The organism is Pseudomonadota bacterium, from assembly GCA_027624955.1.
Classification (GTDB): domain Bacteria; phylum Pseudomonadota; class Alphaproteobacteria; order UBA828; family UBA828; genus PTKB01.
In genome coordinates this window covers 1-85,699 of the sequence record JAQBTG010000013.1, presented here as the reverse complement: position 1 = coordinate 85,699, position 85,699 = coordinate 1, and the positions used below count along the sequence as shown (strand labels likewise).

General features: G+C 61.2%; 69 protein-coding genes and 2 pseudogenes. 27 read left to right on the top strand and 44 right to left on the bottom strand.

Annotated features, from left to right (window positions below; all coding sequences use genetic code 11):
* Positions 1-39: 39 nt before the first annotated feature.
* Both O3A94_07145 and O3A94_07140 read right to left on the bottom strand, forming a co-directional pair.
* Positions 40-747, bottom strand: a complete 708-nt coding sequence (locus O3A94_07145; GenBank protein MDA1356028.1) for a DUF1013 domain-containing protein — start codon at positions 745-747, stop codon at positions 40-42.
* 166 nt (positions 748-913) lie between these two features.
* A complete protein-coding gene (locus O3A94_07140) occupies positions 914-1,894 on the bottom strand; it encodes an NAD-dependent epimerase/dehydratase family protein (GenBank protein MDA1356027.1) in 981 nt (326 codons plus the stop codon).
* 203 nt (positions 1,895-2,097) lie between these two features.
* Here O3A94_07140 and O3A94_07135 point away from each other — a divergent pair, with 203 nt between their 5' ends.
* On the top strand, positions 2,098-5,577 hold the full coding sequence (locus tag O3A94_07135; protein MDA1356026.1) for an indolepyruvate ferredoxin oxidoreductase family protein: 3,480 nt from the start codon (positions 2,098-2,100) through the stop codon (positions 5,575-5,577).
* 50 nt (positions 5,578-5,627) lie between these two features.
* Here the strand turns inward: O3A94_07135 and O3A94_07130 are convergent, their stop codons facing one another.
* A complete protein-coding gene (locus tag O3A94_07130; protein ID MDA1356025.1) occupies positions 5,628-6,446 on the bottom strand; it encodes a catalase in 819 nt (272 codons plus the stop codon).
* Positions 6,447-6,481: 35 nt separating this feature from the next.
* Positions 6,482-6,688: pseudogene (locus tag O3A94_07125) on the bottom strand (LysR family transcriptional regulator).
* A gap of 109 nt (positions 6,689-6,797) precedes the next feature.
* Between O3A94_07125 and O3A94_07120 the strand changes: the two are divergent.
* From O3A94_07120 to O3A94_07100, 5 genes are all read left to right on the top strand, one after another.
* Positions 6,798-7,493, top strand: coding sequence for an isochorismatase family protein (locus O3A94_07120; GenBank protein MDA1356024.1), 696 nt, complete (start codon positions 6,798-6,800; stop codon positions 7,491-7,493).
* Between the two features lie 201 nt (positions 7,494-7,694).
* Entirely contained in the window at positions 7,695-8,954 is a 1,260-nt protein-coding gene (locus tag O3A94_07115) for a sarcosine oxidase subunit beta family protein (protein ID MDA1356023.1), read from the top strand.
* 3 nt (positions 8,955-8,957) lie between these two features.
* On the top strand, positions 8,958-9,242 hold the full coding sequence (locus O3A94_07110) for a sarcosine oxidase subunit delta (GenBank protein ID MDA1356022.1): 285 nt from the start codon (positions 8,958-8,960) through the stop codon (positions 9,240-9,242).
* Positions 9,239-12,232, top strand: a complete 2,994-nt coding sequence (locus O3A94_07105; GenBank protein ID MDA1356021.1) for a sarcosine oxidase subunit alpha family protein — start codon at positions 9,239-9,241, stop codon at positions 12,230-12,232. Before O3A94_07110 ends, O3A94_07105 begins: the two co-directional genes overlap by 4 nt.
* Entirely contained in the window at positions 12,225-12,839 is a 615-nt protein-coding gene (locus O3A94_07100) for a sarcosine oxidase subunit gamma (protein ID MDA1356020.1), read from the top strand. The genes O3A94_07105 and O3A94_07100 overlap by 8 nt, the downstream gene beginning before the upstream one ends.
* A 12-nt stretch (positions 12,840-12,851) precedes the next feature.
* Here the strand turns inward: O3A94_07100 and O3A94_07095 are convergent, their stop codons facing one another.
* Positions 12,852-14,504, bottom strand: coding sequence for a thiamine pyrophosphate-binding protein (locus tag O3A94_07095; protein MDA1356019.1), 1,653 nt, complete (start codon positions 14,502-14,504; stop codon positions 12,852-12,854).
* Positions 14,505-14,516: 12 nt separating this feature from the next.
* Positions 14,517-15,392, bottom strand: coding sequence for an SMP-30/gluconolactonase/LRE family protein (locus O3A94_07090; protein MDA1356018.1), 876 nt, complete (start codon positions 15,390-15,392; stop codon positions 14,517-14,519).
* Positions 15,393-15,496: 104 nt separating this feature from the next.
* Between O3A94_07090 and O3A94_07085 the strand changes: the two genes are divergently transcribed.
* Complete coding sequence (locus O3A94_07085; protein MDA1356017.1) at positions 15,497-17,227, top strand: dihydroxy-acid dehydratase; 1,731 nt, start codon at positions 15,497-15,499, stop codon at positions 17,225-17,227.
* A 4-nt stretch (positions 17,228-17,231) separates the two neighbouring features.
* On the opposite strand, the gene larB is transcribed toward O3A94_07085, so the two are convergent.
* The 6 genes from larB to kynA all read right to left on the bottom strand — a co-directional run bounded on the left by larB (position 17,232) and on the right by kynA (position 23,020).
* Positions 17,232-17,885: a nickel pincer cofactor biosynthesis protein LarB gene (larB, locus tag O3A94_07080; protein MDA1356016.1), complete on the bottom strand. Its 654-nt coding sequence runs from the start codon at positions 17,883-17,885 to the stop codon at positions 17,232-17,234.
* Positions 17,878-18,699 carry an adenine nucleotide alpha hydrolase gene (locus O3A94_07075; GenBank protein ID MDA1356015.1) on the bottom strand — a complete coding sequence of 274 codons (822 nt, stop codon included), beginning with the start codon at positions 18,697-18,699 and terminating at the stop codon, positions 17,878-17,880. Before O3A94_07075 ends, larB begins: the two co-directional genes overlap by 8 nt.
* Positions 18,692-19,873: a LarC family nickel insertion protein gene (locus O3A94_07070; GenBank protein MDA1356014.1), complete on the bottom strand. Its 1,182-nt coding sequence runs from the start codon at positions 19,871-19,873 to the stop codon at positions 18,692-18,694. The genes O3A94_07075 and O3A94_07070 overlap by 8 nt, the downstream gene beginning before the upstream one ends.
* An 81-nt stretch (positions 19,874-19,954) precedes the next feature.
* Positions 19,955-20,899 carry a 3-hydroxyacyl-CoA dehydrogenase gene (locus O3A94_07065; protein MDA1356013.1) on the bottom strand — a complete coding sequence of 315 codons (945 nt, stop codon included), beginning with the start codon at positions 20,897-20,899 and terminating at the stop codon, positions 19,955-19,957.
* Between the two features lies 1 nt (position 20,900).
* The gene (locus O3A94_07060; protein ID MDA1356012.1) at positions 20,901-22,145 is read right to left on the bottom strand and encodes a dienelactone hydrolase family protein; all 1,245 of its coding nucleotides are present in this window, start codon (positions 22,143-22,145) and stop codon (positions 20,901-20,903) included.
* Between the two features lie 32 nt (positions 22,146-22,177).
* Positions 22,178-23,020, bottom strand: coding sequence for a tryptophan 2,3-dioxygenase (kynA, locus tag O3A94_07055; protein ID MDA1356011.1), 843 nt, complete (start codon positions 23,018-23,020; stop codon positions 22,178-22,180).
* 84 nt (positions 23,021-23,104) lie between these two features.
* Between kynA and kynU the strand changes: the two genes are divergently transcribed.
* Positions 23,105-24,340, top strand: a complete 1,236-nt coding sequence (gene kynU / locus O3A94_07050) for a kynureninase (GenBank protein MDA1356010.1) — start codon at positions 23,105-23,107, stop codon at positions 24,338-24,340.
* A 4-nt stretch (positions 24,341-24,344) separates the two neighbouring features.
* On the opposite strand, the gene O3A94_07045 is transcribed toward kynU, so the two are convergent.
* The 13 genes from O3A94_07045 to O3A94_06985 all read right to left on the bottom strand — a co-directional run bounded on the left by O3A94_07045 (position 24,345) and on the right by O3A94_06985 (position 39,072).
* A complete protein-coding gene (locus O3A94_07045; GenBank protein MDA1356009.1) occupies positions 24,345-24,743 on the bottom strand; it encodes a RidA family protein in 399 nt (132 codons plus the stop codon).
* Positions 24,744-24,769: 26 nt separating this feature from the next.
* Positions 24,770-25,198, bottom strand: a complete 429-nt coding sequence (locus O3A94_07040) for an acyl-CoA thioesterase (protein MDA1356008.1) — start codon at positions 25,196-25,198, stop codon at positions 24,770-24,772.
* A complete protein-coding gene (locus O3A94_07035) occupies positions 25,198-26,832 on the bottom strand; it encodes an AMP-binding protein (protein ID MDA1356007.1) in 1,635 nt (544 codons plus the stop codon). Before O3A94_07035 ends, O3A94_07040 begins: the two co-directional genes overlap by 1 nt.
* A complete protein-coding gene (locus tag O3A94_07030; protein MDA1356006.1) occupies positions 26,832-28,001 on the bottom strand; it encodes an acyl-CoA dehydrogenase family protein in 1,170 nt (389 codons plus the stop codon). The genes O3A94_07035 and O3A94_07030 overlap by 1 nt, the downstream gene beginning before the upstream one ends.
* Positions 28,001-28,810, bottom strand: a complete 810-nt coding sequence (locus tag O3A94_07025) for an enoyl-CoA hydratase family protein (protein ID MDA1356005.1) — start codon at positions 28,808-28,810, stop codon at positions 28,001-28,003. The genes O3A94_07030 and O3A94_07025 overlap by 1 nt, the downstream gene beginning before the upstream one ends.
* Positions 28,807-29,313: a MarR family transcriptional regulator gene (locus O3A94_07020; protein MDA1356004.1), complete on the bottom strand. Its 507-nt coding sequence runs from the start codon at positions 29,311-29,313 to the stop codon at positions 28,807-28,809. The genes O3A94_07025 and O3A94_07020 overlap by 4 nt, the downstream gene beginning before the upstream one ends.
* Positions 29,313-30,086 carry an SDR family NAD(P)-dependent oxidoreductase gene (locus tag O3A94_07015; protein MDA1356003.1) on the bottom strand — a complete coding sequence of 258 codons (774 nt, stop codon included), beginning with the start codon at positions 30,084-30,086 and terminating at the stop codon, positions 29,313-29,315. Before O3A94_07015 ends, O3A94_07020 begins: the two co-directional genes overlap by 1 nt.
* The gene (locus O3A94_07010) at positions 30,083-32,362 is read right to left on the bottom strand and encodes a bifunctional salicylyl-CoA 5-hydroxylase/oxidoreductase (GenBank protein MDA1356002.1); all 2,280 of its coding nucleotides are present in this window, start codon (positions 32,360-32,362) and stop codon (positions 30,083-30,085) included. The genes O3A94_07015 and O3A94_07010 overlap by 4 nt, the downstream gene beginning before the upstream one ends.
* A 105-nt stretch (positions 32,363-32,467) precedes the next feature.
* Positions 32,468-34,192: a hydantoinase B/oxoprolinase family protein gene (locus tag O3A94_07005; GenBank protein ID MDA1356001.1), complete on the bottom strand. Its 1,725-nt coding sequence runs from the start codon at positions 34,190-34,192 to the stop codon at positions 32,468-32,470.
* Positions 34,193-34,226: 34 nt separating this feature from the next.
* Entirely contained in the window at positions 34,227-36,272 is a 2,046-nt protein-coding gene (locus O3A94_07000; protein ID MDA1356000.1) for a hydantoinase/oxoprolinase family protein, read from the bottom strand.
* Positions 36,273-36,287: 15 nt separating this feature from the next.
* Positions 36,288-36,500, bottom strand: a complete 213-nt coding sequence (locus O3A94_06995; GenBank protein ID MDA1355999.1) for a hypothetical protein — start codon at positions 36,498-36,500, stop codon at positions 36,288-36,290.
* A 96-nt stretch (positions 36,501-36,596) separates the two neighbouring features.
* Positions 36,597-38,009 carry an FAD-binding oxidoreductase gene (locus O3A94_06990; GenBank protein MDA1355998.1) on the bottom strand — a complete coding sequence of 471 codons (1,413 nt, stop codon included), beginning with the start codon at positions 38,007-38,009 and terminating at the stop codon, positions 36,597-36,599.
* A 7-nt stretch (positions 38,010-38,016) separates the two neighbouring features.
* Positions 38,017-39,072, bottom strand: a complete 1,056-nt coding sequence (locus O3A94_06985) for a tartrate dehydrogenase (protein ID MDA1355997.1) — start codon at positions 39,070-39,072, stop codon at positions 38,017-38,019.
* Positions 39,073-39,174: 102 nt separating this feature from the next.
* Between O3A94_06985 and O3A94_06980 the strand changes: the two genes are divergently transcribed.
* The 7 genes from O3A94_06980 (at position 39,175) to O3A94_06950 (ending at position 49,354) form a co-directional block, all read left to right on the top strand.
* Positions 39,175-39,621, top strand: coding sequence for a MarR family winged helix-turn-helix transcriptional regulator (locus O3A94_06980; GenBank protein ID MDA1355996.1), 447 nt, complete (start codon positions 39,175-39,177; stop codon positions 39,619-39,621).
* Positions 39,622-39,685: 64 nt separating this feature from the next.
* Positions 39,686-40,531, top strand: coding sequence for a xanthine dehydrogenase family protein subunit M (locus O3A94_06975; protein ID MDA1355995.1), 846 nt, complete (start codon positions 39,686-39,688; stop codon positions 40,529-40,531).
* Positions 40,528-43,278 carry a molybdopterin-dependent oxidoreductase gene (locus tag O3A94_06970; GenBank protein ID MDA1355994.1) on the top strand — a complete coding sequence of 917 codons (2,751 nt, stop codon included), beginning with the start codon at positions 40,528-40,530 and terminating at the stop codon, positions 43,276-43,278. The genes O3A94_06975 and O3A94_06970 overlap by 4 nt, the downstream gene beginning before the upstream one ends.
* The gene (locus O3A94_06965) at positions 43,268-44,719 is read left to right on the top strand and encodes a 6-hydroxynicotinate reductase (GenBank protein ID MDA1355993.1); all 1,452 of its coding nucleotides are present in this window, start codon (positions 43,268-43,270) and stop codon (positions 44,717-44,719) included. The genes O3A94_06970 and O3A94_06965 overlap by 11 nt, the downstream gene beginning before the upstream one ends.
* Entirely contained in the window at positions 44,716-45,585 is an 870-nt protein-coding gene (locus O3A94_06960; GenBank protein ID MDA1355992.1) for a UPF0280 family protein, read from the top strand. The genes O3A94_06965 and O3A94_06960 overlap by 4 nt, the downstream gene beginning before the upstream one ends.
* Positions 45,582-47,618, top strand: a complete 2,037-nt coding sequence (locus tag O3A94_06955; protein ID MDA1355991.1) for a hydantoinase/oxoprolinase family protein — start codon at positions 45,582-45,584, stop codon at positions 47,616-47,618. Before O3A94_06960 ends, O3A94_06955 begins: the two co-directional genes overlap by 4 nt.
* Positions 47,615-49,354 carry a hydantoinase B/oxoprolinase family protein gene (locus O3A94_06950; GenBank protein MDA1355990.1) on the top strand — a complete coding sequence of 580 codons (1,740 nt, stop codon included), beginning with the start codon at positions 47,615-47,617 and terminating at the stop codon, positions 49,352-49,354. Before O3A94_06955 ends, O3A94_06950 begins: the two co-directional genes overlap by 4 nt.
* A gap of 93 nt (positions 49,355-49,447) precedes the next feature.
* Here O3A94_06950 and O3A94_06945 read toward each other — a convergent pair whose 3' ends face one another.
* The 3 genes and pseudogenes from O3A94_06945 to metF form a co-directional block, all read right to left on the bottom strand.
* The gene (locus O3A94_06945; protein MDA1355989.1) at positions 49,448-50,200 is read right to left on the bottom strand and encodes an SDR family oxidoreductase; all 753 of its coding nucleotides are present in this window, start codon (positions 50,198-50,200) and stop codon (positions 49,448-49,450) included.
* Positions 50,201-50,237: 37 nt separating this feature from the next.
* Positions 50,238-53,962, bottom strand: a pseudogene (gene metH / locus O3A94_06940) (methionine synthase).
* Positions 53,959-54,819 (bottom strand): methylenetetrahydrofolate reductase [NAD(P)H], encoded by an 861-nt coding sequence (metF, locus tag O3A94_06935; GenBank protein ID MDA1355988.1) that lies wholly within the window; start codon positions 54,817-54,819, stop codon positions 53,959-53,961. The pseudogene metH and the gene metF overlap by 4 nt, the downstream one beginning before the upstream one ends.
* 267 nt (positions 54,820-55,086) lie before the next feature.
* Here metF and dusA point away from each other — a divergent pair, with 267 nt between their 5' ends.
* The 5 genes from dusA (at position 55,087) to O3A94_06910 (ending at position 61,768) form a co-directional block, all read left to right on the top strand.
* Positions 55,087-56,073, top strand: coding sequence for a tRNA dihydrouridine(20/20a) synthase DusA (dusA, locus tag O3A94_06930; GenBank protein MDA1355987.1), 987 nt, complete (start codon positions 55,087-55,089; stop codon positions 56,071-56,073).
* A gap of 100 nt (positions 56,074-56,173) precedes the next feature.
* Positions 56,174-58,270: a hydantoinase/oxoprolinase family protein gene (locus O3A94_06925; protein ID MDA1355986.1), complete on the top strand. Its 2,097-nt coding sequence runs from the start codon at positions 56,174-56,176 to the stop codon at positions 58,268-58,270.
* 23 nt (positions 58,271-58,293) lie between these two features.
* Positions 58,294-60,051, top strand: coding sequence for a hydantoinase B/oxoprolinase family protein (locus O3A94_06920; protein ID MDA1355985.1), 1,758 nt, complete (start codon positions 58,294-58,296; stop codon positions 60,049-60,051).
* 48 nt (positions 60,052-60,099) lie between these two features.
* A complete protein-coding gene (pcaF, locus tag O3A94_06915) occupies positions 60,100-61,305 on the top strand; it encodes a 3-oxoadipyl-CoA thiolase (protein MDA1355984.1) in 1,206 nt (401 codons plus the stop codon).
* 121 nt (positions 61,306-61,426) lie between these two features.
* Positions 61,427-61,768 carry a hypothetical protein gene (locus tag O3A94_06910; GenBank protein MDA1355983.1) on the top strand — a complete coding sequence of 114 codons (342 nt, stop codon included), beginning with the start codon at positions 61,427-61,429 and terminating at the stop codon, positions 61,766-61,768.
* Between the two features lie 19 nt (positions 61,769-61,787).
* On the opposite strand, the gene O3A94_06905 is transcribed toward O3A94_06910, so the two are convergent.
* From O3A94_06905 to O3A94_06850, 12 genes are all read right to left on the bottom strand, one after another.
* The gene (locus O3A94_06905) at positions 61,788-62,786 is read right to left on the bottom strand and encodes a DUF3179 domain-containing protein (GenBank protein ID MDA1355982.1); all 999 of its coding nucleotides are present in this window, start codon (positions 62,784-62,786) and stop codon (positions 61,788-61,790) included.
* Positions 62,787-62,887: 101 nt separating this feature from the next.
* Complete coding sequence (locus O3A94_06900) at positions 62,888-63,682, bottom strand: xanthine dehydrogenase family protein subunit M (GenBank protein MDA1355981.1); 795 nt, start codon at positions 63,680-63,682, stop codon at positions 62,888-62,890.
* A gap of 17 nt (positions 63,683-63,699) precedes the next feature.
* Complete coding sequence (locus tag O3A94_06895; GenBank protein MDA1355980.1) at positions 63,700-64,563, bottom strand: substrate-binding domain-containing protein; 864 nt, start codon at positions 64,561-64,563, stop codon at positions 63,700-63,702.
* Positions 64,564-64,593: 30 nt separating this feature from the next.
* On the bottom strand, positions 64,594-65,352 hold the full coding sequence (locus O3A94_06890; GenBank protein MDA1355979.1) for an ATP-binding cassette domain-containing protein: 759 nt from the start codon (positions 65,350-65,352) through the stop codon (positions 64,594-64,596).
* A complete protein-coding gene (locus O3A94_06885) occupies positions 65,349-66,056 on the bottom strand; it encodes an ABC transporter permease (GenBank protein ID MDA1355978.1) in 708 nt (235 codons plus the stop codon). Before O3A94_06885 ends, O3A94_06890 begins: the two co-directional genes overlap by 4 nt.
* A gap of 85 nt (positions 66,057-66,141) precedes the next feature.
* The gene (locus O3A94_06880; protein MDA1355977.1) at positions 66,142-66,432 is read right to left on the bottom strand and encodes a hypothetical protein; all 291 of its coding nucleotides are present in this window, start codon (positions 66,430-66,432) and stop codon (positions 66,142-66,144) included.
* The gene (locus tag O3A94_06875; protein ID MDA1355976.1) at positions 66,429-66,686 is read right to left on the bottom strand and encodes a MoaD/ThiS family protein; all 258 of its coding nucleotides are present in this window, start codon (positions 66,684-66,686) and stop codon (positions 66,429-66,431) included. Before O3A94_06875 ends, O3A94_06880 begins: the two co-directional genes overlap by 4 nt.
* Before the next feature lie 21 nt (positions 66,687-66,707).
* Entirely contained in the window at positions 66,708-67,955 is a 1,248-nt protein-coding gene (locus O3A94_06870) for an NAD(P)/FAD-dependent oxidoreductase (protein MDA1355975.1), read from the bottom strand.
* Positions 67,956-68,094: 139 nt separating this feature from the next.
* The gene (locus O3A94_06865) at positions 68,095-69,942 is read right to left on the bottom strand and encodes an aldehyde ferredoxin oxidoreductase family protein (protein MDA1355974.1); all 1,848 of its coding nucleotides are present in this window, start codon (positions 69,940-69,942) and stop codon (positions 68,095-68,097) included.
* A 14-nt stretch (positions 69,943-69,956) separates the two neighbouring features.
* Positions 69,957-70,436 (bottom strand): 4Fe-4S dicluster domain-containing protein, encoded by a 480-nt coding sequence (locus O3A94_06860; protein ID MDA1355973.1) that lies wholly within the window; start codon positions 70,434-70,436, stop codon positions 69,957-69,959.
* 98 nt (positions 70,437-70,534) lie between these two features.
* Positions 70,535-71,032, bottom strand: coding sequence for a (2Fe-2S)-binding protein (locus tag O3A94_06855; GenBank protein ID MDA1355972.1), 498 nt, complete (start codon positions 71,030-71,032; stop codon positions 70,535-70,537).
* Between the two features lie 1,753 nt (positions 71,033-72,785).
* Positions 72,786-73,079 carry a DUF1330 domain-containing protein gene (locus O3A94_06850; protein MDA1355971.1) on the bottom strand — a complete coding sequence of 98 codons (294 nt, stop codon included), beginning with the start codon at positions 73,077-73,079 and terminating at the stop codon, positions 72,786-72,788.
* 193 nt (positions 73,080-73,272) lie between these two features.
* On the opposite strand from O3A94_06850, the gene O3A94_06845 reads away from it, so the two are divergent.
* A complete protein-coding gene (locus O3A94_06845) occupies positions 73,273-73,941 on the top strand; it encodes a helix-turn-helix domain-containing protein (protein MDA1355970.1) in 669 nt (222 codons plus the stop codon).
* Positions 73,942-74,017: 76 nt separating this feature from the next.
* On the opposite strand, the gene O3A94_06840 is transcribed toward O3A94_06845, so the two are convergent.
* Positions 74,018-75,811, bottom strand: coding sequence for a hydantoinase B/oxoprolinase family protein (locus tag O3A94_06840; protein ID MDA1355969.1), 1,794 nt, complete (start codon positions 75,809-75,811; stop codon positions 74,018-74,020).
* 16 nt (positions 75,812-75,827) lie between these two features.
* Positions 75,828-77,870: a hydantoinase/oxoprolinase family protein gene (locus tag O3A94_06835; GenBank protein ID MDA1355968.1), complete on the bottom strand. Its 2,043-nt coding sequence runs from the start codon at positions 77,868-77,870 to the stop codon at positions 75,828-75,830.
* A gap of 86 nt (positions 77,871-77,956) precedes the next feature.
* Here O3A94_06835 and O3A94_06830 point away from each other — a divergent pair, with 86 nt between their 5' ends.
* The 5 genes from O3A94_06830 to O3A94_06810 are packed head-to-tail and all read left to right on the top strand — an operon-like array spanning position 77,957 to position 82,282.
* On the top strand, positions 77,957-78,097 hold the full coding sequence (locus tag O3A94_06830; protein ID MDA1355967.1) for a hypothetical protein: 141 nt from the start codon (positions 77,957-77,959) through the stop codon (positions 78,095-78,097).
* 11 nt (positions 78,098-78,108) lie between these two features.
* Complete coding sequence (locus tag O3A94_06825) at positions 78,109-79,512, top strand: MmgE/PrpD family protein (GenBank protein ID MDA1355966.1); 1,404 nt, start codon at positions 78,109-78,111, stop codon at positions 79,510-79,512.
* The gene (locus tag O3A94_06820; GenBank protein MDA1355965.1) at positions 79,502-80,521 is read left to right on the top strand and encodes a membrane dipeptidase; all 1,020 of its coding nucleotides are present in this window, start codon (positions 79,502-79,504) and stop codon (positions 80,519-80,521) included. The genes O3A94_06825 and O3A94_06820 overlap by 11 nt, the downstream gene beginning before the upstream one ends.
* A 15-nt stretch (positions 80,522-80,536) precedes the next feature.
* Entirely contained in the window at positions 80,537-81,067 is a 531-nt protein-coding gene (locus tag O3A94_06815) for a DUF5943 domain-containing protein (GenBank protein ID MDA1355964.1), read from the top strand.
* Between the two features lie 27 nt (positions 81,068-81,094).
* A complete protein-coding gene (locus tag O3A94_06810; GenBank protein MDA1355963.1) occupies positions 81,095-82,282 on the top strand; it encodes an FAD-binding oxidoreductase in 1,188 nt (395 codons plus the stop codon).
* 25 nt (positions 82,283-82,307) lie between these two features.
* Here O3A94_06810 and O3A94_06805 read toward each other — a convergent pair whose 3' ends face one another.
* On the bottom strand, positions 82,308-83,255 hold the full coding sequence (locus O3A94_06805) for a VOC family protein (protein ID MDA1355962.1): 948 nt from the start codon (positions 83,253-83,255) through the stop codon (positions 82,308-82,310).
* A gap of 328 nt (positions 83,256-83,583) precedes the next feature.
* Between O3A94_06805 and O3A94_06800 the strand changes: the two genes are divergently transcribed.
* Entirely contained in the window at positions 83,584-84,657 is a 1,074-nt protein-coding gene (locus O3A94_06800; protein ID MDA1355961.1) for an OmpA family protein, read from the top strand.
* A gap of 31 nt (positions 84,658-84,688) precedes the next feature.
* On the opposite strand, the gene O3A94_06795 is transcribed toward O3A94_06800, so the two are convergent.
* Positions 84,689-85,210: a hypothetical protein gene (locus tag O3A94_06795; protein ID MDA1355960.1), complete on the bottom strand. Its 522-nt coding sequence runs from the start codon at positions 85,208-85,210 to the stop codon at positions 84,689-84,691.
* Between the last annotated feature and the right edge of the window lie 489 nt (positions 85,211-85,699).

The following is an 85,699-nucleotide window of genomic DNA, read 5'->3' as shown; positions in this document are numbered from 1 at the left end:
GGAGTCTTGAGGACTCCCCGCCGGGCAGTCCGTCAGCCGCTAGGAACTGGATCCCGTGTCGCCGCCCGGCAGGAAGGGATAGGGGTTCGGGTTCGGCGTCGCGGGCGTGGCCTCGGCCGGCGTGTCGCCAGCTTCTTCCATACCGGCATCCGGGTGGGCCTCGACGGCAACTTCTTCCAGGGCGCTCTTGCCCGCCTTCTTGCGCGCACGCTCCTCGGCCCGGGCTACCGCCTGGCGGGCCTTCACGACGATGGCCTCGAGTTCCGAAATCGAGCAGAAGCCGAGTTCGACCGGGCTGCGCGGGCGCAGGTTCGCGCTGTTCCAATGGGTCCGGTCGCGGATCGCGTTGATCGTCGGCTTGGTCGTGCCGAGCAACCGGCCGATCGAGGCGTCTTGGACCTCGGGATAGTTACGCAGAATCCACTCGATCGCGTCGGGCTTGTCCTGGCGCTTGGAGACCGGGGTATAGCGCGCGCCGCGAGGCCGCGAATCGGGCCGCGGGATATCCGACTTGGCGAGATCGAGCTTGCCAGCGCCATCGGCTTCACAGCGCCGGATCTCCTCGATGGTGAGTTGGCCCGCCACGAGGGGATCGAGTCCCTGCATTCCGGGCGCCACTTCGCCATCGGCAATGGCCTGGACCTCCAACTCATGCAGGCCGACGAACTCGGCGATCTGCTGAAAGGTCAGGGTCGTGTTGTCACACAGCCAAACAGCCGTGGCCTTGGGCATCAGGACTTCCGCCATCGGGTCCTCCTTGGGAACATCTGAGGGTTCGGAATTCGCGCAGCGCCATCCGCCGGACCAGCCGGCCGGTGCGCCTAATCGCAGCGATCCGTGAAAACGATAGGGTCTATATACGCCTTGACCGGCCCGGGATAAAGAGCCTCGCGCATCGACGCGGCGGGCGGGGCTAGACCCCGTGGAAATCCTTGTACCAATCGACGAAGCGCGGGATCCCCTCGTCGATCCGCACATGCGGGTCGAAGCCGAAATCCCGCCGGCTTGCATCGATATCGGCATAGGTCGCGCGCACGTCGCCGGGCTGCATGGGCGCGTATTGGATCTCGGCCCGTCGTTGTGTCGCCTCTTCTATCAGGCGGATCATGCGCATCAGCGGCTCGGCGCGGTTGTTGCCCAGGTTGTAGACCTTGTGGGCCGGGCCGCCCGCCGGATCCTTCACGGGCGGGCTGTCCAGGCAGGCCAGGACGCCGGCCACGATATCGTCGATAAAAGTGAAATCGCGCTGCATATCGCCGTCGTTGAAGACCCGGATCGGCTCACCCCTGATGATCGCGCGGGTGAAGATGAAGGCCGCCATGTCGGGCCGGCCCCAGGGGCCGTAGACCGTGAAGAAGCGCAGGCCCGTCGCCGGGATCTCGTAGAGATGGCTGTAGCAATGGCTCATCAGCTCGTCCGCCTTTTTGGTGGCGGCGTAGAGCGAGATGGGCGAATCGACGCGATCCTCGACGCTGAACGGCTGTTTGGTATTGCCGCCATAGACCGAGGAGGAACTGGCATAGACCAGATGGCGCAGGCCCTCGAACCCGCGGCAGAGTTCCAGGATCGCGAAATGGCCGTCGATATTGGAGCGGATATAGGCGGCCGGATTCTCAATCGAGTAGCGCACCCCCGCCTGGGCGGCGAGATGAACCACCCGGTCGATGCCCCGACCCTCGACCGCTGCCGCCAAGGCGCCCTGGTCGGCGATATCCAGCTTGCGGAAGGCGAATCCTTCGCGCCCTTCGAGTTCCGCCAGGCGCGCGGCCTTTAGGGTCGGATCGTAATAGTCGTTCAGATTGTCGACGCCGACGACCGATTCGCCACGGTCGAGCAAAGCCCGGCTGACATGAAAGCCGATAAACCCGGCCGCGCCGGTGACCAGAACGGGCATTGATCCAACCCAAGGAGAAAACGTCGCGGGGGGTATAGCGCAGCGCCGAGCGGAAATCACCCCCGCCGAACAGGCATCCGCGTTATCCGAATGCCGCCGCGCATTGCCGAATTGGCCTTGGCGATACTAAATAGCAGGTGAAACGTTTTCGTCGTCGCGGACCGACCGGTTCGCGACGCTGGTCCTACCCGCGAGGTTCTGCGATGGCACTTGCCGCCGTCACTCTGGATGACAAATACACGCTCGAGCGCGGCCGGGTCTTCCTGACCGGAAGCCAGGCCCTGGCGCGCCTGCCGATGATGCAGCGCCAGCGCGACCGCCATGCCGGGCTCGATACCGGCGGCTTCATCTCCGGCTACCGCGGCTCGCCCCTGGGCGGGCTGGACATGGCGCTCTGGTCGGCCAAACGCTTCCTCTCGGCCCAGGACATCCATTTTTGGCCCGGCGTGAACGAGGATCTCGCCGCAACGGCGATTCTGGGCAGCCAGCAGCTTCACGTCTTCCCGGGCGCCAAGAAGGACGGCGTCTTTTCCATCTGGTACGGCAAGGCCCCCGGTGTTGCCCGCTCCGGCGACGCCTTCAGCCACGGCAATGCAGCCGGCGCGGCGAAACATGGCGGCGTGCTGCTGCTGGCCGGCGACGACCACGCACCCAAATCCTCCACCCTGTCCTGCCAGAGCGAGCTTTTCCTCCAGGCCTCCAAAGTGCCGATCCTCTACCCCGCCGGGGTCCAGGATTTCCTCGATTTCGGCCTCTACGGCTGGGCCCTGTCGCGCTATTCCGGCCTTTGGGTCAGCTTCAAGGTGGTCTCCGACACGGTCGAAGCCTCGGGCTCGGTCGAGGTCGATCCGGACCGCGTGAAGATCGTCGAGCCGACCGATTACACGATGCCGCAGGGCGGCCTGAACATCCGCTGGCCCGACCCCTGGTATCTCCTGGACGACCGCATCGAACTCGAGCGCATTCCCGCGGCCCAGGCTTTCGTGCGGGCCAACGGGCTGGACCGGGTGGTGATGGATTCGCCCAAGGCGCGGCTCGGCATCGTCTGCGCCGGCAAGGCCTATCTCGACGTGCGCCAGGCCCTCGACGACCTGGGCATCGACGAAGACGGCGCGGCCGCCATCGGCTTGCGCATCTACAAGCTGGCCATGACCTGGCCGATCGAGCCCCAGGGCCTGCGCGCCTTCGCCGACGGGTTGGAAGAGATTCTGGTCGTCGAGGAGAAGCACCCCTTCATCGAGCCGCAGATCAAGACCGCGCTCTACGACCTGCCCGATTCGCGCCGCCCGCGGGTCGTCGGCAAGGCCGACCAGGAGGGCAAGCCCCTGCTGTCGCGCTGCCGCGAACTGACCCCGGCCCAGATCGGCCGGGTCATCGCCGAACGCATCTCGTCCTATCACGACAGCGAGCGGATCCGGGAAAGGCTGGCTTTCCTCGACGCCAAACAGCGTTCGATCACCGCCCTGGTCTCGCCGATCGAACGGACGCCCTATTTCTGCTCGGGCTGCCCGCACAACACCTCGACCAAGGTCCCCGAGGGCAGCCAGGCCCTGTCCGGCATCGGCTGCCATTTCATGGCCCAGTGGATGGACCGCAGGACCGACACCTATACCCATATGGGCGCCGAAGGCGTGACCTGGATCGGCCAGGCTCACTTCACCGAAACCAAGCACATGTTCGTCAATATCGGCGACGGCACCTATTTCCATTCGGGCATCCTGGCGGTGCGCGCCTGCGTCGCGGCGAACGTCAACATCACCTTCAAGATTCTCTACAACGACGCTGTCGCGATGACCGGCGGCCAGCCCGCCGACGGCCCGCTGGACGTGCCGATCGTGACCCGTCAGATGCATGCCGAGGGCGTGCGCCGCATCGTCGTGGTGACCGACGAGCCGGAAAAATATCCGGTCGGCACCAGCTTCGCGCCGGGAGTCACGATCCATCACCGCGACGATCTCGACCAGGTCCAGCGCGATATCCGCGAATGGCCCGGGGTTTCGGTCCTGGTCTATGACCAGACCTGCGCGGCGGAGAAGCGCCGGCGGCGCAAGCGCGGCAAGTTCCCGGATCCGGCCAAGCGCGTCTATATCAACGAGCGGGTCTGCGAGGGCTGCGGCGATTGCAGCGAGAAATCCAACTGCCTCTCGGTGATCCCGGTCGAGACCGAGTTCGGGCGCAAGCGCGCCATCGACCAGTCGTCCTGCAACAAGGACTTTTCCTGCCTCAACGGCTTCTGCCCCAGCTTCGTCAGCGTGTTGGGCGGCGGCATGCGCAAGCGCAAGTCGAGCGCCACCGATATCGAGGAATTGAGCGCGCAACTGCCCGAACCCACCCGGCCCGGCGTTGAATCCCCTTACGGCATCCTGGTCACCGGGATCGGCGGCACTGGCGTCGTCACGATCGGCGCCCTGCTCGGCATGGCGGCTCATCTGGAAGGCAAAGGCGTCTCCATCCTCGACATTACCGGCCTCGCCCAGAAGGGCGGCGCGGTACTCAGCCATGTCCGCATCGCCGCCGATCCGGAGGCGCTGCACGCCGTGCGGATCGCCGCGGGCGAAGCCAATCTGGTGCTCGGCTGCGATCTGGTCGTGGCCGCCGGCAAGGAAGCCCTGGCCACGGTCCGAGAGGGCCGCACCATGGCGGTGGTCGACAGCCATGAGACGCCGACGGCGGGCTTCACCCGAAACCCGGATATCCGTTTCCCGGGCAAGGCGCTGACCAAGCTGATCTCCGAGGCCACGGGCACGGGCAATGCCGAATTCCTCGATTCGACGACCCTGGCTACCAATCTGCTGGGCGATTCCATCGCGTCCAACCTGTTCATGCTGGGCTATGCCTATCAGCGCGGCCTGATCCCGGTCTCCAGCGAGGCGATCCTGCGGGCCATCGAGCTGAACGGCGTCGCCGTGCCGATGAACACCCGGGCCTTCCTCTGGGGCCGTCAGGCGGCCCATGACCTGCCCAGCGTCGAGCAGGCCGCCAAGCCCGCCACGGGTGTGCCCGCGATCCGGCGCCTGTCGGAGACCCTGGACGAGTTGATCGACCGGCGGGCGACCGACCTCACCGCCTACCAGAACACGGCCTATGCCCGGCGCTACCGCGATTTCGTCGAGCGGGTCCGCGCGGTCGAGCAGGAAAAGGCCAACGGCATGACCGGCCTGGCCGAGGCCGCAGCGCGCTATCACTACAAGCTGCTGGCCTATAAGGACGAATACGAGGTCGCTCGGCTTTATGCCGACCCGGCCTTCCTGGCCGGGCTGCGCGACCGTTTCGACGGCGACTTCAAGCTCGAATTCAACTTGGCCCCGCCGATCCTGGCGCCGCGCGATCCGGTCACCGGCGAACTCAAGAAGATGACCTTCGGGCCCTGGATGCTGCCCGCCTTCCGCGTCCTGGCGAAGCTACGCTTCCTGCGCGGCTCCGCCCTTGATCCCTTCGGCAAGTCGGCCGAGCGTCGGCGCGAACGCGCGCTGATCGAGGAATACGAGGAGACGATGGGCGATATCCTGACCGGGCTGAACCACGACAACCACGCCCTGGCCGTCGAGATCGCCGGCCTGCCCGAGCATATCCGCGGCTATGGCCATGTGAAGGAGCGCCATCTGGCCGCCGCCGAAGCGCGGCGGGGGGAACTCCTCAAGGCCTGGCGCAGCCCGGCGGTTCCGGAACAGGCGGCGGAATAAGCGGAGAGGACCGTCGTCGCGGGCGCGTAGCGTCGCGCCCGCGATAGCGATCAGGCGTCCTTGACCCCCTTGGCGATGCGGTCGCCGATCGAAGGGTCGATCTTGCGCCAATAGTCGAAGGCCCGTTCCAGAACGGGGTTGGAAACGCCGTTCTTGAGATGTCCGACGACATTGGAGACCAGACGGTCGCGCTGCGCGTCGTCCATGACATCGCGTACCAGGGTGCCGGCCTGGCCGTAGTCGTCATCGTCCTTGCGCAGTGTGTAGGCGGCACGGATCAAGCGCCCGCTGGCCTCCCAGGTCTCCGTCTGCGGATAGCGCTCGCCGTCGGCCGCGGGACCGCCCTTGGAGTTCGGTGCGTAGACCGGATCCGAGATATTCTGGACGCGCATGGCGCCGTCCTTGCTGTAGCTGTGCACCGGCGATTTCGGCCGATTGACCGGGATCTGCCTGTAGTTCACCCCCATGCGGGCGCGATGGGCGTCGGAATAGGCGAACAGCCGGCCCAGCAGCATCTTGTCCGGGCTCGAGCCGATGCCGGGCACGAGGTTGTTGGGCTCGAAGGCCGCCTGCTCGATCTCGGTGTGATAGTCGGTGGGATTGCGGTCGAGGGTCATGCGCCCGACTTTGATCAGGGGGTAGTCGCCGTGCGGCCATACCTTGGTCAGGTCGAACGGGTTGAAACGATATGTCTCGGCCTCTTCGAAGGGCATGATCTGCATGTGGAGAGTCCAGCTCGGATGCTCGCCGCGCGCGATCGCGTCGTAGAGATCGCGGGTGTGGTAGTCGCCGTCCTCGCCGGCCAAGCGGTCGGCCTCGGACTGGGTCAGGCACTCGATCCCCTGGTCGGTCTTGAAATGGTATTTCACCCAGGATCGCCGACCCGCGGCACTCACCCACATATCTCATCGAGGAAAATTTGCCCCGCTTCGGTTAACGCGACGTTCCGCGTGGTGCGCCGCAGCAGGGTCGCGCCAAGCTCGCCTTCCAGCCATTTGATCGCCCGGCTCAAAGCTGGCTGTGCGATATGCAGGCGTTCGGCGGCGCGGCGGAAATGCAGATCCTCGGCGACCGCCACAAAATAGCGCAGATGATGCAATTCGATATTCATATTGATGCCATAGGAGCATCAAACCATAGCAATTTGATATTGGACGGGCAATGAAAGCCACGCTAGCTTGGCGCCAATTGTAGCGGCGCAGCAAAAATTGGAGACGGCAATGGCGGCCACGAGCCCAGAAGTGAAAAAGGCCCTTGAAGTAATCTTCGCGGCCGATTCGGATATCTACCAGGAGCGCGGGTTTCAGCGCCGCATCGGCTATGGCGAGCGCCCGGCGCTGGTGATCATCGATCTGGCGAATGCCTGGACCCGCCCCGGTTACGCCTTCACCTGCGACGATATGGACGTGATTATCCCGACCAATCAGGCGCTGTTGAAGGCTGCGCGGGCCAAGCGCATCCCCATCGTTTACACCACCACCGCCTATCAAGACCCCAAGGGCCCGCATTCCGACACCGGCCTCTGGCATCGTAAAATTCCGGTGGAAACCCTGTTGGAAGGCAGTGAAGAGGCGTCGATCGACGACCGCATCGCGCCGCAAGATGGTGAGATGGTGATCGTCAAGAAACGCGCCAGCGCCTTTCACGGCACCTATCTCGCCGGTTATTTGCGCGCCCAGCGCGTCGATACGGTGATCCTTACCGGGGTGACGATGGCCGGCTGCGTGCGTCATTCCACCGAAGACGCCATCGCTGAGGGCTTTCGCCCGATCGTGGTACGCGAAGGCGTCGGCGACCGGGTGCCTGGCGTGGTTGAATGGAACCTGTTCGATATCGACGCCAAGTTCGGCGATGTCGAGCCGGTCGACAAAGTGCTCGAATATCTCGGCGGCATAGAGCCCTTCGCCAATCGCTAGAAGTCCCTCATCGCCGGGCGGGCGCATCCGCGTCACATGACTTCTTGGGGCCCACCGCGCATAAGCTCGGGCGCGCGGTCGCGCTTGCCGGAAGGCCGGGTTGCCTTCCGGAAGTGGCGGGCTAGGCGCGAGCGGTGATTTGGGTATGATAGCCGCGCTCGGGCGATTCTGCCGAGCTCGCACGGTTGCCATGGCGAGGCGATGAAAAACAACAAGCGCTATTCGATATTCAGCTTGGCGCGAAATGCGCGCAAGTATCATGAGAATTGGGCGGAGGCATGGCGCAGCCCCGAACCCAAGCCGTCTTATGACGCCATCGTCGTCGGCGGCGGCGGCCATGGCCTGGCCACCGCCTATTACCTCGCCAAGGAACATGGCCTCACCAATGTGGCGGTGGTCGAGAAGGGCCCCATCGGTCTCGGCAACACCGGGCGCAACACCACCATCGTCCGCTCCAATTATTTATGGGATGAAAGCGCGGCGATCTATGAATTGTCGCTAAAGCTTTACGAGGGCCTCAGCCAGGACCTCAATTTCAACATCATGCTGAGCCAGCGTGGGTTGATCAGCCTCGCGCATAACCAGCATGACATGCGCGAGATCCAGCGCCGGGTTAACGCCATCCGCCTGAACGGCATCGATTCCGAAATGCTGACTCTGGCCGAGCTGCGCGACCTGGTGCCGATTCTCAACCTCTCGCCCAATTCACGCTATCCCGTCATTGGCGCCGCGATCCAGCGGCGCGGCGGAGTCGCCCGCCATGATGCGGTAGCCTGGGGCCTGGCGCGCGGCGCCGACGCACGCGGCGTAGACATTCTGCAGCACACGGAAGTGACGGGCTTCCGCATTCAGTCCGGGCGCGTCGCGGGCGTGGAGACCAGCCGGGGCTTCATCGCCGCGCCCAAGGTGGCGGTCGCCGTCGCCGGTCATTCAAGCGTGCTCGCCGAAATGGCGGGATTTCGCATGCCGATCCAAAGCCACCCACTTCAGGCTTTGGTGTCGGAACCACTCAAGCCGATTTTTAACACGGTCCTGATGTCGTCCGCCGTGCATGTCTATCTTAGCCAGTCCGATCGCGGTGAGCTGGTGATGGGCGCGGGCATCGACGGCTATAATTCTTATGCGCAGCGCGGCAGCCCGATGGTTCTCGAAGACATGCTGGCCGCCGCCGTCGAACTGTTCCCGGTATTCAGCCGCATCAAGATGATGCGGCAATGGGGGGGCATCGTCGATGTCTGCCCGGATGCGAGCCCGATCATCGGCAAGACACCGGTGTCGGGGCTCTATTTCAATTGCGGCTGGGGCACTGGCGGCTTCAAGGCGATCCCGGGCTCGGGTTTTGTCTTCGCCCACACCATCGCAAAAGGCGAGCCGCATGAAATCGCGGCACCGTTCGCGCTCGATCGCTTCACCAGCGGTGCGCTGATCGACGAGCACGGCGCCGCCGGCGTGGCGCATTAGGCCATGTTGCAAATAGCCTGTCCCCATTGCGGCCCGCGCGACGAGAATGAATTCTCCTGCGGCGGCGAGGCGCATATCGCGCGGCCCAAGCAGCCCGACGCGATCTCCGACGCTGAATGGGCCGATTATCTGTTTATGCGCACCAACCCCAAGGGCGCGTTGGCCGAGCGCTGGTGCCACACCGTCGGTTGCCGACGCTGGTTCAATGTTGAGCGTGACACCGTGACCCACACGATTCTTCGGGTCTACGCCATGGGTGCGCCGCGCGGCGGCGGTGGCGGCGCATGAAACGCCAGCGTCAGCGCCTCGATGTCGGCGCCCGAATCGACCGCGGCCAGCGTTTGGCGTTTCGCTTCAACGGCAAATCCTATGAGGGCTTTAGCGGCGATACCTTGGCTTCGGCCTTGGTTGCCAATGGTGTCCGTCTGGTCGGCCGGAGTTTCAAATTTCACCGCCCGCGCGGCATTTATTCAGCCGGCATGGAAGAGCCCAACGCCTTGGTCCAATTGGGCACAGGCGCGGCGAGTGAGCCCAATTTGCGCGCGACACAGGTCGAGCTTTTCGACGGCCTTGAAGCTGCAAGCGTCAATTGCTGGCCGAGCGTCAATTTCGATATCTGGTCGCTCAATGACCGCGTCTCCAGCATGTTGCCGGCCGGTTTCTACTACAAGACCTTCATGTGGCCGAAGAGCTTTTGGCACCACTACGAAAAAGTGATCCGCAAGGGGGCTGGCCTTGGCACCACGCCCGAACAGCCCGATCACAACATTTACGACAAGCGCCACCAGCATTGCGATGTCCTTGTGGTTGGCGGCGGGCCGGCCGGAATTTCGGCCGCGCTGGCGGCCGGGCGCGCTGGTGCGCGGGTCATCTTGGTCGATGAACAGGCCGAGTTGGGCGGCGCGCTTCTCGGCAATGGCGAGCGTATCGAATCGCGCTCCGGCGTCGATTGGGCGCTTGGCGCGCGCGCTGAATTGGATGCTATGGCGGAGGTGCAAGTGCTCAGCCGCACCACAGCGTTCGGTTATTACGACCATAATTATTTGCTGATGGTCGAGCGGGTAAATGACCATTTGGGCGCGCCCGCCGGGTCGCTGCGCCAACGCCTGTGGAAAATTCGCGCCCGCCAGGTGGTGTTGGCTACCGGCGCGATCGAGCGCCAGATGGTCTTCGCCAACAACGACCGGCCGGGAATCATGCTGGCCGGCGCGGCTCAGACCTATGTCAATCGCTATGGCGCCAAACCGGGTAACCGGGCGGCATTGTTCGTCAACAATGACAGCGCCTATCGCGCCGCCCTCGATCTGGCTGAGGCGGGAATTCGGGTCGAGGCGGTAGTCGATATGCGCGCCAATCCGACTGGCGAGGCGGTGGCGGCGGTGCGCGAGCGCGGCATCGAAATTTTAGCGCACCACGCCGTTGGCGGCGCGCTCGGCAACAAGCGTCTACGTGGTATTGAAGTGCTCGCGCTCAATGAAAAAGGCGATGGTTTCTCCGGCGATATCCGCCGCCTGCGCTGCGATCTGTTGTGCCTCTCGGGTGGCTGGAGCCCCACCGTGCACCTGTTCTCACAGGCCGGCGGCAAGCTCGATTTCGACGAGAAACAGGCTTGCTTTGTGCCCGGCGAAGCCCGTCAGGCGGTTTCATCTGCTGGCGCGGCAAACGGTGTCTTTGCCCTTTCAGGAAGCCTCGCTGGCGGCGCCGAGGCGGGCCGCGAGGCCGCGCGGAAAGCCGGTTTCGACGACCCGAGCGCGCCCGCGGCTTTGCCCGTCAGTCTGCCCGAGGTCAAGCCACTTAACCCGGTGTGGCGCCTGCCGCCAGTATCCAAGGGCGAAATGCGCTTTGTCGATCTTCACAACGACGTCACGGTATCTGATATCGAGCTGGCGGCGCGCGAGGGCTACCGCGCGATCGAACATTTAAAACGCTACACCACCGCTGGCATGGGTCCCGACCAGGGGCGGACGGGCAACATGCACGCCCTCGCCATCCTGGCCGATATTGAGGGCACGACGATCCCTGAAGTTGGCACCACCACGTTTAGACCACCTTATACGCCTGTGCCCTATGGCGTCATGGCCGGGCGCGATGTCGGCGTGCTCGCCGATCCGGTGCGCATGACCGCGATCCATGGCTGGCATGAGCGCTCGGGCGCCGTATTCGACGATGTCGGCCAGTGGAAACGGCCCTGGTACTACCCCCGCGCCGGCGAGGATATGGCAGCGGCAGTGCAGCGCGAATGCGTGGCGGCACGGAACGGCGTGGCGCTCCTGGATGCCTCCACTCTCGGCAAAATCGATATCCACGGGCCCGACGCCGCCGAATTTTTGAACCGCATCTACACCAATGCTTGGAGCAAACTCGCCGTCGGGCGCTGCCGCTATGGGTTGATGCTGGGCGAGGACGGCATGGTTCTCGACGACGGCGTGACCACTCGGTTGGGTGAGGCGCATTATTTCATGACCACCACCACCGGCGGCGCCGCTCGGGTGATGGCGTGGATGGAAGATTGGCTGCAATGTGAGTGGCCAGATTTGCAGGTTTATCTGACCTCGGTAACCGAGCAATGGGCGACGCTCTCGCTTTCCGGGCCGCACGCCCGCCGGCTGCTGAGCGAGCTGGCTGAGGGTATCGATCTTACGCCAGAGGCTTTTCCTCATATGGCGGTGCGCGAGGGCCGAGTCGCCGGCATCGATGCACGCATCTTCCGCGTCAGTTTCACCGGCGAGCTTGGCTATGAGATCAGCGTCGCCAACCGGTACGGACTAGCGCTGTGGCAGGCTTTTCTGCGCGTCGGTGAAAATTACGACCTGACCGCGATCGGCACCGAGGCGCTGCATGTGTTGCGCGCCGAGAAAGGTTATATCGCGGTTGGTCATGACACCGATGGAACGACAACGCCGGGCGATCTCGGTATGGATTGGATCGTCAGTAAAAAGAAAGATTTCATCGGGCGCCGTTCGCTTGCGCGTGCCGATTCCGTCCGTCTAGACCGCAAACATTTGGTTGGTCTGCTGCTCGAGGCGAGGGTGCCCGAAGGGGCGCAGATTGTCGCTGAACACCGCCGCCGGCCGCCGATGAAAATGATCGGCCATGTCTCTTCATGTTACGACAGCGCCACGCTCGGCCGGCCGATCGCCCTGGCGTTGATTGTCGGCGGACGTGAGCGCATGGGCGAGACGGTCACAATCCCCCTGACCATGGAAGGGCGCGTGGTGAAAGCGGAAATTGTCAGCCCAGTATTTTATGATCCTGCGGGAGAGCGGTTGAATGCCTGATCCCTCGCTCCGTCAGAGCCCCTTGGCGACGCTTCATCTCGGCAGCCGGGCGGCGCAACCCGCGCCTGGCGCCAAGGTCCATTTGGCTGAAAAGCGCGCCGTCGTCAAAATCAACTTGCGCGCCGACCCGGCCAACGCGGTGCTGATGCAGGCACTCGCGCGCGCGCTCGGCTATGAACTGCCGAGTGACCCGAATCGGACAAATGGCGAAGGGGACCGCGGTGCGCTTTGGTTGGGCCCCGACGAATGGCTGCTGACGGCCCCGGGCGGGCAGGAAAAGGCGCTCTTCGAGACGCTGTCGCAAGCAGCGACGGGCCATCATGCGGCACTCAGCGACGTCAGCGATGCGCGCATCGTCTTGGCGCTGTCAGGTTCGCGCGCCCGCGAGGTGATGGAGAAAGGCTGTAGCCTGGACCTCCACCCCCGCGCCTTTCAAACCGGGCATTGCGCGCAAACCCGCCTCGCACGCGCTGCGATCTTGCTGCATCAGACCAGTGATGCACCGGCCTATGATATTCACGTTGCATGGAGTTTCGCCGCTTATCTCTGGGTGTGGCTGGAGGATGCAGCGGCGGAATTTGGGTTGGCGGTCGGCAACGATAGCTAAGAAGGCAGCGATCTAGTCGGCCATCTGCGGCCCGCTGGCGTTGAGATTGCGCATGTCGGTCTTGATGTGGAGCAGCGAAGGCCGGCTGTTTTCGGCCAGCGCCGCGTCCAGAGCATCGGGAAAATCCTCTGTCCGTTCGACGCACCAGGCGGCGGCGCCATAGGCCCTGGCCAGGGCGGCGAAATCCGGACTATTCATCACCGTGCCATAGAGCGCCTCGCGCCCGCCCCGGCGGTACTGATGCGTGGCGATCGAGCCATACATGCCATTGTCGAACAGCAGCACCGTAAACGGTAGATTTTGCTGAACGCCGGTGACGATCTCCTGTCCCGTCATGAGAAAGCCACCATCTCCGACCAGCGCGACAACCTGTGAATTGGGCCGCGCCAGTTGCGTGCCGATGGCGCCCGGAACTCCATATCCCATGGCGCCGAGGCAGGCGGCGAATTGACTGCGCGGTGCACGGAACTCGAAATAGCGGTGCAGCCAGCCGGCAAAGGCGCCGGAATCATTCACCAGACAGGCATCGTCCGGCAGTTGGCGGCGCAAATGCGCGACGATTTCGACCATGTCGACGGCGCCCAAACATTGCGCGGTTGCGTCGAGACCCGGCGTGGCGTGGGCGATGTGTTCCCGGTGGCGCGCTTCACGCCATGACAGACGGCTGTTTGACGGCGCGCTTAGCAGGCGTTCGGTGAGCGCCTGCAGGCTGGGCGTAAGATCGGCCTCAAGCCCGACATGCGGCGAGGTCTGGGCGAAAGCCGCGCTTTCGGGATAAATATGTATCACTTGCTGGTCAGCGCGGAGCAGCGAGAATCCTTGCAAGGTCGCGCCGTCGGGCCGCGCGCCGGCAATTATGACGAGATCAACATCGGCCCAGAATTTTTCCTGATAGGGCGCGAGTCGAAGGCCAAAATGCCCGAGGTTGGCGGCATGTTCATGCGTCAGGATATCCTGCCGGCGAAACGCGCTGACCACACCGGCTCCCGCGGCCTCGGCAAAGCGCGCCACGGCACCATGCGCGCCTTCAAAATTGATCTGTTCGCCGCCGATGATCACGGGGTGCTGGGCCGCGTTGATCATGCGCGCTGCTTCGTCGAGCGCCTGCGGCTTGGGGGCGAGCGCCGCGCGCGGCTTGGCGGTGGGAATTTGTACCCCGTTCGCCTCGCCTTCCGTGACGTCTTCTGGCAGTACCACGGCGACCGGCCCCGGCCGCCCGGCGACTGCAAGCCGGAGCGCTTCCGCCGTTGCTGCCGCGACATCCTCAGGCCGCATGACTTCGATTACGCCTTTGGTCATCGGCCCGAAGGCGGTCGGATAGTCGATTTCTTGGAACGCCTCGCGCCCCATCTCTCCCGTCGGCACATGGCCGATAAAGAGTACCAGCGGCGTCGAATCTTGTTTGGCGGTATGCAGGCCGATCGAAGCATTGGTGGCGCCGGGGCCGCGGGTGACGAAAGCGATGCCAGGTTTTGCCGTTGCCTTGGCGTAGGCCTCGGCGGCGAAAGTAGCGCCTGATTCATGGCGGTTGAGTACGAGGCGGATGCGCGACTGCGCCTGGCGCAAGGCTTCCAGCACGGTGAGATAGCTCTCACCGGGAACGCAAAATCCGGTATCGACGCCATGTTCCAATAGCGTTGCAACCAGCGCTTCGCCGCCGTTCATCGCTGTGAATTCTCAGCCAGCGAAGCGCGGCTCGGCCAGGCCGGTGGCGCCGGTCCCGGTGATCGCGAAAACGCCGCCCGCTTGTGGCTGTTTGGCCAAGTCGTCATCACTCAAAAAGATGCTGGCGCAGGTGAGGTAGATGATGTCCAGATCGTCGCCGCCGAACATTGGGCAGGTCGGGCGCTGCACTGGTAACTCGATGGTGCGATCCAGCGTGCCGTCGGGTGCCCAGCGCGCCAGGCACCAGCCGTCCCACATGGCGTTCCACAGATAGCCCTCCGAATCGACAGCAGAGCCGTCTGGTTTGCCTTGCATATCCTTGGTCGAGGCAAAGACGCGACGGTTGGTAATCGCACCGCTTACGGTATCCAAATCATAGGCCCAGATGGTGTCGATGCCGAGATCGGCATAATAAAGAATGGCACCGTCGGGACTGAAGGCGAGGGAATTAGAGCAAATGATATTGCTCTCCGCCTTATGCACACTGAGGTCGGCGTCAAGACGATAAAGGCCGCCGAGCGGCTCGACCATGAGATCGTCCATCGTGCCTGCCCAAAAGCGGCCCTGGCGGTCGCAGCGGCCGTCATTCAGGCGGGTTTGCGGTGTTTCGGCCTCGATTTCATGAATGGTCTCGCTGGTACCGCGGTCCAAATCGTAGGCGCGGAAGCCGCCATAAAACGCCACCATCAGCCCGCCATTCCGACGCAAGGCAAGCGATCCAGGCTCCTCATCCACCGGCCAGGTTTCGACGCCGCCAGAAGCCGGCGTGAAGCGATTGATCGATTTTCCTTTGATGTCGACCCAATAGAGCACTTTCTCTTCTGGGCACCAGACCGGGCCCTCGCCAAGTACATTCTTACAGTCCACCACGCATTCGATCTCGACCATTGTCGTCCCTCGGACTAGTGTTTCTCCCGCCACGTGACGGGGCGAGATAATCGGGGCAAACACGGGCCGCGTCAACGCGCGCGGCTGTCCCATACGGGGGATTAATGAAAAAGAAATCTGACGGCCTGCGCGGCTCGCTGACCAGCTATGGCGATGCCGGCTTTTCCTATTTTTTGCGCAAATCCTTCGCCAAATCGATGGGCTATAGCGACGACGAGCTGGAGCGCCCAGTGGTCGGCATCGCCAACACCGCGAGCGGCATGGTCAGTTGCCACGGCACGGTGCCGCAGCTTGTTGAGGCCGTGAAGCGCGGTGTCACCGCCGCCGGCGGCCTGCCGCTCGATTTCCCAACCATTTCGCTGGGGGAGCCGTTCCTCAACCCAACCAGCATGCTGTTCCGCAATCTGATGGCGATTGACACTGAGGAAATGATCCGCGCGCATCCGGTCGATGCCGTGGTCCTGATCGGCGGCTGTGACAAGACTGTTCCGGCGCAACTGATGGCGGCGGCTAGCGCCGATGTACCGGCGATTATGCTCGTCACCGGCCCGATGATGACCGGCAGCCACCGGGGAGAGCGGCTCGGCGCTTGCACCGATTGCCGGCGTCTCTGGGGCGAGCATCGCGGCGGGCGAGTCGATGCAGCGGAGATCGAAGAAATTTCCGGGCGGCTGATGCCGACGTCGGGCACCTGCATGGTGATGGGCACAGCCAGCACCATGGCCTGCGTTACCGAGGCACTCGGCATGATGCTGCCGGGCGGCGCGGCGATTCCGGCGGTCCATTCCGATCGTTTGCGCAATGCCAGCGAAAGCGGCGCCGCGGCCGTCCGGATGATCGAAAACGGCGGCCCGCGGCCCAGCGAGATTATCACCCCCGCGTCGCTCAGCAACGCCTTCCGGGTTCTCCTCGCAATCGGCGGCTCGACCAATGGCGTTATCCACCTTGCGGCGCTCGCCGGCCGGCTCGGCATTGAAATTGACTATGCTGCGCTCGATCGTATGGGCCGTGAGACGCCGGTTTTGGTCGATCTCAAACCATCCGGCGCGCATTACATGGAGGATTTGCAGAAGGCTGGTGGTCTCGCGCCGCTGTTGCGCGAATTGGCGCCGCTTCTTGATCTCGACTGCATGACCGTGACTGGCCGCAGCCTCGGCGAAGAGCTCGATGCCGCCGCACCACCCTGGCCGCAGGAGGTCGTGCGCCCGCGCGATAATCCGCTTCATGCCGAGGGCGGCATCGCCGTTCTTGGCGGCAATCTAGCGCCGGGCGGGGCGATCATCAAACATTCGGCGGCGACGCAGGCGCTGCTCAGCCATGAAGGCCGCGCCGTGGTGTTCGATTCGCTCGACGATATGGCCGCGCGTATCGACGATCCAGCGCTCGACGTGACGCCGGAGGATGTGCTGGTGCTACGCAATGCCGGGCCAATCGGCGCCCCCGGCATGCCCGAAGCCGGATACATCCCGATCCCGAAAAAACTCGCCGCGGCCGGGGTCAAGGACATGCTGCGCATTTCCGACGCTCGCATGAGTGGCACCGCGTTTGGCGCTATCGTCCTCCACCTTTGCCCCGAAGCGGCGATCGGCGGCCCGCTGGCGCTAGTACAAAACGGCGACCGCATCCGTTTGGATGTCGCCGCCCGCAGTCTGGATGTCTTGGTGTCGGACGAAGAATTGGCAACACGCCGCGCCGCCTGGACTCCGCCCGCGCCCCATCCCGGCGCCGAGCGTGGCTGGCTCGCCCTGCATCTCGCCCATGTTCAGCAGGCTGACAAAGGTTGCGATATGGATATTTTGGCCGGCAAACCAAGCGGCGCGCGGACGCCGCTGTAGCGGGTTAACCGCCGCCGCAGAGCGCCCGCAGCGCGGCGCATGCGGCGCCGTAGCCATTGTCGATATTGACCACCACCACGCCAGGAGCACAGCTCACCAGGGACGAGAACAAGGCGGTCTCGCCGCCGCGCGCCACGCCGTAGCCGGTTGAGGTCGGCACCGCGATCACCAGGCCCGGCACCAATCCACCGATGACGCTCGGCAGCGCGGCATCGAGCCCGGCGACGGCGATCACGATGCGGTGGCGTTTGATTTCGTCGATACGCTCCATCAGGCGCCACAACCCGGCGACACCGACATCGTTGATTTCGAGACAAGGCGTGCCGTAATAGGCGAGGGTGCGCGCTGCCTCGCGGCTGACCCGCACATCGGAAGTGCCGGCGGTGACAATGGCCGTCTCCAATTTGCCGGTAGGCGCCGCCACGCTGCCGAAAATGCCCGTGCGCGACAGCGGCTCATAATCGATCCGCGCAGCCAACGCCGGCGGTAGGGATTTCAGCGCCGCCGCATCGAGACGCGTCAGCAACAGGCTGTCATCGCCGGCCTGCTCGAGAATGGCGGTCAAATGTTCGTCTGATTTGCCGGCACAAAGGATGGCTTCGTCAAAGCCGAGGCGTTCGCGCCTCTCAACGTCCAGTTTGATGTCGCGCTCAACCATTCGCCATTGGCCGAAGAAAGGCTGAGCCCATGCGGTAGGCTTGGAAGTCCAGCGGTTTATCGATTCCCTCCGCCTCGAGCATGGCGGTGATGACGGTACGCAGATCGCCCGCGCCGGTTTCGCTGAGGATCTCGAGGCCGGGCGCATCAAGCTCGATCACCACTTCCTTCTTGCGGATGCGACAACGCACCGTGTGCGCGCCGAGACGGCGGGAGACGAATTTCTCCACCGCGTCAATTAAAGTTAGTAAATCGCTCTCGATGCGCAATCCGGTTTCGATCCGGCTGGAAAGGCACGGCGCCGCCGGCAGTTCGGCCAGATCGTCGAGTTCTAAATGGCGCGCGATGGCGCGCACCGTGGCTTTGTCGATGCCCGCCTCGACAAAGGGATGGCGCACACCCCGGCGCAGCGCGGCTTCCAGCCCGGGGCGGTAATCGCCAAGATCGTCGAGATTGGTGCCCGACAGCACGCTATGCTCGGTCACGGCGGCGATGCCGTCATAGAGATTGGTTTTGCAATAGAAGCAGCGGTTGACCGGATTGGCGCGGTAATTCGGGTCGTCGAATTCGCCGGCGTTGAATTCACGCAAGCGCCACCCTTCCTGCGCGGCATAGTGGTGGACCCGCGCCGTGGCATCGCCTGGGACGGCCGGCGAGAGCGCATGGAACATCTCAAAGTTCTGGCCCGCCAGGCGTCCGGCAATAATAGCCAGCGTCATGCTATCGACGCCGCCGCTGACGGCAATTGCTGCGTGGGTGAAATCGCTGAGCACCTCGCGCAACACCGATAATTCGGGCAAAAGGGGCTCAGTCATCTCGTTCCTTCCGCTGCAGTGCGGCGTCTTCGGCGGCGCGCCTCCGCGCCATGCGCCCAGCATGTCCGCCATCGCCCGCCGCCACTTGATTGATTTCCATTTTCGCAGTTGCCACCCCGGTGGGGCGTGTCACTAGCTTCACGCCACGCACAAGTTCGCGCGCCAGCACGGCACGCCGGCTGACTTCCCAGCGCAGGCCGAGCGTTGTTGTCTCATTGAAACACGCGGCGGTCACCGCCTCGCGCGCATCGGGGCGGGCAAGCAGTTGGATCTGTGCCGCGATCCGTCCCTTCTTGCCGAACACCGGCATGTGCACAACATCGAGCACGCCATCGAGTGCGCGCAAATTGTCCAGCCCAGCGGCCAGGTCTTCTGGGCTTTGGTCGTCGATTTCGAAGCGCAACACCACCACTTGATCCTCGGCGATCGATCCGCCGGTGCTTTCGAATTCTAGCACGCGCAAGACGTTACTGATGCCGGGAAAGTCCTTGGTGCCAAAGCCGATGCCGCTTCCGGCCAGGCGCTCCGGTGGGTGCACGCCGCCCTGTTCCGGGCCGAGATGGGCAAGAATGGCGGCGCCGGTTGGCGTGATGCGCTCACCTTTGCGGCCATCGTCATGCAGGGTGAAGCCCTTTAGAAGCTCGACCACGGCGGGCGCCGGCAGCGGCAATTCGCCATGCGCGCTGTTCACGCGGCCCGCACCCATCGGCAGAGAGGAAACCGACCAGCGCGCGTCTCCGCGTTGGTTGATGAGATGCGCGGCGCCAACGATATCGGCGATCGAATCCCAGGCGCCGACCTCGTGAAACGCTACATCTTCCGGGTCGACGCCATGCACTGCGCCTTCGGCCACAGCGAGGCGAGCGAAAATATCTTGCGCCCGATCGCGCGTGCCGTCCGGCAATTCGGCTGCGCTGAGGCGGGTGCGAAGCGCGCGGAAATGCGTGTGTTGCTCGCCGCCATCTTCGGCCGGCAGTGCGACGTCAAAGCGTGTTCCGTTAAGCGTGTGATCATGGTGCGCCAGGACGCGGAGATCGATCAATTGTGGCAGGCCGGCGGCACGGATAGCCGCCAGCGCGCCGTCTGCTTCGCTGGGATGGGCGTCGAGCAAAGCGGCGACGAACATATCGCCGGCGACGCCACCAACAGCATCAAGATGAATGCGCCGGGACATAGCGAATTCCGTCATCAATTTCAGTCATTTAAGAATCGCTCAAAATAAGACGCTTGGAAAGTGCACACAACTCCGCATGCGCTAATCGGGCGCCGGGCGCATATCGCCGAAATGCCGGGTCAGACCCATCAGTTGGCGGTCGCGCCATTTCTGGCGGGCCGGCACCTCTGCCACCGGCGTGGTGTGCTCCATCTCGACCGCCAAGCGGGCGATCAGCTCCGGGTTCAACGGGTGTGGCTCGCGGTGTAGGTCGCCGATGATGCCGCCGATGGCACCTTGAAATTTTTCGTAATACTCGGCGATGCCGCCGGTCGCATTGAGATGATTGGTCTCGAACGGCCCCATGAACGCCCAGCGCCGGCCGAGGCCGTATTTGACGATGCTGTCGACATCCTCGGCCGAGACATAGCCGCCATCGACCAGATGCAGCGCCTCGTTGATGAGCGCGAATTGCAGGCGGTTTAGCACATAGCCGAAAATTTCCTTATTGAGCCGCACCGGCACCTGGCCAATACCGCTCAGGAGTGTGCAGCAGGCTTCGAAGGTTTCCTCGCTGGTCGCTGGACCGAGCATCACTTCTACCACCGGAATGAGATGCGGTGGATTGACCGGATGGGCAACGATGCAACGCGCGCCACCGGCGAGATTGGCCATGAATTCGGAAGGCGGGATCGACGATACCGAGCTGGCGATGATTGCGCCGGGCGGCGCCGCGCGGTCGAGTTCGCGAAAAACCGCACGCTTGGTCTCGACTTCCTCAATCACGCTCTCTTGGACATAGTCGACGCCTTGGAGCGCATCAGCGAGCGAATCGCATATCCGGATGCGCCGCATGACATCCTCTTTTGCCTCAACGAGGCCTTCGCTCGCCAACGATTCGAGCGTACTCTCAATCGCTGGCAACGCCGCTTCGAGAGCGCCCAGCTGACTGTCATAAAGCGCCACCTCATGCCCAGCGCGGGCAAATATCGCCGCCCAAGCGCGGCCGAGATTGCCGACCCCGATGCAGGCTATTTTCTGCGCCATCTTAGGATTCCACCTTGGGCGCGCTTTCCGCCCAGCGCGCCATCAAAGAGTTGGAGGGCAGGGATTTGTCCATGACTTTGTTTGCCGTTTCTACTCCGGCGATTGGCAGGCCGGCGGGATCGAGTTTGCCGATCTGCACCAACACCGAGGCTTGATCCCAATAAATATGCTCGTGATAGAGCTTGCCGCCGCGGAAATTGACCACCGCGACCAGCGGTATCTCGACCTTCTTGCCGGTCGGCGGGATGCCTGGCAGCATCCAGTCGATTTCCTCGTCATGGGTGAAGCAGAATATCATCTCGTCGACCACGCGGTCGGCGCCGATGGTGCGCGAGATCGGCACAAAATGCGTGTCCTTCGGCATTTGCGGGATGAAATGATTTGAGTAGAAACGTTCCAATTCCTCAACCCCTGTGCCGCCCGTCATGGTCGGGACGTGGTTGACATAGGGCGCGCTCACCATTGTCGCCAGGGTGTCAGGTGTGTCGCGTGTCGCGAATTCATATTTGAGATGTTCGTCCCAAAGGGCTTCCAAATTGAAATGCGGGCCCATCACCTTGTGTAACGCAGCGATCGTGCGTGAATGCGCCATCATCGAGGCGGGGCGGTTATAAACTGACGGGCGGCCATGGTTGTAAAAGGCGTGATCGACATTGGGATAGACATAGATTTCGACATCGTCGCGACCTTCGAATCGGCCACTGATTTCCGCCACCGCCGCCTCCGGCACATGCTGATCGAGCGCGGCGAAATGCATTTGCAACAGGCAGGAAATATTTCCTGCCTCAGCCAAATAGCCTTCGATGCCGACGCCATAGAAAGACACGGCCACATCGACATCCTGGCGTGCGGCGGTGAGATAGGCGAGCTTGCCGCCGAGGCAAAACCCGACACAGCCGGTCTTGCCGGTGCATTCGTCTCTAGCGCGCAAGGCCTTGAGCGTGGCGCCGATATCCTCGATGCCCTGGTCGAGGTCAAATTTGCCCATCAAGCCGATGGCTTTGCTGAATTCACTTTCGCTATAACCGAGGTCGATGCCCGGTTCGATACGCCAGAACAGATCGGGCACGATGGTGACATAGCCTTCTTCGGCGAACAGATCGGCGACCTCGCGTAAGGATTGATTGATGCCGAATATCTCCTGCAGCAGCACCAGCCCGGCGCCACTGCCGGATTCGGGCAGCGCCAGATAGGCGCCCATCGACGCACCGTCGCCGGTTGGGATTTCGATCATTTTTCCGTTCATTTTTTTGTCTCCGTGATGCGGTAGAATTTCAGTTATAGCTCGGTGCGTATGTCCCATAGCTCGGGGAAGAACCGCGTTTCGAGAGCGCGGCGCAAATATGGCACGCCGCTGGTGCCGCCAGTGCCACGTTTGTGGCCGATGATGCGCTCCACCGTGCTCACATGATGGAAGCGCCATTGCTGAAAATGATCTTCGAGATCGACCAGTTTTTCGGCCAATTCGTAGAGGTCCCAATGGGATTCCGTGTCGCGGTAAACGGTGAGCCAGGCACCGCGCACCGAATCGTCGGGGTCATGCACGTCGCGCCAATTCTGCTTCATCTGGCCGGCATCGATGCCGAGGCCACGGCGCGCCAGCAGCAGTATCGCTTCTTCATAAAGGCTCGGCGCGTCCAGCGCGGCGCTGAGAAGGCTATGGACATGCGCGTCATGGCGATGCGGCATCAACATCGCTGGATTCTTGTTGCCGAGGGTAAATTCGATCAGGCGGTATTGGTGCGATTGAAACCCCGAAGCGTTGCCAAGCACGCTGCGGAAGGTCATGTAATCGGCCGGCGTCAGGGTAGACAGCACGTCCCACGACTGTATCAGCTGCGCTTGAATGCGCGACACTCGAGCCAGCATCTTGAAGGCCGGCGGCAAATCGCCGGCGCGAATATGCGCCATAGCGGCGGTCAATTCATGCAGCACCAATTTCATCCACAGTTCCGTCGCCTGGTGAATGACGATGAACAGCATTTCATCGTGACGCTCTGAGCGCGGCTCCTGGCAGGCCAACAGGCGCTCCAGGCCAAGATAATCGCCATAGCTCATCGCGTCGGTGAATTCCGTTGCCGCGCCGTCGGGCAATCCGCCTGATTTGTCGTCTGTGGTCACGCGTACCTCCGGCAACGATTGTGGTCTTTCGGCGGCGTCGCTGCAATCCGTGCATTCGACCTCAGCAACAGGCAATATCGCCTAATGACGACGAGAGAAGACTGCATCGCCTTAGACGCGCGCGATCCCATGGCGCCGTTCCGCCGCCGTTTCGTTCTGCCTGAAGGGGTGATTTATTTGGACGGCAATTCACTCGGCGCGCTGCCCGAGGTGGCAGTCGAACGAGCGGCCCGCGTTATCGGTGAGCAATGGGGCACCGGCCTCATTCGCAGTTGGAACGAAGCCGACTGGATGGCGTTGCCGTTCAAGGTGGGAGGCAAGATCGCGCAGTTGATCGGCGCCAAGGAAGACGAAGTGGTGGCCTGCGATTCTACGTCCGTCAATCTGTTCAAATTGCTGGCGGCGGCATTCGCACTCCGCCCCGAAAGACGTGTATTGCTAACTGACTGTGACAATTTTCCAACCGATAATTACGTCGCGGAAGGCGTCGGCGATTTCCTCGGCGACAGAGTCGAGCGCCGCCTGGTGCCGGCGGATGATATTATCGACGCCATCGATGGCGATACAGCGGTAGTGTCGCTCACCCACGTTAATTACCGCACCGGGCGCATCCATGACATGGCGGCAATCAACGTCGTCGCGGCGGCACATGGCGCGCTCACTTTATGGGATTTGAGCCACAGCGCCGGCGCTGTGCCGCTTGACCTCAATGGCGCCGGAGCCGACCTCGCTGTCGGCTGCGGCTATAAATACCTCAATGGCGGGCCCGGCGCGCCGGCATACATCTTTGTCGCCGCGCGCCATCAGGCGGCTATCCGCCAGCCGCTCAGCGGCTGGATGGGCCATGCCGCGCCGTTCGAGTTCGCCGCTGGGTTCCGCCCGGCGCCGGGCATCGCACGCATGCTCTCGGGCACACCGCCGGTTATCGCGTTGGCCATATTGGACAGCAGCCTGGATATTTTCGCCGAGGCCGGCATGGCGGCACTGCGCGCAAAATCCGTCGCGCTGAGCGAGCTTTTCATCGCGCGCATCGAGGCAAGTTGCGCCGGCCATGGCCTGCAACTGCTGTCGCCGCAGGATTCCGCCGCGCGCGGCGGCCAAGTTTCCTATGCCTATGTCAATGGATTTGGCGCGGTCCAGGCACTGATCGCGCGCGGCGTCATCGGCGATTTCCGCCAACCGGATGTCATGCGCTTCGGCTTTGCGTCGCTCTATCTGCGCTATGTCGATATATGGGACGCCGCCGAGGCGCTTAGCGCGGTGCTCGGCAGCGAGGAATGGCAAGATTACAAGATTGGCGATAGCGGCGCGGTAACCTAGACGCTCAAGATACGTGCGGCACGACAGCCGTCGTTTCGATCTCCACTTTGGCGCGGTCGTCCATGAGCGCGGATACCGCCACCATCGCCATGGCGGGAAAATTCCGCCCCATAATCTCGCGGTAAACATCTCCCATTTCACGTTGGCGTGTCACATATTCCTGCTTGTCGACGATGTACCAGGTCATGCGCGTCACATGCTCAGGGCCAGCACCGGCCTCGGCCAACACGGCGACGGTATTGCGCAACGTCTGCGCGGTCTGGGAGATAAAATCGTCGCTCTGGAATTCGCTGTTCTCGTCCCAGCCGACAAGGCCGGCGACGAACACCAGCCGGCCTTCGCTGGCGACGCCGTTGGAGTAGCCGCCGGGGCGGCGCCAGCCGGGGGGTTGCAAAATCTGCATGTGGGAATCCTTTCGGGGCGAAATATTTAGTCGGCTGATTCGGGTATCAGGAAGCGCTCCATGCGCGCCCGCAATTCGCTGGGAAGCGGTGCTGATTTCACGTCTTCGCCGAGCGCGGCATAGACCATTACTTGGCGCATTTTGAAGCGTGGCTCGTCGCCGCAGGCTGCGCTGATGTCGAGGGTGAAGGAAGTTTTGCCGAGGCGCGCGATACCAAGCGTTAAGCGCAGCACATCGGCGATGCGGCTGGCGGCGGAGAATGAAATATCGAGGCTGTGGGTTGGTACGCCATATGCGGTGCCTTGATGCATCGCGCTAAAGGGATGGTCCAGTTCTTCGGCGAACCAATCCTCGATCAGGGCGCTGGTCATCTCGAAATAGCGCGGGTAGAACAGGATTCCTGCCGGGTCGGTATCGCTGAAATGCACTGCAATATCGCGCGAAAATACCGCCATCAGCCTCGCCCCGCCTTTTTGCTCTCGATTTCGCGCAGTCGAAAGCGCTGTACCTTGCCGGTGCCTGTTTTGGGCAGTGCTTCGACAAATTCGATGGCGCGCGGATATTTGTAGGGCGCGATCCGGCTTTTGACGAAATCCTGCAGCGCCTTGATGAGCGCATCGGTGCCGGAGAAGCCGCTGCGCAGAACCACGAACGCCTTGACGATATTGCCGCGCGCCTCATCGGGAGATGCCACACAGGCGCTTTCCATTACCGCCTCATGTTCGAGCAGAGCGGCCTCGACCTCGGGGCCGGAAATGTTGTAGCCGGCGGAAATGATCATGTCGTCATTGCGCGCTTCGAACCAGTAATAGCCGTCCGCATCCATGCGGTAGGCGTCGCCGGTCAAGTTCCAGCCGTTCTCAACATAATGCGTTTGCCGTTCGCCCTTGAGATAGCGGCAGCCTGTCGGCCCGCGCACGGCCAGGCGGCCAATTTCATCCGGCGGCAGCTCGTTGCCGTCCTCGCCGATAACCCGCGCTTCGTATCCAGGCACCACTTTGCCGGTCGCGCCGGGGCGAATGTCTTCATCCGCTGAAGAAATAAAAATATGCAGCATTTCGGTCGAGCCAATGCCGTCGATGATCGCCAATCCGGTGGCATCTCGCCACGCATCAAACGTCGCCTTGGGCAGTGTTTCGCCGGCCGAGACGCAGCGCCGAAGACTGGATACGTCATACCCGCCGAGCTTTTCTTGCATCGCGCGGAAGCCGGTTGGCGCCGTGAATAATATGCTCGCCTTGTGTTCTTCGATTGCCGCGAGGAGGCCGTCCGGGCTGGCTTGCTCGACAAGCAGCGTTGCCGCACGGGCGCGCAGCGGAAACAGCAGCAATCCGCCGAGGCCATAGGTAAAGGCAAGCGGCGGGCTGCCGCAGAAAATATCTTCCTTCGTTGCCTTCAGGCAGGCCGGTGGGAAGCAATCGCACGCAGCCAGGACGTCGCGGTGGCAATGCATGACTCCTTTGGGCCCGCCGGTGGTGCCAGAGGTGAAAGCGAAGAAGCAGATATCCTCAGCGGCGCTATCGACGGCCTCAAATTGGCCGGATTTCAGCGCTATTTTCTCTTCTAGTCCGCCGGCGCCGTCAAAGTGGATGACGTCCGTGAGGCGGGGCGAAAGCTCTTGCGCCGCGGTCAATTCCTCGCCCAGTTTTTCGTCGCAAAGCGCCAGAGCGATCTCGGCTTTTTCAATGACCACAGTAAGTTCGCGCGCCCGCAAGAGCGGCATGGTGCCGACGGCAATGGCGCCGGCCTTGACCACGCCGAGCCAGCAAGCGGCGAGCATCGGTATGTTGGCGGCGCGCAACAGCACCCGGTTGCCCGCGACCACGCCCAGATCCTCGGTGAGTACTTGGGCCACGCAATTGGCTTTGTGCTGTAGCTCGGCGTACGTCCATTTCAGGCCTGACGCGAGGATAGCGGTGCGGCTGCCATCGCCTTCCGCGACGGCGCGGTCGAGCAATTCTGCGACGCAATTCAGGCGGGCCGGATAGTGCAGTTCAGGGAGCGTGAAGATAAGCGTCGGTAATTGCTCCGGTCGCGGCAAACTTTCCGCCGCGAAACGATCGATATGCGCGCTCTTCTCCGCCACCATTACGCGCTTTCCCGTGCCGCGAGCGCGGCCTTGGCGATCACGACCTTTTGCACTTCGGAGGCGCCCTCATATATGCGGAGCGCCCGGATTTCACGGTAGAGTTTCTCCACCGCCGCGCCGGACACAACACCTTGTCCGCCGAATATCTGCACCGCCTCGTCGATCACCATCTGCGCCGATTCCGTGGCATACAGCTTGGCCATCGAGGCTTCGCGTGTGACGCGATCGGCCTTCACATCTTTGGTCCAGGCGGCGCGGTAGACCAGCAACGCGCTGGCATCCACGGCGAGCGCCATATCGGCGAGCTTGGCCTGGATGATTTGTAATTCAGCTAGCGGGCCGCCGAATAACTGGCGCGTGGCGGCGCGCTCCAACGCCAAATCCAGCGCATGGCGGGCAAAGCCGAGCGCCGCCGCGCCGACGGTCGAGCGGAAAATATCGAGCGTCGCCATCGCCACTTTGAAGCCCTCGCCCGGCGCGCCCAACATGCGGTCCGCCGGCACCTGACAGTTGTCGAAAGTGAGCCGCGCCAACGGATGCGGTGCGATCACGTCGATGCGCTCAGCGATCTCGAGGCCCGGCGTATCGGCGTCGACGACAAAGGCGCTCAGGCCGCGCGCTCCCGGCGCTTCACCAGTGCGAGCAAAGACGGTGTAATAGTCGGCAATGCCGCCGTTCGATATCCAGGTTTTCTCACCGTCGATGCGCCAGCCATTACCGTCGCGCGTTGCCGTTGTCGCCAAGGCCGCGACGTCAGAGCCGGCGACGGGCTCGGAAAGGGCGAACGCGGCAATTTTTTGTCCCGTGCGCACCATCGGCAGATAGGCGGAGCGGATCTCGTCACTGCCATAGAGCGAGATGGCGCCGCTGCCGAGCCCTTGCATGGCGAAGGCGAAATCGGCGAGGCCCGAATGGCGCGCCAGGGTTTCGCGAATGAGGCATAGTGCCCGCACATCGAGCTTTTCCGACGCGCCGCCATAGGCCGTCGGCACGCAATGGTCGAGCCAGCCGTCCGCCGCCAAGCGGCGCACCAATTCACGGCACGCCGCGTCAACATCCGTCTCATCGATATCGCCGAGATTCTTGCCGGCCCAGGCATCGAGGGCCAGCGCCAGGTCGCGGTGCGCGGGCGTAAAAAACGGCCAATCTAGAAAGCTGTGATCGGCCATCAATTGCCCTCGAAGACGGGTTTCTGCTTAGCCGCGAAGGCTTCAAACGCACGCTGGAAATCCTGCGTTTGCATGCAGATCGCCTGGGCCTCCGCTTCAGCGTCGATGGCGGCGTCGAGGCCCATATCCCATTCCCGGTTGAGCATGGTCTTGGTCATGCCATGGGCGAAATTGGGGCCGTCGGCGAGGCGTTGCGCCAATTTCACAGCTTCAGCTTGCAGCTCTTCCGGCGCGCATAGGCGATTGAAGAAGCCCCAGCGCTCGCCCTCTTCGCCCGACATGGCGCGGCCGGTGAACAGCAGGTCGGCGGCCCGGCCCTGGCCGATCAGGCGCGGCAGGATGGCGCAGGCGCCCATGTCACAGCCGGCAAGGCCGACACGGACGAAGAGAAACGCGGTTTTGCTTTGCGCCGTGCCAAGGCGCATATCGGCCGCCATGGCGACCGCCGCGCCCGCGCCGGCGCAGACACCGTCGATGGCGGCAATCACCGGTTGGCGGCAAGCGCGCATGGCCTTCACCAGATCGCCGGTCATACGGGTGAATTCGAGCAGGTCGCCGATGTTCATTTTGGTCAGCGGACCGATGATCTCATGCACGTCGCCGCCGGAGCAGAAATTGCCGCCGGCGCCGGTGATGATCACCGCATCGATATCCTCGGCATCGCTGAGGCGGCGGAACAAATCGCGCAGCTCCGCGTATGAATCGAAGGTGAGCGGATTTTTGCGCTCCGGGCGGTTCAGGGTAATCGTCGCCACGCCGCCCTCCGTCGACCATAGGAAATGCGCCGCTTTATACTGTGTCAATTTCATGCCGCGTCTCTTCCTTCATCTTCCGAGCCGATCGAAAGTTTAACCCTGGTGAGCAGCGCCATCAGCGCATCGCGCTCCGCGGCATTCAGACCCGCCATCATCTCTTCGATCCAGCTTTGATGCGCTTTCGCCATGCCTGAGAATTCCTTGCGACCGCGCGCCGTCAAGGCGAGCCGCGAGGAGCGCCGGTCGGCTGGCGGCGACCAGCGCTTTGCCAGGCCCTCGCGCGCCAAGCGGTCGGCGACGCCGGTGACATTGCCGTTGGACACCATCAGGCGGCGCGACAGCTCGCCCATGCTGAGACCATCGGGCGCGCGCTCAAGCGCCGCCATCATGTCGAAGCGCGGCAAGGTGGCGTCAAATTCGTTTCTCAGTCGCGTCCGTACCTCGCGCTCTATCATGGTCGAACAGGTCAAGAGCCTCAGCCACAAGCGGAGCGATTCTTTACCCTCCGCCATTTTTTCCTCGCTGCGCGAGCTGGTATTTCTGGCTGCGCGGGCCATTACATCCACGCTCCCCCCGCCATGGCGATGGATTGTCCGGTGATCGATTCCGAGCCGGGCAGGCACAGCCAGCCCACCGTGGCGCCAACTTCACTGGCCTCGATGATGCGCGCTTGCGGGTTTTTCTTGGCCAACTCGCCGCGTGCGTCGTCCGCGCTCATGCCGGTGAGTTTCTGGATGTTTTCGACGCCCTTCTCGACCATGCCGGTCTCAACATAAGCCGGGCAGACGGCGTTCACCGTGATGCCTTTCTTTGCGACTTCGAGGGCCAGGGCCCGTGTCAGGCCGACCATGGCGTGCTTCGAGGCACAGTAGGCGGCGATATAGGGCTGGCCCGAAATCCCGGCGAGGCTGGAGATATTGACGATGCGCCCCCATCCCGCCTCGATCATCGCCGGCAGCACCTGCTGGGTGCAGATATGCGCGCCGATCAAATTCACTTCCATGAGGCGGCGCAACATGTCGGACGAGGTGCGCATAAACGGCGCGGTCTCCGCGATGCCGGAATTGTTAATCAGGATATCGATGGCGCCAAGCGACGCCGCGGCTTCAGCGAACACCCGCTTGACCGCATCTTCGTCGGTCACATCGAGCTGACGCACCTCTGCGCCGGGCAACCTCGCCGCCTTCGCTTCGAGTTTCTCCATATTGCGCCCGGTAAGCGTCAATATTGCGCCGCTTGCGGCGAGTACTTCGGCGCTGGCGCCGCCGATGCCGTGACCGCCGCCGGTAATGAAGGCGTGCTTGCCTTTGAGTGCTGTGCCGCTGCTCATATCATTTGTGCCATTTGTTGTGCCCGTTCGGTTAAGCGTTCTAATTGTTCTTTGCCGGTTAAATAGGGATTCGGCCAGGCGACGCCGTCATAGCCCAGCTCAGCCGCCGCATGCAGTGTCCAGTTTGGATTGGCGAGATGCGGCCGCGCCAGGGCGCAGAGATCGGCACGCCCGGCGGCGAGGATGCTGTTGACATGATCCGCCTCGAAAATATTGCCGACCGCGATAGTCGGCATGCCGGTTTCCATCCGGATGCGCTCGGCAAACGGCGTCTGAAACATGCGGCCATATATCGGCCGGGCTTCAATACTGGTCTGTCCCGCGGAGACATTAACGATATCGACACCAGCCGCCTTCAGCAGCCGGGCGATGGCCACTGCGTCCGCTATTTCGATGCCGCCCTTGACCCAGTCGGTGGCGGAAATACGCACCGACAGCGGCTTGTCCCAGCGCTCGCGCACCGCGCTAAGAATTTCCAGCGGATAGCGCAGGCGGTTTTCCAGCGAGCCGCCATAGGCGTCTTCGCGCCGGTTGCTGAGCGGCGTGATGAAGGCGGAGAGGAGATAGCCATGGGCAAAATGCAGTTCCACCATATCGAAGCCGGCTTGGTCGCCAAGTTCCAGCGAATGGAGGAACTGCGATTTCACCAACTCCATATCGTCGCGCGTCATTTCGCGTGGGACCGCGTTGGCCGGCGACCAAGCGATGGGCGAGGGCGCGATCAGCTCCCAGCCGCCTTCCTCTAGCGGCTCATCCATGCCTTCCCAGCCGATCTTGGTCGACCCCTTGGCGCCGGAATGTCCGAGCTGCAGGCAAATCTTGGCTGCGCCCGCCGCATGGGTGAAATCGACGATGCGCTTCCAAGCACTAGCGTGGCTGTCACGATACATGCCGGTGCAGCCTGGGGTGATGCGCCCTTCGGGGCTGACGCAGGTCATCTCGGTGAAAATTAGCCCGGCACCGCCCTGGGCGCGCGCGCCCAAATGCACCAGATGAAAATCATTGGGCGCGCCGTCGCTCGCGCTATAGGTTGCCATCGGTGAGACGACGATGCGGTTGGCCAATTCCATGCCGCGCAAACGATAAGGCGTGAACATCGGCGGCACCGCCGCTTGCCCCGACTTTCCGGTGGCCCGTTCGGCGAACCAGGATTCCACGCCTTCGAGCCAGACTTTGTCGCGGAGACGCAGATTCTCATGGCTCACCCGCTGGCTCCGCGTCAGCAGGGAATAGGCGAACTGGATCGGCTCCAACGCCGTATAGCGCGGCAGGTCTTCGAACCATTCGGTCGAGTTGCGCGCCGCACTTTGCAATTTGATCACTTCCAACCGGCGCTCGTCTTCGTACACTTTGAACGCCGCCTGAAGTTCGCCTTTCTCGGTGATCAGGTCGGCCAGGCTAATGGCGTCCTCGAACGCGAGCTTGGTGCCCGAGCCAATCGAAAAATGCGCGGTATGCGCGGCGTCGCCCATCAGCACCACATTGTCGAACGACCAATGGGCGCAGGAGATGGCGGGGAATTTGCGCCACGCTTCGTCGCTCGGATGTGGCGCATCGTTGATCAATTTGTCGCCCTCGAGCTGTTCGGCGAACAAATTCTCACACCATTCGATACCCTGGCCGAGCGGCATATTGCCGAGCCCCAACGCCTGCCAGGTTTCCTCGGACATCTCGACGATGAAGGTGCAGGTATCGCTATCGAAACGATAAGCATGCGCCCACACCCAGCCATGCTCGGTCTCGACGAAGATGAAGGTGAAGGCGTTGAACTTGTGCTTGGTGCCGAGCCAGATGAAGCGGTTCTTGCGTACGTCCACGCTCGGCTGAAATTTTTCGGCGTAAGTCTCCCGCACTCGGCTGTTTAAGCCGTCCGCGGCGACCACCAGGTCATAACTTAGATAGGACTCTAGGCTCTCGACTTCGGTCTCGAAGATGATTTCGACGCCGAGCGCGGCGGCGCGCCGTTGCAGGATATTCAGCAACCGACTGCGCGCGATGCCACAAAACCCGTGCCCGCCCGAAGTGACGGTCGTACCCTTAAAATGCACATCGATATCGTCCCAATGGGCAAAGCTGGCAAGAATCTCCTGTGCCGTCTCGGGATCGTTATCGCGCAAATTTTGAATGGTGGCGTCGGAGAACACCACGCCCCAACCGAAGGTATTGCCGGGCGGATTGCGCTCGATCACGGTGATGTCGTGGCCGGGATCGCGCAGTTTCATCGAGATAGCAAAATAAAGTCCGGCAGCCCCGCCGCCGATACAGGCAATCTTCATGGCCGCAGCCTTTCCCGAAAAACCCCTGTGCCGATATTTTTATTTTAGGCTTAAAATATCGCGCGGGCAAGGTTTCGCCGCCGGGATAGTGTTTCTCCGCCGCGCTTACTTTGCGGCGGCGTCTTCCGGGGCGTATTGGGCGATCCAGCTTTCTTTGAAGCCGTAATCCTCGGTGGCTTTTTGGCGGCTGATATAGCCTTCCAGCACGTCTTCGACGATTGCCGCGCGGTCGCGCTTTGCCGGGTCGCCGAAGCCGCCGCCGCCCGGCGCTTTTACCGAGATGCGCTCATCCGGGCCGATCGGCACGTTGGAATATTTGCTCGACGAGACCTTGCCGAACGCTTGCTTGATGGTCTGCCAATCATTCGCGCCTTTGGCCTGATAAAGTGTGGCGCCGGAGACGGAGTGTTTGCCCTTTTTGAGGCCCCAAGAAGTACGAATATGCTTGTTGGTCATCTGGCTGATCGTCACGTCGTCGGTGCACAGCATGGTTTTGGAAATGCTGAGGCCGCCGCGATATTCGCCGGCGCCGCCTGAATCGGGGCGCAGCGCATATTCCTCAACGATCCACGGATAGCGCGTTTCGAACACTTCCGTCGGCGTGTTGGCGCAATTGCCGTTGATCGAATCGGTGGCGTCGTTGCCATCGGCAAATTGCCGCCCGCCATAGCCGACATAGGTGAAATCAAAGGCGCCGAACGGCTCGTCATTCTCTTTGTCGTGGCCGCCGAAGACGAAGCAGCCATGCGTCGTGCCTTCCGAGGCCATCACCCGGTGCGGCGCGCATTCCGACATGGCGCCGAAAATGCAGGCGACGATCAGCGGATGGGTCTCGGTGTTGCCGCCGACTTCAGAGCCGGGATAATTGACGTTCATCACCGTGCCGGCCGGCGCAATCACGCGGATCGGGCGGAAACAACCGGAATTCTTCGGAATCGTCTGATCGGTCAGGTGCAGCATGGCGTTGTAGGAAGCCGACCAGGCGACGCCGAGGGTGGCGTTGATCGGCCCCTTGGCCTGCGGCGATGAGCCGGTGTAGTCGATCACCACTTCATCGCCCTGCACATTCACGGCGACGCGAATCCAATATTCCTTGGCCTCGATGCCGTCGTCTTCCAGGCAGTCTTCGAAGGTGTAGCGGCCGTCCGGGAAGGCGGCGATCTCGGCGCGCATGCGCGATTCGGAATAATCCATCAAATCGCTGACGGTCTGGCGGAAGGTCTCCTTGCCGTATTTCTCAATCAGCTCGACCAGGCGTTTCTCGCCCATATCGACGGCGCTGATTAGAGCGCGGAGATCGCCATAATTGCCGCGCGGCGTGCGCACGTTGGCGAGCAGCAGCTTCCACACTTCCGGCACGTCCTTGCCGCGCTTTATCAGCTTCACCGGCGGCACACGTAGACCTTCGTGGAAAATCTCTGTTGCCTCGCCGGGAAAGCCACCCGGCACCATGCCGCCGACTTCGACGAAATGGCCGATCGAGACAGCAAAGCCCATCAATTCATCAGCGACGAAGATCGGTTTGAACATGGTGTGTTCGGGCGTATGCAGGCCGCCCCGATACGGGTCGTTATGGACGATCACATCGCCCGGTTCGATATTGGTTATTTCCTTCACCATCGAGCGCACCAGCAGCGGCACGCCGCCGATCTGCGCCGGGCAAAATTCGGCCACCGAGATCATATCGCCCTCGGGGCTGGCGAGCGCGCAGGTGAAATCCTCGGCTTCGCTGAAGATCGTGGAATAAGCCGTTTTCTGGACGTTCACGCCCATCTCGCGGCAAATGGCGACCATGGCGGAATCGACGATGTTCATCGTGACCATATCCATGATGCGGCTCTCCTTTGTGTTACGAAGCTTTGTGCTACGAAGTTGTAGCGTTGGCGATATCGCCGAGCAGCAGATTGCCGTATGTATCGACGCGGACATCTTGCCCCGGCCGGATAACGGTGATCGAAGCCGGCTCTTCGATTAAAGCCGGGCCTCGCAGCCGGTGGCCGTCCAGCAGCGCCGCACGGTCATAAACCTTGGCGTCATGGGCGCCGTCGTCGAAGATCACCGAGCGCGTGTCGATCGGCTCGGGCGGCGAAGTCGCCGCCGGCAATTTCGGCAGCTGCAAGCGCTCGCTGACGGAAATAGCCGTCACTTTGATGCTGATCAGCTCGATAGTTTCGCCCGGGATATCGAAATTGTAGCGCGCCTTATGGGCGGCGTGAAAACTCTGCCATATTGAGGCAATGCTGGCATCGTCGAAATGCTCGAAATCGATCGGCACTTCGAGCTCATGATTTTGGCCGAAATAGCGCATCTCCAGCGAGCGGTAGATTTCGATGGTGGCGCTATAGCCCTGGTCGCCGAGCGCCGCTGTGGATTCGCGCACCAGATCGTCGATCACTCCATTGGCATGATCGCGCCGGAACGCCTTTGAGGTCATCGGCGTCGTGCGTTCCACATCAATGCGGGCATCGGTCATGGTGAAGCCGAAGGCGGAAAATTGGCCGGGATAATTAGGCACGATGCCGGACGGAATATTGGCGAGCGGCATCAGATCGGAGATATGCACCGGCCCCGCGCCGCCGAAAGCTAGCAGGGTGAAATCGCGCGGATCGAGGCCGCGCTCGGTCAGCACAGAGCGTAGCGCGCCGATCATGTTGTTGTTGGCGATTTGCACGATGCCGAGCGCCGTTTCCTGTGGCGATTTATCGATTTCGGCAGCGACCTTGGCAATTGCGCTTTCCGCCGCCGCCACATCGAGCGCCATTTGGCCGCCGAGGAAGTTTGTCGGATTGATGCGTCCGAGCACCAGATTGGCGTCAGTGACTGTCGCAGCTGAGCCGCCTTGGCCATAGCACGCCGGGCCGGGCGCCGCACCGGCGCTTTCGGGGCCCACGCGCAGCATGCCGCCTTTGTCGATCCAGGCCAGTGAGCCGCCGCCCGCACCCATGGTGCGGATGTCGATCATCGGAATCTGAATCGGCACACCGAACTCAATCTCGAAACTTGTGGTGAAGCTCTCGCGCCCATTGACCACGGTGGAAACATCGGTCGAGGTGCCGCCCATATCAAGGGTGACGAGGTGATCGACGCCGGCCAGGCGGGCGATTTGCTTGGCCCCGACCACGCCCCCGGTGGGGCCGGAGAGGGTCAGTTGGATTGGTGCTTGGGCGGCGGCCTCGAGCGTCATTTCGCCGCCGTTCGATTTGATCACGGCGATCCGCTTGTTGACGCCCTGTTCGGCAAAACGCGTGCTCAGGCTGGCCAGATGGCCGCTGACCAGCGGCTTGATATAGGCGTCCGCTAGGGTCGTGGAGGAGCGCTCATGCTCCTTCCATTTGGGCAGCACGTCATACGAAATAGACACCGGAATGTCGGGGCAAATCTCGCCGAATATCTCCTTCACCCGGCGCTCATGCACCGGCGTGACATAGGAGAACAGCAGGCAGACGGCGATCGCCTGGATGCGCCCATCCCTGGCAATTCGCCGCGCCACGTCGCGCACGCCGGCTTCGTCGAGCGGAATATATTCGTCGCCGCGCGAGGTGATGCGCCCGGCCACTTCGTAGGCATGGCGGCGCTTCATCAACGGCTTGGATTTGATCCAGGTGATGTCGTAATGGCTCTGGCGCTTGCCGCGCTGGATGAACGGCACATCGCGGAAGCCATGCGTCGCGACATAGGCCACTGTCGCGCCTTTGCGCTCAAGCACCGCATTGGTGGCTATGGTGGTGCCGAAGCGGAGATGCTCGATTTCGCCAGCCGGTCCGGCCTGCTCGAGCCCGCCGACGATGCCTTCTCCGGGATCGTCCGGTGTCGACAGCGTCTTCCAAACGGTGAGTTTGCGTGTGTCCCGGTCGTAGGCGACGAAATCCGTAAACGTGCCGCCGACGTCTATACTTACATCTTTGCCCATGGAAATTATCTAGCGTTACGTTTTATGAATGCCTTCGCGCGGCAGCGGAATGCGTGGCTCGTCCACCCCGGCGGCGCGCGCCGAGGCCCATTGTTGGCACCAGTCCGTGCAAAACAATTTGGCTACGCCCTCCACTTCGCCCTTGAGCCCGTCTTCATAGAGAAGAACGCCGCAATTATCGCATTTGATGTAGCGTTCGATGTAGTAGCCATTGTCTGAAAAACGCATGTTTTCCCTCATTTATCTTGCATTTGATGCGTCGCCGCAGTCGGCGCCAATAATGTCCAAGCCGGCCCGTCATTTCAATTGCCTAATTGGGCAGAATCAGGGTTTCTCGCCCTTGAACGGTGACAGGCCGGCCGGGGCGAAGCCGGCGAGATAGCGCGTGAGGCGGCTCGGGCGGCGCCCGGCATCGGCCGCAGCATCTGTTCGCGCAATCGCGCGGCGCACCAACTGGCCGCCGAAATAGCGGATCGGTTCCGGCGGAAAGTCACGCCCGAGCGGGCGCACCAATCCGCACCCAGACCATTCGTCCTTCTTTTCCAGGACCAGCGACGCGAGAATTTTGCCGCCGAGATGAGACGGTCCGACGCCGTTGCCTGAATAGCCGACCGCATAGAAGACATTGGGCCGGCCGTCGAGCGCGCCAAAATAGGGCAGGCCGGATTTGGAGCGATCGATTGGCCCCATCCAGGTGCCGGCAATGCGCACATCGCCGAGTTCGGGATAGGTCCAGCTAAGCCACTTCCCGACATCCTCGCCGAGCGGCGATGGGCCGTCCAATTTGGTGCCGACCTTGCCGCCATAGGGCAGGCTGCCGTTCATGCCGCCTTTGCCGAAGACAATGCGCCCGTCGCGCGTAGTGCGATAGTAATGCACCAGCATCCGGCCGTCGGAAATCGTCATGCCGTCGCGCCAGCCGATTTTGTCCAGGCGCTCCGGCATCGGTTCGGTCGCCGCAATGTCGCTCGACACCACGACGATGGCACGGCGGATGGGCTGGAATCGGATGCCCCAGGCGTTGAGTGCCAGCACCACTTTGTCGGCCCTGACGCGCCCTTTCGGTGTGGTGATTTCAGGTTTAGCGCCATCGCCAAGGCGTGTGAGCGGCGTGTTTTCGTAAATTCGTACGCCCTTGGCCAAGGCTACTTGCCGGAGGCCGCGCGCCAGGGCCGCCGGCTGTACGCTGGCGGTCCCCGGCTCGAAAATTCCAGCCAGATGTCGCTTAGAGCCCGAGCGCGCCGCGACCTCGTCCGGCTGCCAGCGTTCGAACGGATATTGTTGGTACTGCGCTGCGGCATCCAGCGTGCCTTCCCAGCCGTCGATCTGCCCCTTGTTGGTCGCGGACCACAGCCAGCCGTCGGGACGATAGTGGGCGTCGATGCCTTCGGCCGCGCAAAATTCACCGATGGCTTTCACCGAATCGGCGGAAGCGGTGGCCAGGCGCACGGCCTCTTCCCCGCCGCAAATTTTCTCAAGCGAGAGAAATTTGGCCCACCAGCTCAGCACAAAACCGCCATTGCGCCCGCTGGCGCCGGCGCCGCACACATCCTTCTCGATCACGACAACATCGAGAGCAGGGTCTTGTTGTTTGAGGTTGAGCGCCGTCCACAACCCGGTGAAGCCGCCGCCGACGATACAAACATCGGCGCTCATGTCACCTATGAGTGACGGACATTCTTCCTCTCCTTGGGCGATTGCCTCGCCGAGCCAGTGGCTATTTTGCCGCGCCGCCATCGTCGACTCAGAGCGCGTCGATGATGGTTTTGGCCAGTTGTTGCGTCGTCGCCGTGCCACCCAAATCGCGGGTCAAATTGGCACCTTCGGCGAGTACGGCTTCGATCGCGTCGGTAATCGCCTTGCCGGCATCCTCGTGGCCGAGATGATCGAGCATCATCGCGCCGGTCCAAATTTGCGCGATCGGATTGGCGATGTTCTGCCCGGCGATATCCGGCGCCGAGCCATGCACCGGCTCGAACATCGACGGATATTCCTTTTCCGGATTGATGTTGGCCGCCGGCGCGAGGCCCATGCCGCCAACTACGGCTGCGCCCAGGTCGGAGAGAATATCGCCGAACAAATTGCTGCCGACGACGACATCGAACCAATCAGGATGCTGAACAAAATGGGCCGACAGAATATCGATATGGAATTGATCGGTCTTGATTGCCGGGTAGCCCATTTTCATCGCTGCAAAGCGCTCGTCCCAGTACGGCATGGTATGGATGATGCCGTTGGATTTTGTCGCTGACGTCACATGCCCACGGCGTTTTTCGGCCTGCTCAAAAGCAAAACGCATCACCTTGTCGACGCCCTCGCGCGTGAACACGCTTTCCTGGATAACCATTTCGCGCTCGGTGCCGGCATAGATGCGCCCGCCCATCTCAGAATATTCACCTTCATTGTTTTCGCGCACGATAGTGAAATCGATATCGCCGGGACCGCGCCCTGCAAGCGGCGAAGCGACGCCCTTCATCAGCTTGATCGGGCGCAAATTGACATATTGCCGGAAGGCGCGGCGGATCGGGATCAACAGGCCCCACAAAGAGACATGATCGGCGACACCCGGATAGCCCACGGCACCGAGGAACAGCGCGTCGTGCGGCGTGAGCTGTTCGATGCCGTCCTCCGGCATCATGCGACCGGTCTTGGCGTAGGTCTCGCACGACCAATCGAATTCGTGCCACTCGAAAGAAATACCGAACTTGCCGCCGATTTTTTCCAATACGGTCACGGCTTCTGGCAGCACTTCTTTGCCGATGCCGTCTCCCGGAATGAGCGCGATTTTGTAGCTAGCCATGGCGGCCTCCTTTACTGAGCGGCCCGAATTATGCCCGCTTCATCCGGCGACACAAGATATTCACGATTTCCGCCCCTCCCGGAGGATGATAAACAGTAGAGCATGACCGCCGACAGAGCTGGAGAGCAGGCGCAAAACGCCTACCGCTTGGAAGACCAAGTGGGGCATTTGCTGCGCCGTGCCCATCAGCGCGCGACGGCGATTTTCCTGGCGCGTATTCAGGATGCACAGATCACGCCGACGCAATTCGCCGCCGTGGCCAAGCTGGCCGATGCGGGTGAGCTGAGCCAAAACTATCTCGGGCGTTTGACGGCGATGGACCCGGCAACCATCCAGGGCGTCACCCGTCGGCTCAAGGCGCGTGGTTTAATCACCGGGCGCGCCGACCCCGAGGACGGCCGGCGCATACTGCTGCGTCTGAGCACTAAGGGCGCGCGTCTGGCACAAAGTGTGATTCCGCAAGGTTTTGACGTAAGCGGGGAGATATTAAAGCCTTTGTCCTCGACCGAGCAGAGACAGTTTCTGCGCCTCCTGAAGCGCTTGATCTGAGGGCCGCCGCTTGACGATTATCATACGTGTACATATGATTTTGCCGCGTTAGCTGGGAGGGCAGATGGCTGAATATTTACGCCCCGCAACACTGAATTCGGCATTAGACGCGCTGGACGGCGCGCCTTGGAGCGTGCTTGCCGGCGGCACCGATTTTTATCCCGCGCGGGTCGATCGCGCACTCGACGAAGACGTGCTCGATATCAGCGCCTTGCGCGAACTGCGCAGCATCGAAGCCCTTGCCGATCACTGGCGCTTCGGCGCGCTTACGACCTGGAGCGATATCATCCGTGCCGATCTGCCGCCGATGTTCGACGGCCTCAAATTGGCGTCGCGTGAGGTCGGCGGCGTGCAAATACAAAATATGGGCACGCTCGGCGGCAATCTGTGCAATGCCTCTCCAGCAGCCGACGGCGTACCGCCACTGCTGAGCCTTGGCGCCTCACTCGAACTGTCGTCGGCACAGGGCGTGCAAAATATGGCGCTCGAACAATTCATTCAGGGCTCGCGCAGAACGGCGCTCAGGCCGGGCCAGCTTTTGACGGCGTTGATAATTCCCAAACCGCGCCAAACCCGCGCCGCCGCGCATTTCCGCAAGCTTGGCGCGCGCAAATATATGGTGATCTCCATCGTCATGGTGGCGGCGAATTTGGAAATCAACGAGGACGGCCAGGTCAGCGCCGCCCGTGTCGCCGCAGGCGCCTGCTCGGAAGTTGCTTGCCGTTTGCCGGCTTTGGAAGAGGCGCTGGTGGGAACGTTATGCAGCGCTGAACTTGGAGAAGAAGTTGCGCCGCAGCATCTCACGCCGCTTGCGCCGCTCGACGACCTGCGCGGCTCAGCCGCGTATCGCCGCGATGCGGCGCTGACCCTGGTGCGCCGGACCTTGAACGAATTGGGAGCACGGGCATGACCACGGCCGTACAATTCTCGGTCAACGGACGCGACGTCAGTGTGGACGCGCCCGGTGTCAAGCGGCTCGCCGACGTGCTGCGCGACGATCTCGGCCTGAAAGGCACTAAGATCGGCTGCAATGCTGGCGATTGCGGCGCCTGCACCGTGCTTATCGATGGCGAACAGGTCTGCGCCTGCATGGTGTCACTGGCCCAGGCCGAAGGGCGCAAGGTGGCGACGATCGAGGGTCTCGCCAATGGCGCGGCGCTGCACAAACTACAAGAGGCCTTTCATCGCCATGGCGCGGCGCAGTGCGGTATCTGCACCCCCGGCATGCTGATGGCGGCAAGCGATTTGCTGGCGCGTGTGCCTGAGCCGAGCGAAAGCCAAGTGAAGGATGCGCTCGGCGGCGTGCTCTGCCGCTGCACCGGCTATCTCAAGATCATCGAAGCGGTGCTCGACGTTTCCGGCGAAGGTCTTGGTGTTGCGCCGCCGGCAGGCGACGCGGTCGGCGCCCGTCTCGCCAAGCTCGATGGTTTGGCCAAACTAAGCGGCGCTGAATCTTATGGCGCTGACGCGATTCCTGAGGATGCCCTGTGGCTCCGCGTCGTGCGTTCACCGCATGCGTTTGCGCGCTTCACTCTTGGCGATATGGACGCTTTCGTTGCCGCCCACCCCGGGCTTACTCGCGTGCTGACCGCGGCGGATTCGCCGGAAAACCGCTACGCCATCATGCCCGGCCGCAAGGACCAGCCGGTTCTGGCGGAGGGCTTGGTGCGGCTTCGCGGTGAAGGCGTGGTCGCCCTGGTTGGAGAGCGCGCTACCGTCGAGGCCATCCGCGATGCCGACGTGCCGATCATTTATGAGCCACTCAAAGCCATGCTCGATATCGCCTCAGCAATGGCGCCTGGCGCCTTTCAACTGCATGACGATCGGCCGGGCAATATCCTCGCCGAGGGTCGGGTAAAAAAGGGCGATGTCGCCGCGGCGTTTAAGACATGTGCCGCCATCGCCGAAGGCCAGTTTGAAACCGCTTATGTCGAGCATGCCTATATCGAGCCCGAGGCGGGCTGGGCGCGTCGCATCGGGGATCGAATAGAAATCCACGTCTCTACCCAAACGCCAGTCATGGACCGTGACGAAGTGGCAGACGTCCTCAAATTGGCCAAGGAAGATGTCCGCATCATCCCGACAGCCTGCGGCGGCGGCTTTGGCGGCAAGCTCGATCTTTCGGTGCAGCCTTTGGTCGCCGTTGCAGCCTGGCTGACGAAGCGTCCGGTCGCCGCCGTCTACAGCCGCCCTGAAAGCATGATGAGCACGACCAAGCGGCACCCGGCTTTCATGACGGCGCGCTTCGGTTGCGACGCCGAGGGCCGTTTGCTGGCGGTCAAATTTCATGCCGACGTGAACACCGGCGGCTATGCCTCGTGGGGGCCGACCGTTGCCGGGCGTGTCCCGGTGCATGCCATGGGCCCCTATCATGTGCCGCATGTCGAAACTACCGGCCGCGCAGTGTTGACCAACGGCCCCTCCTGCGGTGCCTTCCGCGGATTCGGTGTGCCGCAAGCGGCCATCGCCCATGAAACCATGCTTGATGATCTTGCCGAGAAACTTGGCCTCGACCGTCTGCAAATTCGTCTCCTCAATGCGCTCCGCACCGGACAGGCTACCGGCACCGGACAAGTGCTGGAAGCTAGCGCCGGCCTCGCGCCGTGCCTGGAATTGCTCGAGCCGCATTGGCACGCCGCGCTGCAAGAAGTGGCCGCATTCAATGCCGGCGCCGGCCAGCGTCGTCGCGGCACCGGCATCGGCTGTATGTGGTACGGCATCGGCAATACCGGGCTCAGCAACCCCTCCAGCATGCGCGTCACGCTCGATGGGAGTGGCGAATTGATGCTCTATAACGGCGCCGTCGATATCGGCCAGGGCTCGACAACGATCATTGCGCAAATCTGTGCCGACGGGCTCGGCCTACCAGTGGCACAGATGAAGCAGGTTGTCGGCGATACCGACCTGACAGCAGATGCCGGTAAAACTTCTGCGTCGCGCCAAACTTTCGTGTCCGGCAAGGCGGCGCAGCTGGCCGGCGAGGATCTGCGCCAGAACATATTGCGCCACGCGAATGCCGGCCCCGATTCCGCAATCGAGCTGACCGGCCATATCGTCACCGTGCGCGATGGCGCTGAGCGTCATCAAATTGACCTTTCCACTCTTTCCGCTGGCGGCGATGGGGCCGTCCTCGAAGGGAATGGCACGTTCGACCCGCCGACGGTCCCATTGGATGAGAACGGTCAGGGCTCGCCCTACGCCACGTATGGCTTCGCCGCCCAGATCGCCACGGTCGAAGTGGATATGGAATTGGGCACCACCAAGGTGCTGAAAATCACCGCCGCGCATGATGTCGGGCGCGCCATCAATCCGATTCAAGTGGAAGGCCAAGTGCAAGGCGGCATCGCCCAGGGGCTCGGCTTCGCGTTGATGGAAGAATATGTGCCGGGGCGGAGCGACAATCTGCACGATTATCTGATTCCAACAATCGGCGACATGCCCGAAATCGAAGTGCTGGTTGTCGAGGAGGAAGAGCCGCTCGGCCCCTACGGCGCCAAAGGCGTTGGCGAGCCGGGATTGATCCCCACTGCGCCGGCGATCTTCGGCGCTATCCGCCATGCCACCGGCATCCGTCTCACCCGCGCTCCGGCGCTGCCGCACCGCGTGCGCGCGGCAATTTTGGCCCAGAGCAACAATAAGTCGCAAAATGGTGGCTGAAACCGTCAGCGATGTCATCCGCTGCGATGCTTGCCCGGTGCTGTGCCGTATCCGCGAAGGCAAGGCCGGCGCCTGCGATCGCTATGCCAATGTCGACGGCAAGCTTACCCGTGTAGACCCGCTTCTCGTCGCCAGCCGCTCGGACAAGCTGTTGCCGTTCATGGAGAGTAGCCAAGCATGGTCAGGCGAGATGTTGACGCCGGGCGATAGTTTCGTCACCGGTCTCGGCTCTGGCACCACCTATCCGGATTACAAACCGGCGCCCTTTATTATTTCCGCTGAAATCGATGGCGTCGATATGGTCACCGTCGTCTCGGAAGGCATTTTCAGCTATTGCGGCGTCAAGGTGAAAGTCGATACCGACCGTTATCTCGGTCCCGAGCAAGCCATCGTGCGCTGCCAGGGCGAGCCGATCGGCCATGTCACCACAGCGGAATATGGCTCGCAGATGCTCTCCCTCGGCGGCGTGCGCCATTTTACCGGCGGCTCCAAGCGGGAGGGCACGGTTACTTGTGCGGCGCTCCTGGCCATGTGCAATGGTGAGGCGGTGGAACTTAGCGTCGATGACGGCTCTTCTGTTGTGGTGCAGGCGGGCGCTGCACCGATCGTCGACGGCGAGCAGGAAAAGCGCATGCGCGTCGGCTGCGGTTCCGCCGCAATGGGCATGTTCGCCCAACAATGGTTTGGCCATGCCGATGAGGTGATCGTGGTGGACGATCATATTACCGGCGTGATGAGCGAGCATATGGCCGGACAATTTCTCGGTGTGCCGCCGGCCGGTATCCGCGTGCGCGGGCGGCGTTCGACGCCGGGTCGCTATTTCCAGGTTGCCGGGCACGGCTCGGGCTGGGGCGGCACGGATGTCGACGACCCGTTGGATATCATCGAGCGTATCGACCCCAAGAAAGCCTGGCCGGGTCTGCGTCTCCACATGGTTTCCACCACCGGCGAGGATGCCGCCTGGTATGTGCTCGACGATGATTTAAAGCCCGTGCCCCGAGATGTGCCGGAAGCAATCGAAACGGTGGTGGCGCGCATCGCCGAGAACTGCGAACCGGCGCTCTCAACGGTGCTGTTCATGGCCGGCGCGGGCGGCAGTCTCCGCGCCGGGGTGACCGAGAATCCGGTGCGCCTCACCAAATCGGTAAAAGCGGCGCTGACGCGCGTCACCTGCGGCGGCGCGCCGGTCTACATTTGGCCGGGTGGCGGTATCACTCTGATGGTTGATGTCACCCGCATGCCGCAAAATTCTTTTGGCTATGTGCCCACGCCGGCACTGGTAGCGCCCATCGAGTTTACTTTGACTCGCGAGGATTACGCAGCGCTCGGTGGCCATGTCTCGGCCATTGTCGGGCTCGACCAGGTGCCGGGGCAGGGCGGCAACATGCGCGTCGACGCGTGGAACGACGCCAACCCCTGGCCAGTAGGCAGCGGCGCGTGACCGGCGCGGCACAAATCGCGCTGTTGGCCGATGGCCGGCGGCTGCATCTCAATCATGGCCCCATCGATATTGTTGCCCTGGCGGAAGGTGACGAAGCCGAAGTCATGGTGGCCTATTCACAGGCAGGGGTGCGCTTCGCCACAATTCTCGATGAACTGGTCACAGAATTGCCGCGCCTGCGCGCGCCCGTCGGCGCGGCGCGGCCGCTCCTCAACGGCGCCGTGGCGCGGCGCATGGTGGCTGCGGTGTGGCCGCATCGGGATGCCTTCGTGACGCCGATGGCGGCGGTGGCGGGCGCGGTCGCAGATGACGTGCTTGGTGCACTGGTCGCGGGGCGCGATCTGAGCCGGGTCTATATCAACAACGGCGGTGATATCGCCATTCATCTCGCCACTGGCCAGTCTTTTGATGCCGGTATCGTCGATGATGCCGATGCGCCGGCCATCGATGCGCGGGTGCGGCTCGCGCAGAACATGCCGGTGCGCGGCCTCGCGACCTCTGGCTGGCGTGGGCGCTCGCATTCTCTTGGCATCGCCGATGCTGTCACCGTGCTGGCGCGCTCCGCTGCCGAGGCCGATGTTGCCGCCACGCTGATTGCCAATAGGGTCGATGTGGATCATCCGGCAATCAGGCGCGCGCCGGCCAACACGCTCTCCGATGACAGCGACCTTGGCGATCTTCCGGTGACCGTCGCGGTCGGTGAATTGCCCGATGATGCGGTTGAACGAGCACTTGCCGCCGGCCTCGCTCACGCCAGTGTCATACAGGCCAAGGGGCACATTTTCAGTGCCTACCTCTCGCTTCAGGGCCGGGTGATTACGCTAACTGCCGAGGCCCGTCTATCGGCCGCGCGAGGTGTCGCGTGAGCGGCGCGATTGTTGGCGTCGATGTCGGTGGTACCTTCACCGATCTCGTTTATATGGAGCCGGGCGGCGATGTGCGCATCGCCAAGGTGCCGACCACGCCCGGCAATCAGGCGGAGGGATTTATGGCGGCTCTGGCCGAGGCCAGCGTCGAGCTGGCTTCGGTTGCCAATATCAGTCACGGCACCACTACCACCACCAATGCCCTGCTGGAACGCAAGCTCAGCAAATGCGGGATGATCACCACCAAGGGCTTCCGTGACGTGCTCGAACTCGGCCGCCGCACCCGCCCACAGCCCTATGGTTTGATCGGTCAATTCATCCCTCTCGTACCGCGCGAATTGCGGCTAGAGGTGGCCGAGCGCATGGATGCCGACGGGAATATTCTAACGCCCTTGGACGAGGAATTGATGCGCACAGCGGTGCGCGCCCTCATCGCGGCGGGCTGCGAATCGCTGGTCGTGCATTTTCTCCACAGCTACCGCAATCCGACGCATGAGCGCCGCGCGGTGGAAATCGCGCAAGAGCTGTGGCCCAATGAATACATCACGGCGGGCCATGCCATCTTGTCCGAATACCGCGAATATGAGCGTGGCGTGACGGCCACGGTGAACGCTTGCGTGCAGCCGGTGTTGCAACGCTATCTTGTGAATCTACGGCGCCAACTGGCCGATGGCGGCTTTCGCCACGACCTTTTGGTCATGCAAGGCAATGGCGGCAGCGTCTCTTCTGGCATCGCCGCCGAAGCGGCGGTGAAGACGGTGATGTCCGGTCCCGCGTCAGGCGTCATGGCGGCGGCGGCCACGGCGCGCGCTACTGGTATCGACAATCTCATTACCTTCGATACCGGCGGTACCAGTTGCGATGTCGGTTTGGTGCAGGGCGGCGTGCCCGATGTGACCTCCGAGATGGAGCTCGAATACGCCATGCCGATTCATGTGCCGATGGTAGACGTGCATACCATCGGCGCCGGCGGCGGTTCGATCGCCTTCGTCAATGAGGCCGGCATGTTGCAGGTCGGACCCGAGAGCGCCGGCGCCCAGCCGGGGCCAATCTGTTACGGCCGCGGCGGCACACGCCCGACCATTACCGATGCCAACCTGTTGCTCGGGCGGCTCGATCCGGCCGGTCTTCTCGGCGTTGCCGGCGACGCGCCGCTCGACGCTGTGCGCGATGCGATTAACCAGGAGATTTGCCAACCGCTCGGCCTCGGGCTCGAACAGGCGGCGGCGGCGATCATCGCCATCGGCAACGATCGCATGGCCGGCGCCATCCGCATGGTGACCCTGGCGCGCGGTCATGACCCGCGTGATTTCACCCTGTTCGCGTTCGGTGGCGCCGGGCCAATGCACGCCGCCGCCCTGGCGCGTGAATTGAGCATCCCGCGCGTGCTGATACCGGCGCGCCCTGGTATCACGAACGCCATCGGCTGCATTACCGCCGATTTGCGCCATGACTATGTGAATACCCTGAACGCGCCGCTTTCGGTTCTCGATGTCGCCGAGGCGCACGCCATTCTCGAGGCGCAAATCGCGGAAGGTCGGGCGACCATCCGCCGTGAGGGCGTCGCCGTAACCAGCATCGATTGCCTCCATTTTGCCGATATGCAGTTCGAGGGCCAAACCCATCTGCTCACCGTTCCACTGAGCGGAACGGTGGTGCAAGTGGCGGAGCTACAGGCTGCCTTCGAGACCGTCTATTTCGATCGCTTTCATGTCGAACTGGAAGAAATCCGCGCCGTCCTGGTAAGCCTCCACACCGCCGTAATCGGGCGCCGGCCGGGCGCTCCCCTGGAAGCCCTGGCTGCGGCCAGCGACAATGGCTCCTTGGCAGATGCGCGGCGCGGCCAACGCGCTGTCTGGTTTGCCGGAGAGGCGCACGAAACGCCGATTTATCAGCGCCACCTTTTGCCCGCCGACATGGTGCTCGATGGCCCCGCCATCATCGAGCAAATGGATTGCACCATCGTCGTCGAGCCGGGCAATCGCGTGACGCTGGATGGTCTCGGCAATTTGGTGATCGAGGTGGCACCATGAGCGCGATCGATCCCGTCACCCTTTCGGTGGTGCAAAGCGGCCTGCAACAGGTCTGCAACGAGATGGATTTGGCCTTCGTGCGCTCGGCCTTCAGCCCAGTGATATCGGAAGCGCTTGACCGCTCAGACGGCATCTATTCCAAGGAAGACGGTTCGCTCATCGCCCAGGGCGAACTCGGCCTGCCGGTGTTTGTCGGCACCATGCAATTCTCCACCCGTACCGTCATCGAACGCGCACCCGAAATTTGGCCCGGCGATATTTTTGCCGTCAACGATCCTTATCTCGGCGGCACCCATCTGATGGATGTGCGCTTCCACATGCCGTTTTATTACCAGGGCGAGCTGTTTGCCTGGCTCTCCAACACCGGCCATTGGCCGGATACCGGCGGCATGGTGCCGGGTGGCTTTTCCGCTCACGCCACCGAGGTCGAGCAAGAAGGCCTGCGTTTTCCACCGGTGAAGCTCTATAAAAAAGGTGTCCTAGATCAAGAAATTCTCTCGATCTTCCTTTCCAATATGCGCATCGCCGACCAGCGCATAGGCGATATCAAGGCGCAATCGGCAGCGCTTTTTGTCGGCGAGCGCCGCCTTACTGCATTGCTCGATAAATACGGCGTCGATCTGGTGAACGCGGTGATCAAGGAGATGCGCACCCGCGCCGCGCGGCAAATGCGCGCCCGCATCGGCACCATCCCGGACGGCGTCTATCAAGGTCTGTCCTACGTCGATTCAGACGGCGTGGTGAACGAGCCGCTCAAGGTCGACCTGAAAATAACCAAACAAGATGGCGAGCTTTATTTCGATTTGTCGAGCTCAAGCCCGCCCTGCCAAGGGCCGATGAACAGCGTGCTCGCCACCACCAAATCCTCCATTTACCTGGCTATGAAGCATATCTTCCCGGAAGTGCCGATCAATGCGGGCACTTTTGAGCCGCTCCATATCACCGATCCTGACGGCACGTTTCTCTATGCGAAATACCCCCGTCCGGTATCAGGCTGCGCGGCGGAAGTAAGCCAGCGCATCGCCGAGGCGGTGTTCGATGCGCTCGCCAAGGCGATCCCCGAGCGCTTGTTCGCCGCGCCGGCCGGCACGTCAGGAAATTTTGCCCTTGGCGGTTACGACCCTGCGCGCGAGCGCCCCTATGTGCTTTATTTTTTTACCGGCGGCGGCTATGGCGGCTCGCCGCAGGGCGATGGCCTCACCAACGGCTGTTCGACTATCGGTATCTCGAAATCGCAGCCCGTCGAAGTGCTTGAACAACGCTATCCAGTACTGTTCGACGAATATTCTCTACATGAAGGCTCGGGCGGCGCCGGCGAATATCGCGGCGGCTTTGGCATTAATTACACCGTGCGCCTGCGGCGTGGTACGGCGCGCGCCTCGATGGTGATGGATCATGGCCGCGTCGGTCCGAACGGCATGGCCGGCGGCGCTCCCGGCGGCGTCAATCGGGTCAGTGTCGAACGCGCAGATGGCGTCTATCACCCGCCGCATCTCTCCAAGGATCAGGACATCACGCTCGCCGCCGGGGAATGTGTCCACATCTCGACACCGGGCGGCGGCGGCTACGGCAACGCGCGTGCACGCGACCCGGAGCGAGTCCGACGGGACGTACAGCGCGGCTATTATTCGCCGGAGGAAGCCAAAACCCTATTCGCCGTCGTGCTGACGGCAGCCTCGCTTGACGTTGACGCCGACGCTACAGCGATATTGCGCAGCGCGAAGGCGTCCGAATAAACCCACAAAGACTCTCCCAAAGCGGCACCACCTCCGGAATGCACTTTGCATTCCGGCAAGCGCGGCCGCCCGGCGCTTGAGGGAAAAACTAAATCAAGGCATTGCCGTCATGCCGCCATCCACCGTCAATTCGGTGCCGGTCACGAAGGCGGCTGCGTTCGACAGCAGAAAAAGACAGGCATTGGCCATATCTTGCGGCGTTCCGAGACGTTTCAGCGGCACATAATCTGCAATCATCTCGCCCTTGGCGGGATCGTCGTACCAGCGCTGCTGCATCGGCGACAGGGTGGGGCCGGGAAAGATCACGTTGGAGCGGATGTTGTCAGCAGCGAACTGAATGGCGACGGACTTCGACAGCGCCACCATGCCGGCCTTGGAGGCTTGATAAGCGTCCTGCGGCTGGGTGTCGCCGCGCAGGCATTGGATGGTGGAAATATGCACCATCGCGCCGCCGCCTGTCTGCTTCATCAGCGGCACCGCGTGGCGCACCGTATGCACGACCGATTTGAGATTGATGGCGAACACCTGATCCCACAGATCTAGATCGATATCGACCGCTGATTTATCGCGCTCGAACCACAGCACTCCGGCCGCATTGATGAGAAAATCGAGCCGCCCGGCGGCCTTGGCCTGGGCGCCGATGGCAGCGGCCACAGCGGCATTATCGCTGGCGTCGCCCTGGATATAGCGCGCCCCTTTTGGCAACCCATCCGGCGCTTCTTTGAGATCAAAGAGCGTGACGTCCGCGCCTGCTTGCAGCAGGCTGGTTGCCGCGGCTAAGCCCATGCCACCGCCGGCGCCGGTGACAAATGCGCTCTTGCCAGAAAAATCCGTGCTCCAATCCATAGCGTATCGCTCTCCTCTATTCTCTTGATGTCAGTGGTTAGTTTGTAGCACCCGTTTCCGGCACCTGCGGCTCATAAGCGAGATTGGGCGCGAGCCAACGCTCGGCCTCTTGCGGTGCGATGTGCTTGCGCCGGGCATAGTCCTCAATCTGGTCGCGCTCGATCTTGCCGAGCCCGAAATAGCTCGATTCTGGGTGGCTGAAATAGAACCCGCTGACCGAGGCAGCCGGACGCATGGCGTAACTTTCTGTCAATTCGATACCGGCGCGATCCGTGGCCTCGAGCAGCGTAAACAGCGTGCCCTTTTCGGTATGATCGGGACAGGACGGATAGCCTGGCGCCGGGCGGATGCCGGCATAGGCCTCGGCGATCAACCCTTCATTGTCGAGCGCCTCGTCTTTGGCATAGCCCCAATGTTCGGTGCGCACGAGCTGATGCAGGCGTTCGGCGAATGCCTCGGCGAGACGGTCAGCCAGCGCCTTGATCATGATCGAGTTGTAATCGTCGTTGGCATTTTCGTAGCGCGTTGCGATGGCGTCCACTTCGGCGCCGACTGACACGGCGAAGGCGCCGATATAGTCGGCGACGCCGCTCTCTTGCGGCGCGATGAAATCCGCCAGCGACATATTGGCTCGGCCTTTGTCGCGCGGCATTTGTTGGCGCAGGAAATGCAGCATCTCGATAGGTTCGCCGCGCGCCTCATTGCCATAGACGGCGACATCGTCGTCGCGCACGCTATTGGCCGGCCAAAAGCCGATGACGCCGCGCGCGCTCAACCATTTTTCCGCGACGATGCGCTTCAACATGTCGCGCGCGTCACCGAACACTTCGCGCGCTGCCTCGCCGACGACCTCATCTTCTAGAATACGCGGATATTTTCCGACCAGATCCCAGGTCCGGAAAAACGGCGTCCAATCGATCAGCGGTTCGAGCTCAGCCAAGGCAAAATTATCGACCGGCTTAGCGCCGAGAAAGGCGGGACGCGTCGCTTTATAGCCGTGCCAATCGAGCGCCCGGCGGTTGCGGCGCGCCGTCGCATAGGGCACTCGGTCGTCGCGTTTTTGGCCGCGTTGATAGCCTTCGCGGATACGCTCGTAGCTTTCGCGTACCGTCGTTTCATATTCGCGCCGGCGGTTGGCGGACAGAAGATTGCCGACCACGCCGACTGCCTTGGAGGCGTCGGGCACTTGGATGACAGTGCCGTGATAGCGCGGCGCTACCTTGACCGCCGTATGCAGGCGGCTGGTTGTGGCGCCGCCGATGAGGAGCGGCAAATCCAGCCCTTCGCGCTCCATCTCCGCCGCCACGGTGCACATTTCATCTAGGCTCGGCGTGATCAGGCCGGAGAGACCGATAATATCAACCTTCTCACGCCGCGCCGCATCGATGATCTTGGTGACCGGCGTCATAACGCCAAGGTCGATCACTTCGTAATTGTTACATTGCAGCACCACGCCGACGATGTTCTTGCCGATGTCGTGCACATCGCCCTTGACCGTCGCCATCAGGATTTTTCCGGCCTTGGTCTGCACCCCGCCGTGATCCTCGTCCTCCATATAGGGAATGAGAATGGCGACGGCTTTTTTCATCACCCGCGCGCTCTTGACCACCTGTGGCAGGAACATCTTGCCGGCGCCGAACAGGTCGCCGACGATATTCATGCCGTTCATCAATGGTCCTTCGATGACATGAAGCGCGCGCTCCGCTTGCTGCCGCGCTTCTTCCACATCTTCGTCGATAAAATCGCCGATGCCGTTGACCAATGCATGGCTGAGACGCGCATTTACATCCTGCTCGCGCCATGTGAGATCGGCGGCCTCTTTCTTGCCACTGGCGCCGCCGCGATGGGTATTGGCCGCTTCCAGTAAGCGGTCGGTGGCATCCGCGCGGCGGTTGAGCAGCACGTCCTCGACCCGCTCGAGCAAATCCTTCGGAATATCTTCATAGACCGTCAACTGGCCGGCATTGACGATGCCCATATCCATGCCGGCGCGGATGGCGTGATAGAGGAACGCCGAATGCATCGCCTCGCGCACTCGGTCATTGCCACGGAACGAGAACGACACATTGGAAAGACCGCCCGAGACATGCACACCGGGCAAATTTTCCCGGATGCGCCGGGTCGCGGCGATAAAGGCGCGACCATAATCATTATGCTCCTCGATGCCGGTGGCGACGGCAAATATATTGGGATCGAAGATGATATCCTCGGGTGCAATCCCGACCTTCTCGGTCAACAGTGCATAGGCGCGGGCGCAGATCTCAAACTTGCGCTCCTCGGTATCAGCCTGACCTTTTTCATCAAACGCCATGACCACCATCGCCGCGCCGTAGCGCCGCACTAGTTCAGCCTGCTGCAAGAAACTCTCTTCGCCTTCCTTGAGGCTGATCGAATTAACGATCGCTTTGCCCTGCACGCATTTGAGACCGGCTTCAATCACCGACCATTTGGATGAATCGATCATCACAGGCACGCGGCTGATATCCGGCTCGGCGGCAATCAAATTGAGAAAGCGCACCATCGCCGCTTCCGAATCCAATAGCCCCTCATCCATGTTGATGTCGATGATCTGGGCGCCGTTTTCGACCTGCTGGCGGGCGATTTCGACGGCGGCGTCGAAATCGCCTGCGATGATCAATTTGCGGAACTTGGCCGATCCCGCGACGTTGGTGCGCTCACCGATATTGACGAACAGACCGTTCACGCCCGGATCTCCAGTGGTTCGAGGCCGGACAGGCGTAGATGTTGTGGCATCACCGGAATCTCGCGCGGCGCGGCACCGGCCACCGCTCCGGCGATGGCACGGATATGTCCGGGCGTTGTGCCGCAACAGCCGCCGAGAATATTGACCAACCCGGTCTCGGCCCATTCGCGCAAGAACGTCGCGGTTTGTTCGGGCGCTTCGTCATATTCGCCGAATTCGTTGGGGAGACCGGCATTGGGGTATGCTGAGACCCGCGTGTCGGCAACGCGCGACAACTCGGCAACATAGGGGCGCATGTGGTCTGCGCCGAGCGCGCAATTGAGGCCGATCGAGAACGGGCGCGCATGGCGGACCGAATTCCAAAACGCTTCGGTAGTCTGGCCGGTGAGGGTCCGCCCCGACAAGTCGGTGATCGTCCCCGAAACCATGAGCGGAACGCGGTAGCCCAGCTTTGCGAACAGCTCTTCGAGGGCAAAGATGGCGGCTTTGGCGTTCAGCGTGTCGAACACGGTTTCGAGCAGCAGAAGATCGACGCCCCCTTCGATCAGCGCCGCCGCCGCCTGAAAATAACCTTGGCGTAAATCATCAAATGTGACGGCGCGGTATGCCGGGTCGCTGACATCCGGCGAGATCGAAGCCGTCTTGCTGGTCGGGCCGAGAGCGCCGGCGACGAAGCGTGGCCGCCCCGGTGTCGCGGCAGCACGCGCCGCATCCACGGCCAAGCGCGCCGCCGCCATGTTCATGTCACGCACTAGATTCTCGGTGCCGTAATCGGCTTGCGACAATGCGGTCGAATTGAACGTGTTGGTGGTCACGATATCGGAGCCGGCTTCTAGATAGGCTTCGTGTATGGCGCGAATGGCGTCGGGCCGAGTGAGCGAGAGTAAGTCGTTGTTGCCCCTGAGGTCGCGATTATGCTCGCGCAGCAGATCGCCGCGAAAATCCTGTTCCGTCAGGCTGAGCTGTTGGATCATCGTGCCCATGCCGCCATCGAGAATGACGATGCGCCGCCCCGCAATCTCATCCAGCATCTGGACGCGTGCTTGGCGTTCGCTCATGCGGCTGCTCCCTGCAACGACAACGGCGCGCGAACGCCGAGCGCGTGACAGATAGCCCGCGTCAGCTCGGCCCGGTTGAGCGTGTAAAAATGAAAATTTTGCACCCCTTGGGCGATCAATCGACGGCACTGCTCGATGGCGATCCAGCCCGAGATCAGGCGGCGTGTATCGGGGTCATCGTCGAGCCCGTCAAACAAGCGCGCCAGCCAGTCCGGCAGCGAGGCGCCGCAACGCGCGCTGAAATTGATCAGGTGCGCGTAATTTGTCACCGGCAGGATGCCCGGCACGATCGGCACCTCGATGCCGGCGGCGGCGGCACGGTCGCGAAAGCGCAGGAACAGATCAACATCGAAAAAGAACTGCGTCATCGCGCGGCTGGCCCCGGCGTCGATCTTGCGTTTGAGATTGTCTAGGTCACTTGCCGAGCTCACGGCCTCGGGATGGCCTTCCGGGTAGGCAGCAACGCTGATTTCAAAATTGGCGACGCGCCGTAGTCCGGTCACAAGGTCGGAAGCATAAGCATAGCCGTCCTTCGGCGCTTCGAATTTCGTTGCGCCCTCGGGCGGGTCGCCGCGGAGCGCCACCACGTGACGCACGCCGGCATCCCAATAGCGCCGGGCGGCGTCATCCACCGCGCCGCGCGAATCGCCAACGCACGTCAAATGCGCCGCCGGGGTGAGTGCTGTATCGCGCATGATTCGCTCCACGGTATCGAAGGTGCGTTCACGCGTGCTGCCGCCGGCGCCGTAAGTCACGGAGACGAATTCCGGATTGATCGGCGCCAGGCGGAGAATCGCACTCCACAATTGTTCCGCGATCTTATCGCTGGTCGGCGGAAAAAATTCAAAACTGATCATTATATCGCTTAACGCCGGTGCGCATACCGCTTCGCCCAGCCGGTCGCTCGCAATTGCGGGCGGATTCTCCAATGATGATTTTGTTTCGGTCATGCCCGGCCAGCCAAAAAAAGACCGCTCCAGCTATCACTGGGCGGCGCCCATCGCTTTAGCCGGATTTTTATAGCGTCCGCAAACTGTCGGTCAAATCGGCGCTTTGATGTCGTTGACATATAGGGATTTTTCGAACTCTGTCAATGGTTGGGAAGGTTCCGGGTATACTGGCACATGGCTGAATTATCGATTAACGACAGGCGATTGAGCGTGGCGCCGATGATGGACTGCACCGACCGGCATGGGCGCTATTTTATGCGCCAGTGCAGCCGCCATGTCCTGCTTTATAGTGAGATGATCACCGCCGCCGCCGTGCGCCATGGCAAACGCGATTTTTTGCTGGCCTTTGACGCGGCGGAGCATCCGGTTGCGCTGCAACTCGGCGGCGGCGATCCGGCGGAACTGGTGGTGGCGGCCAAATTCGGCCAAGCCGCCGGTTACGGTGAAATCAATCTCAATGTCGGCTGCCCAAGCGACCGTGTGAAGAGCGGACGCTTCGGCGCCTGTCTGATGGCGGAGCCCGAATTGGTGGCGCGCTGTGTCGCGGCGATGGCGGACGCCGTCGATCTCCCGATCACGGTCAAATGCCGCATCGGCATCGATGGGCGCGACAGTTTTGAGCAATTGCGAAGCTTCGCCGGCCTACTGGTCGAAGCCGGCATGGCGAGTCTCGCCGTGCATGCCCGCATCGCCATCCTGGAGGGCCTAAGTCCCAAGCAGAACCGTGAGATCCCGCCGCTCGATTACGAACGCGTCTACCGCCTGAAAGACGAATTGCCGGGGCTCGAAATTATCCTCAATGGTGGCGTGCGCAGCCTCGCTGATGCGGCGCAGCATTTGCAGCGTGTCGATGGCGTGATGATCGGCCGCGCCGCCTTTGAAGACCCTTATATCTTGGCCGAAGCAGATGCGCGCATATTTGCCGATGCCCGCGTCGCTCCGAGCCGCCATGATATCGCTCGCGCCATGCTGCCTTATACCGAGCGCGCGCTCGGCGGTGGTGCGCGGCTCAACCACATCACCCGGCATATGCTGGGGCTATTTCACGCCCGCCCTGGGGCCCGCCTATGGCGGCGTTATCTGAGTGAAAATGTGCCCAAGCCAGGTGCCGGACCGGAGGTCATCGAGCAAGCGCTAGCGCTTGTGCCTGAGATGGTCTGAGGGCAAAAAATAAAGTGCAAATCGCACTCCCAATTTGTCCGGACAGATTATATGATGCCCCCGCGCTCGCGAGAGACAATTAACCAGAACAGGCGGATACATGGCTAGAATCGGTGTCGATGTCGGCGGCACGTTTACCGACCTCATTCTAGAATCAGAATCGATTGGCGGCAGTTCAGGCGGTGTGATGGTGCATAAGGTACCGAGCACGCCAGAGGATCAATCTATCGGTGTTATCCGTGGCATCACTGAGATCTGCGAGATGGCCGGCGTTGCCCTCGGCGATATCGAAAAGATCGTGCATGGCACCACCGTCGCCACGAATGCAGTGATTGAATATGACGGCGCTGAGGTCGGCATGCTGACGACGCGTGGCTTCCGCGATATTCTCCTGCTGGCGCGCGGCAAGCGGCCACATAATTTCTCCATGCAGTTCGACGTGCCGTGGCAATCCAAGCCGCTGGTCAAGCGACGAAACCGCATTGTCGTCTCTGAGCGCATCCTGCCGCCGGACGGCCGCATTGAGGTCGCGCTTGATGAAGACGAAGTGCGCGCGGCGGCGGAGCTATTAAAAAAGCGCGGCGTCGACGCCGTCATCATTTGTTTTATTTATTCGTTCCTCAACAACACGCATGAGCAGCGCGCCAAGGCAATCGTCAAGGAAATCTTGCCCGATACTTATGTTAGTTGTTCGAGCGAAGTGGCCGATGTGATTCGCGAATATGAGCGTTTTTCCACCGCCGCGATGAATGCCTTTATCGGGCCGAGGACGTCGTTTTATCTGCGCAACCTGGAAAGCGCGCTGCGCGGCGTAGGGGTGAGCGCGGAAATTCGTGTAATGCAATCAAACGGCGGCGTCACCACCATCGAAGGCGGCAGCGAACGGCCGGTAACGATCCTCATGTCAGGGCCAGCGGGCGGCGTCATCGGCGGCAAATGGGCCGGCGATCTTTCCGGCGTCGAGAATTTGATCACTGTCGATATCGGCGGCACCTCGGCCGATATCAGTGTCGTACCGCGCGGCGAAGTGCGTATTATGAATCCGCGAGATACCAATATCGGCGGCTATCCCATCCTGACGCCGATGATCGATTTGGCGACCATTGGCGCCGGCGGTGGCTCCATCGCCTATGTTGACGAAGGCGGCGCGTTCCGCGTTGGGCCGCGCTCGGCTGGCGCCAATCCAGGGCCGGCATGCTATGGCAAGGGCGGCGTTGAACCCACCGTGACCGATGCGCAAGTGGTGCTCGGTCGTCTCGATGCCGAGCAATTTCTGGGCGGCGGCGTGGCGATCGACCCCAAGCTTTCGGCCAAGGCGATCAAGGACAATCTCTGCGACAAGTTGAACATGAGTCTCGAAGAGGCGGCGCTCGGCGTCATCCGGGTGATCAATTCCAACATGGCGCTTGAGATTCGCGCCAACTCGGTGGCCAAGGGCATCGACCCGCGTGACTATTCGCTGGTCGCGTTTGGCGGCGCCGGGCCGTTGCATGGCGTCGCACTGGCCATAACCGTGGCGGCGCGCGAAACGATCGTGCCGCCGGCGCCGGGCATCAACGCTGCGACCGGCCTGCTGGCCACCGATATGCAATATGAATTTACCCGCTCGGCGTTGATCACCATCAGCACCGCCGAGCAAAGCGATTACGACGTGCTCAACAACCAGCTCGACGAACTGCTCGTCATGGCGAGCGCGTCGCTAGATGCGGATGACGTGGCGCCGGAGGCGCGCAGATTTACCCGCATCGCTGAATGCCGCTATCAGGGCCAGGGCTTCGAGCTGCGGGCCGAACTTCCGGCCGAAGCGGTTGATGCTGGCAATAGGCAGGTGCTGATTGACAATTTCCACGAAGCGCATCGCCGCGATTACGGCCACGCATTTGATGATCAGAATGTCGAAATCATCACGTTGCGGGTGGTCGCTTCGGCGGCCACGGCCAGGCTAAATTGGCCGAAATTGGCGGCGGGAACAGGGCAAAACCCGAAAGACGCGGTGATGTACAGCCGCCCCACCACCTTCGACGGCGGCGAGACCCTGGATACGCCGCGCTATGATCGCGGCAAGCTGACCGCCGGGCAGACGGTTTCGGGGCCGGCCATCATTATCCAGCACGATTCCACCACCTTGATTCCGCCCGGCCATGTGGCCGAAGTTTCGGAATACGGTAATTTACATGTTCGCGGCACGGCCAAATAGAGAGCTGGCGGGAGGAAACGATTATGAGCAAAAAAGAAGTCGACCCTATCACATTGCAGGTTATCGGCGGTGCGCTCCATACCATCGCTAAGGAAATGGGTCATGTGCTGTACCGCATGTCTTATTCCTCGATCATTCGCGAGTCCGAGGATCTCGGCGCAGGCCTGTTCGACGCCGATTGCAATACGCTCTGCGAATCAGATTCCACGCCCATGCATATCGGCTCGATTCCGGCCTACCTGCGCGGCATCAATGAAACCCTGCACGACCCGTGGCAGCCCGGCGATGTAGTTATTCACAATCATCCCTATTACGGCGCCAGCCACTCGCCCGATATCGCCGCCGTCGCGCCGGTCTTTTACGAAGGCGAGCTGGTCGGCTTCTCGGCCAACACCGCGCATCATGTCGATATCGGCGCGGCGACGCCGGGCCTCATTATTGATGTGCCAGATGTGTTCGCTGAGGGCATGCTGTTTAAGGGTGTGAAACTCTATGAGGGCGGTGTGCGCAACCGCGCCCTATGGCATTTCATCTCCACCAATACGCGGGTGCCGGATCAGGTGTTGGGCGATATCGAGGCCCAGGTCGCTTCGGTAGAGCTTGGCGTCAAACGCTTTGTCGAATTGCTCGACCAGTACGGCAAGGAGACGGTGTTCGCCGCCACCCAGCAGCTCATGGATTATTCTGAGTCCATGTTACGCAAACGTATTGCCGCCATTCCGGACGGTGAATACCGCGCTGAGGGTTTTCTCGACGATGACGGCCGCAATCGCGGCAAGACCTTGCCGGTCAAGGTGTGCGTCCGTATCGACGGCGATTCGGCCGAGGTCGATCTCACCGGCTCGTCGCCGCAAGTTGAGACTGCGTTCAATGTGCCGTTCGAGGGCTCGACCAAAGTGGCGTGCTATTTTGCCTTTCGCGCCGTGCTGCTCGACAGCGCGACGATCTCGGAGCATGTGCCGCAGAACGAGGGTTCGTTCCGCCCGATCAAGGTGACCGCGCCGCTGGGCTCGATCTTCAACCCGATATATCCGGCCGCAGCGGAAGCGCGCTTCAATCAAATTCAGCGCGTGGTGGATTGCATCATTAAGGCCCTGGCGCCGGTCATACCCGACAAAGTCACAGCCGGCTGCTCGGCCGATGTGTCGGCCATCGCCTATTCTGGCATGCGCCCGGAGGGCAATTATTGGGTCTTTATCGAAGTTAATGAAGGTGCCTATGGCGGGCGGCCCGCATCCGACGGCCCGGACGGCATCGAGGAGCTGATGCGCAACACGCGCAACAATCCGATTGAGGATTTAGGCATGCATCTGCCGCTGATTTGCGACCGTTATGAATTGCGCGATGATGTCATGCCCGGCGCCGGCGAATTTCGCGGTGGTATCGGCATGATCAAGGTGCAGCGCTATTTGACCGACGGTTCTCTCACCCACGAATCAGATCGCCATGCGGATGCGCCGTGGGGGTTCCTGGGTGGCACCGACGGCGTTGGCGCGCGGGTGCAAAAATATAACATCGCGGCGCCCAACGATATTGAGGAATTGCCCGGCAAGGTGCACGGCCTGCGCAATAAGGTAGGCGATTGCATCGGCGTCCTCAGCGCCTGCGGCGGTGGCTATGGCGATCCGCTGGCGCGCAGCCCCGAACAAGTGCGTGAGGATGTGTTGGATGATTTCTGCACCATCGAGCATGCCCGCGCTGCCTATGGCGTGGTGCTGAATTCCGAACTGGAGATCGATGCCGCCGCCACACAAGCGCGGCGCGGTGAAATGCGCGCCTAAACAGCTTCGATGCGGCAGCAATTTTTGCGATGAAAGTGAGGCTACGCCTTGACTGAAGCCTTTGTGTGCGACGGCGTGAGAACACCCATCGGGCGCTATGGCGGCGCCTTGTCCGCGGTGCGCCCAGATGACCTCGCGGCAATGCCGATCCGCGCCTTGATCGAGCGCAACACCGCGGCCGATTGGCAGGCGGTCGACGATGTCGTCCTCGGCTGTGCCAATCAGGCAGGCGAGGACAACCGCAATGTCGCCCGCATGGCACTGCTGTTGGCGGGCATGCCGGATAGCGTGCCCGGCGCCACAGTCAATCGCCTGTGCGGCTCCGGCATGGATGCGCTCGGCGGCGCGGCGCGGGCAATCAAGGCCGGCGAGGCCGATTTTATAATTGCCGGCGGTGTCGAGAGCATGTCGCGGGCACCTTTTGTCATGGCCAAAGCAGAGACCGCCTTTTCGCGTGCCGCCAAAATCGAAGACACCACGCTCGGCTGGCGCTTCGTCAACAAACTGATGAAAGAGCTGCACGGCATCGATTCAATGCCGGAAACGGCGGAAAATGTCGCCGAGGAATACCAGATCGCCCGCGCCGATCAGGACGCCTTCGCGTTGCGCAGTCAGCAGCGCGCCGCGGCGGCCATGGCGGCCGGATATTTCGACGCCGAGATCGTTCCCGTCAGCATTCCGCAGCGCAAGGCCGAGGCTGTCATTGTCGCGCGCGACGAGCATCCGCGTGCTGGCACGACCGCAGAGGGCTTGGCCAAATTGCCAGCCTTGTTTCGCGCCGGCGGCACGGTGACGGCGGGCAACGCGTCGGGCCTCAATGACGGCGCCTGCGCCTTGCTGGTGGCCTCCGAGGCAGCGGCGCGCGCCCAAGGCTTAACACCGCGTGCGCGCGTCCTTGGCGTCGCGACGGCTGGCATCGCGCCTCGCATCATGGGCATGGGGCCGGCGCCGGCATCGCGCAAACTGCTTGAGCGCCTTGGCCTCACGATTAGCGATATGGACGTGATCGAGCTCAACGAAGCCTTCGCCGCCCAGGCCCTCGGCGTGACGCGCGACTTGGGGCTGGCGGACGATGCCGCGCATGTAAATGCCAATGGCGGTGCCATCGCGCTTGGCCACCCTCTGGGCATGAGCGGCGCGCGCCTGGTGTTGACCGCCATCCATCAGCTTGAACGCACCGGTGGACGCTACGCCCTTTGCACCATGTGCATCGGCGTCGGTCAAGGCATCGCCTTGGCGCTCGAGAAGGTCTAAACGCTGTTTTGCCTCGATCTTGATCGGGCGCAGGCGCCTAAGAAATTGCCGGCCGTATCCCGCGAACACTTGCTCGGGGCGTACCTCCCAGGCTATTGGTCGGCGCTAGACAGGGGAGCCGATGATGGACTGGTATCATATCTGGTGCGATCTCAAGACGGGCGAGAATGACCTCGCCTTTTGCCGCAATCTCGACGCTTATCTCGGCCATCTACAGGGCCAAGGTTTGATCGAGGAGCACCGCCTGATGCGCCGCAAGCTCGGCCTGGCCTTTGACGGCGCCGGCGAGTTTCACATCATGATCGGAACGCGCGACTTGGCGCAACTCGATGCCGCCTTCAATCTCGTATCAACCCGTACAGGCGAGGTAGAACGGCTTCACAAAACCGTTTACAGCGCGGTGGCGAATGTCAAATTCGGCCTTTACCGGGATTTTCCCGATCCACAGCGCGCCACCAGCTGATCACCGCTGAGCACGGCCGTTACTCGATCTCTGTATGTATCGGGGCGTCGGGATGAAAAGCGTGGAAGGCGAACGCGAAGCTGATGTCATGCACCGCATCGGCCGGCCCGTCGGGCCCATCGCGTTGCACCACGACATTGCCGATATCGCGCCCGGCGCTAATCTGGGTCGTATCTAGCGCCGAGTTTTGTCCGGCCTCCCAGGTAATAATCAAGTCGCCACGCTCGATCCGCTTTAGGCGCTGCACCAGCTCCAAGCTCCAGGCCTCCTTGCCGATCACCACAACACGAGCAAGCGGCGCGATATTTTCCGGTAATTCACCGCGGTAAAGAAACGGCTTGGTCGACTGGTCGTAACGCGAATAGGGATTGGCGCCGTAATTGCGCATGCTGGCGTTGGTCGGCACCAGCACTGTCGCGCCCTCTTGGCCTGCGGTGCGCGCTCGGAAGCGTTCGAAGGATTCGACCCGCGACGGCAGCGCAGTGAGCATTATGCCAGTCATTTTCCCGACGAAGGCTTCGCCGGTGAACTGCTGCCACCAGCTCTCCGTCTGGCGGTCATACATCACCAGGTCGGAATTGCGCAGCTTGCCAGTGGTGCCAAAATCGAGCACTTGGCCGTCGACGCGGCGGTCGAACACCAGAGCCGAATTGCACAGCGGGCAAAAGGTGACCGTGATCGGCACGCCGCCGAGGGTATCGTTGGCAATCTCGTGCCAGATGAGAATTCGCACCGGATAGGCGCGTATCTCGCCATTGAGGGCGACCGTAATGACCGGTTCCTGGTCGCCAATATTATTGATTTCGCCAGGCGCACTGTGTATCGGCTGGTCGATCGCCGGGATGCCGTCTTTTGGTGGGCCGCCCGACATGATCTCGTCGAATTCGATCGACGTCCGCGAAAAATCGGTTTGCTTCCATTCATGTGTCCAGGAGCTGGGTGGCTCCGCGGCAGCAGCGCTAGTAAGCGGCAATACGCAAATAAAGATCGCCGCCAAAACGAACGGCAGGAATTTCATCAGCTTTCCCTTCGATTGGCCAAGGCGCGAGTGTCCCCATCCGATCGATGCCGTGCTAGGAAAAGTGTTTCACAATGCCGTGACAGCGCCCCGCGCCAGAGTCAGGCTAGGGCGTCTGCAATTGCCCGTTTGGCCATGACCGTCACCAGATGGGCACGATATTCGGCGCTGGCATGCATGTCCGAATTGAGGTCGTCCGCCGCCGGCGCTGGCAATTCGACCTTGCTTGAGAGCGCCTGCCCGAGCGCAGCCTCCATGGCGGTCGCGCGAAATACGCATGGTCCGGCGCCGGTCACTGCGACGCGCACGCCGGATGCGGTTTCCGCCGCAAAAACGCCGACGATGGCGTAGCGCGATGCCGGATTGGGAAATTTCGCGTAGCCTGCCTTGGTCGCCGTGGGAAAGCGCACCGCAGTGATGATTTCGCCCTCTTCCAGCGCCGTTTCGAACATATCGGTAAAGAAATCATCGCCGGCAATTTCCCGCCCCGTAGTGATCACGGTGGCACCGAGGCCAAGCACCGCCGCCGGATAATCCGCCGCCGGATCATTGTTGGCGATGGCGCCGCCGAGAGTGCCGCTATTGCGCACCTGAGGGTCACCAATCAATTCGGCCAGCGTCGCCAGCGCTGGGATCGCAGTGCGGACGGTTTCAGATGCGGCGACGTCGGCATGCAGCGTCGCAGCGCCGATCAGCAGCGCATCGCCTTCCACGCGGATAAAACTTAGATCCATAATGGAAGCGAGATCGATCACATCTGACGGTTTGGAAAGGCGGAACTTCAGGCTCGGCAGCAGCGTTTGCCCGCCCGCCATATACTGCGCGTCTGCCGCAACGCTGTGGATTTCAGCGGCCTCCGCAAGTGTTGTCGGACGGTGATATTTGAATTCATACACGGCGGGGGATCCGATTGTTATTCGCTGGGCGAAACAATATCGGCTCGCGCGTCGGCGGTAAAGGCACGTTCGCCGTTGATTGTGAAAGCATTGATCGCCGCTTGCCCGGCGGGCGAGATCAGCCACTCGATAAAGCGCTGGCCAAGCTCGGATTTAACGTGCGGATGGCGGTCTTTGTTGACCAGAATAACACCGTAAGGGTTGAACAGGGCCGGGTCGCCGTGCAGCACTATTTTGAGGCTCAGGCGATTGTTGAAATTCAGCCAGGTACCGAAATCGGCCAGGGTATAGGCCGCCATCGCCGCCGCGATATTCAGTGTCGCCCCCATGCCGCTACCGGCCTCGCGATACCAGCTCGGCGACAATTGGCCAACATCGTTGATGCCGGCGGCGCGCCACAGCGCGGTCTCGCGCTTATGGGTGCCGCTATCGTCACCGCGCGAGACGAAGGGAGCTTGGCTTTCGGCGATCTTGGCGAGCGCCGCTCCGGCGTCCGCCATGCCGGCGATGCCGGCCGGGTCCGCAGCCGGTCCGATGATGACGAATTCGTTGTACATCACGTCGTAGCGCCGCACGCCGAATCCCTCAGCGACAAATTTTTCCTCTGACCGCTTGTGATGCACGAATAGGACATCGGCATCGCCATTCTGCGCCAAGCGGACGGCTTGCCCGGTGCCGACCGCGAGCACGCGCACCTCTATCCCGCTGCGCTCCTGAAATATGGGTAAAATATGATCGAACAGCCCGGAATTTTGCGTCGAGCTCGTCGACGCGACGATGATGAACGGCTCTTCGGCGCGAGCCGGCGGTCCGGCAAACATCGCGGCGAGGGCGGCCAACAGGCCAAAAGTCAGGAAAGTTCTTCGAAGCAATATCAGCATCGAGGCCATCGTTACCCTCCGGTCGCCGGTTCAGGGTGGGGTGAGTTCGCGGCGCTGCCACCACAACAACTCGCCGCGCAGAAAAGCTTGTGCCAAATCATTCTCCGGCGCCGCGAAAAACGCTGGCGCGGCGGATTTTTCCATCAAGCGGCCGCGATGAATAAACATAACCTCGTCGGCAAGCCGGCGCGCCTGGCCGAGATCATGGGTCGACATAATGATCTTCGTGCCCTCATTTTTCATCGCCAAAATAACTTCCTCGATGACATGGGTTGCCGCCGGATCGATGCTGGCGGTCGGTTCGTCAAGGAATAGGACTTGCGGCCGTAGCGCCCACGAGCGCGCCAGCGCCAAGCGTTGCTGTTCGCCGAACGACAACACACGTGCCGATGTTTTGGCAAAGCGATTGAGGCCGGCGCGGCTGAGCGCTTCCTCGACCAGGGCGGGCCGGCGCCGACGCGGCACCTTGCGCAGCGCCAGGGCGAATTCGATATTGGCCTGCACCGAACGGCGCAATAATACCGGTCGCTGGAATACCATGGCTTGATAGGGCGACGGATTGCGCCCCGCCGCACCGGACCAGTGGATCGTGCCTGCGCTCGGTGCTAAGAGGCCATGGCAGAGGCGGAGCAGCAGGCTTTTGCCTGCGCCGTTGGGCCCGACGATGATGGTGATATCCTTGGCGTCCAGGGTGCAGGAGACATCTTTGAGCAGGCGCTGATGGCCGACACTGAAGCTCACCCCACTCAACTCCAGGGGCAAAATCGACGGTGCATCCGCTGATATCATGGCGTCACCCCTTGGCGGGTGTTGCCCCTGAGGACGAAAAGCAGCCCGTTCACCAGCACCGAGATAACGATCAGAATGATGCCGAGGCCAAGCGCCAGGGCGAGGTTCCCCTTGCTCACCTCCAGCGCGATAGATGTCGTCATGACGCGGGTGACATGGTCGATATTGCCGCCGACGATCATCACCGCACCGACTTCGGCGATGGCCCGGCCAAAACCGGCGAGCACGGCCGTCATCAAACTATAGCGGCCGTCCCGGAGGAGGACGCCGAGCGAGCGCATTGGCGTCGTTCCGAGCGAGCGCAACTGCTCCTCATATTCAAGCCACAAGGTCTCCATCACTTGGCGCGCCAGTGCCGCGATCAGCGGGGTGATCAGCAGCACTTGGGCAATAATCATGGCCGTCGGCGTGAACAGCAAGCCGAGCACGCCGAAGGGACCTGCGCGCGACAACAGCAGATAGACGATCAAGCCGATCACCACTGGCGGCAAGCCCATGAAGGCGTTTAAAACGATGACCAAAACTGTGCGCCCGGGAAAACGGAACAACGCTAGCGCCGCGCCGATTGGCAGGCCAATGATGCTGGCGATTACAACCGCGCTGAGGCTCACCTTGAGCGACAGCAGCACGACCTCCGAAAGGTCGCTGTTTAAATTTGCGACGAGGGCGAAGGCGGTCGATATCGCGGCGCCGAAATCGGTCATGCCGCATTACTAGCATGGAGAATTATCAAGGGGCAGGCCTAGTTTGCTTTGGCACACGCGCGCGCGGGCTAGGGGAGGGAACCCGCTAGCCGCCGCCGCGCTGAAAATGAAGGTCGATCCGGGCCATTTCGGCAGCGGCATCGTCATAGCCGATGAGGGCGAAGCATACGAAGGTTATCGGCAGTTCCACTAAGGCGATGCGGCGAACAGATTCCTCAGACAACGTGATGTCAATTTTCCGCGCGCCGTCAGCGAGCGAAATTCTGCCGTCGACCAACTTGAAATCAGTGTGGCCAACTGCGCGGCAGAGCAGGCGGGTAAAGTCGCGATGCGTGATCGCCATTTCTTTTTTGAAAAGGACCGGCTCACTGGTCATGTTCGGCCGCCGGCGATGGGCGGCCAGACGGCGACGGCGTCGTTTTCGTTCAGCTGATGTAGTTCACGCTGGCCAGGCGCGACGAACACACCGTTGATGAGGACCAGATGGCAGTTTTCTGGCGGCACCATGAACTTCGCCAATACCGATGCCGGCGTGGCGCTGGCTTCGACCTCGATATCGATTTGATTGTCCTTCGTGCCGGGCGGCAGATACCTGCTCAGCATCGCATAAAGCTTGAGCGTGACCTTCATGGCCCAAACCCGCGCGGCGCGTTAGAGCTGACTGTGAGCGACGTAGGCCTCCATGACCCGATTCGGGCTGGCCATGAGCTTGTCTTTCCAGTCGCCGAGCGGCGTTCGGCTGGTGATCAGGCCGCGCATCACGCCGACATGTTCGGTCATGCCGATGCCGAGCGCGCCGATCAAACGATCCTCGTCAAATTGCAAACAGAGATATTTGTAGTTCTTTTCGTCGGTCGCGGCTCCCGTGTCGCCCCCGGCGATGCCGTCCCATTTGCCGAACGAGCTCGATATCAAGCCGGCAGTCGCCAGTACATTCATGTTCAGGCTGCCCTTATAGACCGGGCTGAGGCCGGCCATATTCAGGGCTGCGATGCGGCCATGCTCAACGGCAGTCGGCTGAATCGCGTGCACCATGTGGCCGCCGGTCGAGAAATCAAGGCCCTGTGCCACGTCACCAGCAGCGAAGATATTCTCAACATTGGTGGCCAGATGTTCGTCGACCAAAATGCCGTCATCGGTGGCGACGCCGCTGCCGTCGAGAAAGTCCATGTTGGGCGCCACACCGACCGCGAGCACAACCAGATGCGCGTTCAATTTGCGCCCGTCCGCGAGCACCACGTTTTTGTCGCCGGCGCCGCCTGACGCCGCCTCGATGGCGCTCACCCGGCTCGATGTCAGTACTTCGACATTCTTGCTCTCGCACCAGCGCTTCAGCATGCCGCCAGCGGTGCCGTCCATCATGCGCGAGACCATGCGCTCTTCCATTTCCACAACGCTCAGATTGCCGGCCAGCTTGAGCAGTGATTCAAGGATGATGCAGCCGATGAAACCGGCGCCAATCAATACAACGTTGGAATCCTTCACGGCTAATTTAGTGATCTTGCGCGCGTCCGCCAGGGTCCAGCAGTTATGCACGCCGGCCAAATCCATACCCGGCACCGGCAATTGCATCGGCCGCGCGCCAGTGGCAATCAGCAGGCGGTCATAGCCGATTTTTCCGCCGCCTTCCATAGTCAGGGAATTGTCGCCCGCCGCGACGGTTTCAACGCGGCCGTGGCTGTATTGGATCGACAGCGCTTCGTAATGCCCCGCCGTTTTACGCAAATGGGTGCCGCCCTCGGCGATGTTACCTTCGAGCAGATAGGGGATGGCCATGCGCGAATAAGGTGGTTCTGGCTCGCCGCCGATCAGATGGATTTCGGCGTTGCGATCATTCTTGCGCAGGGTTTCCGCGGCGACGACGCCGGCTGGTCCGGCGCCAACGATGACGTGCTTCATAACAATACCCTCGGCTGAATCCCGGTTAGGCCGCTCTGAAGCCGCGGCCGAAGAACTGGTTGCTGGCCTCTCCGGCTCCAGCCGGAGAGGTTACAACACAAAGACCAAACAGCGATCCGCTCTCAGAGCGCGACCGTGCTTAGAGCGCGATGCGCTCCAGCGTTTCGTTTGACGGTATGCCCTCACTGGTCCAGCCGCGCGCATCGTAATATTCCGGCAGCATCTTGGCGAGGTCACTGGTTCTGCCTTCCGCCGGCCCAGTTTTGGCCGCGTCTTTTAACAGCCGTTTGGGCAGAGTATCGTCAGCGCTGGTGAAGCCGGCCTGCAGATTATACATGCGCTCCAGGTTCCACACCCGCTCGCCGACCTCGAGCAGACGCTCCGGCGTCCAATCACCTTCACACGCCGCGTCTATTTGCGGCGCGATATCGTCGAGCGACCAGGCAAAGGTGGTGAACAGGCACAGACCTGACGAATCGACGGCACCGGTCGCGTCCTGGAAGGCCTTGACCAAACCAGCCTTGCCATCCGACACGGTGGGGTCGGTTTTTTCGGGAATACCAAAAATCTCGGACGAAACCGTATATCCCCTGAGATGGCAGGCGCCGCGGTTTGAGGTGGCGTAGGTCAGCCCCATGCCCTGGATGCCGCGTGCGTCATAGGCCGGGAATTCCTGGCCCTTGACTGACATCGACAGTTCCGGCTTGCCATACTTCTCGCACAGCCGCTTGGAACCCAGGCCAATTTCGGCACCGAAGCCCTCGCCCCGGCCGGTTAGTTCGGCGAGTTCGGTCAGCGCTTTTGCCGATCCGAATTTGAGCGCCATCCCCCCGGTTTCTTTGTCGCCGATCACGCCGGTCTCATACAGTTCCATTGCTGCACCGACAGTGGCGCCGAACGAGATCGGGTCAAACCCCTGTTCGTTGCAAATGAAGTTGGCGAAAGTCAGCGCGTCCAAATCATCCACACCGGTTGCCGCTCCAAGCGCCCAGGCGGCTTCATATTCCAAGCCGCCGGAAGCGATCTGATATTGCGGTCGTTCGGCGACCGTGTAGTGACTGCGCTCGACGGTGGAAATGCGACCACAACCGATGGTGCAGCCGAAACAGGCAGCCGTTGTCAGGAGATTGGTCTTGCCATCCCCGGCGCGCGGCTCTGACATAGCCTCGGCCGAAATCTTATTGGCGCCTGTGAATTGGCTGTCGAGATGGTTGCGCGTCGGCAATGCGCCGGACTCGTTAATCACGTTCATCAGCACCTGGGTGCCGTACGTCGGCAGGCCTTGGCCGGTGACCGGATTTTCAGCAAGGATTGCCTTGCCCGACGCAACCGCGGAGAGGAATTTATCCGCATCCTCGACCTGTACGCCGAGCGAGCCACGAATGGCGACGGCCTTCAAATTTTTGGAACCCATCACCGCGCCGACGCCCGAGCGCCCCGCAGCGCGGTGCATATCATTGACCACGCAGGCGATTTTGACGCCTTTTTCGCCCGCCACGCCGATTGACGCGATGCGCAGGAGCGGATCCTGATGCTTCGCTTTGATGCCTTCCTCGGTATCCCAGCAGGATTTGCCCCAAAAATCGCCGGCATCGACCAGTTGCGCAACGTCATTTTCGACCAGCAGATAGACCGGCGACTTCGCCTTGCCTTCGAAAATGATCATGTCGTAACCAGCATTCTTCATTTCGTTGCCAAAAAAACCGCCGGAATTCGAGCACGCGATGGCGTTGGTGAGGGCGCCCTTGGTGATGATCGAATAACGCCCTGCAGTTGACGCACAGGTGCCGGTCAGTGGGCCGGTCGCCATGATCATTTTGTTGTCCGGCGACATCGGATCGACCTTCGGGTCGGTTTCCTCAACCAAATATTTGGTCGCCAAGCCGCGCTGGCCCAGATATTTCTGCGCCCATTCCATATTCAGCGGTTCGTTGGCGCACGTGCCCTTTGTCAGGTTTACGCGCAATACATTTCTTGCCCATGCCATGATCTATATCCTCCCTAAGCCTCAGCCTGCGCGCCGGAATCGGTCTTCGCCGCCCAAGTGCGCATCTTGTCGAGGCCGGTCCAGTTGGCGTCGACATAGGTGATCGCCGCGGTCGGGCACGCGCTAGCGCATTTTGGATCGCCGCCGCAAAGATCGCATTTGATCACTTTGCCGGTGTCGGCATTGTAATTCACGGTGCCGAACGGGCAGGCGATAGTGCACACTTTGCAACCGACACAGGCCGCGTCCGATACCACTTTGGCGCCGGTCTTCGCATCCACCGAGATCGCATCGACCGGACAAGCCGACATGCACCAAGCGTCATCGCATTGGGTGCAAGTATAGGGCACTTGACGCCCCTGTTCGTGGAAATTGAAAACTTTGATGCGCGATTTAGCCGGGTTAAAAATGCCCTCATTCTCATACGAGCAAGCGAGCTCGCATTGTAGGCATCCGGTACATTTATCAGGATCAATGTGAAGCGATTTCAACACGTTCTATACCTCCCGGCTCTTTCTTGAATTTGATTACTGACACTTTCCCCGTTTCACGCGGGTCACGCAACACTTTCCTCCGCCAATCGCGGCGCGTTCTAAGCGCGTTCCGCCATATCTCGTGTTCCGGCGACGATCGCCTTGACGATATTGTGGTAGCCGGTGCAACGGCAGAGATTGCCTTCGAGATGGGCGCGAATTTCGCTCTCGCTGGCCTTCGGTTTGGTACGCGCCAGCTCGACCGCCGTCATCAGCATCCCCGGCGTGCAAAATCCGCACTGCAGAGCATGATGCTCTTTGAACGCGGCCTGCATGGGATGCAGTTCCGCCTCCGTCCCCAAGCCCTCCACTGTCGTCACGTCGGCGCCGTCGGCGCGCGCCGCCAACATGGTGCAGGATTTCACGCAACGGCCGTTGACATGCACATTGCAGGCGCCGCACTGACTAGTGTCACAGCCGATATGGGTGCCTGTGAGGCGGAGCCGCTCACGTAGAAAGGCTGACAGCAACATGTTCGCCGGCACGCTTTCGCGCACGCTCCGGCCATTAACAGTTGCTGATATCGTGACGGCGTTGGTGGTTTCGTCGGCTGACATTTTTCCTCCGCACAATCTTAATCTAAATTCTAAGCAATATCTAAATTCTATCCTGGTCTCTGCAACCCCGTGAATATCGTTCTCCGAAATGTCGGCGGGATCTCATTGGGCACGCTCGCTTTGACTAGCAGGATAACGCGAAGGCAGAGGTGCGACAAAAGAATTATACGGCGGAGCATGCTGTTGGCCATCGGTCGACCATGGCGCCCTGTGCGCACTGGCGTGCATGGGCATGCATCCGAATGACACCATAAAACCAGACCAAATTTGAGTATTAAGCGCTGAAAAATGTGATCTTGCCTTCCAATGCCGATGCCGGACGCTGGGAGTCGCCCACAGTACAGCGTGTAAAGCCCCCTCTCTATGTACCATTTTCTGATAGAGTTTCGGGCACCGGTGGACGCATGTTCAAAGCCTGATGCGGGCGGATGTGATTGTACTGTTTCAGCCAGGTTTCGATGACGATTTGAGCCTGTCTGATTGATGTGAACCACTCTGCATTGAGAACCTCCCTGCGCGGCTTTGTCACGTTAACAGGCAGGACACGCAAGGATCCGTGTCAGTTGTTTTTCAAGCCGCCACGCTCGCATTTTCCCAGACGCCGAATGCGTCGGTCCGCAACCGCTTGAATGTGGATCGGCGCTGTCAGATTAACTAGAACCAGTCTCCAAAATCCCTGGCAGTGAAACTGTTAGGCGGTGAACTGCTGCCGCTTAACCTATGCACAACAATTAACGCCGCGCCGTCCGCAACGCCCTCTCAAACGACTTCTTAAAGTTTGGCACCATCCGCCGCTGCACGACCTTGGCCGCGTCTTCGTAGAAGCGTAGCCGCTTCGGTATGCGCGCGAGCGGTACTAATAAGCACCCGTGACGGCCTCTCACCCAGTCGCCGGAACCCTATTCCCACGCTCCGTGTGCCGTGATAGCCGAACCGAGACGCTTGGCGAGCAAACCATTTGAGGGAAACCCGGCCCAAGCCCCTGCCTGAGGAACCGTGCCCTCTGATCCATGGCTGCTGATCCGGTCTACGATTTAATCGAAAACCAAAAAACCACCCGGGCCCCTGGTCGGTGTTCCGTGGTCCGTGAACCGTGATCGGTGGTCCATGGTGCGTGATCCATGATCCGGGATGCAGTATCCCTGGTATCGTTTGCGCGGAACACTGCCCAAGGGCCGCGGCTCATGGACCACGGGGCGCTTCGGGGCGGCCCCAATCATTACCGTATCAAGGCGTGGTCAGGATTAAGCCCAAAGGGACCCGAGATCGCCGAGTAGCTCCAAATAAATGTGGTATGGAATGTGGTATGGCGCAGGAGGGATAGAAAATTGTCATTTATTAACAGTGATTTATTTTACTATTAGGCGGACGCCCCCTCCGCCAGTACATTAGATAACCCGTTGTTTTTACAGCGGGTTATTTTTTCGATATTTTGGCCCCACTGGCAGGCCCGGATTATCGCGGTGCCTCGCCCTATGGAGCGCTAGCCCCTGACAAAACTTGCTCGGCGATCTTTTGCCCGAGGTGGAAAATACGATTTTACGTCACCGCTCTATGCCGAACAGTGATGCAAAGAGTGTGAGCCGCGGGCCACCCGGATAGGGTGAGCGACCCCTGCGCCATACAAATTTGCCATTTCGAGAAGAAGCTTCGGTATGGAACAGTTGGCGTGCACGCCGGTAAATCCGCGAGTGATTTAGCCCGATTATGTCGCCCGGCTGATCGAACCGGGATCATCGGGTGAAACCTCCAGCTACTCCATTACTTCGTAGCTCGTCATTTGCATATCCGCCCCTTCTGCACGCAACGCCTTGAGCGGCTGGTAGGCGTCCGATCCGTACCATTCATTGATTTTTTCGAGACTCGGGAATTTGACGATGATGGTGAGGCCGTGACCGTAGCTGTCACCATTCAACGCCTTGTCCACCTTCGCGCGATACACTAACTCGGCGCCGAAAGATGCCGCGACCTTGCTTGTTTTGGCGATGTATTCCTGGAACTTTTCCGGATTCTTGACGGTGATATTGGCGATCATGAGTGCGCTCATCTGTCGGTTCCTTTCAAACGGGGGTGATGGCCGTATCTGGCCAGAAACTGGTTTTCACGATCCTTGATTGGGTTGATATCTTGTGCTCAATCATCGGCGAGACCTGACGGTGGACAATATGATGCACAAACTTTATATAAACAAGTGTTAAGTTTATATAATAAAGGTATGTGCTCGTGAAGGAGTGGCGCCTATGACCGGATCCCGTCGCTACAGATTGCTGTGCCCGCTTGCGCGCGCGCTCGACCATATCGGCGATCGCTGGACCTTATTGATATTGCGTGATCTGCATGCCGGACCTGCGCGCTTTTCTGAACTCGAGAGCGGTTTGACCGGCATCGCGACAAATCTTTTGACGGATCGTCTGCAGCAATTGATGGCGGACGGGCTGGTGGCGAAGCGCGCGGGCGAGCACGGACTAACCCTCTACGCGCTCACGGAGCTTGGCGCCTCCACCGATAAGTTGCTGTTTGAATTGGCCATGTTTGGCGGACAATTTAAGCCCGATGATGAACTGCGCCGGCCGGGAAATCTCAGACTGATCGTGCTGAGCATGCGGACGGCTCTTCGGCGCGTCGTCACACCGGACATCCGGTTTGAGGCAGAACTCAACATGGACGGTGAGCGCATGACCATTAACGTCGGCGATGGAACGGTCGAGATGCGCTACGCGCCGTCCAATTCACCCGACGTCGTCATGATAACTTCATACGAGCCCATGATCGCGACAGCGGACGGCGAAATGCCGATGGAGCAATTTTTGCAAAACCACGTGCAAATTATCACTCATACTGCGAACAAAGATGTGGAATTCATGAACCTGATGGGCGCGGCAATGAGCCGTTTCGCGCGCGAAGGCTGAAGCAAGTTCGCGACAATCTATTCTCCGGCGGCGCGACGGGCACGGGCGACAACCGAGCTATGGCGCACCGAAATTTCTATGCCGGTGCGGCGTTCCGGAGTCGCTCCGTTGCTTGGCGATCAACAGCCATCCCGTTTGGCTCTATGACCACGCCATATTGGTTCCGCGCCGCCTCGATCGAGATATACTCCTCGAGCACGTCTTCCAGCACCATTTCAGCCGGCCGCTCAAACGGCGCACCCCAGCCACCGCCCCCGGTGCTTTCGAACATGAACTGCTCGCCGTAGGTGAACGGGTATGCCGCCAGCAGCGGATTGGTCCATTCGCCCTCACAACCCATACCGCCAATGACCTTGTGCGAGCCGTCCTCGGCAATTTTTTGCGATCGCTGGACGGCGCTACGCCCACCGCCGTTGGCGCCGGGGGTCCCTTCCTTGGTGCGTGAGGTCTCCATACTGAGTTCGGCATCGCACAGGAAGCGCACCTTAAAAATGGCGCCGAGACCGCCGCGGAACTTGCCAGCGCCGGCCGAATCCTGGCGCAGTTCGAAGCTTTCATACTCGATAGGAAATAGCAGCTCCGCAGTCTCCGCCGGCATGTTCATGCAATTACCGAGCGGGTCCATGGTCACGTTCATGCCATCGCCGTAAGGCGTGCCGCCCCAGCCGCCCGCAGGAAGGTCCGAAAAAACATCCGTGTTGCCGGCCGCATCCCGCGTCGCGGCGACGAACCAGTTGCACTCGGCAAATGTCGAGCCGGTTACCCGCTCCGGGATCGCCTTGGCGAGAGCTTGCCACATGGCACTGGTTATCTTGGACGATGTGAGCGTCGTGCAGCCGACGACCGGCGCCGGCCATTTGGCATTCAGCCAGCAATCATCTGGGAGCTTTAGCTCAAGCGGCAGCATCATGCCATAGTTCGAGGGCGCATGCGGCGCCAGGAAAAATTGCAGCGAATAAAATGCGGCGGACGCCGTATTCGCCATCGGCGAGTTGATCGCACCTTTGGTGATCGGCGCCGAGCCGGCGAAATCGATGGTGATATCGGATCCCGATATGGTGAGTGACACCTTGATGACAACAGGTTCATCGGAGAAGCCATCGGTATCGGCGTAATCTTCTCCGCTATAGACACCGTCCGGGATATCCTCAATGGCGGCGCGGACGATCTTTTCGGTGTAGGCAATAACCTGGTTCATCCCCGCCGCAACCGTGGCGGCGCCATATCTGACAGCCAAACGCTGCAGCTCAGCCTCCGCCGCGCACAGCGCACCCAGGTGGCCCTGAAGATCGCCACGGATAAAATGCGGCGTGCGCGTATTGCTGACGATGATATCGAGAATTTCGTCTCGAACGATGTAGTTCTCGTACAGTTTTGTGGGTGGCAGCCTGAGACCTTCACTGGCGACATGGGTGCCGAACGCCTGCCCTCCTGCCGCCCCGCCGCCGAGGTCCATCCAGTGGCCACGGCTGACGGCAAAGCCAAGCAGCTCGCCGTCGAGGAAGATCGGCATGGTAAAGGTAATGTCGTTGATGTGAGATCCGCCCTGGTACGGATCATTGAGGGCGATGACATCTCCGGGCTGCATCTGCTCGATCGGAAACTTTTGAATCGACGCGTCGGCGCTGTACTGCATTGCAGCCAAATGCACCGGATTGCCGGACTGGCCAATCAGATGCAAATTCGCGTCATATATTGCATTCGAGAAATCCAGCATGTCGGACAAGATCGGCGAGAACGATGTTCTCTGCAGGATCGTGGTCATGCGGGCGCAGGTGAATTCGAAGGCGTTTCGAAGAACCTCGAAGGTGATCGGGTCGACTGCATCTTCCGAAGCGCGACTCGCCGAAATTGCCTGATTTAACGCCATGGCTATTTCCTCTTCTTTACGCGTTGCCGATCTCAATGAGCAGATTGCCCATCTCATCGGTGGTTGCCTTACAGCCCGGCGGCAGGACTGCGCAGGCGTCGGCATATTCCACAATGCTGGGGCCGGGAATATTCAGCCCGGCGGTCAAGCCATTCGCCGCAAACACCGGAGTCTCGATCCATTGACCGCCGAAATATACCGGCCGCGTCGACGGCGAAGCTCCCCTCCCTTTGGCCACCGGGTGAATGATTGGCGGATCGGAAAATTTTCCAATCGCGGTAACGCCGAGGGCGACGAAGACGATCGGAAAATCTTCGGAATGCACGCCATAGTCTCTGGTGTGCGCGGCGTGGAAAATTTTGGCGATCTCCGGCACATGGTGCTTGTCGATACGCCCAGATGGAATCTCGCATTCCACTTCGAATGTCTGGCCGAGGTAACGCATCTGCGCCGTACGCGAAATTACCATGCCGTCTTCGGCCACGCCGTCGCTCGCCAACAGCACGCGCCCTCGTGCCTCCAGCTCCTCGTAACTGGTGTTCAATTGCTCAATGTCGATATCGACCAGCTCGGCATAGAGAAAACTTTCCAGGTCGTGGCGCAAATTCATCGCTGTCGCACCGAACGCCGAAGCCACGCCGGCATGAGCCGGCACCAGAACTTTTGGGACATTCATCGCCTGCGCCACGAAGCACGCATGCATCGGACCGGCGCCGCCGAAACTGGTCAGCACATAGTCTCTCGGGTCCCGCGCGCGATCCACGACGACGCCTTTAACCGCCTGTGCCATGGCCTCGCAGGAGATGCGGATGATGCCCTCCGCCGTTTCCAGGCGGGATAAACCGATGGCGTGCGCGACGCCGTCGATCGCCTGCTCGGCGGCCCGGGGATCAAGTTCGAACTTGCCGCCGAGAGACGGATGCAACCTGCCAAGAATGAGATTGGCATCAGTCACGGTGGGCTCGGTCCCGCCGCGCCGGTAGCAGGCCGGGCCGGGGTCGGCACCAGCGCTCTTCGGCCCGACCCGGAGCGAGTTGCCTGTGTCGACCCAGGCGATTGAGCCACCGCCGGCGCCGACGCTCCTGATATCGAGCATCGGAACGCTGACCGGCACTTCCCACTCCAATTCATAGTCGCGCGTGATCAGCCCGTGCCCCGCTTCGACGATCGATGCGTCGAAGCTGGTGCCGCCGACGTCGGTATGGATGATGTTTTCGATATGCGTCGCCTGGCTCAAATAGGCGGCATAGGCGACGCCCCCTGCCGGGCCGGATTCAATCAGTTCTTCAGGCCGCTGTTTGGCGAGCTCTGCGCCCATCACGCCGCCATTGCTCTTCAGTATCAGCAGCGCATGGCTGAACCCCTCCGCCTTAAGCGCTTGTTCGAGGCGCTCGAAATAGCCGGTCATCACCGGCATCAGCGCCGCCCGAATGGCTGTCGTCGTGAACCTTGCATGCTCGCGAAAGACCGGCCGCGTTTCAGCCGAAATCACCACATGCGCGTTCGGGTTGTTGGCCAACACGATCTCGCGCATACGGATTTCATGCTCGGGATTGGCGTAGGAATTGATGAAACCGACGCCGATAGCGGCATATCCACGCTCGGCGATGCGTTCTGAAATCTTGTGCGCCGCCGCCTCATCAAGCGGGCGGCGAATATTCCCAGTGGCCGACATACGTTCTGGAACGGCAAACCGGTCGCGGCGGCGGATGATGGGGCTGGGCTTGGATTGGTAGGGGTCGTAGAGATATTGCCGGTGTTGCCGGCCGATTTCGATGGTGTCACGAAAGCCTTCGGTCGTGACGAAGGCGGCCTCGGGGTAATCGCGCTCGATCAGGGCGTTGGTCGCCGTCGTCGTGCCATGTAGCAAATGAGATATTTGGCTGAAATCGATATCCGCCTGCTTGATCGCCTGGATGACTCCCAAGGCGCGATCTTCCTTCGTGGTAAGAACCTTGGTCGAGATCGACTGGTTGGTTTTTTGATTCCAGGCGAACAGATCGGTGAACGTCCCACCGACATCGACACCGACGCGCCACATGACCTTGTTGTCGGCCATATTTTCTCCCCCCTGACTGAAGACTGCCAATCTAGTGCCGTTGGCGACAGCTGGGAAGGTTTGTAATCACAGTTTATGATAAACTCATGCGTGCCGCCGCATTGTTCCTGCCGGCGGCCATTCAAACCATTCGTCGAAGCTTCATGAATTTGTTAAATGCACAGCAAATTGAAACGGTGATTTCGCCAGCTCTGCTTGTCTTTGATCGCGCCAGCAATAAATCGTAGGATTGGCCGCGATGACACTCTCAAATTTATCACCGAAATCTGGCCCTACCCGTTCCATGGCGGCGTGGATCGAAGCCGCGCCGCGTGGCTGGTCAGATGTTGCGCTGGCGCGGGCGGAGGCGGCTTTTATCGACACCGTGGCCTGCATGCTGGCTGGCGCGGACGATCCGGCGGCGCGCCGGGCGCGAGCGACAACCGCACGCTGGGGCGCCGGCGAGGCAACGATATGCGGAACGTCGGCGCGCCAAGCGGCACCCTGGGCGGCGTTGGCCAACGGCACGGCGGCCCATGCCCTGGATTATGATGACGTGCTTGAGATTGCCAACGCGCATGTCAGCGCTGTGCTGGTGCCGGCAATATTAGCACTCGGCGAGGAGCGACAAGCGTCGGGGGAAGAATGCCTGGATGCCTTGATCGTCGGGGTCGAGATCATGGCGCGCCTCGGTGAGGCGATGAACATGACGCATTATTTTCTTGGCTGGCACACCACGCTGACGCTCGGAACGATCAGTGCCGCCGCAGCTGCGGCCCGCCTCCTGAAATTGGATGCGGCGCGGGCGTCGGCGGCGATCAGCGTCGCCGCGAGTATGGCGTCCGGCATGAAATGGCAATTCGGCACCATGGCCAAGCCAATCCATGCCGGCCTCGCCGCGAAGAACGGCATCCTCGCCGCATCAATGGCAGAATCCGGCATCACGGCAGCCGAAGATATCTATGAAGGCGAGCGCGGCTTTGTCGCGCTTTATGCCGGCACGCCGATCGCGCGCCTCGAAGCGGCGATGGAGAGGCTAGGCGCACCGCCGGCGATTGAACAACATGGGCTGTGGCAGAAAGTTTATCCCTGTTGCGCGAGTGCGCACCGACCGCTTGACGCGATTCTTGCCTTGCGCGCGGAAACCGGCATCGCACCCGGCGCGATCGATTCTATCGACGCAGTGGTGTCGCAAGTGGCGGTACAAAACCTTACCTACCCCGCACCCGAGGATGCGATGCAGGCGCGCTTTAGCATGCATTATCTATTGGCGAGTGCCTTGGTCGACGGCGATTTATCACTCGATGCGTTTGAACCGTCGGCGCTTAAGCGCCCGCAAATTCGCGAGCTCTTGCCGAAGATTACGATGATTGCCGATCCTGGGCAGCCGGGTGACGTGGGCACGGATTCAACCCGCCACAGCGCCGAGGTGACGCTGCATCTATCGGACGGCAGCACGCTGTCGCGCGCCGTTTTCGATCCGCGCGGCCATCCTCAGCAGGCAATGGATGCGGTCGAGCTTGCGCAAAAATTCATGTCCTGTGCCGAGCGCTGCCTGACGCAAAATGAAGCGAAATTCGTATTGACAGTGCTCGGCGATATGCGCGGCCTTGATCGGATAACCAAGCTTACAGATCGGTTGAGCACACATCATGACGCCTAAAGCTGAATATCAAGCGGACGCACGCGCCGTCGAGTTCACCCAGGAAAATTTTGTTTTCGACTGCCTCGGTCTTTTTTATGTGTTGAGCGAGCCTTATTCGACGCGTTGCCTCGAAGCCGGCGTCAATGCCTGCAACGTCACATTTGCATTGGAAAGCAGCTGGGATGACATGATGCGAAAGGTCGATGAAGGCTTTGACTTGATCGACAAAAACCCGATGTTGGTGCGGGCCGAGACGGCGGCCGATATACGCCGCGCCCAGGCGGCTGGACAGCTCGCTATTATTCCCGGCACCCAGGGGGCTGGGATGATCGACCGCGAGCTGAGCCGCGTCGGCGTACTGGCGCGGCTCGGCTTTAAGTTCTTTGGTCTCGCCTATACCGGCGCCACGCTTTTTGCCGATGGCTGCGGCGAACGGCGCGATGCCGGAGTGAGCTTCCTCGGCCAGGAGTTGATCGACGCGGTCAACCAAACGGCGATGATGCTTGACCTGTCGCACACCGGGCATCGCTCGCGGGCCGAGGCGACGGCGCGCGCGCGCGCACCGGTCTGCACCCATTCGAACGCCTGGGACCATGTGCCGAATGACCGCAACACCAAAGATGAAACGGCGCGCGAAATTGTCGCCAAGGGCGGCATGATGGGCGCCTGCTGCCTGCCCAAATCCGTCAACCCGGAGAGCGCCACGCTCGATCACCTGATCGATCACATCGATCATTTTCGCGGCCTTGTCGGAAGCGACCATATCGGTATCGGTCTCGACTTCACGGAGGGCTACAAGGACGCCGGTGTTGTGCTGCCGGAATCGATCCGCTGGCGGACGCTGCGGCCTGACATGTTCGGCACGGTGGATGAGTTCGTGACGCAGCGCTATCCGGACGGGCTCGGCGCCATTGCCGAGTTGCCGAATTTGACGCACCGGCTTATGCAGCGTGGGTATTCAGATGATGAGGTGGCTGGAATTCTCGGCCTCAACTGGCTGCGCACATTTGAGAATTTCGTTGGATAGTTTGAGGATAAAGCAATGAGTGAGTCTCTACCCGTTCCCGTTTCTGTCGATCCCGACACCGGCGTGTGGTCGGTTGACGGCATGCCGATGATTTTGGTGCCGCGCCACTTTTGGATGGCCGTGCATGACGCGACCGAGAAGCGCTTCGGTATCGAGGAAAATGCGGCAATGCTAAATGACGCAAGCTGCGGCGCCGCATACACTTGGTGCGAAATGGAAGCGCGCACGCATGGCCTGTCAGGCACCGATGTCTTTCATCACTACATGGATCGCAGATCACGCCGTGGCTGGGGGCGGTGCACGGTAGACCTGCTGGACGCCGATGCCGGCCATGCCCGCGTGCGCATGACGAATTCAGTATTCGTCTACGCCGCCGGCCCGGATGCCGGGCGCAACGTCTGCTACATGTTCAACGGATCGCTCAGCGGCGCCATGGAATATGTCACCCACGATCTCGACGGCAGCCGCCGCAAAATGAAATGCGAAGAGATCCAATGCGCCGCAAACGGCGCCGAAGAATGCCTGTTTGAAGTGCGCCCGGCATGATTTTGACTGACGGAGCTAGGTCGTTCCATGGCTGAACATTTTGACGTTTTGATCATCGGCGGCGGCGTTGTCGGCGCCTCGACCGCCTATCACCTGGCGGCGCTGGGCGGCAAAAAGATCTGCCTGATCGAGCGCGAGCAGATTGGCAGCGGCGGCACGGGGCGCTCCTGCGCTATTGTCCGCACGCACTACTCCGTCCCCAGCAATACCGCGCTCACGGTGAAGAGCCTGGAGATGTTTAGCGATTTCGCCGGCTATCTGGATGATCCCGAACTCACCGCCGGCTTTGTCCGCTCGGGCTATCTGATTCTCGCCGGTGAGGGCAAAACGAGTGACATGCTTGTCGAAAATATGCGCATGCAGGAATCGGTCGGCGCTGAAACATTTCCCGTGACCCATAAGGAGGCGCTCGAGCACCATCCGCATCTGAAGTTCGACGATATCGGCGCGGTGGGCTATGAGCCGCGCTCCGGCTATGCCGATCCTCACTTGACCACGGGCGGCTTTGCCCAAGCGGCGCGGCGCCGGGGGGTGACGTTTAAGATCGGCTGTCGCGTCAGCAAAATACTTTGCGAAGGCCAGCGTGCGGTCGGGGTCGAAACCGATCAGGGCGCCATTCACGCGGATTGCATCATCAGTGCGATCGGCCCGTGGACGCGCGAATTGACCGATCCGCTTGGGATCGAGACCCATCTCGATATCTCGCGGCATACCGTTCTGACGCTGCGTGGCGACATCGACTACGGTCGTGACCTCCCGGTGATCAAGGATTTATCGACCCAGAATAAGATGTATTTCCGCCCCGCATCGGGCGGCGTTGTGTTGGTAGGCACTGGCGATCACGGCGATCCGATTACGGACGCGGACGATGTGAACGAAACGGTGGAAGACGATTTTGTTCTCACCCAAGGCGGTCAGATCGCCCGACGTATGGCAAATTTCGACAGCGCCGAAATCACCGACAGTTGGGTTGGCGTGTACGACATCACACCGGACTGGAACCCGGCGCTTGGAACGCCGGAGGGATGGCAAGGATTGATCCTCGCTTACGGATTTTCAGGCCACGGATTTAAATTGGCGCCGGCGGTGGGAAAGATGCTGGCACAGAGCGCGCTTGGCCAGGAAACCGATGTCGATATAACGCCCTATCGCCTCGGCCGTTTTGATACGGGCGAGTTACTCACCGGGACCTATGGGATCGGTTCTATCGCCTGATAGGCTGCGTTTTAGTTTGGTAGGATCAATAGTCGAGCTTGCCGATCTGCGCGATGATCTGCTCTCTTTCTTCCTCGAACTGTGGTGAGATCATGATTTCCTCGCCGATATGTTCCAGTTCTTCGTCTTCCGCCCATGACTTTGGTTTGGTGACCGCCGCTTCGAACAGGGCGCCGCCCGGCGTGCGCACATAGATGGAATCAAAATAGCCGCGATCCTTGCGATCTGAGAAATCGGTATAGCCCATGCCTTCGACATGCGCCTTGTATTTGCTCTGTTTATCAAGCGAATCGATGTCGAAAGCGCAGTGATGGACGATGCCTTCGCCGAACGTCCAACTGCCTTGCGGGGTGTCGGCATCATGCGTGATTTCGACAATCGTCCCGCTGCCGCCCTTGCCCATCTGATAGCGCTTGGTGGCGCCGTCCTCGGCAACTAAGTCGCTGCTCCACGCGGCCTGCATGAACTCGTCCATCAGTTCAATTTCACGCACATTCACCGTAATTCCATGCATCCCGACGATGCCCTTGTCGGCGGGAATATTGGTCTGGTCCCAGGCGCGCCGGCCGGCGGCGTCGGTCTCGACCAGGGTGTAGTTGATGCCGGTAGGGTGCTTGAACGAAATACGTTTCTCACCGAAACGCTCGGACGCTGTGTTTTCGATGCCATGGGCACTGAGCCGCGCCGCCCAGAAATCCGAAGCGCCGGGCGCAACTGCCAGCATGACGCCCTGAATTTGATTGTTGCCCAGCCTGCCCTTCACGCCGGTGTGGCGCATCGGAAAGGTGGTGACAATGGAGCCCGGATCACCATCGGCATTGCCGTAATAGAGATGGTAAATCGGAACATTGCCGTCGTAGAGCAAGGTTTTTTTGACGCTCCGAAGTCCAAGGATTTGGGTGTGAAACTCGTAATCCTCTTGTTTGTCGCCGACGCACAAGGTGATGTGGTGCAACCCGTTCAAGGCCTTCATCGAGCGCTCCTGCCAAAGAGTTTGCAGACATAAATCTACTTCGGCTCAAGATAGCTCGCGAACTATCCTATCGCATCTCTTTCCGCGCCTGCTAACGCCGTGTTTTATCATCGGGCATCCGCCCGAAAGCGCCCAGGCTGGGCGTTTATTCCGGTCACACGGCGCGGCAAGTTCTAAGGCGTCTGGAATATTTTAATCTGAATCCCCGAGCCAGGCCGAGGATATTCCATGAAAGGGTGAAAAATTGGCGCGCAGAAGATAGACATCAACTGCGACAGGGAGCATTGTCAGATAAACCCTATCCGCATCCATAGTCTGGAGAAAGAACATGCGAATTCTGAGGCGTCTTGGGATTCTCGCGGCGGTCGGTCTTGTACCCTCCGTGGCATTTGCCGACCCGCCGGAGTTCTATCTTGGCTTAGGCGGAGGTGCCAATTTTCTGCATGATTCGGATGTTTCGGGCTCAGGTATAGATGTCGACGCGGATTTCGATACCGGACACGCCGGTATCTTGAGTGTGGGCCACAAGTACGAAAACGGTTTACGCACCGAACTTGAATTCGGCTATCGCAGCAATGATATCGACAGCGTTTCCGGCCTCGCCGGCTCGGGCGATGTGGATGCCTGGAGCGGCATGGTCAACCTGCTGTACGATGTGGACATGAATTCACAATTTAGCCCCTATGTCGGTATTGGCGCCGGTGTGGGTAGAGTATCCGTGGATGGCGCGGCGCCATTTGCCGGCGCCACAATCGATGACGACGATACCGGATTTGCTTATCAGGGCATTGCCGGTTTGTCCTACAAACTGATGCCGAGCCTCGATTTATTCGGCGACTATCGGTATTTCGCAACGCAGGCGCTTGACCTCACGACCTCCTCAGGCGTCGGTGTCGACGCCGATTATGCCAGCCATGCCATCATGATTGGTTTCCGCTGGAATTTCGGCGGAGAAAAGAGCGCGCCGCCACCCAAGCCCAAACCAATCAAGGTCGCGGAACCTGAGCCGATGAAAGTCGTCGAACCCGAGCCCGTGAAGGCGCCCGAACCGGAGGTGATGGCGCCGGAAGTACCGCGCACCTATATTGTGTTCTTCGATTTCGATCGCTCGAATCTGACACCGGAGGCTCTCGCCATTGTGATCGCCGCGGCCCAAAACGCGCAAACTCCCGGTATCACACGCATCGAGGCGACCGGCCATGCTGATCGTGCCGGTCCGGATGCCTACAATATGCGGCTTTCTTCTATGCGTGCCGAATCGGTTAAGGCCGAATTGATGCGCCGTGGTATTTCGGCGGGCGACATCGCGATTTCGGCCGAGGGCGAGAATAATCCGCTGGTACAGACGAATGACGGCGTCAGAGAGCCGCAAAATCGGCGGGTAGAGATTATTCTAAAATGAGAGATGGCCGCTTTGCGCGGCCTACTCGACTTTAGTCGGTTTCGGGAAACTGTAGGGCATCCACCGCGATTTCGGTGTTCGCCACTTGATCGCAGGCAATGATACCGTGGCTATTCGCGTGGGGCTGGCGCTGGGCAAACGCCATAATCGCCTGGCCGTCCAGTTCCATGACGGCAGCAAATTTGCCTGCTGCCCCGCTACAATAATCCTGCGTCGTGACACTGCGGCCCGACGCTTGATTTGCCAGGCGCGTGACGAATGAATTGAGCGCGGGGCCCGCATTCGCCGGGTAATGGGTCTTGAAGTATGCGCGAAGCGATGCCCCATTGCTGATTAGCGTATCTGAAAACTTGTTAACGAAATTTGCGTAGACGTCTTGTTGGCCACAAGAAAGCGCGGCCACCATGAGTTCGGCTTGCAACACACGCGTCGTGAGCACAGTCAATTCCGAACGGGTGGAGCAATTTTCCGCTTGTACCGACCCGCTTAAAACCACCGCGATGGTCAAGGCAACGGCGCCAGCCTTGGCGGATTTAGGGAGAATATTGTCCACAATTCGCATGCCACATAATTACCACAATTGGCGCCACCCTAGAAACAAATATCTAATATGGCGTTAATAGCATCCGGGGCATCTAAGGAAAAACATTCGAACGGCGGGCTTGCAACTCACAAAAGCCGCTGCTTAAACTGCAGCCAAGGATGAGCCAAGCTCTTCGTTAGTTAAGCCGCTCAGCGATTTTAAGTTCTTTGATGGCGGACAATCGCAAAGCTTTGGTTTGGGGAAGTTCAGGAGGAAGCAGAGGTCGTGCAATTTCACATCATGCAGTATGGCTCCAGAAACCAATCGCGCCGACAGCGTTTGTTCTAAGTATGCCGCTACGTGCAACGCAATTATCTCGCTTGGCCGCCGCGGCATTGCTCATGGCAGGTCTCGAACTGCTCTCGCCGGCCACGGCGTCTGCGCAAATCATCACCGACGGCGAAGTGCTAAAGAAACGCTGCGCATCGTTCCAATTGCTGAACTCCTCTGCTGACTCGC

Bases quoted from the DNA above. Each gene is read 5' to 3' on its own strand.
- O3A94_06975 (MDA1355995.1), top strand. From the start codon at position 39,686: ATGGCTGAATATTTACGCCCCGCAACACTGAATTCGGCATTAGACGCG.
- O3A94_06880 (MDA1355977.1), bottom strand. From the start codon at position 66,432: ATGACCAGTGAGCCGGTCCTTTTCAAAAAAGAAATGGCGATCACGCAT.
- O3A94_07060 (MDA1356012.1), bottom strand. From the start codon at position 22,145: ATGAACGGAAAAATGATCGAAATCCCAACCGGCGACGGTGCGTCGATG.
- larB (MDA1356016.1), bottom strand. From the start codon at position 17,885: ATGGTTGAGCGCGACATCAAACTGGACGTTGAGAGGCGCGAACGCCTC.
- O3A94_06835 (MDA1355968.1), bottom strand. From the start codon at position 77,870: ATGGCCGACAACAAGGTCATGTGGCGCGTCGGTGTCGATGTCGGTGGG.
- O3A94_07000 (MDA1356000.1), bottom strand. From the start codon at position 36,272: ATGGGCAAAGATGTAAGTATAGACGTCGGCGGCACGTTTACGGATTTC.
- O3A94_06985 (MDA1355997.1), bottom strand. From the start codon at position 39,072: ATGGCTAGCTACAAAATCGCGCTCATTCCGGGAGACGGCATCGGCAAA.
- O3A94_07005 (MDA1356001.1), bottom strand. From the start codon at position 34,192: ATGGATATGGTCACGATGAACATCGTCGATTCCGCCATGGTCGCCATT.
- O3A94_06885 (MDA1355978.1), bottom strand. From the start codon at position 66,056: ATGACCGATTTCGGCGCCGCGATATCGACCGCCTTCGCCCTCGTCGCA.
- O3A94_06965 (MDA1355993.1), top strand. From the start codon at position 43,268: ATGGTGGCTGAAACCGTCAGCGATGTCATCCGCTGCGATGCTTGCCCG.
- O3A94_06820 (MDA1355965.1), top strand. From the start codon at position 79,502: ATGACGCCTAAAGCTGAATATCAAGCGGACGCACGCGCCGTCGAGTTC.
- O3A94_06950 (MDA1355990.1), top strand. From the start codon at position 47,615: ATGAGCGCGATCGATCCCGTCACCCTTTCGGTGGTGCAAAGCGGCCTG.
- O3A94_06990 (MDA1355998.1), bottom strand. From the start codon at position 38,009: ATGGCGGCGCGGCAAAATAGCCACTGGCTCGGCGAGGCAATCGCCCAA.
- O3A94_06945 (MDA1355989.1), bottom strand. From the start codon at position 50,200: ATGGATTGGAGCACGGATTTTTCTGGCAAGAGCGCATTTGTCACCGGC.
- O3A94_07030 (MDA1356006.1), bottom strand. From the start codon at position 28,001: ATGGCCGATCACAGCTTTCTAGATTGGCCGTTTTTTACGCCCGCGCAC.
- O3A94_07140 (MDA1356027.1), bottom strand. From the start codon at position 1,894: ATGCCCGTTCTGGTCACCGGCGCGGCCGGGTTTATCGGCTTTCATGTC.
- O3A94_06895 (MDA1355980.1), bottom strand. From the start codon at position 64,563: ATGCTGATATTGCTTCGAAGAACTTTCCTGACTTTTGGCCTGTTGGCC.
- O3A94_06920 (MDA1355985.1), top strand. From the start codon at position 58,294: ATGAGCAAAAAAGAAGTCGACCCTATCACATTGCAGGTTATCGGCGGT.
- O3A94_06850 (MDA1355971.1), bottom strand. From the start codon at position 73,079: ATGAGCGCACTCATGATCGCCAATATCACCGTCAAGAATCCGGAAAAG.
- O3A94_07020 (MDA1356004.1), bottom strand. From the start codon at position 29,313: ATGGCCCGCGCAGCCAGAAATACCAGCTCGCGCAGCGAGGAAAAAATG.
- O3A94_07120 (MDA1356024.1), top strand. From the start codon at position 6,798: ATGGCGGCCACGAGCCCAGAAGTGAAAAAGGCCCTTGAAGTAATCTTC.
- O3A94_07145 (MDA1356028.1), bottom strand. From the start codon at position 747: ATGGCGGAAGTCCTGATGCCCAAGGCCACGGCTGTTTGGCTGTGTGAC.
- O3A94_07135 (MDA1356026.1), top strand. From the start codon at position 2,098: ATGGCACTTGCCGCCGTCACTCTGGATGACAAATACACGCTCGAGCGC.
- O3A94_06830 (MDA1355967.1), top strand. From the start codon at position 77,957: ATGCGTGCCGCCGCATTGTTCCTGCCGGCGGCCATTCAAACCATTCGT.
- O3A94_06855 (MDA1355972.1), bottom strand. From the start codon at position 71,032: ATGTCAGCCGACGAAACCACCAACGCCGTCACGATATCAGCAACTGTT.
- O3A94_06825 (MDA1355966.1), top strand. From the start codon at position 78,109: ATGACACTCTCAAATTTATCACCGAAATCTGGCCCTACCCGTTCCATG.
- kynU (MDA1356010.1), top strand. From the start codon at position 23,105: ATGACGACGAGAGAAGACTGCATCGCCTTAGACGCGCGCGATCCCATG.
- O3A94_07035 (MDA1356007.1), bottom strand. From the start codon at position 26,832: ATGGTGGCGGAGAAGAGCGCGCATATCGATCGTTTCGCGGCGGAAAGT.
- O3A94_07015 (MDA1356003.1), bottom strand. From the start codon at position 30,086: ATGAGCAGCGGCACAGCACTCAAAGGCAAGCACGCCTTCATTACCGGC.
- O3A94_07040 (MDA1356008.1), bottom strand. From the start codon at position 25,198: ATGGCGGTATTTTCGCGCGATATTGCAGTGCATTTCAGCGATACCGAC.
- O3A94_06815 (MDA1355964.1), top strand. From the start codon at position 80,537: ATGAGTGAGTCTCTACCCGTTCCCGTTTCTGTCGATCCCGACACCGGC.
- O3A94_06810 (MDA1355963.1), top strand. From the start codon at position 81,095: ATGGCTGAACATTTTGACGTTTTGATCATCGGCGGCGGCGTTGTCGGC.
- metF (MDA1355988.1), bottom strand. From the start codon at position 54,819: ATGATCAGTTTTGAATTTTTTCCGCCGACCAGCGATAAGATCGCGGAA.
- O3A94_06800 (MDA1355961.1), top strand. From the start codon at position 83,584: ATGCGAATTCTGAGGCGTCTTGGGATTCTCGCGGCGGTCGGTCTTGTA.
- O3A94_07025 (MDA1356005.1), bottom strand. From the start codon at position 28,810: ATGAAATTGACACAGTATAAAGCGGCGCATTTCCTATGGTCGACGGAG.
- O3A94_07070 (MDA1356014.1), bottom strand. From the start codon at position 19,873: ATGTCCCGGCGCATTCATCTTGATGCTGTTGGTGGCGTCGCCGGCGAT.
- O3A94_07045 (MDA1356009.1), bottom strand. From the start codon at position 24,743: ATGCAGATTTTGCAACCCCCCGGCTGGCGCCGCCCCGGCGGCTACTCC.
- O3A94_06995 (MDA1355999.1), bottom strand. From the start codon at position 36,500: ATGCGTTTTTCAGACAATGGCTACTACATCGAACGCTACATCAAATGC.
- O3A94_06865 (MDA1355974.1), bottom strand. From the start codon at position 69,942: ATGGCATGGGCAAGAAATGTATTGCGCGTAAACCTGACAAAGGGCACG.
- O3A94_07105 (MDA1356021.1), top strand. From the start codon at position 9,239: ATGAAACGCCAGCGTCAGCGCCTCGATGTCGGCGCCCGAATCGACCGC.
- O3A94_06805 (MDA1355962.1), bottom strand. From the start codon at position 83,255: ATGAAGGCCTTGAACGGGTTGCACCACATCACCTTGTGCGTCGGCGAC.
- O3A94_06905 (MDA1355982.1), bottom strand. From the start codon at position 62,786: ATGAAATTCCTGCCGTTCGTTTTGGCGGCGATCTTTATTTGCGTATTG.
- dusA (MDA1355987.1), top strand. From the start codon at position 55,087: ATGGCTGAATTATCGATTAACGACAGGCGATTGAGCGTGGCGCCGATG.
- O3A94_07090 (MDA1356018.1), bottom strand. From the start codon at position 15,392: ATGGTCGAGATCGAATGCGTGGTGGACTGTAAGAATGTACTTGGCGAG.
- O3A94_07100 (MDA1356020.1), top strand. From the start codon at position 12,225: ATGCCTGATCCCTCGCTCCGTCAGAGCCCCTTGGCGACGCTTCATCTC.
- O3A94_07095 (MDA1356019.1), bottom strand. From the start codon at position 14,504: ATGAACGGCGGCGAAGCGCTGGTTGCAACGCTATTGGAACATGGCGTC.
- O3A94_06925 (MDA1355986.1), top strand. From the start codon at position 56,174: ATGGCTAGAATCGGTGTCGATGTCGGCGGCACGTTTACCGACCTCATT.
- O3A94_07065 (MDA1356013.1), bottom strand. From the start codon at position 20,899: ATGGCGCAGAAAATAGCCTGCATCGGGGTCGGCAATCTCGGCCGCGCT.
- O3A94_06890 (MDA1355979.1), bottom strand. From the start codon at position 65,352: ATGATATCAGCGGATGCACCGTCGATTTTGCCCCTGGAGTTGAGTGGG.
- O3A94_07110 (MDA1356022.1), top strand. From the start codon at position 8,958: ATGTTGCAAATAGCCTGTCCCCATTGCGGCCCGCGCGACGAGAATGAA.
- O3A94_06870 (MDA1355975.1), bottom strand. From the start codon at position 67,955: ATGAAGCACGTCATCGTTGGCGCCGGACCAGCCGGCGTCGTCGCCGCG.
- O3A94_06875 (MDA1355976.1), bottom strand. From the start codon at position 66,686: ATGAAGGTCACGCTCAAGCTTTATGCGATGCTGAGCAGGTATCTGCCG.
- O3A94_06970 (MDA1355994.1), top strand. From the start codon at position 40,528: ATGACCACGGCCGTACAATTCTCGGTCAACGGACGCGACGTCAGTGTG.
- O3A94_06845 (MDA1355970.1), top strand. From the start codon at position 73,273: ATGACCGGATCCCGTCGCTACAGATTGCTGTGCCCGCTTGCGCGCGCG.
- O3A94_07010 (MDA1356002.1), bottom strand. From the start codon at position 32,362: ATGAAGATTGCCTGTATCGGCGGCGGGGCTGCCGGACTTTATTTTGCT.
- O3A94_06840 (MDA1355969.1), bottom strand. From the start codon at position 75,811: ATGGCGTTAAATCAGGCAATTTCGGCGAGTCGCGCTTCGGAAGATGCA.
- O3A94_06980 (MDA1355996.1), top strand. From the start codon at position 39,175: ATGACCGCCGACAGAGCTGGAGAGCAGGCGCAAAACGCCTACCGCTTG.
- O3A94_07075 (MDA1356015.1), bottom strand. From the start codon at position 18,699: ATGACTGAGCCCCTTTTGCCCGAATTATCGGTGTTGCGCGAGGTGCTC.
- O3A94_07085 (MDA1356017.1), top strand. From the start codon at position 15,497: ATGAAAAAGAAATCTGACGGCCTGCGCGGCTCGCTGACCAGCTATGGC.
- O3A94_06910 (MDA1355983.1), top strand. From the start codon at position 61,427: ATGATGGACTGGTATCATATCTGGTGCGATCTCAAGACGGGCGAGAAT.
- O3A94_07115 (MDA1356023.1), top strand. From the start codon at position 7,695: ATGAAAAACAACAAGCGCTATTCGATATTCAGCTTGGCGCGAAATGCG.